General features: G+C 59.6%; 101 protein-coding genes and 1 pseudogene (1 of these 102 running past the window's edge). 57 read left to right on the top strand and 45 right to left on the bottom strand.

Annotated elements, in window-relative coordinates:
* The 8 genes from ACFQJC_RS06350 to rhcB form a co-directional block, all read left to right on the top strand.
* Positions 1 to 605: the 3' portion of a carbohydrate ABC transporter permease gene (locus ACFQJC_RS06350; RefSeq protein WP_390222445.1), read on the top strand. The gene continues 361 nt to the left of window position 1, outside the view; 605 of the gene's 966 nt are visible here — the last part of the coding sequence; its start codon lies off the left edge, out of view; the stop codon is at positions 603 to 605.
* Positions 606 to 671: 66 nt separating this feature from the next.
* Entirely contained in the window at positions 672 to 1,832 is a 1,161-nt protein-coding gene (locus ACFQJC_RS06345) for an ABC transporter ATP-binding protein (RefSeq protein WP_390222444.1), read from the top strand.
* Positions 1,833 to 2,020: 188 nt separating this feature from the next.
* The gene (gene rhcE, locus ACFQJC_RS06340; RefSeq protein ID WP_390222443.1) at positions 2,021 to 3,055 is read left to right on the top strand and encodes a 2-keto-3-deoxy-L-rhamnonate dehydrogenase; all 1,035 of its coding nucleotides are present in this window, start codon (positions 2,021 to 2,023) and stop codon (positions 3,053 to 3,055) included.
* Between the two features lie 194 nt (positions 3,056 to 3,249).
* The gene (rhcD, locus tag ACFQJC_RS06335; protein WP_390222442.1) at positions 3,250 to 4,455 is read left to right on the top strand and encodes an L-rhamnonate dehydratase; all 1,206 of its coding nucleotides are present in this window, start codon (positions 3,250 to 3,252) and stop codon (positions 4,453 to 4,455) included.
* Positions 4,456 to 4,457: 2 nt separating this feature from the next.
* A complete protein-coding gene (locus tag ACFQJC_RS06330) occupies positions 4,458 to 5,486 on the top strand; it encodes a TIGR03560 family F420-dependent LLM class oxidoreductase (RefSeq protein ID WP_390222441.1) in 1,029 nt (342 codons plus the stop codon).
* Positions 5,487 to 5,642: 156 nt separating this feature from the next.
* Entirely contained in the window at positions 5,643 to 6,401 is a 759-nt protein-coding gene (locus ACFQJC_RS06325; RefSeq protein WP_390222440.1) for an IclR family transcriptional regulator, read from the top strand.
* A gap of 84 nt (positions 6,402 to 6,485) precedes the next feature.
* Positions 6,486 to 7,340 carry a 2,4-diketo-3-deoxy-L-rhamnonate hydrolase gene (gene rhcF / locus ACFQJC_RS06320; protein ID WP_390222439.1) on the top strand — a complete coding sequence of 285 codons (855 nt, stop codon included), beginning with the start codon at positions 6,486 to 6,488 and terminating at the stop codon, positions 7,338 to 7,340.
* Positions 7,341 to 7,397: 57 nt separating this feature from the next.
* Complete coding sequence (rhcB, locus tag ACFQJC_RS06315; protein WP_390222438.1) at positions 7,398 to 8,195, top strand: L-rhamnose 1-dehydrogenase; 798 nt, start codon at positions 7,398 to 7,400, stop codon at positions 8,193 to 8,195.
* Between the two features lie 1,061 nt (positions 8,196 to 9,256).
* Here rhcB and ACFQJC_RS06310 read toward each other — a convergent pair.
* Both ACFQJC_RS06310 and ACFQJC_RS06305 read right to left on the bottom strand, forming a co-directional pair.
* Complete coding sequence (locus ACFQJC_RS06310; RefSeq protein WP_390222437.1) at positions 9,257 to 10,402, bottom strand: DUF7118 family protein; 1,146 nt, start codon at positions 10,400 to 10,402, stop codon at positions 9,257 to 9,259.
* Positions 10,403 to 10,597: 195 nt separating this feature from the next.
* Positions 10,598 to 12,115 carry a phosphoenolpyruvate carboxykinase (ATP) gene (locus tag ACFQJC_RS06305; protein WP_390222436.1) on the bottom strand — a complete coding sequence of 506 codons (1,518 nt, stop codon included), beginning with the start codon at positions 12,113 to 12,115 and terminating at the stop codon, positions 10,598 to 10,600.
* 329 nt (positions 12,116 to 12,444) lie between these two features.
* Between ACFQJC_RS06305 and ACFQJC_RS06300 the strand changes: the two genes are divergently transcribed.
* Together ACFQJC_RS06300 and ACFQJC_RS06295 are read left to right on the top strand one after the other, a co-directional pair.
* Positions 12,445 to 12,801 (top strand): four-helix bundle copper-binding protein, encoded by a 357-nt coding sequence (locus ACFQJC_RS06300; RefSeq protein ID WP_390222435.1) that lies wholly within the window; start codon positions 12,445 to 12,447, stop codon positions 12,799 to 12,801.
* 188 nt (positions 12,802 to 12,989) lie between these two features.
* The gene (locus tag ACFQJC_RS06295) at positions 12,990 to 13,349 is read left to right on the top strand and encodes a hypothetical protein (protein WP_390222433.1); all 360 of its coding nucleotides are present in this window, start codon (positions 12,990 to 12,992) and stop codon (positions 13,347 to 13,349) included.
* A gap of 42 nt (positions 13,350 to 13,391) precedes the next feature.
* Here ACFQJC_RS06295 and ACFQJC_RS06290 read toward each other — a convergent pair whose 3' ends face one another.
* The 7 genes from ACFQJC_RS06290 to ACFQJC_RS06260 all read right to left on the bottom strand — a co-directional run bounded on the left by ACFQJC_RS06290 (position 13,392) and on the right by ACFQJC_RS06260 (position 20,780).
* Complete coding sequence (locus ACFQJC_RS06290) at positions 13,392 to 14,684, bottom strand: TIGR00341 family protein (RefSeq protein ID WP_390222432.1); 1,293 nt, start codon at positions 14,682 to 14,684, stop codon at positions 13,392 to 13,394.
* A 109-nt stretch (positions 14,685 to 14,793) separates the two neighbouring features.
* Positions 14,794 to 15,045, bottom strand: coding sequence for a PRC-barrel domain containing protein (locus ACFQJC_RS06285; protein WP_390222431.1), 252 nt, complete (start codon positions 15,043 to 15,045; stop codon positions 14,794 to 14,796).
* Between the two features lie 110 nt (positions 15,046 to 15,155).
* Entirely contained in the window at positions 15,156 to 15,548 is a 393-nt protein-coding gene (locus ACFQJC_RS06280) for a DUF5789 family protein (protein ID WP_390222430.1), read from the bottom strand.
* 137 nt (positions 15,549 to 15,685) lie between these two features.
* Positions 15,686 to 16,417 carry a helix-turn-helix domain-containing protein gene (locus ACFQJC_RS06275; RefSeq protein ID WP_390222429.1) on the bottom strand — a complete coding sequence of 244 codons (732 nt, stop codon included), beginning with the start codon at positions 16,415 to 16,417 and terminating at the stop codon, positions 15,686 to 15,688.
* A gap of 429 nt (positions 16,418 to 16,846) precedes the next feature.
* Positions 16,847 to 18,100, bottom strand: coding sequence for an AI-2E family transporter (locus ACFQJC_RS06270; RefSeq protein WP_390222428.1), 1,254 nt, complete (start codon positions 18,098 to 18,100; stop codon positions 16,847 to 16,849).
* A gap of 245 nt (positions 18,101 to 18,345) precedes the next feature.
* Positions 18,346 to 18,714, bottom strand: a complete 369-nt coding sequence (locus tag ACFQJC_RS06265; RefSeq protein ID WP_390222427.1) for a hypothetical protein — start codon at positions 18,712 to 18,714, stop codon at positions 18,346 to 18,348.
* An 83-nt stretch (positions 18,715 to 18,797) separates the two neighbouring features.
* A complete protein-coding gene (locus ACFQJC_RS06260) occupies positions 18,798 to 20,780 on the bottom strand; it encodes a bacterio-opsin activator domain-containing protein (protein ID WP_390222426.1) in 1,983 nt (660 codons plus the stop codon).
* Between the two features lie 396 nt (positions 20,781 to 21,176).
* On the opposite strand from ACFQJC_RS06260, the gene ACFQJC_RS06255 reads away from it, so the two are divergent.
* Positions 21,177 to 21,353 (top strand): hypothetical protein, encoded by a 177-nt coding sequence (locus tag ACFQJC_RS06255; protein ID WP_390222424.1) that lies wholly within the window; start codon positions 21,177 to 21,179, stop codon positions 21,351 to 21,353.
* Between the two features lie 83 nt (positions 21,354 to 21,436).
* Here the strand turns inward: ACFQJC_RS06255 and ACFQJC_RS06250 are convergent, their stop codons facing one another.
* The 3 genes from ACFQJC_RS06250 to ACFQJC_RS06240 all read right to left on the bottom strand — a co-directional run bounded on the left by ACFQJC_RS06250 (position 21,437) and on the right by ACFQJC_RS06240 (position 24,439).
* On the bottom strand, positions 21,437 to 21,679 hold the full coding sequence (locus ACFQJC_RS06250) for a PRC-barrel domain containing protein (RefSeq protein WP_390222423.1): 243 nt from the start codon (positions 21,677 to 21,679) through the stop codon (positions 21,437 to 21,439).
* 879 nt (positions 21,680 to 22,558) lie between these two features.
* Positions 22,559 to 23,674, bottom strand: a complete 1,116-nt coding sequence (gene pdhA / locus ACFQJC_RS06245; protein WP_390222422.1) for a pyruvate dehydrogenase (acetyl-transferring) E1 component subunit alpha — start codon at positions 23,672 to 23,674, stop codon at positions 22,559 to 22,561.
* A gap of 117 nt (positions 23,675 to 23,791) precedes the next feature.
* The gene (locus ACFQJC_RS06240; protein WP_390222421.1) at positions 23,792 to 24,439 is read right to left on the bottom strand and encodes a hypothetical protein; all 648 of its coding nucleotides are present in this window, start codon (positions 24,437 to 24,439) and stop codon (positions 23,792 to 23,794) included.
* 124 nt (positions 24,440 to 24,563) lie between these two features.
* On the opposite strand from ACFQJC_RS06240, the gene ACFQJC_RS06235 reads away from it, so the two are divergent.
* From ACFQJC_RS06235 to ACFQJC_RS06210, 6 genes are all read left to right on the top strand, one after another.
* Positions 24,564 to 25,442: a universal stress protein gene (locus tag ACFQJC_RS06235; RefSeq protein WP_390222420.1), complete on the top strand. Its 879-nt coding sequence runs from the start codon at positions 24,564 to 24,566 to the stop codon at positions 25,440 to 25,442.
* Positions 25,443 to 25,797: 355 nt separating this feature from the next.
* A complete protein-coding gene (locus ACFQJC_RS06230) occupies positions 25,798 to 26,811 on the top strand; it encodes an NAD(P)-dependent alcohol dehydrogenase (protein WP_390222419.1) in 1,014 nt (337 codons plus the stop codon).
* A gap of 64 nt (positions 26,812 to 26,875) precedes the next feature.
* The gene (locus tag ACFQJC_RS06225) at positions 26,876 to 27,481 is read left to right on the top strand and encodes a helix-turn-helix domain-containing protein (protein ID WP_390222418.1); all 606 of its coding nucleotides are present in this window, start codon (positions 26,876 to 26,878) and stop codon (positions 27,479 to 27,481) included.
* Positions 27,482 to 28,088: 607 nt separating this feature from the next.
* Positions 28,089 to 28,409 carry a hypothetical protein gene (locus tag ACFQJC_RS06220; RefSeq protein WP_390222417.1) on the top strand — a complete coding sequence of 107 codons (321 nt, stop codon included), beginning with the start codon at positions 28,089 to 28,091 and terminating at the stop codon, positions 28,407 to 28,409.
* On the top strand, positions 28,409 to 29,341 hold the full coding sequence (locus tag ACFQJC_RS06215) for a formate/nitrite transporter family protein (protein WP_390222416.1): 933 nt from the start codon (positions 28,409 to 28,411) through the stop codon (positions 29,339 to 29,341). Before ACFQJC_RS06220 ends, ACFQJC_RS06215 begins: the two co-directional genes overlap by 1 nt.
* Positions 29,342 to 29,469: 128 nt before the next feature.
* A complete protein-coding gene (locus ACFQJC_RS06210) occupies positions 29,470 to 30,426 on the top strand; it encodes a nucleotidyltransferase domain-containing protein (RefSeq protein ID WP_390222415.1) in 957 nt (318 codons plus the stop codon).
* Between the two features lie 72 nt (positions 30,427 to 30,498).
* Here the strand turns inward: ACFQJC_RS06210 and ACFQJC_RS06205 are convergent, their stop codons facing one another.
* Entirely contained in the window at positions 30,499 to 31,476 is a 978-nt protein-coding gene (locus tag ACFQJC_RS06205; RefSeq protein ID WP_390222414.1) for an AIR synthase family protein, read from the bottom strand.
* An 87-nt stretch (positions 31,477 to 31,563) separates the two neighbouring features.
* On the opposite strand from ACFQJC_RS06205, the gene ACFQJC_RS06200 reads away from it, so the two are divergent.
* Complete coding sequence (locus ACFQJC_RS06200) at positions 31,564 to 32,613, top strand: pyridoxal-phosphate-dependent aminotransferase family protein (protein WP_390222413.1); 1,050 nt, start codon at positions 31,564 to 31,566, stop codon at positions 32,611 to 32,613.
* Here the strand turns inward: ACFQJC_RS06200 and ACFQJC_RS06195 are convergent.
* Positions 32,610 to 33,038, bottom strand: coding sequence for an avidin-fold protein (locus tag ACFQJC_RS06195; protein ID WP_390222412.1), 429 nt, complete (start codon positions 33,036 to 33,038; stop codon positions 32,610 to 32,612). The two genes, ACFQJC_RS06200 and ACFQJC_RS06195, sit on opposite strands and share 4 nt — an antisense overlap.
* A gap of 252 nt (positions 33,039 to 33,290) precedes the next feature.
* Here ACFQJC_RS06195 and ACFQJC_RS06190 point away from each other — a divergent pair, with 252 nt between their 5' ends.
* Positions 33,291 to 35,129: an SLC13 family permease gene (locus ACFQJC_RS06190; RefSeq protein WP_390222411.1), complete on the top strand. Its 1,839-nt coding sequence runs from the start codon at positions 33,291 to 33,293 to the stop codon at positions 35,127 to 35,129.
* 39 nt (positions 35,130 to 35,168) lie between these two features.
* Here ACFQJC_RS06190 and ACFQJC_RS06185 read toward each other — a convergent pair whose 3' ends face one another.
* The 11 genes and pseudogenes from ACFQJC_RS06185 to ACFQJC_RS06140 all read right to left on the bottom strand — a co-directional run bounded on the left by ACFQJC_RS06185 (position 35,169) and on the right by ACFQJC_RS06140 (position 46,339).
* A complete protein-coding gene (locus tag ACFQJC_RS06185; protein WP_390222410.1) occupies positions 35,169 to 36,308 on the bottom strand; it encodes an XdhC family protein in 1,140 nt (379 codons plus the stop codon).
* On the bottom strand, positions 36,305 to 37,633 hold the full coding sequence (locus ACFQJC_RS06180; RefSeq protein WP_390222409.1) for a VWA domain-containing protein: 1,329 nt from the start codon (positions 37,631 to 37,633) through the stop codon (positions 36,305 to 36,307). The genes ACFQJC_RS06185 and ACFQJC_RS06180 overlap by 4 nt, the downstream gene beginning before the upstream one ends.
* On the bottom strand, positions 37,630 to 38,544 hold the full coding sequence (locus ACFQJC_RS06175) for an AAA family ATPase (protein WP_390222408.1): 915 nt from the start codon (positions 38,542 to 38,544) through the stop codon (positions 37,630 to 37,632). The genes ACFQJC_RS06180 and ACFQJC_RS06175 overlap by 4 nt, the downstream gene beginning before the upstream one ends.
* Positions 38,545 to 38,638: 94 nt before the next feature.
* Positions 38,639 to 39,529 carry an FAD binding domain-containing protein gene (locus ACFQJC_RS06170; RefSeq protein WP_390222407.1) on the bottom strand — a complete coding sequence of 297 codons (891 nt, stop codon included), beginning with the start codon at positions 39,527 to 39,529 and terminating at the stop codon, positions 38,639 to 38,641.
* A complete protein-coding gene (locus ACFQJC_RS06165; RefSeq protein WP_390222406.1) occupies positions 39,529 to 41,973 on the bottom strand; it encodes a xanthine dehydrogenase family protein molybdopterin-binding subunit in 2,445 nt (814 codons plus the stop codon). Before ACFQJC_RS06165 ends, ACFQJC_RS06170 begins: the two co-directional genes overlap by 1 nt.
* Positions 41,970 to 42,524: a (2Fe-2S)-binding protein gene (locus tag ACFQJC_RS06160; protein ID WP_390222405.1), complete on the bottom strand. Its 555-nt coding sequence runs from the start codon at positions 42,522 to 42,524 to the stop codon at positions 41,970 to 41,972. The genes ACFQJC_RS06165 and ACFQJC_RS06160 overlap by 4 nt, the downstream gene beginning before the upstream one ends.
* Before the next feature lie 5 nt (positions 42,525 to 42,529).
* Positions 42,530 to 43,174 (bottom strand): CoxG family protein, encoded by a 645-nt coding sequence (locus ACFQJC_RS06155; protein ID WP_390222404.1) that lies wholly within the window; start codon positions 43,172 to 43,174, stop codon positions 42,530 to 42,532.
* A 253-nt stretch (positions 43,175 to 43,427) separates the two neighbouring features.
* On the bottom strand, positions 43,428 to 43,682 hold the full coding sequence (locus ACFQJC_RS18225) for a TOBE domain-containing protein (protein ID WP_417376873.1): 255 nt from the start codon (positions 43,680 to 43,682) through the stop codon (positions 43,428 to 43,430).
* 332 nt (positions 43,683 to 44,014) lie between these two features.
* Positions 44,015 to 44,477, bottom strand: a pseudogene (locus tag ACFQJC_RS18220) (ATP-binding cassette domain-containing protein); the annotation flags it as partial.
* Positions 44,474 to 45,283 carry an ABC transporter permease gene (locus tag ACFQJC_RS06145; RefSeq protein ID WP_390222402.1) on the bottom strand — a complete coding sequence of 270 codons (810 nt, stop codon included), beginning with the start codon at positions 45,281 to 45,283 and terminating at the stop codon, positions 44,474 to 44,476. The pseudogene ACFQJC_RS18220 and the gene ACFQJC_RS06145, both read right to left, overlap by 4 nt.
* A gap of 6 nt (positions 45,284 to 45,289) precedes the next feature.
* Positions 45,290 to 46,339: an extracellular solute-binding protein gene (locus tag ACFQJC_RS06140; RefSeq protein WP_390222401.1), complete on the bottom strand. Its 1,050-nt coding sequence runs from the start codon at positions 46,337 to 46,339 to the stop codon at positions 45,290 to 45,292.
* Positions 46,340 to 46,400: 61 nt separating this feature from the next.
* Here ACFQJC_RS06140 and ACFQJC_RS06135 point away from each other — a divergent pair, with 61 nt between their 5' ends.
* Complete coding sequence (locus ACFQJC_RS06135) at positions 46,401 to 46,829, top strand: Tfx family DNA-binding protein (protein WP_390222400.1); 429 nt, start codon at positions 46,401 to 46,403, stop codon at positions 46,827 to 46,829.
* Positions 46,830 to 46,910: 81 nt separating this feature from the next.
* Complete coding sequence (locus ACFQJC_RS06130; RefSeq protein WP_390222399.1) at positions 46,911 to 48,689, top strand: acyl-CoA dehydrogenase family protein; 1,779 nt, start codon at positions 46,911 to 46,913, stop codon at positions 48,687 to 48,689.
* 23 nt (positions 48,690 to 48,712) lie between these two features.
* Here the strand turns inward: ACFQJC_RS06130 and ACFQJC_RS06125 are convergent, their stop codons facing one another.
* Positions 48,713 to 49,564 (bottom strand): DUF7847 domain-containing protein, encoded by an 852-nt coding sequence (locus tag ACFQJC_RS06125; RefSeq protein WP_390222398.1) that lies wholly within the window; start codon positions 49,562 to 49,564, stop codon positions 48,713 to 48,715.
* 697 nt (positions 49,565 to 50,261) lie between these two features.
* The gene (locus ACFQJC_RS06120) at positions 50,262 to 51,026 is read right to left on the bottom strand and encodes an IclR family transcriptional regulator (protein WP_390222397.1); all 765 of its coding nucleotides are present in this window, start codon (positions 51,024 to 51,026) and stop codon (positions 50,262 to 50,264) included.
* A 417-nt stretch (positions 51,027 to 51,443) separates the two neighbouring features.
* Between ACFQJC_RS06120 and ACFQJC_RS06115 the strand changes: the two genes are divergently transcribed.
* A complete protein-coding gene (locus tag ACFQJC_RS06115; protein WP_390222396.1) occupies positions 51,444 to 52,856 on the top strand; it encodes an amidohydrolase in 1,413 nt (470 codons plus the stop codon).
* 100 nt (positions 52,857 to 52,956) lie between these two features.
* Here the strand turns inward: ACFQJC_RS06115 and ACFQJC_RS06110 are convergent, their stop codons facing one another.
* Positions 52,957 to 53,661 carry a creatininase family protein gene (locus tag ACFQJC_RS06110; RefSeq protein ID WP_390222689.1) on the bottom strand — a complete coding sequence of 235 codons (705 nt, stop codon included), beginning with the start codon at positions 53,659 to 53,661 and terminating at the stop codon, positions 52,957 to 52,959.
* A 156-nt stretch (positions 53,662 to 53,817) separates the two neighbouring features.
* On the opposite strand from ACFQJC_RS06110, the gene ACFQJC_RS06105 reads away from it, so the two are divergent.
* The 4 genes from ACFQJC_RS06105 (at position 53,818) to ACFQJC_RS06090 (ending at position 60,081) form a co-directional block, all read left to right on the top strand.
* A complete protein-coding gene (locus ACFQJC_RS06105) occupies positions 53,818 to 55,458 on the top strand; it encodes an ABC transporter substrate-binding protein (protein WP_390222395.1) in 1,641 nt (546 codons plus the stop codon).
* A gap of 59 nt (positions 55,459 to 55,517) precedes the next feature.
* A complete protein-coding gene (locus ACFQJC_RS06100) occupies positions 55,518 to 56,525 on the top strand; it encodes an ABC transporter permease (RefSeq protein ID WP_390222394.1) in 1,008 nt (335 codons plus the stop codon).
* Positions 56,509 to 57,498 carry an ABC transporter permease gene (locus tag ACFQJC_RS06095; RefSeq protein ID WP_390222393.1) on the top strand — a complete coding sequence of 330 codons (990 nt, stop codon included), beginning with the start codon at positions 56,509 to 56,511 and terminating at the stop codon, positions 57,496 to 57,498. Before ACFQJC_RS06100 ends, ACFQJC_RS06095 begins: the two co-directional genes overlap by 17 nt.
* Positions 57,499 to 57,675: 177 nt before the next feature.
* Positions 57,676 to 60,081 carry a dipeptide ABC transporter ATP-binding protein gene (locus tag ACFQJC_RS06090; protein ID WP_390222392.1) on the top strand — a complete coding sequence of 802 codons (2,406 nt, stop codon included), beginning with the start codon at positions 57,676 to 57,678 and terminating at the stop codon, positions 60,079 to 60,081.
* A 28-nt stretch (positions 60,082 to 60,109) separates the two neighbouring features.
* On the opposite strand, the gene ACFQJC_RS06085 is transcribed toward ACFQJC_RS06090, so the two are convergent.
* A complete protein-coding gene (locus tag ACFQJC_RS06085) occupies positions 60,110 to 60,934 on the bottom strand; it encodes a polysaccharide deacetylase family protein (RefSeq protein WP_390222391.1) in 825 nt (274 codons plus the stop codon).
* Positions 60,935 to 61,027: 93 nt separating this feature from the next.
* Complete coding sequence (locus ACFQJC_RS06080; RefSeq protein ID WP_390222390.1) at positions 61,028 to 61,981, bottom strand: TIGR03560 family F420-dependent LLM class oxidoreductase; 954 nt, start codon at positions 61,979 to 61,981, stop codon at positions 61,028 to 61,030.
* Positions 61,982 to 62,104: 123 nt separating this feature from the next.
* Between ACFQJC_RS06080 and ACFQJC_RS06075 the strand changes: the two genes are divergently transcribed.
* The 13 genes from ACFQJC_RS06075 (at position 62,105) to ACFQJC_RS06015 (ending at position 77,650) form a co-directional block, all read left to right on the top strand.
* Positions 62,105 to 62,830 (top strand): SDR family NAD(P)-dependent oxidoreductase, encoded by a 726-nt coding sequence (locus ACFQJC_RS06075; protein ID WP_390222389.1) that lies wholly within the window; start codon positions 62,105 to 62,107, stop codon positions 62,828 to 62,830.
* 822 nt (positions 62,831 to 63,652) lie between these two features.
* The gene (locus ACFQJC_RS06070) at positions 63,653 to 64,414 is read left to right on the top strand and encodes an IclR family transcriptional regulator (RefSeq protein WP_390222388.1); all 762 of its coding nucleotides are present in this window, start codon (positions 63,653 to 63,655) and stop codon (positions 64,412 to 64,414) included.
* A gap of 155 nt (positions 64,415 to 64,569) precedes the next feature.
* Positions 64,570 to 65,877 (top strand): ABC transporter substrate-binding protein, encoded by a 1,308-nt coding sequence (locus tag ACFQJC_RS06065; RefSeq protein ID WP_390222387.1) that lies wholly within the window; start codon positions 64,570 to 64,572, stop codon positions 65,875 to 65,877.
* 12 nt (positions 65,878 to 65,889) lie between these two features.
* Entirely contained in the window at positions 65,890 to 66,918 is a 1,029-nt protein-coding gene (locus ACFQJC_RS06060; RefSeq protein ID WP_390222386.1) for a branched-chain amino acid ABC transporter permease, read from the top strand.
* Positions 66,915 to 68,027 (top strand): branched-chain amino acid ABC transporter permease, encoded by a 1,113-nt coding sequence (locus ACFQJC_RS06055; protein WP_390222385.1) that lies wholly within the window; start codon positions 66,915 to 66,917, stop codon positions 68,025 to 68,027. Before ACFQJC_RS06060 ends, ACFQJC_RS06055 begins: the two co-directional genes overlap by 4 nt.
* Entirely contained in the window at positions 68,024 to 68,839 is an 816-nt protein-coding gene (locus tag ACFQJC_RS06050) for an ABC transporter ATP-binding protein (protein ID WP_390222384.1), read from the top strand. The genes ACFQJC_RS06055 and ACFQJC_RS06050 overlap by 4 nt, the downstream gene beginning before the upstream one ends.
* Entirely contained in the window at positions 68,836 to 69,543 is a 708-nt protein-coding gene (locus ACFQJC_RS06045; protein WP_390222383.1) for an ABC transporter ATP-binding protein, read from the top strand. Before ACFQJC_RS06050 ends, ACFQJC_RS06045 begins: the two co-directional genes overlap by 4 nt.
* Positions 69,544 to 69,668: 125 nt before the next feature.
* A complete protein-coding gene (locus tag ACFQJC_RS06040; protein WP_390222382.1) occupies positions 69,669 to 71,618 on the top strand; it encodes a 3-hydroxyacyl-CoA dehydrogenase/enoyl-CoA hydratase family protein in 1,950 nt (649 codons plus the stop codon).
* An 87-nt stretch (positions 71,619 to 71,705) separates the two neighbouring features.
* Positions 71,706 to 72,896, top strand: a complete 1,191-nt coding sequence (locus ACFQJC_RS06035) for a thiolase C-terminal domain-containing protein (RefSeq protein WP_390222381.1) — start codon at positions 71,706 to 71,708, stop codon at positions 72,894 to 72,896.
* Positions 72,893 to 73,369, top strand: a complete 477-nt coding sequence (locus tag ACFQJC_RS06030) for a Zn-ribbon domain-containing OB-fold protein (protein WP_390222380.1) — start codon at positions 72,893 to 72,895, stop codon at positions 73,367 to 73,369. Before ACFQJC_RS06035 ends, ACFQJC_RS06030 begins: the two co-directional genes overlap by 4 nt.
* Before the next feature lie 5 nt (positions 73,370 to 73,374).
* Positions 73,375 to 75,000, top strand: coding sequence for a long-chain fatty acid--CoA ligase (locus ACFQJC_RS06025; RefSeq protein WP_390222379.1), 1,626 nt, complete (start codon positions 73,375 to 73,377; stop codon positions 74,998 to 75,000).
* A 502-nt stretch (positions 75,001 to 75,502) separates the two neighbouring features.
* Positions 75,503 to 77,005: a glycosyltransferase gene (locus ACFQJC_RS06020; protein WP_390222378.1), complete on the top strand. Its 1,503-nt coding sequence runs from the start codon at positions 75,503 to 75,505 to the stop codon at positions 77,003 to 77,005.
* A 42-nt stretch (positions 77,006 to 77,047) separates the two neighbouring features.
* The gene (locus ACFQJC_RS06015; protein WP_390222377.1) at positions 77,048 to 77,650 is read left to right on the top strand and encodes a metal-dependent hydrolase; all 603 of its coding nucleotides are present in this window, start codon (positions 77,048 to 77,050) and stop codon (positions 77,648 to 77,650) included.
* A gap of 88 nt (positions 77,651 to 77,738) precedes the next feature.
* Here the strand turns inward: ACFQJC_RS06015 and ACFQJC_RS06010 are convergent, their stop codons facing one another.
* Positions 77,739 to 78,317: an LURP-one-related/scramblase family protein gene (locus ACFQJC_RS06010; protein WP_390222376.1), complete on the bottom strand. Its 579-nt coding sequence runs from the start codon at positions 78,315 to 78,317 to the stop codon at positions 77,739 to 77,741.
* A gap of 103 nt (positions 78,318 to 78,420) precedes the next feature.
* Positions 78,421 to 79,791, bottom strand: a complete 1,371-nt coding sequence (locus ACFQJC_RS06005; RefSeq protein WP_390222375.1) for a TIGR00341 family protein — start codon at positions 79,789 to 79,791, stop codon at positions 78,421 to 78,423.
* Positions 79,792 to 80,102: 311 nt separating this feature from the next.
* Between ACFQJC_RS06005 and ACFQJC_RS06000 the strand changes: the two genes are divergently transcribed.
* Positions 80,103 to 81,287 carry an AI-2E family transporter gene (locus ACFQJC_RS06000; protein WP_390222373.1) on the top strand — a complete coding sequence of 395 codons (1,185 nt, stop codon included), beginning with the start codon at positions 80,103 to 80,105 and terminating at the stop codon, positions 81,285 to 81,287.
* An 18-nt stretch (positions 81,288 to 81,305) separates the two neighbouring features.
* On the opposite strand, the gene ACFQJC_RS05995 is transcribed toward ACFQJC_RS06000, so the two are convergent.
* On the bottom strand, positions 81,306 to 83,045 hold the full coding sequence (locus tag ACFQJC_RS05995) for a cation:proton antiporter (protein ID WP_390222372.1): 1,740 nt from the start codon (positions 83,043 to 83,045) through the stop codon (positions 81,306 to 81,308).
* A gap of 439 nt (positions 83,046 to 83,484) precedes the next feature.
* Between ACFQJC_RS05995 and ACFQJC_RS05990 the strand changes: the two genes are divergently transcribed.
* Entirely contained in the window at positions 83,485 to 85,803 is a 2,319-nt protein-coding gene (locus ACFQJC_RS05990) for an arylsulfatase (RefSeq protein WP_390222371.1), read from the top strand.
* Positions 85,804 to 85,956: 153 nt separating this feature from the next.
* The gene (locus ACFQJC_RS05985) at positions 85,957 to 86,934 is read left to right on the top strand and encodes a formylglycine-generating enzyme family protein (protein ID WP_390222370.1); all 978 of its coding nucleotides are present in this window, start codon (positions 85,957 to 85,959) and stop codon (positions 86,932 to 86,934) included.
* 61 nt (positions 86,935 to 86,995) lie between these two features.
* Here ACFQJC_RS05985 and ACFQJC_RS05980 read toward each other — a convergent pair whose 3' ends face one another.
* Positions 86,996 to 87,610, bottom strand: a complete 615-nt coding sequence (locus tag ACFQJC_RS05980; protein ID WP_390222369.1) for an HdeD family acid-resistance protein — start codon at positions 87,608 to 87,610, stop codon at positions 86,996 to 86,998.
* Positions 87,611 to 87,934: 324 nt separating this feature from the next.
* Between ACFQJC_RS05980 and ACFQJC_RS05975 the strand changes: the two genes are divergently transcribed.
* Entirely contained in the window at positions 87,935 to 88,399 is a 465-nt protein-coding gene (locus ACFQJC_RS05975; RefSeq protein WP_390222688.1) for a DUF1269 domain-containing protein, read from the top strand.
* 307 nt (positions 88,400 to 88,706) lie between these two features.
* Complete coding sequence (locus ACFQJC_RS05970) at positions 88,707 to 89,933, top strand: AI-2E family transporter (protein WP_390222368.1); 1,227 nt, start codon at positions 88,707 to 88,709, stop codon at positions 89,931 to 89,933.
* Here the strand turns inward: ACFQJC_RS05970 and ACFQJC_RS05965 are convergent.
* Both ACFQJC_RS05965 and ACFQJC_RS05960 read right to left on the bottom strand, forming a co-directional pair.
* Positions 89,925 to 90,746: a DUF7847 domain-containing protein gene (locus ACFQJC_RS05965; RefSeq protein ID WP_390222367.1), complete on the bottom strand. Its 822-nt coding sequence runs from the start codon at positions 90,744 to 90,746 to the stop codon at positions 89,925 to 89,927. The two genes, ACFQJC_RS05970 and ACFQJC_RS05965, sit on opposite strands and share 9 nt — an antisense overlap.
* 60 nt (positions 90,747 to 90,806) lie before the next feature.
* Positions 90,807 to 92,063, bottom strand: coding sequence for an MFS transporter (locus ACFQJC_RS05960; RefSeq protein ID WP_390222366.1), 1,257 nt, complete (start codon positions 92,061 to 92,063; stop codon positions 90,807 to 90,809).
* A 519-nt stretch (positions 92,064 to 92,582) separates the two neighbouring features.
* Between ACFQJC_RS05960 and ACFQJC_RS05955 the strand changes: the two genes are divergently transcribed.
* The 6 genes from ACFQJC_RS05955 to ACFQJC_RS05930 all read left to right on the top strand — a co-directional run bounded on the left by ACFQJC_RS05955 (position 92,583) and on the right by ACFQJC_RS05930 (position 98,451).
* Positions 92,583 to 93,167, top strand: a complete 585-nt coding sequence (locus ACFQJC_RS05955) for a TetR/AcrR family transcriptional regulator (protein ID WP_390222365.1) — start codon at positions 92,583 to 92,585, stop codon at positions 93,165 to 93,167.
* A complete protein-coding gene (locus ACFQJC_RS05950; protein ID WP_390222364.1) occupies positions 93,164 to 94,600 on the top strand; it encodes an MATE family efflux transporter in 1,437 nt (478 codons plus the stop codon). Before ACFQJC_RS05955 ends, ACFQJC_RS05950 begins: the two co-directional genes overlap by 4 nt.
* A 213-nt stretch (positions 94,601 to 94,813) precedes the next feature.
* Positions 94,814 to 94,987, top strand: coding sequence for a hypothetical protein (locus ACFQJC_RS05945; RefSeq protein ID WP_390222363.1), 174 nt, complete (start codon positions 94,814 to 94,816; stop codon positions 94,985 to 94,987).
* A 311-nt stretch (positions 94,988 to 95,298) separates the two neighbouring features.
* Positions 95,299 to 96,555, top strand: coding sequence for an aminoacyl--tRNA ligase-related protein (locus tag ACFQJC_RS05940; protein ID WP_390222362.1), 1,257 nt, complete (start codon positions 95,299 to 95,301; stop codon positions 96,553 to 96,555).
* A gap of 79 nt (positions 96,556 to 96,634) precedes the next feature.
* On the top strand, positions 96,635 to 97,459 hold the full coding sequence (locus tag ACFQJC_RS05935; protein ID WP_390222361.1) for a sugar phosphate isomerase/epimerase family protein: 825 nt from the start codon (positions 96,635 to 96,637) through the stop codon (positions 97,457 to 97,459).
* Between the two features lie 107 nt (positions 97,460 to 97,566).
* Complete coding sequence (locus ACFQJC_RS05930) at positions 97,567 to 98,451, top strand: dihydrodipicolinate synthase family protein (protein WP_390222360.1); 885 nt, start codon at positions 97,567 to 97,569, stop codon at positions 98,449 to 98,451.
* A gap of 215 nt (positions 98,452 to 98,666) precedes the next feature.
* Here ACFQJC_RS05930 and fer read toward each other — a convergent pair whose 3' ends face one another.
* Positions 98,667 to 99,338: a ferredoxin Fer gene (fer, locus tag ACFQJC_RS05925; protein WP_390222359.1), complete on the bottom strand. Its 672-nt coding sequence runs from the start codon at positions 99,336 to 99,338 to the stop codon at positions 98,667 to 98,669.
* A gap of 194 nt (positions 99,339 to 99,532) precedes the next feature.
* Entirely contained in the window at positions 99,533 to 100,021 is a 489-nt protein-coding gene (locus ACFQJC_RS05920; RefSeq protein ID WP_390222687.1) for a TRAM domain-containing protein, read from the bottom strand.
* Positions 100,022 to 100,395: 374 nt separating this feature from the next.
* Between ACFQJC_RS05920 and ACFQJC_RS05915 the strand changes: the two genes are divergently transcribed.
* Both ACFQJC_RS05915 and ACFQJC_RS05910 read left to right on the top strand, forming a co-directional pair.
* The gene (locus ACFQJC_RS05915; protein WP_390222358.1) at positions 100,396 to 101,259 is read left to right on the top strand and encodes a ParA family protein; all 864 of its coding nucleotides are present in this window, start codon (positions 100,396 to 100,398) and stop codon (positions 101,257 to 101,259) included.
* A complete protein-coding gene (locus tag ACFQJC_RS05910; RefSeq protein WP_390222357.1) occupies positions 101,256 to 101,627 on the top strand; it encodes a DUF7970 domain-containing protein in 372 nt (123 codons plus the stop codon). Before ACFQJC_RS05915 ends, ACFQJC_RS05910 begins: the two co-directional genes overlap by 4 nt.
* 836 nt (positions 101,628 to 102,463) lie before the next feature.
* On the opposite strand, the gene ACFQJC_RS05905 is transcribed toward ACFQJC_RS05910, so the two are convergent.
* Both ACFQJC_RS05905 and coxB read right to left on the bottom strand, forming a co-directional pair.
* Positions 102,464 to 102,952, bottom strand: coding sequence for a hypothetical protein (locus ACFQJC_RS05905; protein ID WP_390222356.1), 489 nt, complete (start codon positions 102,950 to 102,952; stop codon positions 102,464 to 102,466).
* Between the two features lie 54 nt (positions 102,953 to 103,006).
* Positions 103,007 to 103,714 carry a cytochrome c oxidase subunit II gene (gene coxB, locus ACFQJC_RS05900; RefSeq protein ID WP_390222355.1) on the bottom strand — a complete coding sequence of 236 codons (708 nt, stop codon included), beginning with the start codon at positions 103,712 to 103,714 and terminating at the stop codon, positions 103,007 to 103,009.
* A gap of 194 nt (positions 103,715 to 103,908) precedes the next feature.
* Here coxB and ACFQJC_RS05895 point away from each other — a divergent pair, with 194 nt between their 5' ends.
* Both ACFQJC_RS05895 and ACFQJC_RS05890 read left to right on the top strand, forming a co-directional pair.
* Entirely contained in the window at positions 103,909 to 106,182 is a 2,274-nt protein-coding gene (locus ACFQJC_RS05895; protein ID WP_390222354.1) for a DUF6789 family protein, read from the top strand.
* Positions 106,179 to 106,685: a DUF7979 domain-containing protein gene (locus ACFQJC_RS05890; protein ID WP_390222353.1), complete on the top strand. Its 507-nt coding sequence runs from the start codon at positions 106,179 to 106,181 to the stop codon at positions 106,683 to 106,685. Before ACFQJC_RS05895 ends, ACFQJC_RS05890 begins: the two co-directional genes overlap by 4 nt.
* A gap of 73 nt (positions 106,686 to 106,758) precedes the next feature.
* Here the strand turns inward: ACFQJC_RS05890 and ACFQJC_RS05885 are convergent, their stop codons facing one another.
* Both ACFQJC_RS05885 and ACFQJC_RS05880 read right to left on the bottom strand, forming a co-directional pair.
* Positions 106,759 to 107,571 carry a cytochrome c oxidase subunit 3 gene (locus tag ACFQJC_RS05885; RefSeq protein WP_390222352.1) on the bottom strand — a complete coding sequence of 271 codons (813 nt, stop codon included), beginning with the start codon at positions 107,569 to 107,571 and terminating at the stop codon, positions 106,759 to 106,761.
* A 305-nt stretch (positions 107,572 to 107,876) separates the two neighbouring features.
* On the bottom strand, positions 107,877 to 108,152 hold the full coding sequence (locus ACFQJC_RS05880) for a hypothetical protein (protein ID WP_390222351.1): 276 nt from the start codon (positions 108,150 to 108,152) through the stop codon (positions 107,877 to 107,879).
* A 591-nt stretch (positions 108,153 to 108,743) separates the two neighbouring features.
* Here ACFQJC_RS05880 and ACFQJC_RS05875 point away from each other — a divergent pair.
* From ACFQJC_RS05875 to ACFQJC_RS05865, 3 genes are all read left to right on the top strand, one after another.
* On the top strand, positions 108,744 to 110,306 hold the full coding sequence (locus tag ACFQJC_RS05875; RefSeq protein ID WP_390222350.1) for a helix-turn-helix transcriptional regulator: 1,563 nt from the start codon (positions 108,744 to 108,746) through the stop codon (positions 110,304 to 110,306).
* A 239-nt stretch (positions 110,307 to 110,545) separates the two neighbouring features.
* Entirely contained in the window at positions 110,546 to 110,989 is a 444-nt protein-coding gene (locus ACFQJC_RS05870) for an Hsp20/alpha crystallin family protein (RefSeq protein ID WP_390222349.1), read from the top strand.
* A gap of 276 nt (positions 110,990 to 111,265) precedes the next feature.
* Positions 111,266 to 111,676: a CBS domain-containing protein gene (locus tag ACFQJC_RS05865; RefSeq protein ID WP_390222348.1), complete on the top strand. Its 411-nt coding sequence runs from the start codon at positions 111,266 to 111,268 to the stop codon at positions 111,674 to 111,676.
* 33 nt (positions 111,677 to 111,709) lie between these two features.
* Here ACFQJC_RS05865 and ACFQJC_RS05860 read toward each other — a convergent pair whose 3' ends face one another.
* The 3 genes from ACFQJC_RS05860 to ACFQJC_RS05850 all read right to left on the bottom strand — a co-directional run.
* Positions 111,710 to 112,327 (bottom strand): class I SAM-dependent methyltransferase, encoded by a 618-nt coding sequence (locus ACFQJC_RS05860; protein WP_390222347.1) that lies wholly within the window; start codon positions 112,325 to 112,327, stop codon positions 111,710 to 111,712.
* A gap of 45 nt (positions 112,328 to 112,372) precedes the next feature.
* Positions 112,373 to 113,611, bottom strand: coding sequence for a Cdc6/Cdc18 family protein (locus ACFQJC_RS05855; protein WP_390222346.1), 1,239 nt, complete (start codon positions 113,609 to 113,611; stop codon positions 112,373 to 112,375).
* A gap of 734 nt (positions 113,612 to 114,345) precedes the next feature.
* Positions 114,346 to 115,343, bottom strand: a 998-nt coding sequence (locus ACFQJC_RS05850) for a LeuA family protein (protein WP_390222345.1), incomplete at its 5' end; no start/stop codon positions are given.

The raw sequence follows: 115,343 nt of genomic DNA, 5'->3' as shown, positions 1-115,343 counted from the left end.
AAGTCGCCATCGGGGCCGGCCTCATCGCGCTCGTGCTCGGGACCATGGCGTCCTACGTACTCTCACGACGGGAGTTCGCGGGGAAGAACGCGCTCATGAGCATCCTCCTCGCGTCGCTGATGTTCCCCGGGACGGCCATCATGGTGCCCGAGTGGGAGCTCGTTTCGGCGCTCGGCCTGTTCAACACGCACCTCGTGTTGATATTCATCTACGGCGCGATGACCGCACCGTTCGTCGTGTGGCTCATGAAAGGGTTCTTCGACGACTTCCCGGATTCCATCATCGAGGCGTCTCGAATCGACCAGTGTAGCTCGTTCGAGACCTTCTGGTACGTCATCGTCCCGATGGCGCGAAACTCGCTCATCGCTTCGTTCATCTTCGCGTTCCTCCTCGCATGGAACGAGTTGGTGTTCGCGCTGACACTGCTCGACAACTCGCGGTACACGGTTCCGCCAGGATTGCTCACCTTCGTGCAGGGGTTCAACACCCAGTGGAACGTCGTCGCAGCAGCGTCGATTATCATCTCGCTTCCCGTCCTCCTCGGACTGGCCTACATCCAGCGCTACTTCGTCCAAGGGCTCACCGGCGGCGCAATCAAAGGCTAACGCCCCCCACTCACTTCTCGCCGTAGGACGCTACCTTTAAGAGATGTCCTACGGTAACGTTTTACAATGACACACCTCACGATAGACGGTGTCACGAAAGTTTTCGGAGATCCCGACAAAGACGGTGTCGTGGCAGTCGATGATCTGCACATCGACGTCGCCGACGGCGAGTTTCTCGTTCTGCTCGGGCCGAGCGGATGTGGGAAGACCACGACACTCCGGATGATAGGTGGGTTAGAAACGCCGAGCGAGGGAGAGATTCTGTTCGACGAAACCGTCGTCAACGACATCAAAGCCCGCAACCGAGACGTGGCGATGGTGTTCCAAGACTTCGCGCTGTATCCGCACATGACCGTCCGAGAGAACCTCGGGTTCGGTCTCAAACGCGAAGACAACGGGATGTCGAAAGACGACATCGACCAGCGAGTCGAAGAGGTGGCGACGATGCTCGAAATCGAGCAACTGCTGAACAACAAGCCCGCACAACTCTCGGGCGGGCAGAAACAGCGGGTCGCGCTCGGACGAGCGATTATTCGAGAACCGCGGCTGTTCTTGTTCGACGAACCCCTCGCAAACCTCGATGCGAAACTTCGGAAGACGATGCGGACTGAAATCGACGAACTACAATCTGAAGTCGGGATAACGTCCGCGTACGTCACGCACAACCAGGAAGAGGCGATGACCATCGCCGACAAAATCGCGGTTCTCAACGAGGGGTCGCTCCAACAACTCGGTCGGCCAGAACAGGTGTTCAACGAACCGTCGAACCTCTTCGTCGCACAGTTCGTCGGAAGTCCGGACATGAACATCTTCGAGGGCACTGTCGAATCATCGGGGACCGGCTACCGGGTGGAACTCCAAGATGCCTCGTTCGAGATTCCAGAAGCACTCGTCGAGGGCGAACTGTCAGGTGAAGTCTTCGTCGGCTTCCGTCCGCAGGACTTCTATCAGACGAACAAGCGGCAGGCAGATGGGTTGACGTTCGACGCCGACGTTCGAATCGTCGAACCGGTCGGCACGAAAGCAATCGTCCACAGCGACACGCCGATGGGGAGGGTGACTGCCGAAATCGAAGAGTTCCACGGTCTCTCTGCAGGCGACTCGCTGTCTCTGTCCATCTCACCAGAGCACGTCTATCTGTTCGACGCCGAAACCGAGACGTTGCTCAAAGGCCGGCACATCAAAAGACACGACAGCGAACGGACGTCGGATAACGTCGAAGTCTGAACGACTCGCAGACAGATGACAAGGTGATAGTCCGGGGACCCACGGAGTGAAATTAACGTGCGACCGCCACACTCGGAAGTCCCCATAGCCACAGCATCGACCGCTCTCACGGTGTCTTGACCCAAAATTATTAATCAGAGTGTTCGCATAGTCAACCTGAGACGAACCCAGTACGTCTACGTGCGATTATGAAAGCAATTATTCAGACCGGACCGAGTTCGGTAGAGACACAAGAGCGGGAGGTTCCGACCCCCGACGCAGACGAACTACTCATCAAAGTCCACACGGCGGGACTCTGTGGAAGCGACGCCCACGCGTTCAAATACGACGGCGGGTACGAGTGGATTCCAATCCCTCGTGTCATGGGCCACGAGTACTCCGGGACCGTCGCCGAAGTCGGCGACGACGTCGAGACGTTCGAGGTGGGCGACAAAGTCGTCGAAGAACCGATTCACGACTGCGGACACTGTTTCCAGTGTCGCAACGGCCAGCCGAACGTCTGTCAGAACTTCTCGATTACGGGGATGCACAAGGACGGTGCGTACGCCGAGTACGTCACCGTCGAACCGAGGCACGTCCACGCGGTCCCAGACGGGGTGCCACTGGACCACGCGGCGATTACCGAACCGACGAGTATCGCAACGCGTGCCGTCCTCGACCAGTCGGTCACGACGCCGGGAGACAACGTCCTCGTCGAAGGCCCGGGACCAATCGGTGTGCTCGTCGCCGCCGTCGCCGACTCGCTCGGTGCGAACGTCGTCGTCTCCGGACTGGACCAAGACGCCGAGTATCGCCTTCCGCTGCTCGACGACCTCGGTATCGACACCGTCAACGTTCAGGCTGAGGATGGACTCGACGGACGAGTCGATTCGCAGACCGACGGAATCGGCTTCGACGTCGTCTTCGACGCGACGGGCCACCACAGCGGAGTGGTCTCGGGCGTCGATGTCGTTCGGAAGGGCGGGCAAGTCGTCGTCGTCGGTATCCCGAACTCGGCGAGCGACCTGAGTCTCACGTCGGCCGTCCGCGGCGAAGTGGACATCAACACGTCCTACGGTTCGACGTGGTCGAACTTCGAACAGGCGCTTCGCCTGATGGAGCGCGGTGAAATCGCCGTGGACAAGATTCTCGATACTGGCTACAGCGTCGATGAACCGGCAGCAGCGTTCGAAGCGTTCCTCAACTCCGAGACCTGCAAACCGGTCTTCCAATTCGACGAGTAGGGTCGCACAGCGTAGAAATTCGGCTGGTACAGAGCGGAAATTCGAGTGACGTATAGCGTGACTTCGACCAACACATTGCGAAGGTTCGGGCATCGCGCGAGGCGTTCGGCATTCGCCCGACGGGTCGAAAAACGGGCGACGACAGAAACTATTTTACCGGTGCCCACTGCATGTGAAATCGTACCAAACAAATCATGGAGATTACAGACATCTCAGCGACGAAAATCAGTAACGAGTCGTGGGGAGAGTTCATCGAGTTCCCACTCGTCACCATCATGTCGAAGTACGACGAATACCGCAACGTCGATGGCGAGAATCCACAGGCGCGACGCAAGTGGATGGGACCGGTTGGCGACGTCGTCGTCGAAGTAGAGACAGACGCCGGCATCACCGGCGTCGGCGTCGGCAACTGGGGCACGGGTGCCATCGCAACCGTCGTCGAGGAGACGCTCTCGAAGATAGTGGTCGGCGAAGACCCCATGCAGCGCGAACTCCTCTGGGAGCAGATGTACCGTGCGACGCTCCCATTCGGTCGGAAGGGCGTCGCCGTCATGGCTATCAGCGCGGTCGATCAGGCGCTGTGGGACATCGCAGGAAAGGACGCCGGAAAGCCGGTGTACGAACTGCTCGGCGGCCCAACCAAAGACGAGATTCCCGCGTACGCGTCGAATCTCCACCCCGTCGATATGGAGAAACTCGAACGCGAGGCTATCCAGTACGTCGAAGAAGGGTTCGAAGCGGTGAAGCTTCGGTTCCTCCACGGCCCCGGCGACGGACGCGCAGGGATGAAGAAGAACGAGGAAATCGTCGCTACGGTTCGAGACGCCGTCGGCGACGACATCGAAATCGCGGGCGACGCCTACATGGGCTGGTCGGTCAAGTATGCCAAGGAGATGACCCAGCGCCTCGGAAAGTACGACATGGCGTGGGTCGAGGAGCCGGTCATCGCCGACGACATCTCCGGCTACGCCGAAATCCGGGAGGCCGCACCGATGCCAATCTCCGGCGGCGAGCACGAGTTCACCCGATGGGGCCACGAGAACCTCCTCGAAGCGGGTGCCGTGGACATCCTCCAACCCGACGTGGGCCGCGTCGGCGGTATCACCGAACTCACGAAGGTCGCGGACATGGCCGAAGTGCACGACGTGCCCGTGATTCCGCACGCAGGGACGAACCCGACGCTTCACGCTATCGCAGGCCACACGAACATGCCGATGGCAGAGTACTTCCCGACGCCCGAGTGGTTCGAAGAAGAGCAAGAAGAGCGTGAATCGACCTACGCCGACGCCATCTTCGAGAACCCACCCTCGCCCGAGAACGGGTCGATTCCACTACCCGAAGAACCGGGTGTCAGTACGGAACTGAACCGCGACGCGCTCGAACACTTCGCTATCGAGTAACGATGACGGACATCAGCTTCGAGTACAACGTCCCCGTCTTCGCCGGCGCGCCAGACTCGGGAACCGAACCCGTTCACCGCGATACGCCGCAGTACGAGTCGCTCGACTGGCAGACGACCAAGGCAGGCGTGCAGAAGGCAGAAGAACTCGGATTCGACGCGGTCTGGGCACCCGACCACCTCCTGTTAGGAAAGGACCACGCGGAGTACGAGTGCTGGACGCTCCTCTCGTCTATCGCAGGCTTCACGGAGGACATCAACATCGGGTCGCTCGTCCTCTGCAACGACTACCGAAACCCCGCGCTCGTCGCCAAAATGGCGGCGACGTTGGACGTGGTTTCTGACGGACGGCTGGAGCTTGGTCTCGGGGCTGGATGGCACGAACCCGAGTACGACGCCTACGGGTGGGAGTACCGTGGCGGCTTCGAGCGACTCATGCGCCTCGACGAGTCGATTCGACTGATGAAGCGAATGTGGGCCGCCGGCGACGACGGCGCGAGTTTCGACGGCGACCACTACCAAATCGAGGACGCATACTGTATGCCCCAACCGGTACAGGACCCCCACCCACCGATTCTCGTCGGTGGACAGGGCGAAGAGGTCACGCTCAAACTCGTCGCCAAGCACGCCGACGTCTGGAACACGGACGTGTTCAACGGCGACGTAGAGACGCTCGAACACAAAATCGGCGTCATCGAGGACCACTGCGAAACCGTGGGGCGCGACCCCGACGAAATCGAGTACTCGTGGGACGGACACATCATCTGCACCCGCGACGAGGAGAAGTTCGACCACCTCCTCGATTTGATGACGCCCATCCAGTTCGAAGAGGAGTATCAGGACCAATCGAACATCGAGACGGAAGCAGACGCCCGTGAGTACTTCATCATGGGAACGCCGGAGGAGTGCGCCGAGGCCATCGAACGCCGTATCGACGCCGGCGTGACGAAGTTCCAGGGATGGTTCGTGGACTTCCCGGAGACGGACGGCATGGAACTGTTCGCGGACGAAGTGATTCCACAGTTTAGCTGAAGGTGTCGAGGGCGGCGTAACCAACCACACTCTCTTCTCGCATGTTCTACACGGACAAGGAGAGTCATCGGGGACCGAAGCGTGAGAGTAGTCGCTCACCACTCCTTTCCGGCCATGGCGGAAAGATATTTCACGATTGAACATACATACCACGCTATGACAACAGACGTGCCGGTCAACGCGGTGAAAATATCGCTCGAATTAGTGGACCTCATCCGAGAACTCGACGGGGCGGGCGTCTCAGAGGTCGCACGAGAGATAGACAAGCCGACGAGCACGATTCACGACCACCTGCGAACGTTGGAGCAGATGGAGTATCTCGTCAAAGAAGGCGACACGTACTACGTCAGCACTCGATTCCTACAGTTAGGAGCACACGCACGACGGAGACAGAAGGTGTTCAAAATCGCTCGCCCAGAGATAAACGAACTCGCACAGATCACCGGCGAGCACGCGAATCTGATGATAGAAGAACACGGCCACGGCATCTTCCTGTACCGCTCACGAGGGGCAGACGCCGTCCGTCTGGACACCCACGCCGGGATGCGCGTCCCACTGCAGACGACGGCACTCGGGAAATCGATACTGGCGAATCGGCCGCGCGAAGAAGTAGAGTCGATACTCGACCGACACGGGTTGGAAGCCATCACAGACCGGACGATAACGGACCGTGAGGAACTGTTCGAGGCACTGGACCGAGTGCGTGAACAGGGGTTCGCCTACGACGACGAAGAGCGTGTCAGAGGGATGCGATGTGTCGCGGCACCGATTCTGAATCAGGACGACTACGCCATCGCCGCGGTGAGTGTGTCGGGCCCGAAGAGCAGAATGCGCGAAGAACGGTTCACCGAAGAACTCCCGAATCAAATACTCAAGAGTGCGAACGTCATCGAGGTGAACCTCACGTACTCGTAATCGAACCTAGTAATCGAACCTCAGTTACTCGTAATCCTGCTTCGAGCGCAACAGTTAGGTACCCTGGTGTGGGACGAAATAACGATGCAACTCGTTCGCTACACCGCTGGGTGTACTCCGCAGTGGGGTGTACTCCGTGACGACGACGTCATCCCACTAGCAGGTCTCCGTGAGGAGATTACGTACCAACAACTGAACTCCCCCGGCTTCTTGCGAGTCGTCGAAGATGCCGCCGACGCCGCCGAATCCGAAGCGGTGCCCGTCGAAGACGTGAAACTACTGGCACCGGTTCCTCGGCCGGGAAAAATCGTCTGCGTCGGCCTCAACTATCACGACCACGCCGAAGAACAGGACAAAGAGATTCCCGAGCGTCCGCTTCTGTTCGGAAAAGCAGGCGCGTCGGTCACGAACCCCGGCGACCCCATCGTTCACCCGGCAGACGTCGAACAGGTGGACTTCGAAGTCGAACTCGGCGTCGTCATCGGCCAGACCGCCAAGGACGTCGATGCCGATGATGCATTCGACTACGTCGCGGGATACACCGCAATCGACGACGTGAGCGGCCGCGACGCGCAGTTCGAAGACGGACAGTACTTCCGCGGGAAGAGCTACGACACGTTCGCCCCCATGGGACCGACGTTCGTCCCGGAAGCGGACATCGACCCACACAATCTGGACGTCGCCTGTCGGGTCAACGGCGAGACGAAGCAGTCGTCCAACACCTCGGAGTTCATCTTCGGCGTGGACGAAGTCGTCGAATACATCAGCGGCATCACCACACTCCGCCCCGGCGACGTGATTTCGACCGGGACGCCCGGTGGCGTCGGCATCTTCCGTGACCCACCAGAACTCCTAGAACCCGGCGACGTGGTGGATGTCGAAATCGAAGGAATCGGAACGCTCACCAACCCGGTCGTCGCCGAGAACGACAGCTCGTAACTCGGCTTCGGTTCGGGAGTACACAGGTATTTACAGCAAATCTACGTACCACAATCTATGACCAATCATTCTGATACACGCTTAGCAGACAACCATATCGTCGTCACCGGCGGCGCGAGAGGAATCGGCCGCGGAATCGCCGTTCGGTGCGCACGCGCCGGTGCGAACGTGTCTATCTTCGATACGAAGCCGACCGTCGCCGAAGAGACAGCCGGCCTCGTTCGTGAACACGGTGGCGACGCCGAGGTGTACGAGGTGGACGTGACAGACGGCGCGGTCGTCGCCGACGCAGTCGAGTCGGCTATCGACGCGCTCGGGCCAATCGACGGCTTGGTGAACAACGCTGGCGTCCAGCAAGCGATTCCACTCCTCGAAACCACCGAGTCCGAGTGGGACCTCCACTTCGACGTGAACACGAAAGGGACGTTCATCGTCTCGAAGGCGATCGCAGCGCGGATGGTCGAACACGACGTTCGCGGAAGCATCGTGAACATCTCGTCGGTCGGAGCCGAACGACCGTTCCCCGGCCAAGGCGCGTACGGTGCGTCGAAAGCCGCGGTCCTCGCGTTCACGACGGTGTTGGCAAAGGAGCTGAGTGAACACGGCATCACCGTCAACGCACTCAAACCGGGCACCGTCGAGACGCCGATGGTCGAGACGTGGCTCGAAGAACACGCCGAGCAGTCCGGAAAGACCACCGACGAAATCCTCGGAGAGACACTCGACGTACACATCCTCGACCGTATCGGGCAACCAGAAGAGGTCGGTCACCTCGCCGTGCTCCTGCTCTCCGAGGAAGGAGACTGGATTACCGGCGAGTCCATCGCAATCGACGGCGGCTATCTCAAACAGTAAGTCGATACGATTGGTCCCACCGCTCACCTGGTGTTCAGCCTCGTGATCTGTACGGTCACCTCGGAAGCATTTCCGGTGTTATCGGAAGCCTGAGTGTCGATCGAACCAACCTTTTGTCTTTGTACGAGCCGCTCTTACAGTCCCCCGAACGGAAATCACGCACTACACTGTGGGGCCGAGAGTCTGAGGCGACAATATTGACCCAACCATAATTGTTAATTGTTCACATGGAGTCGATACCTATTGTCGGACAATCCGACTAGCAGTGTGACCGACGCATTAACCAGTAGCACATCAGTCATACCGCACAAGGCAATCCGCGATGTGAGTACTCCGTATGTATCACATTCGCAATCACGTGCCCTCGATTGCCCGTGAGCTCAAACCCCATTGATGCTCTTTTTTGATTGCTTCGGGATCGACGACATCGTCTCACGAGTCTGGGCGTGCGCTCTCTGCGTTGCCGACAGTACATTCGTACAGTGACTGGTGGTACAGTTACTCATCGACTCACGAACCGCCCCGAACTACCATCCGACAAGTGATTAGAGGAAGGCCCTCGCTGAGTCATGCGTCGGTTCCGGCATTACCGGAAATGTAGCGTGGAAAGACATTACGCCAGTACGTTTGTAATACCTGTGGTAGCTGCACTTCACAAGTACAATCTGCAGATGGTTGCGGATACCAGTGGGCAATGGCAAACTCGGTTCAGCACATCGATCCTACTAGGTCAACTTTCCAACACTAACCATATAAATTTTCAGACAGTTAACCAGTTACTCCGCCGTCCATGCCCCATATCGACCACACCACACACCATATGTAAACGACATTTCGAAGAAGTATCTTCACTTTATTTATAAATAAGTGGCATTTCGAACAGGATACAGTGAATCACCAACGAAGACACGGAACTTGCAGAACCGACACTAAATCGCTATCGACTTGAGACAACTTTCTTATACAATGACTGTTCAATCAGCATCATGAGTGAGTATCATGGGTGGGTTTGATTCGTCTACAGTGTTGAATCGTGATACGGTGCGCTCGTCTCACCGAACTCAGTGAAGTGGTTCGTGTGATTCCAAGCACTCCGCGAGTCTTCGAATCACTGCTCGACACTCCTCGCGTTCGGTCTCGATTGCACCGGTTTTGAGTCGGGATAGCTGTGTCTCAGTGAGTCGCTCGTGGGCGACAGCAGTCGCTCTCAGGCGGTTGAACTCCGCCGAGTTGTTCGAAGCAAACCGATGTACAGCGCGGAGTCGTTGGACCGTGGCTTCGTCTGCGAATCGGCCGACTATCGAAGTGAGTTCTCTCGCTCGCCACGTGAGTTCCTGAGCAGATTCAGGCGGCCACGAGATGGTGAGCGAATCCGGGGGGTGAGTCAACTGGGAGAGAAACGTCCGATTCGTTCCGACGGCCGCCGAAAACGTCTCGGGGTCGCTGACGTAGTGTTCGAGTTTCGACCGCGAGAAGTCGGCTAATTCGACGAGTCGGGAAACTGGTTCGGAACCGACGTCGGCAGTTTCGAGGTACGACCGCAGACGTTGCGGTGGGGTCGGCAACTCGACGAGTGGGTACGATTCAGCGGTCACCAGGAGAGCGAGCACCTCACGCGACGGAGTCCGCTGTACGTACTCCGTAAACGTCGTCGTTACCGCGTCGTTGTACGCCTCGATGGGCAGAGCGAGTTCGTCGGTCGGCGCTTCGAGGTCGGCATCGCCCAGTGCGGTGATTTCTTCCAACTCGTCGAGACGGTCGGTGAGTTCGCGTCGCCGCTGTTCGACCGCGTGACGTGCTGATTGGTACTCACTGCGAGCAGTTCGCCACGAGACGAGACGCTCGGCGTCCTCACGAACCGGTTCGAGTGCTATCCGAGCCTGTTCGAAATCCTTCTCAGAAAGCGTCGAAGTGATACCCGTCGTGAGGATGTCGTTGACCTCGATGAACGCCTCGCTGTGGCGGATGTCTGCTGGAATCTCGTCCAGTGTGTCCGAAAGCGCTTCTCTGAATTCGATGTAGCCTTTGAGGTCGTCTCGGTCGGTCGCACGTGACTCGTACCGGTCGAGGACTCGTTCGACGTTCTGGAGCGCGTCGGCGACCTCTCGAAGTTCTTCCGTCCCGTGTTCTTCGACTGCGAGACGGGTCTCGTCGAGTCTGCGTGAGGCGGCTTCCATCGTCGCCACGACGTCGGACGTCTCAGTCATCGCAACCCCGCAAACGTGTGAGCGAGTCGGTCGAGACAAGTGTCATTACCGTACAGTGAGGGATTGAGACACAAAAATGCAGTACGTGATTTCCACGCTGTAATATCGACCCGGGGTGTCGAAACTCACGCCGCTGTGAGCCGACACACCTCACACGTATCCACTGCGACAGACGCGGTACGTTCTGCAGCGGACTCAGTACACGGCGTCGAGGATGTCTTGGTCGAGGGTGTCAAATTGTGCCAGATACGTTCGACGCTCGGCACGCAGCGATTCCACTGCACCAGAGACGTCTTCGACGTGGTCACCTACCGCGAATTGGCCGATATCGATACCGCTGACGTGCTCTGGGATAGTCAGCCCGAGCGTCTCGTCTCGCGTCCACTCGACGGTCCCCCGAGCGACACCTTCGAGAATGGCGATTGTCTCCTCGACGCCGACATCGATGGGGTCGTCGGTGCCGACGACGCCGGTGTTGATGACGAAGCAATCGACATCGAGCGACTCGACCAACTCACGGAACCGGTTGCCCTCTTCACCTTTCGACCCGATGATGAACGGGTTCGTGCCGACGACACGAATCGACTCGCCGATACGCGATGGGTCACCGGCGCTCGTCTCGATTGACTCGCCGAGCATGAACGCCACCGCCGCTTGGCGCTCGTCGAGTTTGGCGATTGGTGGCATCAGTGGGTTACGCGTGATGAAGAATATCTGATCGACGGTGTCGAGGTCGATACCGTCGGCCGAGCTTTCGAGGCAGTCGCGCCGAACGACGGCACGAGAGTTTCGTCCGTACCGTGGTTCGTCGAACTGGACCGAGCCGTCGTCATCGACGGCCACGTTTTCGAGGACGGCACGCTCGTCGGTCGCTGCCTCGTAGAGTTCGGGTTGCTCGCCTGCGTCGAGTCCGAGCGTCTTGATGTAGAGACCACCGCCTTCGCTGCCGACGACAGCGCCAGACGGGAGGAGTGCACAAACGTCGTCTTGAACCATCTCTGCCCCCTCGGGGCTGTCCAACCAGAGACCGTGACTGGTCAGCGTGGACTTTCCGGTTCCCGAAAGCCCCAAGAAGAGCTGTCCGACCTCACGCAGCGCTCCCGACTCGTCGTTCAATCGAACGCGTTTACTTCCGGCGTGGAGTCCGAGACCGCCCATCTGCTTCGCCCGATGCATGAACAATCGGAGGAACGACTTCTTCGCTTCGCCCGTGTAGTCGCTCCCGAGTACCACGGTGAGACCGTCGTCGGGAAGCACGCGAATACACGCCTCGTCGGCGGCGTCGGGGAGTTGGACCGTGACGAAATCTGGTTCGACACCGTGCGAGGGTTCGAGCAGTGCCGCCCACGCCAGCGCGATGCGGGCGTACGCTTTTGGAAGGAACAGTCGGCAGACGGCCGAGACCTCGTCGTGTCGGCCGACGACGCGGTCTACACAGAGCACCTCGTTCCGTGGGTCGTTTACCCACTCGGTCGCTCGTTCGACGACTGTGTAGTCCTCCCTGTCGAACGAGTCGTCGATGGCGGTCGCCGTCTGTGCAGCACTTCGAGAGCGATACGCACTGACGTACGACGGTGACCCGAACTCGGTCGTCGTTTCGAGATGCGCAGAGAAGCTACGAAGGTCAGAGATGGATGGGTTGTACGTGATGTGGTCTGCCGTCTCGGGGTTTGGAAAGTCGGCCATTCGTTGCAGCGGGGTCATGTCTTTCATCCTATGGACTCTGTGACGGGCTTTGGAAACATGGTTATTTTATTTGTAATCCATTGTGTAAATTATTTATTCGAATTCAGATAAACCTCTTCTGACTCACAGCGCACCGACGAACAGACCCCCGGTTTAGGCCAGCACAACTCGGATATCGGAGATGCTAATCACCTACTAATCGAAAAGCGTGCCGTGGGAGTTGATTCCGATTCGGCCCAGAGTGCGCACTGTACAGCAGTGCGTCGTGCAGTACTCCCACGACCGGGAGAACAGAGACTGACCCTGCAAGGACAAGCAGGAGAGTGAACTGGAGACACCCACTAATCGGTACTGCAATGTCCCTTGCAGATACGGTCTCGAAAATCGACCACCTGAACGACGAACAGCGCGAGTGTATCGAAATCTGTAACGAAGCAGCAGAAGTCTGCGAATGGTGTGCCGACGAGTGTCTCGGCGACGAAGCGATGGAAGAGTGCGCCCGTCTTTGCCGAGACGTCGCCGACGTCGCTTCTCTGCACGCCCGGTTCATGGCGCGAGACTCACACTACAGCCCCGAACTGGCCGAAGTCTGTGCCGGGGTCTGCGAACAGTGTGCCGAGGAGTGCGACCGTCACGATGCAAACCACTGTCAGGTCTGTGCCGAAGTCCTTCGAGAGTGTGCTGAGAGTTGTCGAAACATGATGAGTGCGTAAACTCAGCTCGCATCGCTGAATACGTCTCTCGTTCACCTCTTCTCGATTCGTCTCTCCATTTTTTCCGTAGAGAAGGGAGAATCGACCGTCGAACAGTCGGACGTCCGTACCCACAGTCTCCGGTACGCACCTGACGGGGTGCAATTGCAAGCTACACGCCTATGGCCCTCACGAGGGTACACGAAGGTATGGCATTAGTCGATTCAGTAATCGTCTTCCTGGTAAGTTTCCTCATCGGAGCGCTGGGGATATACGTCGGCGGGCGAATCGTCACACAGACCAAAAGCTTCGGGAAAGCAGCCCTGACCGCACTCATCGGCGCGCTCGCGTGGTCACTCACGGGGCTACTGTTCGGGTGGATTCCACTGTTGGGTCCGTTGCTCGCCCTCATCGTCTATCTCGCCGTCGTCAACTGGCAGTATCCCTCGGGGTGGGCGAGCGCTGCAGCTATCGCGCTCATCGCGTGGGTCACATCGGCGATAATCCTGTATCTGCTCACACTCTTCAACATCCTCGCGGTCAACGCGTTCGGTGTCCCGGGCGTGTGATCGGTACACTGCGGCAAACGAAGGCGGTTTTTTCTTCAGTCGTCAGTCATCACCGGTGCGTCGATTCGACGACCTGACCGTACTGAACTCGACTGTCACCTGAACGTTCTGCCCGGTTCGGCGCTCGATTCGACGTTCGAGTGTGGGTGCGAGCGCTGGATACTCTTCGTTCGTCGTCCTGCTCAGACTGACGGTGACGGGTGTCGGAGTCGAAGTCAACACCGCGCCGCCGTAGGCGGACTTGACGCTCGTCACCGAAAGGCCCTGATAGTCAGCCTGCGTCAGCGTCGCCTCCACTTCCTCGTTGACCTCGCGTGAGAATTCGACGTCAACGGCTGTGAAGTAGCCCGTCACGGCGAAGAGGAGGACGACGCCAATCAACAGTAAGTAGACGACTCGCCGCTCGCTCGCCGGAACCGACGTGGGCAACGAGTGATTCGGGACGCGCCAATTCGGCCGATATCCCATCACGACGAGGGTGAGTATCGCACCGACGTTGATTGCCAAGGCGTTGACCAACAAGAGCAAGAACGCACCCACCCCGAACATCGGTTCGGTCCACGCGATAGCGAGACCCACGGCGGCCGCTGCGGGAATCAGCGCTGCCGCAATCATCACGCCGATGAGCGACGTGGCTTGCTCTGTCGTGTAGCCGAACGCGCCGACGATGCCAGCGATAATCGCGCCGACCGTCGAAAACACCGAGGGCGAGAGCCGAAGACTCACCAGTTCGAGTTGTGTAACGTCGAGACTCGCAGGCACGAAACCAGCCCATCGGACGGCCAGGCTGAAACACCCGGCAGCGACGATTGCGAGCAAGAAACTGAGCACCTGCTCGCGGAGACTCTTGACGAACAACCGCCAATCGCTGAGTAGTACTCCGGTCGGGGCCGCAAGTGCCGAACTCGCCTGTGGTGCGATGACCATCGCGCCGATGAGAAGCGCCGGTTGGTCGATGAGAAAGCCCGCCGTCGCCGCGATGACGCTGAGGATGCTCCCCACGTAGTACAGTTGATACGGCCACTGGATTTCGCGTACCTTTCCGTGGAGTTCTTCCTTCGAGAGCTTTCGAACACTCGCGGCGTACCTCGCCTGCAACTCGGTGAATCGCGGCGTCTGTGCGAACTCCGCTTTCGTCAGGACGCGACACGAGTCGTCGTCGAGTCCTTTCTCACGAAGGTCGTCGAGGACGGTGGAAACGGCCGCAGTCGGAAGCGGGACAAAGATGTGCGTCTCATCGTCTTCGATAGTGGTGTAATCGAACCCGCGAGTATCGAGGACGGATTCGACTTCGTCGCGCTCGGCGTTCGAGACTTGAATGCGTAGTTCTCTCACGGTCGTATATACAGTGGGCGCTCGGTTTCGAGCCGATACCGGTCGGTGGTCGAATCGGTGGGACGAGACACGTCGTACGAAAAAACGGAACCGAAATCGGGAAAGACGCTTACCGTTTCAGTCGAACCGTATCGTCCGTCACGGTCTCGACGTTCTCGTTGTCGAGTCGGTACGACTCTTCGTCGCTGTCTCCCCAGCCGAGTTTGGACTTGAGGGTGTCTGTGATGCCCGGGTCCGGGTCAACGTAGGCGACCCCGTGTCGAACTTCGATGACGCGTCCGATATCGTCGCCGTTCGGGTTGACTACGCGCTTGCCTTCGTCGTCGTCGGTGAAGACGGTTTCACTTGCCATTGCATCCATACGAATGCGTGCGACCATCCTCATGCTTTAGCTTGCAGGTGCATGTGGGTTCGCCGTCGCATGCCGTCCGTTCGGTACCGACACTCGTGACGGCGCTCACGTTGCGGCGTTCACACTGAGTCTGCCTCTTCGCCGTCTGCGCCGTCTCCCTCTTCGTCTGTGGCGGACGAGCTATCCGTGGAGATACCACCTCGGTCGCTGTAATTGGTCCGACCGACGGCCTCCGCTCCGACCAAATTGTAGATCATCTGCCGGACATCCTCCTCCGACTCGAACTCGTGGTCTTCGAAGCGGCCGAAGATTTCTTCCACCGTCTCACGACCGTTTTCGAGGTCGATTTCGTAGTCGCCGTACTCGTCGATGAGCTCTTTCGTCGTCGTCGGGTAGGAGTGTTCTTCGAGTTCGTCTGCGAGGGGACCGATATCGACGCCTTGCTCGCGGCTATCCTGCTCGCTCTGCTCGTCAGCACTCGACTGGGTAGGTGGGTTTTCATCGGATGCCATGGGTTCTAGACCCGTCGCTGATGAAAAAGAATTCTGCAGGCACATGCAACGAGTGTGCTGCAATCAGGAGATTCGTCCACACGATGCGGAGCAACCAATCACAGACTCGGGGGCACGTCAAAAAATCGGCGTGCGATTTACGAGAGCGCGTGTTCCTCGGTCGAGGAGTCTACGGGCGAAACGTTCGGTCTCGGCGGCCGTGGGTGAGTATCGTCCCACTGCGTCGCAATCGTATTTTTGATGAGTGAGCCGACGCCCCGACGTAAGCGCTCGGAGACCGCCTGATGCGACACGTTGAGCGGCCGGGAGAGTTCTTCGAGGTTCTCCTCACGCGGGACGGAGTAGTACCCACGTTCGAGCGCCGTGAGTAGCGTCTCCATCTGCACCTTCGAGAGTCCGAACTGTCGTGTCTCTTCTATCTGTTCGACCTCCGTGACCTGATACAAGTCGAACCTGACGTCGTTCGACTCGCACTCAGCAGCGAGTTGCTGGAGGACAGACCGGTCCGAGAGGTACATCTCGACGGTCCACCCGTCAACCTCCCGGTGGGCGGTCAAGAACGTGGCTCGACCGTCGGTCCAACCGTGGTAGTCTTGGAGCCTACCGGCTTGGGCGGTCACCCGCGTCTGGTAGAGACGTCGCGTCGAGGCCCCCTCGATGGGAATCCAACGTGAGACAGTCTCGTCGGCGTCCATTCCCGCCTCGAATTCGTCGAGGTAATGGGTGTCGCCAGACACCCACAGCGTCATGTCGAGTTCGCCATCGGTCGTCTTCGATTGGTGTTCGAGTGTCACGCTCACGTCGCCCGCCTGCCGAACGCTCGTCTCGAGAACCGGCGACTCTACGTGCACAGTAGCGAAGAGCGTCATCAGTGTCCCACCTGTGTGTTGCCACTCTGTCGCCGGTGAACAACCGTTTGTACCGTGGGTAGAGGGTCAGTTTCCATACACGTGGAATCAGTGTCCTGTCGTTTTACTGCTGTGCCTAAACACCTAGGGGAGATTGGAGCAACAACGAGGAAATCGACAGCCTCCGTCGAGGGAGAGACGAATTAGCTGCCGTCGGCTACGGTACCATCCTTGCCATTTCATGCCGTGGGCTTTCGTTCGGGGCGCGTTCAACGACGCTTGAAATGAGCGACGAGCGACCGAACGCCGACCCTGACTCTGACAACGACCAACGTGGTCTCACAGAACTCGACGCCGAAGAACGAGAGACCGACGGCTCACGACGGTAATCGACGTGTTCTGAAACGGTCCGAGCGACAGACTCCGTCAACGGAGACGGCGCACTCGACGCTAAGTTGGCGACCCACGCTCGTCAACGGTCCCGTCACCGTCCGAACCGGAGTTGGGTTCGGAGCCTCCGCTGGTGGCAGTCGAATCCGAATCGTCGTCACTATCATCGGCTTCTCGCTTTTCGACTTTGGGTTGTGGCTTGCTCCCGGTCTCTGCTGCCAACAGCGGCCGTTGGCCGAGCGGGTCGCCGTGAAGGAGCCCGGGGAGGACGATTCGCACCACTTCGAAGACGAGGATTGTGAGGATGGGAAGCAGGAAGAACCCGTACCAGCCGAAGACCATCGGTCCGAGGATGTATGCGAACAAGAGGAGAATCGTATCGAACTGCCGCCCCGAGATGTACGGCTGAAGAACCGACTGCGGGAGCAAGTCCAACACGAGAACGTACCCCAGTAGCACCGCACCGACGAACGGAAGCTGGTTCCCCTCGATGTTCATCGATTGGACGCCCAAATACGCGACGACGGGGAGGTACACGAGTTTCCCGACGACGATTGGGACGAGACTAGTGATGCCCGTGAGCAGACCGAGTACGAGTACCAGTGGAATGCGCAAGCCCTCGGGGGCGATGGCATTGGTCACAGAGTACGCGAGCGTCGCCACGATACTCATGAAGAGCACGAAGAGGAGGTTGCCGAAGAACACCGACTCGAGGTCTTCGTCGATAGCGACCGCGTACGTGTACGCCGTGGTATTTCGTCCGCCGAAGAGGACGACGAGTCCGGCGGCGACTGCGTTGTCGCGTTCGAGAAGCGCATACGAGAGCGTCAACGAAAGCGCGAGTACCAACACCGTATCGGCGACGAGCTGGAGAATCCCGATGGCCATATCGACCGTCGAAACGAGCGACCCCCGTAGCTGAACGGTCGAGAGTGGATTGTTCAGCATCGAGAGCATCCGTGCGCGCTCGTCTGCCGGAATGGAGCGAGTGTTGGCGATTTCAGTTGCGAGCATCGAGAACACGCCACCTCCGCTCGAAAGGGAGAGCCGTTGAAGTTGCTGTAACAGCTCGAAAACCATGTAGGACGTGAGCAACAACACCGGCAGTAACACGACGAGAACGGTCAACACGGCCGGGATGCGCTCAGAGTCGAAAATCGTGCTGAGTCGGCGACAGACGGGGCGCGTCGCGTAGTAGCCGAAGATGCCGAGAGCGAGGATATCGACGAACGAATAGGCGAGGAACGCGACCAAGCCGCCGAGTAGTAACACGTAGAGCCACCATCCGATTCGTTTCCGGTTCGAAAGGCTCACGGCCGGCAAACACCCAGCCTGACCGTCGGCGAGTGGTCCGTCCGATAGCTGCAAGTAGTGCCCGCAGCGCACAGACAAAAGAGGTGGTCCATGCGCCTCTTACTGTCGCTGGCCATAGCAAGACGTTGCTTGCAACAGAAAGCACCCCGGGTTCGCCTCCCGACCCGATGTCGATACGGACCGAGCGTTCGTCTCTCTCGCATCGAGAACGCAGTTTGCGGCAAACTCGACACTCCGTCCGACTGTTACGGCGAGAAGTCGGTCGCAGACGAACGGTCGTCGAGCGTGGTTGTATCGTCCGTCCCCGAAATCGTCTCGAACACGTAAGCGATGATCCCAGAGGTCGCCGTCTGACCAAACCACTCGACTATCGACCGCTTTGCGAATCCGGTCGCCCCGCTACCGCTAACGAATCGGTAGGCGACGAAACGCCCCACGGGTCGGCTGAGAGCACTGGCGAGCCTGCCGACATCGACCGACTCCGCGGTCACGTCGCCGTGAAAGACCGCTTCGAAGTCGATCGCTTCGAATAATTCAGAGAGTGCGTTAATTGCAATAATCGCGTCGATACCACGTTCGATCAAGGTTGCCGCTTTGTTTATCAACTGAGTCATAGAGGTTCGGTCTCCAGACTCGACTAACTCACCCGATTCAGATATCGGTTCGGCCTGCGAATGCAATCACACCGTCCGCTCGTCTACGACTCGGTCTCTGCGGTCGAATACATCGCATCGAAGACTTTCTGTTCTGCCTTCCGGAGGTGCTGGTGGAACGTCGGTGCCGAGACGCCCATCGACTCGGCGACTTCTTCTCCAGAGGCGCTACGAGGCCACTCGAAGAAACCCGCGTGATAGGCGGCTTCGAGCGTCGTTCGCTGTTTTTCGGTCAGGTCGGACGCGAGCGCTCGGCGAGGGTCATCGACCTGCCGACTAATCTGTCTCCGTCTGAGCATCTCCGTCCCGGGTGCAATCTCGTTCATGGCGTCCACGACGGCGCGGACATCGACCGTCGATGGGAAATGAGTCGTCAATTGCAGGTCACCCCCGGTGACGATAGCCTCCTCGATGTGGCCACCGAGGGAAGAGACGAGCGATGCCACCGGTGGTTCGACCATTCGAAGTTCGAATTTGGCGGGGTCGTCGTCCGAATAGAAGTGCACCGCTTCCCAGTGGTCGAGTGCTTCGACCAATCGGTGGACAGTTTCGACCGTGTCTCTGGTGGCCGTGCCGTAGGCGAGGAACCTCCCGTCGTCGATGGCGATAATACGGTCAACACGAATCGTTCCCTCTGTCTCGAACTCGCCGAAGAAGTTTCGCATTCGAAACCCCAACTCGACGAGTTCGTCGCTCGCCAGCGCCTCTTTCCGCTCTACTGCAGCAATTGCGTGACCGACAATCTCGCCGAGTCGAGTGATTACGTCGAGTTCCTGCCCCTCGAAGGCGTAGGGTCGTTCCGAGTAGACGTTCAAGACGCCGTAAACCGATTCCTCGTGAACGATTGGAATGGCGGCCGACGAGCGGTACTCGTACCTATCGACTGCCTCGCGCCACGGGTCGTGGCTGGTGCCGATATCGATTGCCTTTGCAGTCTGGACCTCACCCGTCTGGAAGGCTTTGCCTGTCGGTCCCTCGCTCCGCTCGTCCGTTGGGTCGATAGATATCTCGACCTCGTCGAGATACCCCTCGACGCCAGCCTCGGCTCGTGAACTCACCGTCTGCGAGACCGAGTCGATTCCACCGATCCACGCGAACAGATAGGAGTCTGACGCCGCGAGGTGGTCACAGACGGTTTGCTCGATTTCGCCAGGGGTAGATTGCTCGATTATCGAGCTATTGATCTCACTGACCACTTCGTAGAGGTTGTTGAGGGCCGCCAGTTGCGTCCGCTGACGGCGCAGTTTTCGTTTGGCGTCGTCCCGAGCAATCGCAGACGAGAGGATGTTAGCAATCGCCTGGACGAAGCTAGTGTCGGTTCGGGAGAAACTGCGTGGTGACGTGTCGTGAGTCCCGAGGACGCCCCACGGTTCGTCGGCCGTTTCGATTACAGTCGAGATGCCGCTCAGCACACCGTGAGACGTGAGCAAATCGGGGCCACTGAAACGCGTCTCAGTCTCGAGGTTTTCGACGACGACTGGCGCATCAACCGAAAGTGTGTATGCGGCCTGCGAGTCGGTCGCCGTGGCCGAGATTTTCTCCGACCCGACGACTCCGTCGTCCCACCCAGTTCCCGCCAGAAGCGATAACGAATCACCAGTCGGATTCAGTTTCAAAACCTTGCAGTAGTCCACGTCGAGAGCATCGGCGACGAGTTCGGTCGCCTCCTGGAAGACAGACTCCAGGTCATCGCATTCGAGCGCGTACTGTCCGAGAGTGGCGATTACTTCCTGTTGGCGGACCTTGTTCGTGAGTTCGGACTCACGGTCACCCAACGGGGCCGGAACCCGTGAGCGTTCCCCACCAGAATGGTCGTCTCCGGGTGGCGAACGCCACCAAACACGTGCTTTTGCACCTACTTTCTTCGTTTCGAGTACCCCGTGTTCGACCAACTGTTCTAATCGGTCGTAGGCACTGCGTCTGCCGATACCGAGTGAATCTGCTACTTCGGTCGTCGTCAATGGAGTCCCCACGTCGAAGCACGAGAGTGTGTCGCCGAGGCTCTCGGACGGAAACCTCGTATCCATTGGTCTATCACGCATCCCTGGCCGCAAATATCTTTGCTCAGAGTGTTCGAGAACTGAGTTTCTTCTCGTTCGGTCAATGGGACGAGACGGATTCAGCCCAACAGTCTCTCGCTGACGAATAGACACATCCACAGTCTGACTGGGTTTATTCTATATTAAAGAGACAGACGACGCGACGCCGAGTCCACGAGGTTCTGAGCGGCCGAACCCTCGATTACGAAAGTAGAGTTGTAATGCACGTGCGTTTAGAAGCGCTCTTTCGAACGGTAGATGCGTCATTATCGAGTGATTAACCCACGACAACTAAGACATCGAATTGGCCACCTCGACGGACGACGATGCAGACCCAAGCAGTGACCATATCCAGCAGGTGCTCATCTCTGTACAGGAGACGGTGTGGGCCACGTCGGATTCGGACTCTCGTTCGCACTTCCGGCGTGGTGCCTCTGGGACGACAAGGGTAGCGCTGCATTCGTTGACATAGCGGCACTGGCCGCGCTCTTTCCGGACGGGAACCTGTTTCTCGCACACTACTTTCTCGCGCAGTTCCCCCACCCGCAGACCACCGTCTGAAACGACTCACCCGCTGACGTCGTCTCCCGAAGACGCCGTTCGGTTCACAATCGAACGGTAGCAGTCGTCGAGTCACCCGAAACTCAATCGTCGAGGTAGACTTCGTCGTCGGTGACACAGCGGATCGCGTCCGGGTCGATGCGGAACGAACCACCGTCGATGCCGTCACGCCACCCGAGGACAGCGACGAGTGTCGAGGTAATCTTCGGGTCGGGGGCGACGTACACGGTTCCATCCTGTGTACCAGTGACGTGACCAACTGGCGTACCACTGGCACTGATGACGCGTTTTCCCACGTCGTCCACAGTGAGGGCCTGGGGTGACATTGCACTACCAGTTGTGCGAAGAGATTCTATCACGGTTCTCCTTGCGACTGCGTGGAGACGGGAAATCGACTCGTTGTGCTGTCTCCGCTGGAGTCTTTGCGAGGACCGGAACGAACGCCACCGTGTGCACTCCCTTCGTCCGCAAGGACGACGATGAAACGTCTCGGCGGCGTAACTCAGTCGAACCGCAGATGTACTCACTCGATGAAACCTTGCCACCGTCCCCGTGGATAAAAACGGCATCGGGAAGCAACGAAATCGCATACAAACGGAAAGTTGACGACGCTGTCGAGCAGTTCGAAGCCCGTCTCTGTGCCGTTTTAACCAGCGAAGAGTACCCCTACGGAACTGGCTGCCCCAGTTGGGAGGTCACCTTCGAAAAGCAAATCCACGAGATATGCTCGACCCAAGTTCTTGGACGCACCAACAGTCGGTCCGAGGCCCTCCAAACGCTGTTCGACGCGATGCAAATCGTGAACCAAATCGTGAATACGGAACCGAATAGGTCAGCCGAGGAAACGAATTTGAGGGAAGTGTTCCGCGACATGTCAAACGCAGGGAATCGATTTTGAGAGTCGGGTCGCAGAAAGAGATGGCCAGAGATTGCAATATATCAAACAGTTACGTACAAATATATCTAACTCAGAATTTGAATGACGACAAACATCAGGAAGAATAAATTCTCGATTGATATCTAAAATGCCACTGTGACCGAGTACGAGAACAATCAGAGACGTTAATCGTCCCCCAGTACTAGTAGAAAGGAGAACTGAAGTGTAAGTATTTTTTACATCATTAGCAGTTGGGAGGTCCTCGTATCTTATCGACACTCGTGTTCGGGAGTATCGTCGTGGGTCGAATGGATCGACAGTAGATAACTCAGTCTTTGGAGAACGATTCGTCCCCGTACGCTTCCCGAATCTGCTGGAACGCCTCGTGCTGTTTGCGAACGTTCGCTGTCTGGTCTGCGTGCACGTACTCGAACATCGACTCGGGGTCGCTCTCGTACGCCTCCATGTGCTCGACGGCCTCGGCGAGCACGGCGTCTATCTCGTCGTCGATAGCGTCACGCCGCTCGTCGTCGAGTCGGCCGGTCTCGTACAGGAACGACTCGAACCGGTCGAGCGGGTCTTTCTCTCGCCACTCGGCTACCTCTGCGTCGTCGCGGTAGACCGACGGGTCGTCTGCGGTGGTGTGCGCACCGTATCGGTACTGGACCGCCTCGATGAGCGTCGGTCTCGGGGTGCTATCGGCCGAATCGAGCGCTTTCTCTCGGACTGCTTCGGTTACGACGTACATGGCGAGCGGGTCCATACCGTCCACGCGAATTCCTTCGAACCCGTAGGCGTCGGCCTTCTGCGCGAACGTCCGACTCGCCGTTTGTCGCTCTCTGGGCGTCGAAATCGCCCACTGGTTGTTGTTACAGACGAACACCGCCGGAGCGTCGAAGACGCCCGCGAAGTTCATCGCCTCGTGGAAATCTCCCTCACTCGTCGCCCCGTCGCCGAAGTGCGCGACCGCTACGCGTGACTCGTCTCGGTAGTCCATCGCCATGGCCACTCCGACGGCGTGCGGGAGGTGGTCGGCGATGCTGATGTTGAGCGGGAAGACGTTTCGGTCGGCGAGTGCTTTGTGACCGTCTTCGTGGCCTGCCCAGTAGAGGAGGTACTCCCACGGGAACCCACGGGCGACGACTGCGCCGTGTTCGCGGTACTGATACGAGACGATGTCGTCCACCGAGAGCGCGTACATCGACCCGATTTGTGAGCCTTCTTGACCCGCGAGCGAGGCGTACGTCCCGATTCGGCCCTGTCGCTGGAGGCTAATCATCCGCTCGTCGAATCGGCGACAGAACCGCATATCACGAAACATCGAGACGAACGTCTCGTCGCTCAAATCGGGGAGCAGATTCGGTTCGACGACGTTCCCACTCGCGTCCAAAATCTGCACCATCTCCTCTGATTCGAGCGACAGCAGGTCCTCAGCCGATGCCATTGATACACTGTCGTTCGTCTACAACCGTTAAGAAACCCGTCCAACAGGCAGGATTTCGGCCTCACGACGCGACGAGTACGAGAAGAGAGACGCTACAGCCCCAAACTCTGCACGCAATCAGAGACCGAAGTGAGAATCGCGCTCGACGACGGTGTACCCTTGGGCGGTGAGTGCGTCGTCGCGGTATCGGTCGGCGACGAACTGCTGTGGAAGGCGGCGCAATCCGAATCGCCGATTCGACGTGTACTCGACGTCGATACGAGTCTCGTCACCGTCGTCGTGAACCGTCACTGTGTACGTCGCCCACGGTCGGCCATCGACCGTGATATCCAACTCGATTCGCTCGCCGTCCGGCGTGGTTTCAGTCTCCGTGCGGACGGCCACCTCGACAGAACGCAGCCCGAACAGATACGAGACTCGATAGGTCACCGTTCCGTCGCCGTGTTCGATTTCGTCCGCGATTCCCCACTGAAATGCGAGTACCGGGGGTGTGGTCCCGGTAAACGAATCGACGACAGTCTCCGAGTCGAGGTCTGTCCTGAGACGAACGGTTCCGTGCGACTGAATGAGCGGCGCTCGCGCGACGATGAGCAAGGTTGCGGCGACGACGAGCGACGGGAGCAACGAAGTCGTGAGATACGTTCCGAGAAAGAGCGACACGACGACCACGACCACGAGTGCACTCACTCGTCGTTCACGAGTGAGATAGCGCTGTGCGACGGCCTGTGCCTCTGTTGGCCGGTCGATTGTCGGTGGGGAGGGCATCGGCCCGAATTCCTCTCGGGAGACAATTAGTTCTACTGGAGACAATCACGTGAGGCCACTTTTCGAACCCAACGCGTGAGAAGCAAGGACCCCTATTTTGTGTGTTCAGCGACAAGTATGTACTATGTTGGACCGTATCCTCTTTCCGACAGACGGGAGTGCCGGTGCGACTGCCGTACTGGAGCACGCAATCGAAATAGCCGACCTCCACGGTGCCGTGCTCCACCTGCTGCACGTCGCTCCACACCGAGTCAGCGAGGAGGAGAGCGGAGACGAAACCGAGAGAGAGACACGACTAACCGAAGGGGAACGATTCGTCGCCGACGCCGAATCGAGAGCAGAAGAGTCAGCTATCGAAACGGTGGCCGAAGTGCTGAGTGGTGAGCCATACGAAGCGATCATCGACTACGCGACGTCCAACGAGATAGACATCATCGTGATGCCGACCCACGGTCGAAGCGGGTTGCGACGCCTCCTGCTCGGCAGTACGACAGAGCGGGTGGTCAGACGGTCGGAAGTCCCCGTTCTCACGGTTCGACCGGATGAGCAAGAGTCGCTCAGGTACCCTTACGGACAGGTTCTCACACCAACGGACGGGAGTTCGTGTGCCAACGAGGCTGTTCGATTCGGCTGTGAGTTGGCGACATCGACGAGGGCCACCCTCCACGTTCTCTCGGTCGTCAATCTCGCCGTCTTCGGTGCAGATATTCGCGGCCCGATGCTCATCGACCAACTCGAAGAGCAAGCAGAGTCAGCGGTCAGCGAGGCGAGTGGGATTGCGACTGACGTTGGGGTCGAAGAGATTACAGAGACGACGGTCCACGATATCTCGGTTTTCACCGGAATTCAGTCGTACATCGAAGACAACGACATCGACGTCGTCGTTCTCGGCACGCACGGTCACACCGGATTGGACCGGTACATGCTGGGCAGCGTCGCGGAGAAACTCATCCGAAGCTCACCCGTTCCGGTACTGACTGTCCGAGAGCCAACAGAAGAGTGATTCAGTAGCCTCCGGGGAGAGATACGAGCGATTTGGGTTCACGTTTCTCTGCAGGAAATACGCGTGGAACTTTTCGTCTTCCCCCGTGAACGAGACGTTCAGTGTTCCCTAGAGGTATCGAATTCCCAATATATACGCCCCACATGTGTGGGGAGTGACCAGCATGCTTCTCGAAGAGACGACCGACGCGTATCTCGAACTCCTCGCAGAGCGCGGGCCGCTCGACCTTAGTGAGGCGATTGCCCTCGCCGAGGAGCAGTTCTGAGAGTTTCAGCCAAGACCCGAGTTAGTGGCTGTTGGGCGAGGCATCGAAAAAGGTCTCAGTTAGGCTCTCTCGACGCCTACAACTCCCGCGATGACAACCAGCGCAGGAGAACAGTCAGCCCAGACCGATACGCAGATGCGCGCCGTCGTAGCGACGAAGTACGGTTCACCTGACGTCCTTCGGGTCGAATCGGTAGCGAAGCCGACACCCGACGATGACGAAGTTCTCGTACGGATTCGAGCGACTATAGTCGGACCACCAGACTCGGCCGCTCGTGAAGGGTCTCCCTTCCTTATTCGGTTCTTTAACGGTCTCAGGCGGCCGAACGGGGTACCCGGCGACGTGTTCGCTGGCGAAATCGAAGCAGTCGGAAGGAACGTCGCCCGGTTCGCACCCGGCGACGACGTGTTCGGAACGGCCGCTCCCGGAAGTGGCGCACACGCCGAGTATCTGTGCCTGCCCGAAGACGGAGCCATCGCCATCATGCCGTCGAACCTCACGTACGACGAGGCCGCGGCGGTCTGTGACGGGGGGCTGACAGCGATGGAGTTTCTCACTGCCCACGCGGACCTCCGAGCGGGCGACTCCATCCTCATCAACGGCGCGTCCGGAGCAGTCGGGACGGCGGCCGTACAACTTGCGAGCGCGTTCGACGCACGAGTCACTGGAGTGTGTAGCACCGCGAACGTCGAACTCGTCCGGTCACTCGGCGCGGGGACGGTCATCGACTACACAGAAACGGACTTCACGACGACCGACGCGAGGTACGACGTTATCTTCGACGCCGTCGGAAAACGTTCGTACGATGCGTGTCGAGAGTCGCTCGCTACCGGTGGTCGCTATCTGACGACTGTCCTCTCGGTACGGATTCTTCTCCAGATGGTGCGGACTCGCCTCTTCGGAACGAAGCGGGCCATCTTTGCGGCCACTGGACTCGCCTCGACGGACACGAAACGTGCACATCTCGTCGTGCTGCGAGACCTCGTCGAGTCGGGTGCGTTTCGCCCAGTGCTCGACCGCGAGTACGCACTCGCCGATATCGCCGAGGCACACCGGTACGTCGATACCGGCCACAAGACGGGGAGCGTCGTCGTGACGACATAGCTCAGTACGCGCTCACTGCGCAGATTCAATACCGACGCTGTGTATTGATGACGTACCACATGACATGTTCGAAGCAGAAATTCATCTCCAACAACACAAACCCTGCATCCTGACGGACGTCGCAGCGGAGTTCGACGCGTCGTTCGAAATAGCAATCGAGGAGTTGCACAACCACCAAGTCACGTTCGTCATCGAATTCGACAACGCCACGGACCCGATATTCGAGTTCATGCGTGACTCTGCACAGGTTAGCCACGTCGAGCGACTGACCGAGGACACGTTTCTCGTCACGAAAGAGTCGTGTGGTGCGTACGACGCCATCGACCGGAATCACGGCATCATCCGACGGAAGAGCCAAATCTCACGCGAACGTCGCGTGTACACCGTACTCCTGTTTCGGCGCGAAGATTTACGCGAGATGATACTGGAGTTCAAGCGCATCGGTCATCCGACACTGGGGTCGATAAAAGCGTTCGAAGCGCCGTCGTCCGAACTGACGCCGCGGCAACGCGAGGTTATCGGGGTCGCCCTCGAACAGGGCTACTTCGAATGGCCACGACGCCACACCGCCGAGGAGATAGCGTTCTCGTTGGATATCGACCACTCCACGTTTCTCGAACACGTCCGAAAAGCACAGCAAAAACTCCTCTCGAAGGCGCTCTCGGACTGACGGGGCTAGCGATTCGTAAACGAGAGGTCAGTCGATGAACGAAGGCCGTGCTAACACGCGCACCCTGCGGAGTCCGGCGACCGTTCGAACTCCATCTCGTCGCCACACGCTGGGCACAGAGGAGTGCCATCGCCCTCGTTCTCGACGTCACGGATTCGCTCCCCACAGTCGTGACACCAATACGCTCCTTTCGAACGTTCGCCCGCGTCCGACGTCGGCGGGGATTGTCGGAGCGCGTCTTTGATATCACCGATAAGACCCATATTTAATCAGTCTCGGTTCGCCGTGATAAAGCTACTCAGTGACACACCCCGCGGCGGAGCAGGGCACTCCGTCCAGTGATAGACGGGATGGAATCAGGAATAAGTGAAATTATTTAGATTATTTAAATAATTTGGATAATTCAGTTTCGGTTCGTGTGGATGGGTGGGATAGACAATCCAACAAAACAACGATGTTGAGACTATTTTTGAATCAGAATCGTACGTATTGATAATTTTTGGGAGTGTTTATGCCATCATGTGTGCTTAGGAATACATGGACGAACACAACGGGAAGTACATTACTCGCACGGACGACCACCTGTCGGTCCCACACGGCTGAGATAATGCAACAGGATTCTCCCAAGGAAGATCGATTGTGGGCGCTCGTGCTCGGACTCCTCCTCGTCACGATGCCGGCGATAACGCTGGTGACCGCCTACGCAGTGTTGATAGTGACCCAAAATGTGATTCTCGACCGGCTAACGCTGGTCGAACTCGTCGAGTTGTACGTCGTCGAATTGGTCGCCTTCGCCGTGTTCAGTTACGCCCTCTTCCGACTCGCGCGTTTCGCGTGGGACCGCCACGATGCGACGTTCGACCGAACAGCGACGACCGATGGGGAAAGGACACAGGCCGTCGATTCAGTCGAGAAGGATGGAAGCTGATGAGCCTGCCGAACCAATCTTCGGTTGACGGACCGGAGGGTGCAAAACGGACAGACCAAGCACGCAGTGGTGCGCCCTCGGGTGGAAAGGCAGTCGGTGACCGATTTTCCACGGACGAAATCTTCCAGCGCGTCGTCGCAACCGCCGACGAGGAAGTAGACTCCGTGACGATGAAGTTGTACTTGAGCGGTCTCGCCGCGGGGTTCGCCATCACCCTGACGTTCTTCCTGTACGCGACGCTGAGAGCGGCGTTGCCGAACGATACGACGGGGCTTTTCACCCCGCTGCTCTATCCGCTCGGGTTCGTCTACATCATCATGGGACGGTACCAACTCTACACGGAGAACACGCTGACACCGGTCACCCTCGTACTGACTCGCGTCGCCAGTATCCCAGCACTGCTCCGTGTCTGGGTGAGCGTCCTCGCCGGAAATTTCTCTGGTGCACTCATCGGGACGTTCGTGCTCGCACACACGGGCGTGTTCTCAGTCGCCGCCTCGGGTGCTGCGGTGAACATCGGATTGGAAGGCATCCAGACGCCGTGGTGGGACCTCGTGTTCAAGGCGATGTTCGCAGGGTGGCTCGTCGCCGGACTCGTGTGGATGGAACACGCGGTTCGAGACTCCGTCTCCCGCGTGGTGCTCATCTACCTCGTCATCTACGCGATACCCGCGACGGGTCTCTACCACATCGTCGTCAGTTCGGCAGACGTGTTCTACCTCGTCTTCACGGGCAACGTCGCAGTGGCGACCGGGCTGTGGGAGTTCGTCGTCCCCGTACTCCTCGGAAACACCATCGGTGGCGTCTTCCTCGTGACGCTCATCAACTACGGGCAGACGGCGAATCGCTTTCCCGAGGGAGAAGGCCCACGAACCCGCCTCAGCATCTCGGACTGGCTGTTCAGTCTGCGTGTGAGCAAGCCGAAGGAGTAGTCCACTCGTGGCAAACCCACGTCTTTCCGAACGGTGGACGCCGGGGAACACTTACTATTCGACCAAACTCCAACTCGAAACGTGACTACTAATAGAAAATTTCGCAACTCGGTTTACCCACGTCGTCCATGAGCGAAATCCAGACAGAAATCGACGGCGTCCTCGACGAACTCGAAGATGAGTACGCCAGCGAACACGGCATCGGTATCACCGTCATCCTCGCCGTCTCCCGAGGCAGTCACGCGTGGGGACTGGACGGTCCCGAGAGCGATTACGACGTCGGCGTCGTCTACGCACCTCTCGACCTCCGGCACTACGCCCACCTCGGGACGCGGGAGTCGTCGATTTCGCGCGAGTTCGACGGCGACCACGATATCGAAGTCCAAGGGTGGGACGTGACGAAGTTCGCCGAACTCCTCGCCGAGTCGAACGAGCAAGCCATCGATACGCTCCGAAGCCCCATCGTCTATCGAGGGTACTTCGACCGACGGCCGCTCTGGGAGTACATCCGCGAGTCGTACAGTCCAATCGAGTTGTATCACACCTACCGGGCAATCGCCAAGAACAACTATCGGAAGTATCTCTCTCACCACCTCGTCGATGGCAAGAACGACACCTATCCAATCGTTCGGGTGGACGACGACGGGAACTACCTCGTTCGCAACCGAGACACTGGCGAGGAAGTGTGGATTGCTCCAGACGACGAGCGCTACACCGAGACGCAGGTCCGCCAGACGGTCAAACGCAACCTCATCGTCGCCAGCAACGCGATGTACGCTGAGTACCTTCGAATCACCGGTGAGCGCGGAGAACACACGCTTCCGAACGTCGATTTCCCGACCTTCCTCGACGAACAAGCCCCCGACGTCTTCGACGACGCGTTGGTCGAAACCGTCGCCGAACTCGTCGAACTGAAGCGAACAGGCAGAGGGAGTGACGTCGTCGGCGACCTCGTCGGATACGACTTCGCCCACCGTCCGAAAGTGATAGACCCGAGTGTGCACGCGATACGACGTCCCGACCCAAGCCGTCTCAACGAGTTCATCGACAGCATGTTCGACGCAGCGGGACCCGTCTCACAGTGAGTGTCGAAACCTGCCTCTGGTGGACCTCATCGGTGAGCAAGAAGGAGTTCGAACGAGACGACCGAACGCGAATCAGTCCCAGAGGTCGTACATGTCGTCGCGGACGCCATCGGTGTACTGCTGGCCGCCGTAGACGACGCCGACGTCGGACTCGTCTGCCGCCTCTTCGACTGTGGCGACGACTGTCGCGTCGATACCCTCCGCTTCGAGCGCTGCGAGTGTCGCATCGGCTTCGTCGCCCGGAACCGTCGCCAGTAGCGCACCCGACCCGAGAATCCGGAGCGGGTCTACTCCCATCGACGCACACAGCGTGCGCGTCTCGGGGCGGACGGGAACGTCGCCTTCGTCCAGTTCGATACGGACGCCCGAGGCACACGCGAGTTCGACGAGTCCGTTGAGGACGCCACCCTCCGTCGGGTCGTGCATCGCGGTTGCGACGGGAGCCAGAACCGCGGATTCGGGAAGGACACTGATGTCGTCGAAGAACCCTGTCGCGCGGTCGAGCGTCTCCGAACTGACGCCGGCGTTCTCGATTTCGTCGCGGAAATCCGTGGCGAGGACGGCCGTCCCCTCGATGCCCGCGCCCTTCGTGAGAATCACCGCATCGTCCGGTTCGGCGCTCGATGTCGGGACGTAGCGGTCTGTCGGACCCATGCAGGTGAGCGAGAGCAGTGGGCGGGCGAGACCGGCGACCGTCTCGGTGTGGCCGCCGACGATGGAGATACCCAACCGCTCGGCTTCGGCGTCGAGCTGGGCGGTGATATCGTCGAGTAGTTCGGTATCCGGGTCGGGTAAGAGGATGGTGCTGACGAGCCATTCGGGGCGGCCACCGCACGCGGCGACGTCGTTGCTTGCGATAGCGATACCGAGCGTTCCGATTCGTTCGGCCGCCAGCGATATCGGGTCGGTACTGACGACCAACGTCGTGTCACCCACCTCGACGGCCGCGGCGTCTTCGCCGTAGCCGGCGCCGACGAGCAAGCCGTCGTTCGTCGCGCCCGTCCGCGAGAAGATGTAGCGGTCGAGGTCCGCGGGCGAGAGTTTGCTCATGACTACGTTGACGAAGAGGGCGCTTTTGTGCCTTCCCGTCGAAGCCGATTCCCTACTGCTAAGCCACTTCCCGCGGTACGGGGACCTATGTTGATGACACCCGGCCCGACGGCCGTACCGCCGCGGGTCCGCGACCGGTTGAGCGACCCGATGCCGAATCCCGACGTCGAACAGGAGTTCTTCGACACCTACGACGACGTCTGTGAGAAACTCCAGCGCGTCTACGACACCGACGACGAAGTCATCGTCATGGGCGGCGAGGGAATCCTCGGTCTCGAAGCGGCCATCGCCTCGACGGTCGCACCCGGCGACGAGGTGCTCTGTGTCTCGAACGGTCTCTACGGCGACGGCTTCGCCGACTTCGTGGAAAACTACGGCGGCGAGGCGACCCTCGTCGGTGCCGACTACACCGACGCGCTCGATATCGAAGGCGTCGAGGCGGCGCTCGAAGACGGCGACTACAAGGCCGCGACGATGGTCCACTGCGAGACGCCGACGGGGACGCTCAACGACATCGCGCCGGTGCTCGAACGCCTCGCCGAGCACGACGTGCTGACCATCGTGGACGCCGTCTCCTCGCTCGGCGGGACGCCCGTTCCTAGCGAGCACATCGACATCAACCTCGGGGCCTCGCAGAAAGCGTTCAGTTCGCCGCCGGGACTGACGACGATGGCCGTCAGCGACCGCGCGTGGGAAGTCGCCGAAGCGCGCGACTCGAAGTCGCTCTACACGAACATCTTGCCGTGGCGAGACACCAGCGAGATGTTCCCCTACACGCACCTCGTTGCGAACGTCGCCGCGCTCGACGAGTCGCTGACGATGCTCGTCGAAGAAGGAATCGAGTCGGTCTACGAACGCCACGAGGAGGCCGCGGCCTACTGCCGCGAGCGCGGCGCTGAGTTAGGTCTCGACCTCTATCCAGACGCCGAACGAAGCGCGCCGACGGTGACGGCGTTTCACGTCCCGGGTGAAGCGAAGACCATCCAACAGGAGCTCGAATCAGAGCACGATATCGTCCTCTCGACGGGGCTGGCCGACCTCGCCGACGACATCCTCAGAGTGGGCCACATGGGCTACAACGCGGATATCGAGAAGGTCGAGCGCGTGATGGATTCGTTGGCGTCGGTGCTCGACTAGTCTGCTTGAAAGGTATCGAACACACTATCGTCTTTCGTGTTCGCGGCAATCCATCGCGGACACTCACCGAGGTCGGTGACTTCTTCCAGTACACTCGTCCCAGACCCGTCTTTCGAATCCCACGCCCAGTCCTCGTGCAGTCGAAGTCGGCCGTCGTCCAGCCGTTCGATTCGGTCGATGGAGTGGCCGGTCGCCGTATCGCCATCGACGGTGACGTGCGTGTATCGGAAATCGAGCGAGTCTCCCAGATGGAGTCCGACGAGGTGGCCCAATCGCACGGTTCCGCCCTGGTATCGGGCGTGAACGAGGTCGCCGGTCTGGTCGAATTCGAAGTACGTCTCGCCGCCGACGTCGCCGTCCGAATCGTTCGATATCGACTCGAACACGCGTCCGTCGAGCGAGTCGTCGTCTCGTGGTCCCGTCATCGTTCGTTGCTCCGAGAGTGAGAATAAATCAGTTTGCGTGCCGAAACTCCAGTTGCTCGGCGACGGTCATCAGTGCGATGCCGGGAGTAGCGTTCCGACGTGTAGGACGTACACGCCTCGACTCCACAGCAGGTTCGAACTCCACCTGGCGTGCCCACTCTGGGCACGCTCGCGGAGCAAGCCAGCGGACGTATCTGTCCACAAACCTGACAACAAGCCTATAGCTATTCGCGTTGACCATATGCTGTCTTCATGGGAGTCGTACAATCTTCCACTCAACTACCGGTGACGACGGACATCATCGTCGTCCTCGCAGTCGTCCTCGCAGCGTTGGTGATGTTCGTCAGCGAGTGGTTGCCGGTCGATGTGACGGCGATACTCCTGATGGTGACGTTGATCGTACTGGAGCCGTGGACCACTATCTCACCGGAGGAGGGAATCTCTGGGTTCGCCAACGAGGCGACGGTCACCGTCCTTGCGATGCTCATCTTGAGTGCTGGAATCAGTCGCACGGGTATCGTTCAACAACTCAGCCATCGGATGGCGTCGTTCGCACAAGGGGACATCCGAAAACAACTCCTCGCCACGGTCGGTGTGACGAGTTCGGCGTCGGGGTTTCTCAACAACACCCCCGTCGTCGCGCTCTTGGTCCCCGTCATCACCGACGTCGCCAACCGAGGGAACACGTCGCCGTCGAAACTGCTCATCCCGCTCTCGTACGCCTCTCAGTTAGGCGGCACGCTCACGCTTATCGGTACCTCGACAAACATCCTCGCCAGCGACGTGAGTGTCCGACTGAGCGCCCGATATCCGGAGCTTCACGCCTTTTCGATGTTCGAGTTCACGAAGCTCGGTGCCCTCGTCGTGCTCGCCGGAGGGGCGTATCTCGTCTTCGTGGGCCACTACCTGCTTCCGGAACGAGTCCCACCACGACAAGACTACATCGAGGAGTACGACGTCGAGACCTACCTCGCAGACCTCATCGTCACCCGTGGCTCCACACTGGTGGGCCGGTCTATCGCGGACGCAACCGCGCAACTCGGCCCAGAAGTGGATATCGTCCAACTCGTCAAGCAGACGGGGCGGTCTATCGCACCGAGACAGGCAGAGCGCCTCGAAGTCGGGGATACCCTCGTCGTTCGAACGAATCGAAGCGCAGTCACGCAGGGAACGGTCGCCACCAACCTCGAACTCGTCGGACGCGACCCTACCGTGGATGCGATGCAGTCTGCCGAACGTGAGACCCTCGTCGAACTCGTCGTCGCACTCAACTCTCGCCTCGTTGGCCAAGAATTAGACCTCGAAGCGTTCCGAGAGAGCTACGGTGCGGCGGTCCTCGGACTTCGCAGTGGTGGCGAACAGATTTCCGGGCGAATCGTCGGACGGAAGCTCACAGTCGGCGATACGCTCCTCGTCGAGGCCGACGCCGAAACGATAGACCAGCTGTCGCGGAACCCGGACGTCATCGTCGCCCGTGAACCACCGAACCCGTCCTATCGAACGGAGAAAGCGCCGTTCGCCATCGCAATCATGGCGACCGTCGTCGGACTCGCGGCGCTCGAAATCTACCCCATTCTCGTGACTGCGCTCGCGGGCGTCGTGGCGATGGTCGTCTCCGGCGTGCTCGAACCGAACGAGTTGTACGACGCGGTCGAGTGGGACATCATCTTCCTGCTCGCGGGGGTGATTCCACTCGGCATCGCACTAGAGGAGACCGGTGCGGCGACGCTCCTCGCACTCGGACTCGTCGAACTCTCACGCGGGCTTCCTCTCGTCCTCGTCCTCTGGTTGTTCTACATCACTACGGGACTCATCACGGAGGTCATCTCGAACAACGCGAGCGTCGTCTTGCTCATCCCGGTCGCGGCCGCAACAGCGAGCCAACTCGGCTCGAACCCGTTTTCGTTCGTGCTCGCGGTGATGTTCGCGGCGAGTACGGCGTTTCTCGGCCCAATCGGCTACCAGACGAACCTGTTCGTCTACGGCCCGGGGGGCTACCGATTCGGCGACTACTTCCGAGTCGGAGCACCGCTCCAACTACTGCTCTCGGTCGTCACCGTCGGCGGTATCACGTTCTTCTGGGGCGTGTGAGACCACGCCGATGACTCGCTCGACTCGTCACGAGCGGGGTCAGGAGTCGGAGTCGAGTTCGACTCGCTCGTGAATCGGCCCTGCACGACGGCTGAGGTGTTGTGGCTCTCGGTCGTGGGCGACGGCGAGCAACTCGGCGACGATGCTGTACGCGATTTGGTACGGTGAGTCGCCACCGAGGCTCAATCCGATGGGCGTGTAGATTCGCGCTCGCTCGTCGTCGGTGAGGACGCGGTCCTCCTCGGCGAAGGCTTCGAGCATCTCCCCGAACCGCTCGTGTGGGCCCATCAAGCCGATGTACTCGACTGGGGTTTCGAGGAGTCGTTCGAGCGTCAATCGGTCGTCGAGGAAGTTGTGTGACATGACGACCGCGAGAGTGTCTTCGTCCCACGCACGGAGGTCTGCAACGTCCCGTGGCGATGTCGAGAGGACTTCGTCGGCCCGTGGGAAGCGCTCGGTGTCGGCTTGCCCACCGCGGAACGACACCACCGTGACGCGGAAATCGACGAGTTTGGCGAGTTCGACGACCGGCGTCACATCGACTCCGGAGCCGAAGATGACGAGTTCGGTCGAAGGGCGAATTCCATCGACGAACACCGAGAGGTCGCCCTCCGCTGTCTCGACCGGTATCGTCTCGGCTTTCCCGCGTTCGACGAGTTCGGTCGTCGCCGGTGCGAGTTCGTCGAGAACGTCGTCCGGGATTCCCGCGCTATCGACCCACTGGCCCGACTCGAACCGCGCTCGACTGCCAAATGCGGCCGCAGTCTCGCTTTCGACGACGGTTACGACACCGACCGGGTTGCCTGCACGTCTCGCATCCAGGACCGGCCGATAGGACTCGTCGAGTGGTTCGACGAAGACGGTTATCACCCCGTTACACCCGACGCCGTAGCCCCACACCTCGTCGTCGCCGGTGAGGTCCCACGTCTCGATACGCGGTTCGCCGTCTTCCAACGCGTCCATCGCAACGTCGCGGACCTCGTCTTCGAGACACCCGGCGGTCACGCTGCCGACGTCGTCTTCGTCGGGTCGGATGAGCATCTTCGCACCCGGTCGGCGGTAGGCGCTTCCCTCGACGGCGGTCACCGTCGCCAAGACGGCCGGTGACCCGTCGTCGAGTGCTGTTCGTATCGTATCGAATATATCGGTCTCTGGGAGACTCCATGCGGTCGTACTCATGAGTGGTGTGTCGGTCGTTCAGTCGGTCGTCGGTCTGTGCGTGCAGTTCGGCGAGTATCGAACTCGTAGCCGATTCGGCCACCGACGCCGTAGCGACGGAGTTGGCGTGCCAATTCAGCGACATCGTCGGGGGTGTCGAACGCGAACAGGCCATCGAGGTACGGAAGCGATGCGGCGATTCCCCGGGCGGTCGGTTCGTACGACGCATCTGCTGCAAGGGGATTCAACCACAGCGTCCGGTTTGCAGTGCGTGCCAGCCACGAGAGTTCGCGTTCGAGTGTCCGAACGTCGCCCATCTCCAACCCGTCGCTCACGACGAACACGACGGTGTGTCGGTCCACTGCCTCGGGCGCACGCTGGTGGAACTGCGCGAGCGACTCGCCGATTTTCGTGCCACCGCCCCACGCTGTTTCGGCGGCTTCGAGTGCACCGAGCGCCTCGCTCGTCGATGGCGCGTCGAAGGAGTCGGTCACCTCTCGAAGGGCTTCGTCGAAGAAGAACACGCGACAGTGACGCCACTCGTGACACGCACGCCAGAGGAACGCCACGAGGAAGTTCCGGTCCACGGCGTCGAGGACGGACTTACTCACGTCCACGAGTACGACGGCACGAATCGCCGTTCGTTGCCGTTCTCGCTTCGGGAGCGAGAGGACGGTCCCACCGGTGCTCACGCTCGTTCGGAGTGCCCGACGAACGTCGGCCGAGTCGTCGCCCATCGTGAACCGTCGGCCACGGAGACCACCGAGCGCCCGTGTCAACTCACGGAACGCCGGGCCGAGACCCGTCGTCTTGACTGGGAATCCAGAAACCGTCTCTGGACTCCCAGACGGGCTGTATGTCGCCGCCCGTGCGACGTCGTTCGACGAGTCGTCTGGCAGGGAGAGGGCGCTGTCGAACGAGTCGAGGACGGTTCGTCGCACGCTCTTTTCGTCACTCTCTTCGTCGTCGGGGGGCGTTTCTGCACGTTCGTCAGCACCTGCTTCCGCGAACGGTGCGAGGGTGCCTTCGGGAGCGGTCGGGGCGCTCCCGTCGTCTACGGCTTCCTGCACCGAGACCAACCGGTCCCAGAACGTCTCGAACAGGCGTTCGAATATCGAGAAGTCGTCGTGCGTCGTGATGAGACTCGACCGGAGCGCGGTTCGAACGCGAGACTTATCGTGAACCCCCACCACGGCGAGTGCCCGAGCGGCGGTCGTCCCAGCGTTCGCAGGCACCGATGCTCCGGCACGCCGGAGTGCCCGTGCGAACCTGACGACTTCTATTCGGACGTGGCTGTCGAGTTCGGCAGCGTCGAACGCCCTCGCGTGGTCGAACGATTCGGTCACGGCTCACCTCCCGTCTCGTGTGCCGTCTCGACGAGTTCACTGAGCAGGTCGTCGTCAACGCGTTCGACGTCTTCGACCTCTTTGAGTAAACAGCCGAGCGTGTTCCGAACCATCGGAACCGATAGCTCGCCGTCGCCACTCGCCCTGAGCGCCGCCACTGCACGCGCCCAGTCAATCGTTTCGGCCGCTCCCGGCGGTTTTCGCAACGGCTCTTCTCGAAGTCGTGCGACGATAGCGCAGAGTCCCTCGGCGACGACGCCGTCCAACTCCGGCACTTTTCGATGGAGAATTTCGACTTCCTTCTCGAACGACGGTGGCGTGACGTGGAGGTACAGACAGCGTCGTTTCAGCGCATCGCTCAACGCTCTCGTGCGATTCGACGTGACGACGACGACCGGGGGTTGGGTGGCGGAGACGGTCCCGAGTTCTGGGACGGAGACTTGGAAGTCCGAGAGCACCTCCAAGAGCAACGCCTCGAACTCGTCGTCGGCGCGGTCTACTTCGTCTACGAGGAGCACTGGCGGCCGGTCACCCTCGCCTCGAAGCGCACGCAAGAGCGGGCGTTCCAAGAGGTACTCTTCGGAGAAGACCGAGGAGTCCACGTCGTCGCCCGATTGGACCGCGAGGAGCTGTTTCGTGTAGTTCCACTCGTAGAGCGCGTGCTCCGCGGTCAACCCCTCGTAACACTGGAGACGAATCAGCTCGGAACCGAACCCCGCGGCGAGGACTTTTGCGAGTTCAGTCTTCCCCGCGCCGGGTTCACCCTCGACTAAGAGCGGCTTCCCTAACAGGAGCGCGAGAAAGACCGTCGTGACGATTTCGTCTTCGGCGACGTACGCTTCGGCATCGAACACCGCTCGGATGTCCGCTTCGGTCAGCGCATCGAACGGCTTCGTGGGCCAGTTCTTCATTATCGTTCGTGTTTAGTTCTTGGAGTAGACCGCGAATACAGTTGTCGGGGCCAGCGAGACCGCGCTGGCCTGTTTCTCTGCGAGATGGGATGGGTTAGTCGGCTGCCGCGGGCGCGGCGAGTTCGTCACGCACGCCTTGTAGTGCCCGCTTGGTGTACACCTCGACGAGCCGGGCGCGGAAGTCCGCCGACGCCTGCAGGTCGTCCATCAGCATCGACGTGTCGAGGTCGTCCGTCGCGTGCTCGGCCGCCGCCTCGATGGTGTCGTCGGTGAGTTCTTCGCCGACCAGCGCGTCCTCGACGGCTTCGAGGCGGACGCCGTGGTCAACGACGCCGTTGGCACCCACGCGGGCGGATTCGACGGTATCGCCGTCCATCGTGAGGAGTGCGGCGACGCCTACCATCGCGTAGCCCGACGAGGGACTCGCCTTCTTCGCGTACGTTCCAATCGACCCGGCCGCGGACGGAATCTCGATTCGCGTGAGGAGTTCGTCCGGGCCGACGTCGGTGGCGTACATGCCGAAGAAGAACTCGTCGGCGGGAATCGAACGCTCGCCGTCCGGTCCGTGGACGACGAGTGTCGCATCCGAGACGAGCGCGGCGGCGGGGAGGTCGGAGGCGGGGTCGGCGTGGGCGAGGTTGCCCCCGACCGTCCCGCGGTTTCTGACCTGTCTGTCGCCGACGTGTTCGACCGCGGCGGTGAACGCCGGTGCGTGCTCGTGTGCGGCGGCCGCATCGAGCAACTCGCTGTATCTCGTCATCGCGCCGATAGCGAGCGTGTCGCCCTCGACGGAGACGCCGTGCAAGTCGTCGATTTCGCCGATGCCGATGAGCACGTCCGGACTCGACAGCCCGGTCTTCATCGCCGGCAGGAGACTGTGGCCGCCGGCGAGTAACTCCGTCTCTTCGGTCGAGTGCTCGCCGAGGAGTTCGATCGCCTCCTCGACCGTCTCTGCTTCGTAGAAGTCGAATTCGTCTGGATACATCACACGTCACCTCCGTTCGATTCGTCGGTCTCCGGTGCTGTGCCGCTTCCGTCGGCCGTTGCCTGCCCGTTCACGGCCGTCCAGACGCGCTCGGGCGTCACCGGCATCTCTACCGATTCGACGCCGAACGGCTCCAGCGCGTCCGTTATCGCGTTCACGACCGCCTGCGGCGCGGCGATGGTTCCGGCCTCGCCGACGCCTTTCACGCCGAGCGGGTTGTGCGGACTCGGCGTCACGGTGGAAGCCGTCTCCAACTCGGGGATGTGAATCGACTTCGGAACGGTGTAATCCTGCATCGACCCGGTCAGGAGTTGGGCGTTCTCGTCGTAGACCGCACCCTCGTAGAGGGCTTGACCGATGCCCTGCGCGACGCCGCCGTGAATCTGGCCTTCGACGATTTTCGGGTTTATCTGGTTGCCGACGTCGTCCACGGCGACGTATCGTTCGAACTCGACTTCGCCCGATTCGGGGTCCACCTCGACGATTGCGACGTGGGTGCCGAACGGGAAGACGAAGTTGTCGGGGTCGTAGAAAGACGTGGCTTCCAACCCGGGTTCCATCCCTTCGGGGATGTTGTGTGCTAAGTAGGACTGCTGGGCGACTGCCTGAATGCCAATCGACCGGTCCGGAGCACCCGAGACGTGGAACTCGCCGCCTTCGAACTCGATGTCCGCCGGGTCGGCCTCTAACTGGTGGGCGGCGATTTGTCGCGCCTTCTCGACGAGTTTCTGCGAACTCATGACCAGCGCGCTGCCGCCGACGGCGGCGGACCGAGAGCCGTAGGTTCCCATCCCCTGCGGGATTTCGTCGGTGTCGCCCTCGACGACGTCCACGTCTTCGTAGTCGATGCCGAGTTCGTTGGCGACGATTTGGGCGTACGTCGTCTCGTGACCTTGGCCGTGACCGGAGGTCCCACAGTAGGCGGTCACCGTCCCCGACGGTTGGAATCGAACCAGACTCGACTCCCACAACCCGGCCTGTGCGCCGAGTTGACCGGCGAGTTCGGACGGGGCGAGTCCACAGGCTTCGATGTAACACGAGAAGCCGATACCGAGGTACCGCCCCTCGTCGCGGGCGCGCTCTTGGCGCTCTCTGAAGTCCGTGTACTCGACCAGTTCGAGCGCCTTGTCGAGCGTCTTCTCGTAGTCGCCGCTGTCGTAGACGACCGCGACCTGCGTCTCGTACGGGAAGTCGTCGTTGTTGACGAAGTTCTTACGCCGGAACTCCGCGGTGTCCATGCCGACCTCCTTCGCACCGAGCGAAATCAGCCGTTCGACGACGAAGGATGCTTCGGGGCGACCTGCACCGCGGTAGGCATCGACCGGCGGGACGTTCGTGAACGCGCCTCTCACCGAGCAGTGAATGGCCGGGATGTCGTACTGCCCGGACAGCAGCGTCCCGTAGAGGTACGTCGGCACCGACGGCGCGAACGTCGAGAGGTACGCACCGAGGTTCGCTCGCGTGTTCACGCGCAGGCCGGTGATGCGGCCGTCGTCGTCAAGCGCGAGTTCGGCTTCGGTGAGGTGGCCGCGACCCGGCGTGTCGGTCTTGTACGTCTCGGTTCGCGTCGCGGTCCACTTGACCGGTCGGCCGAGTTGTTTCGCCGCCCACGCGACGAGCGCCTCGTCGGCGTAGTGGTGAATCTTCGAGCCGAACCCGCCACCGACTTCGGGAGCCTTCACGCGGAGTTTGTGTTCCGGGTGGCCGATGACGCCCGACATGAGCAGTCGGTGAAGGTGGGGGTTCTGCGTCGTCATGAACACCTCCAGTTCGTCCGTACCGGAGTTGTACGTCGCCACCGCGGCCCGCGGCTCCATCGCGTTCGGGATGAGCAGCTGGTTCTCGCACTCGAAGTGGACGGTGTGGGCCGCCGAATCGAACGCGTCGTCGGTCTTCTGCTGGTCGCCGATTTCCCAGTCGAACGCGACGTTGCCCTCGGCGTCGTCGTGAATCTGCGGCGCGCCGTCTTCGAGGGCGTCACCGGGGTTCACGACTGCGTCGAGTCGTTCGTACTCGACGTCGATTTCGGCGAGCGCGTCGTGGGCGATGTACCTGCTCTCGGCGACGACGACGGCGACGCCGTCGCCCTGATACCGGACCCGTTCGTTCGCCAGAATCGGGTGCGGTACCTGCTTGAGCGTGTCGAGCAACCACCCGACCGGGAGACTGAACGACCCGCCGCCGGAGGCGACTAAGTCGTCGTACGTGTAGACGGCGATGACGCCGTCCATCGCCTCCGCGTCGCTGGTGTCGATGTCGTCGATCTTCGCGTGGCCGTACTGACTGCGAAGGATGGCCATGTGGGCCATGTTCTTCAGTTGGATATCGTCGGTGTACTCCGCGGTTCCCGTGATGAGTGCGGGGTCCTCTCGACGCTCGATGGCCGACCCGAGGATGTCGGCGGCGTCCACCTCGTCGGGGCGGACCGAACGGACGCCGTTCATCGCTCGTCACCTCCTACAGTCTCATCCGCTTCCGCAGTCTCGTCGGGCCAGCGGACGTTTCCACCGTCTGCGACGGGGCTGGCGGCCATCGCGTCGGCGGCGTTCTCGACGGCGTTGACGATGTTCTGATAGCCGGTACACCGACAGAGGTTCCCTTCGAGACTTTCTCGAATCTCCTCCCGCGTCGGGTTCGGGTTCTCTTCGAGGAACTCGGTCGCCGTCATCATCATGCCGGGCGTGCAGTACCCGCACTGGAGACCGTGTTCCTCTTGGAAGCCGGTCTGAATCGGGTGGAACTCGCCGCTCTCGGCGAGTCCTTCGACCGTCTTGAGAGCCGTTCCGTCGGCCTGTACTGCGAGCATCGTACACGACTTCACCGCGTCGCCGTCGAGGTGAACCGTGCACGCACCGCAGAGACCGCTTTCACACCCGATGTTCGTTCCCGTATAGCCGAGTTCGTCACGGAGGGCGTGAACCAAGAGGGTGCGCGATTCGACCGTTAGTTCGTGTGCTGTACCGTTGACCGTGAGTGTGATTTCGTGTTCTGCCATGGGCGTTAGTTGTTGTTCGAGTCGCTCGCCGAACGGCCGAGCACCTTGTCGATGAGACCTCGGTCGTCCTCGTTCGCATCCGATACCGTGAGGGCGTCACCGCTCTCCTGTCGCTCGTGGAGTCTGTCCTGAACCGACGAGAAGAACCGCTTGACCACGCGATTCGCAACGGGGTTGACGACCCGTTGGCCCATCTGGGCTATCTTGCCGAACACGTCGGCCTGCGTCTCCCACTCGACGGCGACGCCGTCTGCCGTCTCTGAGAGCACCATCCCCGACGACAGTTCGAACGAACTGTTGCTCGAAGCGCCCTCGCCGACGGCGGACATCTCGGGATACTCCCGGTGTTCTATCGTCACTACCGTCTCGAACGTCGGATTCACCGGGCCGACGCGTATCTGCATCAGCGCCGCGTAGTGACCGCCTTCTTCGAACGCACGTTCGGCGATAGCCTCCGGGTCGCCGGTGAGTTCGGCTTCCCGGTCGGCAGTCTCCTCGCGTAGCGCATCGAAATCGACGTTCGTGTCGTCTACTCGGACGAGGAACTGACACCCCGGAAGCGACTGTTCGATGAGAACCGGGTCCGAGAGGGCGAGCCACACCTCGTCAACAGACGTTTCTTCGAGTTCGAATGTTCCGCTGAATTCCATTGTATCATCCACCGACGTGTGACAGCACGCCACATGTGAACATCTTACTCAGTAAATATAATGGTTTGCAATATCCGGTTTTTGAAGCTATTAGTAACCAAGTATGATTAACATAAAATGTAGAATTAACCACACGATTGAACACTAGATGTCGTTCTCGTCGCGGGACTGGGGCTCAAATTGTTACACTACTGAGAAGTTTTGGGGCGGTCACCCCGCCCCCTGAGCGACAGGAGAACTCCGAGCGCGACGACTACGCTCCGAGTACGTGAACCGCACTCGGTGGGACCGTCCCGTGAACGGTGTCACCCGGTTCGAGGCCGAGTGATTCGAACACGTCTGAGCGAACTGTCGCCGAGAGCGAGGGACCGCCATCCCCGACAGCGAGCACGACTCTGTACTCGTCGCCTTCGTTCATGAATCGCCGGACGGTTCCGGTGAAGAACCTCCCGGTGTCGTCGGAATCGATTGCGGCGTGGAGGTCGATGCGCGACGGTCTGATGCACACGGTGACAGTCTCGCCGACGGCAACCTCACCTGCCGTCTCGAATCGAAGCGATGCAGCGCCGAGTTTGACCGAAAACGAGTCGGGGCTCGTGTCGAACACGGTGGTCTCGAACACGTTTTCGGTTCCCGTGAACTGCGCGACGAACGTCGTCTTCGGCCGGTTCAGAATCTCCGATGGCGTGCCAATCTGTTCGAGCGCCCCGTCTCTGAGGATGGCGATTCGGTCGCCGAGGGCCGTCGCAGCGCGCTGGTCGTGCGTGACGTAGATGACGGGAATTTCGAGCGACTGAAACAGGTCGTGGAGTTCGTCTCTGAGGCGGCGTCGGATAGGCGTATCGAGACTCGAAAGCGGTTCGTCGAGTAACAGGAGTTCCGGGTCGGCCGCGAGGGTTCGAGCGAGCGCGACACGCTGCTTCTCGCCGCCGGAGAGCGCCGCCGGTCGGCGGTCGAGGAGTGCCTCGATTTCGAACAGTTCTGCGAGTTCGGTGACGCGGTCAGGACTCGTCGCCGCGTATTCGATGTTCGCTCGTGCGGTCATGTGCGGGAACAGCGCCCCGTCTTGGAACACCAACCCGATGCGTCGGGCGTCGAGAGGTCGGTCCACGATAGACTGCCCGTTGAGGACGATAGACCCCGAATCGGGACGGACGATTCCCGCAATCGCGCCGAGGAGCGTCGTCTTTCCACACCCGGAGGGACCGAGCACCGAGAGCACTTCGTCCTCGACGGTGAGCGAGAGCGGACCGAGTTCGAACTCGCCGTACGATTTCCGAACGTCGGTCAACTCCAACGTCATGTCCACGGATTCGACCCAATCGTATTGAGCACGGCGAGGACGAGCACGGAGATGCACACGAGGATGATGGCGACGGGGTAGGCGTTGTCCAGCCCGAGCGAGATGAACGAGACCCAGATTTGAACGGGGAGCGTGCGCGGGTAGTACGCCATCATCATCGTCGCGCCGAACTCACCCATGGCGCGGGCGAACGCGAGGGTCACACCGGCGAGGATGCCCGGTCCTGCGAGCGGCAACGTCACCTTTCGCAGGGTCGTCGCGCGGCTCTTCCCGAGGGACTGTGAGGCGTATTCGAGCGTCTTATCCACACCCTCGAAGGCGGCTTTCGCCGTGACGACGACGAACGGAGAGGCGACGAACGTCTGTGCCAGGACCGTGCCGGCGAGCGAGCGAGTGAGCGGTAGCCCGGCGGCGCTCGCAAGCCCCCCGATGAACGTGTTCGGCCCGAACACCGTGAGCAACACCACACCACCGACTGTCGGCGGCAGGACTAACGGGAGGACGACCAGTGCGAGCGCGATGCTCTTCCACGGCGTGTCAGCCCGAGCGAGCCAATAGGCGAGCGGGAGACCGAACGCGGCGGCGATGAGCGTGCTCAACGTCGCCGAGACGAGCGACGTCGCGGCCGCGTTCACGACCGTCGAGTCGCCCAGGCTACTGGCGATTGCAGTCGGTGGGACCGACGCGAAGAGCGACACCATGGGGACGACGTAGTAACACAGGAGCAACACGCCCAGCAGAAGCGAGAGCGTGAGCCAGTCGAACTGTCGTGCGAATCCGGTGTGGTCGGTTGTGCGGGTTGCCATGGGTGGTCAGTGGAGGAGTGTGATATCGGAGAGCTTCGACTCCAGCGGTTCGTACCTATCGGTGTCGGTCGCTTCGAGAACCGCTTCGGGTACGTCGCCCGTGTATGCGGGGAACGATTCGCGCAGCAGGAACCCGGACTCTTCGAGATACGACCCGGTCGTGTGGCGAGCGAACACCCGCAGTGCGGCCTCGCTCATCTTCCGGATGGTCGAGCCGTAACTGATGAGTCCGCCGTGGATTGTTCGGTCGCTCGGCAGCGTGTAGGACGCCGTCGTGTACCAGTCCGCTTCGAAGGCCGGGTTACTGAGGTTGAGTTCGTCGGGCAGCGTGACGTAGTCGTAGCCGCGTTCGACCGCCATGTTCCGATACAGGACGGCGGCGTCGATGCTGCCGATTTCGAACTGGCTCGTCAGCGCCGTCTCCGGGTAGATTTGGTCTCGGCTGAGGATTCGCTCGCCGAGGTTTGGCACGTCGTAGTACCGAGCGGCGAGTTCGAGCACGAACAGCGTTCGATAGCCGAGGGGGTCCTGGTTCGGGTCGGTTCGGCCGAGGCGAACGTCGCCGGAGAGGAGCGGTTCGTACCACCCATCCGTGCCCGCGTCGGCGATTCGCTGGCCGCCGTCAGAGTCGGGGTTGTAGCCGAGTACGAGCGCGTTGCTCGTGAACTCCGAGTACCACGGCGGGGACAGCGGAGCGTCGAACAGCGCAGTGTCGGCGACGGTCACGATATCCGGGTCGCGCTTTCCCTCAGCGATGAGCCGAGCGACGGTCGCAGAGCCGTGTGCCTCGATTTCGATTGGGACGTCGATCGCGGGCTTCAAATCCTGTTCTAGGGCGTGTTGGAGACTCCCGGCAGCGAGAATGGCGACTTCCATCGATCGACCCTCGTCGCGTCCGTTCGCGGGGTGGTCACCGGAACGTTGGTCAGGGGAACGACCCGCAGAACCTTCGCGGCCGACTGCGCCACGCCCGAGACAGCCCGCTGTTCCGAGGAGACTCGTCGCACCGAGTCCTCGGAGGAACGTGCGTCGAGTGGGGCGTGGCCGCTGAGTCACCATACATGGAAGTAGTGTATTTGAGAAAAAAGTTTAACTCAAACGAATCTGTTTTAGTTTCATGGTTTCGACCGATGCGACGGTGCTCACCGAACGGCAAGTAGAGGTGCTCGAACTCCGTGAGAAGGGGTTTACGCAACGAGAAGTCGCAGAGAGGTTGGGGACGACAGACTCGAACGTGAGCGCCGTCGAACGGGCCGCCGCCGAGAACATCGAGAAGGCGCGGCAAACACTGGAACTCGTTCGAATGCTCAAGTCGCCGGTCCGCTTTACTATCGAGGCGGGAACGTCGTTCGATACGTTGGTCGATACGGTGTACGACTACGGCGACGAGACGGGGACGAAAATCCAGTACTGCCGGCCCGAGTTGTACACGCACCTCTTCGGTGTCCTCAGGTCGGAGACGACGCAGAACAAGTTAGACAGAGACGTCGAAGTCGGTCTCTCGAACGATGGAGAGGTAGAAGTCCACGTAGACGGAATCGAGTAGAGCACCCGTCGCTGTTCGGCGGTGAGACAGCGAGTTCGAGTACCCGTCGTCTTTACACGCCTCGGTGGTGTGTGATGGCACATGACAAATAAGAAGACGTACGCCTCTCTCGACTCGGGGCGGGGAATCAATTACTGGCGGCATGCGCCACCCCTCCGCGCCGAGGCCCGTCGAGTCTATCCCGACCACGAATTCGAATGGGCAACGCCACGGCTCGAATCGTTCGGCGAACTCGTCGGGGACGTCATCGCCGACAACGCCGACACCATCGACGAACACGGGCCGATACTCCACACCTACGACGAGTATGGCGACGTTCGCAACGAAGTCGAATACCATCCCGCACAGAAAGAGAACGAACGTCTCGTCTACGAGTCAGGTATCGTCGCGGACGCGTTCGGTCCCCCCGCAGACCGCGATGAACCCGTCGGCCTGATTCACACGCTGACGATGCAGTTGTTACTCTCGTACGTCGATACCGGTCTCGTCTGCCCGGTGTCGATGACCGCGGGCGCGGCGCTCGTCTTACGGAACCACGACAGCGACGATTCGCTCGACGATTACTTCTCGGCACTCACCAGTCGCTCGTACGACTCGCTCGCCGAGGGAGCGATGTTCCTGACCGAAGAACAGGGCGGGAGCGACGTCGGTGCGAACGAGACGATTGCGGAACCAGTCGATTCAGACTCGTCGCCGGGTGATTCCAGAACGTACGAACTGACCGGCGAGAAGTGGTTCTGTAGCAACATCGACGCCGAGGGAACGCTCGCGCTCGCACGCCGACCGGACGCTCCGTCGGGAACCCGAGGGCTATCGCTGTTTCTCGTCCCCCACGAGACCAGAGACGGGAGACTCAACGACCAACGCTACCGCCGACTGAAGGACAAACTCGGGACGATTAGCGTGCCGACCGGCGAAGTCGAGTTCCACGGCGCCGAGGCGTACCTCGTCGGCGAACCGGAACGCGGGTTCAAGTACATGGCGACGATGCTCAACTGGGAGCGAATCACGAACGCCGTCGGCGCAGTGGGAATCATGGGTCGCTGTCTCGTTGAGAGCAAGGTGAAAGCGGCAACTCGGGAGGCGTTCGGCGAGGCGATTCAGGAGTACCCGCTGATGAGACGCGACCTCTTCGAGATGGCGGTGGATTTCGATGCGGCGCTCACGTTCGCCATGGAGGCGGGCAAGTGGCTCGACCGCTACGAACGCGACCACGACGACCGCGACGCGTATCGCCTGATGCGTGTGTTGGCACCGGTCGCAAAGTACCGGACGGCGCGGATGGCAGTCGAGACGGCGTCCTACGCCATGGAGATTCAAGGCGGAAACGGCTACGTCAGAGATTTCGTCACCCACAGACTCTACCGCGACGCGCAGGTGTTACCCATCTGGGAGGGAACGTCGAACATCCTCTCGTTAGACCTCCTCCGGACGTTCGAGAAGGAAGCAGCGCACGAGGTGCTGTTCGCTCACGTCGAGTCACTGCTCTCCGGTATCGACCACCCGGTTCTCGACGAGCTGTCGTCGCTCGTCGCCGACGAGTGCGACTCGCTCAAAGACGCGTTCGCTACGCTGGTGACCGCAGACGACGAGTACGCCCAGTACGAGGCGAAGGTGCTCGCGGAGTACGTCTTCGACGTTGTGACGGCGAGTCTGTTGCTCTCGAACGCCCAGCGCGAGGTTGACGACGCTGGAGACGCACGAAGCGTAATCGTCGCAAAGCACTTCATCGAGTCCGCGTTCGGGACCAGCGATGCTCGCGGCATTCTCGACGGCGAGGCGCTCGCGCTGGAGTACTTCGACACCGTCGTCTATTACGACCGACTGGACCCGGCGTCAGTGACAGCACGATGGACGTGAGGTGTACAATCGAAGCGGTCTGTTCAGATGGACTCGGTCAGTCCAGCGGACTGTGTGGGTCGAATCGACCGGTAGAACGCAGTCGAGTACGCCGCGAAGAACCCGCCAAAGAGACCGCTGAGAACGACCAATAAGACGAGGAAGACGACCGTCCCGACGATTCCGACCGATGGAACGCCGAGCGGGCTCGCGGGGACTGCCGGGGTGGCCGCCGACTCTGAAACCGACGGGGTGGTGAGAACCGAATAGGCGGCACCGAGCAGTCCCATCACTCCCCCACCGATACTGACGAGAATCGTATAGCCGAGCGCGGACAGCAAATTCTGGCGGACGACCGACACGCTTCGTTTGAGTCCATCGACCGCCTGCAAATCGTCGATGACGATTGCGTGGCCGAAGAACTGGACGAAGAACAGGACGACGAAGTAGATGAGAAAGACGCCGAGACCGAGTACTCCGAGAACCGCAAACGGTGTGATACCCGGTTGGGAAGACGACGACAGTACGAACGCCCCGCCGAAGACCAGCACGAAGACGCCGACGAATCCCAAGAGGAGGTTCAAGAGGAGGAGACCGAAGTACGTGACGAGCAACGAGACGTAGTGGCTCTTCCCCTCGCTTACGAGCGTATCGATGGAGGTTCTCCCGCCGATGGCCTCGTTCGCCATCCCGATGATGCCGCCGAAGAAGAATGGAACGATGAATATCAACAGCCCGCTGAAGACGAGCGAGACGATGCTACCGAGGAGGGGGTTGATCGTTTGTGCGACTAATCCCGGGATTTGAAGGAGACTGAACGCCGCGGCGACGACGAACAGAACCGGATTTCTGCGCACCGTGTCACCCGCTGTCGAGAGGGCTTGGAGGGCTCCCATGTACGCGGAATTATCATAGTTGTTGAAATATACACTGGTTGAAAAATATGATGGGGGAAAGAGAATGTGTATTGCAATCCTTCTGCAATATTTGACGACCATAATTCAACCAAACTCCCGGATACGAGGGAGATATAACTTCCAAAGCGAATTATGGATGCAACTAAATTAGAAGGCTAAGACAGGTTGATATCCCATGAAATACAATCTTGATGGCAATTTGGCATAAGAATTCTAAGGAATATACGAATAGAGGTTTTGTAGGACAACTGTAGAGTCACGGTAACCCCTCAGTTTTCACCACCATCAATATTGCCAAATATTTGCACTACAGTCGCCCCAATATTCACGCATGAACGGAGCGCGGGGTTCTTCGAATTGGAGAGTTGCTCTGAGAAATCACCATCAACTCAGTCGCTGACTCCATATGGGAAAGTATGCACACACGATTTCACGGATGCGGACAGTCGGTTCGTTCATAGTCGCAATTGAGAAGTGGATGGCTTGGAACGTGCGAACCATGACAGGCGTACATCTGTAAACCCCACCGCAGTGGACCGAATAAACGAGACGGTCAAGGTGAACAGTAGGACACCTGATTAGAGCGGTGCTCTCTACGGGACCGAGAGATGGAACACCGGTACGTGCGGAAATCGTCCCGAGTAGCGTGAGGGACGAAAGAAGCGGTGTGAACGTATCAGGAGAGCGCAATACTGAGTTCCAGTTCTTCGGCGATACCGAGGAGCACTTCGGTGATGTGGTCGAACTGCTCGCCTTTCATTCGGTTCGACGGACCGGCGACGCTCAACGCCCCGAATACGTCTCCATCGGGACCCATCACCGGTGCGCCGACCGCGCGGACGCCTTTTATCTGTTCCTCGGCGTTGAGTGAGTAACCTCGTTCTCTGATCGCATCGAGTTCTGCGAACAAGTCGTCGCGCTCGTCGATGGTTCGTTCAGTCTCGCGCGGAAGCCCGATGTCCTCGACGATTTCGTGAATCCGTTCTTCTGGCATGTGGGCGAGAATCGCCTTGCCACTGGCCGTCGAGTGGAGATAGACGCGTTTACCGACGGTCGATTGGGTCCAGACGCCGTGTTTCCCCGGTGCGGTGTAGATGTAGACTCCACGGCCGTGTTCTTCGACGGTGAAGATAGACCGGCGTTCGGACTCCTCGGCGAGCACGTTGGTGTAGTGTTCGGCTTTCCCGAATAGGCGATTACGTGTCTGGACGAAGTTGCCAAGCCCGAGAAAGCGAAGACCGAGATGGTACTCGTCACCCTCTTTAATCGCGTATTCCTGCGATTCGAGAGTACTCAAATGATTGTGTGCCGTACTCGGAGCGATGTCGAGTTCGCGGGCGATATCAGTCACCCCAGAGCCATCTCGCTCTTTGAGCAATTCGATGATTCTGAGGGTCGTCACCGTCGTTTTGAGCGTTCTGTCGGTCGTGTTTTCGGCCATTGTTTGCAGATTGTGACCACCCAACATAGTACTTTCGTCTCTGCCGAATGTGTCTTTTTCATTGAGGAAAGAGAGGCGGAGTTCAGCACTGGTTGTCAATAACAAGCACAACACGCCTGTACGGTACGATGACTTGTCTTCGAGCGCACGTGCGTACGGGGGAGCGGTACCCACTGACGACTGAGTACTGACCCCGGAAGGACTACTCGCAGGAGTACTGACCAGTGCAATTGTCGGTACCGAACAGCATTCAGCGCGCCAGGGGTGCGAGACTGGTCTCTCGTCACGAACCAACGAAACTGGTGTTTGGACATTCGCCGCTCGTGAAACCAAAATCGTTGGGCAGAATAACTATCCAATCGTCCAGACTGTCCAAAGAATTATTACGCATTCACCAGACGAGTCTCACGAGAATCAATGAACCACGACGAAACCTTCGAGACGGTCGAGTCGCTGAACGCAGAACTCGTCTCGTTGACGAGGGAACTCTGGGAGAACCCCGAACTTGGACTCCACGAAACCGCCTCGGCCGAGTTGCTGTCGTCGGTGCTCCGAGACGCCGGATTCGAAATCACCGAGGGAATCGGCGGAATGCCGACTGCATTCAGCGCGACGTACGGGAACGGCGAACCACACATCGGGATACTCGGTGAGTACGACGCACTTCCGGGGTTGTCGCAGGAAGTCTCGGCGACGAGAGACCCGGTCGAACGTGGAGACCCAGGCCACGGGTGTGGCCACAACCTCTTCGGTGTCGCTGGCGTCGGGGCCGCACTGGCGATGAAACGGGCCATCGACGACGGGCGGGCGACCGGAACGGTCACGTTCTTCGGGTGTCCGGCAGAGGAGATACTCGTCGGGAAAGTGTTCATGGCCCGCGACGGTGCGTTCGACGACCTCGACGCCGCCCTCACGTGGCACCCGAGTCACCTGAGCGCACCGTTCATGGCTCAAACGCTTGCGATGAACTCGGTGGAGTACAACTTCACTGGTGAATCGGCCCACGCCGCTGACAGCCCACAATCTGGACGGAGCGCGCTCGATGCCGTCGAGCTGCTGAACACGGGTGCGGAGTTCATGCGAGAGCACGTCTCGGACGACGCTCGAATACACTACACGATTCCGGATGGTGGCGGCGCTCCGAACGTCGTGCCCGCCGAGGCGACGGCGTGGTACTACGTCCGCGCTCCGACGCGGGCGGAAGTGGACCGCATCACCGATTGGCTAGACGACGTCGCCGAAGGTGCCGCCATGATGACCCAGACGACGGTCGAACGGCAGTTCCACACCGGGTGTTACGATTACGTCGCCAACGACACGCTCTCCGAGAAACTGTTGGAGAATATGCGACTCGCCGGGCCGATACCGTACACCGACGACGACCGGGAGTTCGCAGCAGAGTTGCAGGAGACGCTCTCTCAGGAGACTATCGAAGCACGCACCGCACAACTCCCGGAGGGACCACGGGAAGAGGCCCGACAATCGGTGTTGTACCCAGACGCCCAACCGTCGTACGACGTTGGGACCGTGCTCAACGGTTCGACCGACGTCGGCGACGTGAGTTGGATAACGCCGACGGCACAGTTCTGGGCGGCATCGTGGCCAGTTGGAACGCCATCGCACACGTGGCAAGCCGTCGCGTCGAACGGGAGTTTCGGCGCGAAAGCCGCAGTGTACGCCGCGAAAGTGCTCGCCGCGACGACGCTCGACCTCTGTAACGACGACGACCTACTGGCCGAGGCTCGAAACGAGTTCGAAGAGACCGTCCCGAACGAGTACGAGACGGCACTCCCGGAAGGCACAGAACCACCGTTCCACTTGACGCTGTAGCGCTCGAACGTGGGCGAGAAACGAAGAATTTCGTGTCGGAAGTGGGTCGCTCGTAGAAAGACGGTATCAAACTCGCGGTGAGAGCAGTCGATGCCGGTGGTTACTCGAGTTCCGAACGCAAATTTTCGAGGATGCGGTCGGTCGTCTCGTCGATGACAGTGGACAAAAAGGAAGGGTCGGACTGAGTCGGGTCTCCCAGTCCCCCCTCGACGGTCAGGTCGTCGAAGTGGCGGTACTGACGCACTTCGTAGCGGTTCTTCATCGTCTGTGGGGTCTTTCGGTCACCGTGAACGAGTTCCGGGCAGTAGTGCTCGATGACGCTCGTCTCGTACTCTCCAGCGTGGCCCCATTCGGTACCGAAACGGTCCTCCAATTGGTCGCGTGCGAAGTCGGTCCAGTGGACGTAGTACGAGTCGAGTCCGTGGTCACGTTGCAGCCTATCGAGGGCGAGTTTGTGGGGTTCGATGTTACCGCCGTGGAAGTTGGCGACGAGGAACCGGTCGGCACCATGTTGTTGGACCGACTGCCCGACGTCGATGATGAGTTCTTGATACGTTTCGGCCCCAATCGAAATCGTCCCTGCGTAGTTGATGTGATGCTCTGAGTAGCCGTACGGGAGGGGTGGAAGAACGAGAAGGTCGAGTCCGTAGTCGGGGGCGGCCTCGGCGAGTTCGGCGGTCAATCGCTCGGAACGAATCGTATCGACCGACGTTGGGAGATGTGTCGAATGTTGCTCGGTCGCTCCGCACGGTAAAACGACGAAATCGGCCTCGTCGAACGCTATTTCTGCTTCCTGCCACGTCATCTCCGCTAGGAGTGACTGTGACTCCGTTGAGTCCATAGCAAAATACCCACAGTTGTGATATATATTAGTTTGCCAATCGGCAACATGGTAGAGAATAGGAAATATTTGCAGCTAAACATACACCTAAGTTAGAAATGCCGAAATCATTCGGCGTCAATGTTGAGAGAGAATGTCTCACGTAGAGACTTACTGAAAACGACCGGTGTATCGATACCCGTTCTCCTCGCGGGTTGTACATCCGACTCGGGTTCGGAGACGACAACCAGTGGAGGCGGCGGCGAAGAAACGACGACCAGCAGCAGTACGGAGACGGGCGGCAGTTCGGGTGCGACCATCAACATCGGGCAGTCGCTGAACCCGGTCCGGTTCGACCCGATCACGCAGCTATCGAACCCCGACGCGCTCGTCGCCAACCGCGTGTTCAGTCAGCTCTACACCTACGGGGAAGGGACGGACGTGGTTCCGAACCTCGCGGCGAGCATGCCGACTATCGAGCGAGACAACACGCGATACATCGTCGAAATCGTCGATAACGCGACGTTCCACAACGGCGACCCGGTCACTGCCGAAGACGTCGCCTACTCGTTCCTCGCGCCAATCGAAGAGGAGACGCCGCTCTACGGCATCTTCAGCGTCATCGACTCCGCAGAGGTCATCGACGAGACGACCGTCCAGTTCGACCTCTCGAACCCGTACGCGATGTTCCAGCACGTCTTGACCCATCAAGTCGTGCCGAAGGCAGTCCGCGAGGCGGACCCAGAGGCGTTTAGCACGGGCCAACCCATCGGGTCGGGACCGTTCAAGTTCGTCGAGTGGGAAGAGAGCAACTACGTCACCCTCGAAAAGTGGGACGACTACTGGGGCGAAGAACCGAACGTCTCGGGCGTCGAGTTCACGCCGATTACCGAATCGACGACTCGCGTCACCAACCTCAAAACGGGCGACGTGGACGTCATCGAGACGATTCCACCGAAACTGTGGGACTCCGTAAACGACGCTGCAGACACGAGCATCTCGGCGGTAGAGAGTGTCGGCTACTTCTACGTCGCGTTCAACTGCAACGAAGGGCCGACCGCCGACAAACGCGTCCGCGAGGCTATCGACTACAGTTTCTCGATGGACGACGCGGTGGACCGCTACATCAAACCGGCGGGCGTCCGTCAGTACGGCCCGATGCCCGGTCCGATGGTCGAAGAGTGGGACATGCCACTCGAAGACTGGATGGACATTCCAAACGACAAAGATATCGAGCAGGCGAAATCGCTCTTCGACGAGGCCGGCGTGCCTGCCGACTGGGATGCGAAGATTATCGTCCCGCCGGACGACAACCGCGAAAACATCGGTCTCTCCATCGCCAACGGCATCAAAGAGGCCGGCTACGAGGCACACGTCGAGCGACTCGACTGGGGTGCGATGCTCAGTCGAGCGTACACCGGGAACGTCTCGGACTACAACATCTACGTCCTCGGGTGGGTCCGCTACCCCGACCCCGACGACTTCATGTTCAACCTCTTCCACGAGGAGTCCGAGGGCGTCAACCAGGGTGTCTACTACAAGAACGACGAGGTCATGGACCAGATCAAAGGTGCTCGTGAATCGACCGACCGGGCAGAGCGCCAGCAACTCTACCAGTCGGCAATCCAGACCCTGTTGGAAGACAAGGTCCACCTCCCGGCGTTCAACTACAAGAACTCCTACGGCGTGAAGTCGTCCGTCAACGACTTCCAGGTGCACCCGGTTTCGCCACAGAACCCACGACTCGTCACGAGCTACAACAACGTCTCGGTCGATAGGTGAACCCGAAGGTTGCCACCGGTTAACAAACGTTATATGCTCACTCCCCATCGACTCAAGCCATGACGACAGCCGGTTACATCGGACGACGCCTCCTCCAAATCGTCCCCGTGTTGCTGTTCGTCGTAACGGTCACGTTCGTGCTCATCAACTCGATTCCCGGCGACCCGGTTCGTATCCTCGTCGGGCCGAGTGCCGATGCCGCGGCCATCGAGGCCGCCCGGGCGAAGTACGGACTCGACCAACCGCTGCACGTTCGGTACGTCAAGTACCTCGCAGCGGTGGCGACGGGTGATTTCGGGACGAGCATTCACTACGGCAACGTGCCAGTCACCGAGAAGATTCTGGAGCGCCTGCCCGTGACGCTGGTGCTGCTGACGTCGAGTTTCACGCTCGCAATCGGGGCGGCCATCCCGCTGGGCGTCTTCGCCGCGAAGAACCGCAACAACAGGTACGACCACCTCGCACGAGTGACCTCACTCATCGGCGTCAGCACGCCGAGTTTCTGGGTTGGGTTGCTCCTCATCATCGTGTTCGCCTACTACGGCGGGTTACTCCCACCGAGTGGACTCGTGATGCCGTGGGCCGACCCCGCGTCGGTCGATGGTGCCACCTCACGAATAGACGTACTCGTGACGGCGGCGAAGTACCTGATACTCCCCTCGATAACGCTGGGAACGTTACAGATGGCGGCAATCACGCGCATCGAGCGTTCGTCGATGCTCGAAGTGCTGAACAAAGACTACGTCCAGTTGGCACGGGCCTACGGTATCTCCGAGCGGACGATTCTGCGCAAGCAGGCGTTCAAGAACGCGCAGTTGCCGGTGCTCACCGTCATCGGGATTCAAATCACGACCGCACTCGGCGGTGCAGTGCTCACAGAGACCGTCTTCAACATCAACGGCATGGGGAACCTCATCATCACGGCCGTCCGCGCACAGGACTACCAACTCATCATGGGAACGACGATATTCTTCGCGCTCATGTTCGTCCTCGGCGTCCTCGTCGTGGACGTGCTGTACGCCGTCATCGACCCGCGAATCTCCTACGGAGGTGCGGGCGATGAGTGACTCGACGGTCACGGGCGACGAGGCACCGGCGCCTGCGACACCCGCGGCAGTCGAGCACAGAGAATCGGTCTCGCGGACGACGCAGGTGCTTCGACAACTTCGACGCAACTCCGCGTCCCGCGCCGGCCTATACGTCATCGGCGTCGTCACGCTCGTGGCGTTGTTGACGACCATCGACGCAGACCTGTTCGACTACCAGTTCGCAGCGACGTTCTGGTATCACCCCGAGAACGACCCTGCGGGGAGTACTATCTTGCTTCCGCCGGTCGGTATCGAGAACACGTTCGGAACCGGCACGTGGGCGCACCCGCTCGGGACCGACCACCGCGGCCGCGACGTGCTCGTCAGACTCGTCTACGGGACTCGCATCGCCGTTCAGGTCGGCCTGCTCGCAACGGGCATCGGTATGACTATCGGCACCATCGTCGGTGCCGTCTCCGGGTACTACGGCGGATGGGTGGACGACGTCCTCCAGCGGTTCGTCGAATCGCTGTACGCGATTCCGTTCCTCATCCTCGTCATCGCCATCATGTCCGCGTTCGGCCGCGAACTCGGTATCGCCATCGTCGGCGTGTCGATAACGACGATTCCGGTGTTCACGCGACTGATTCGCTCGCAGGTGCTGAGCGTTCGTGAGATGGAGTACGTCGAGGCCGCCAAGGCCGCCGGCGTGCGCGACCGTCACATCATCTTCCGGCACATCATTCCGAACAGCTTCGCGCCGGTGCTCGTTCAGTCCACGCTCCAAGTGGGCGTGAACATCCTCATCGTCGCCTCGCTGTCCTTCCTCGGGTTCGGCGTCCAACCGCCGACGCCGTCGTGGGGACAGATGCTGGCACACTCCCGACAGTACATGATCGTCAACCCGTGGTTCAGTCTCTGGCCGGGTATCGCCATCTTGGTGACGGTCATCGGGTTCAACCTGCTGGGAGACGGTCTCCGCGACGCAATCGACCCTCGCTCCAACGACTGACGATGCACTGCAACACCACACTCACGGCCCTTCGCAACCCGGACGAGCGCGATTTCCGCGCATCCGGGTTAGCCACCGAAATAGCTATTGTCGATACCGCGAGAGTTGAAACCGTCCCCGAAACGCAGTCAGAGGCACTCACTTCACCAACCAACGACGCTCACGAATCTCCGATACATGTCTGATACGCTACTCACCGTCGATAACCTCCAAACGCACTTCCGCACCGACGCGGGGACAGTGCGGGCCGTCGATGGAATCTCGTTCGAGGTACAGCGCGGCGAAGTACTCGGTCTCGTCGGCGAGAGCGGCGCTGGAAAGAGCGTCGCCGCGAGGAGTATCATGCGACTCATCGACTCGCCGGGGGAGATCGTCAACGGCGAAGTCAGGTTCAAAGATGAGTTACTCGTCGGGGTCGAGAGAGACGAACGAGGCGACGGGAACGTCCATCGTGACCCGGAGATGCTGTCGAGTCGGGAGATACGAGAGCGTATCCGTGGCCGAGAGATTGCGATGATCTTCCAGGACCCCACCGAGAGTCTCAATCCCGTCTTCACCATCGGCGACCAACTGAGCGAGATTATCCAACTCAACCGCGGCGTCTCGGGAGCCGAGGCGAGGGCAATCGCAATCGACCGACTCCGTGAGGTCGGTATCCCAGAAGCCGAGCGCCGGATGGACGACTACCCCCACGAGTTCTCCGGCGGGATGCGCCAGCGCGTCCTCATCGCCATGGCGTTCGCGTGCGAACCGAGTCTCATCATCGCCGACGAACCGACGACGGCACTCGACGTTACGGTCGAAGCGCAAATCCTCGACTTGGTCAAGGACCTCACGGACCGCTACGATACGTCGTTCATCTGGGTCACCCACGACTTGGGCGTCGTCGCAGAGATATGCGACCGGGTGGCCGTGATGTACCTCGGCGAAATCGTCGAACAGGCGACGGTTGACGACCTCTTCCACGAGACGCGACACCCCTACACAGAGGCACTCCTCGGGTCGATTCCACGACCCGACCGCGACGTGGACGACCTGTCGCCTATCGAGGGCATCATGCCCGAAGCGATAAACCCGCCCGCCGGGTGTCGCTTCCACAACCGGTGTCCGGACGCACGAGAAGCCTGCTTACAGGCACACCCGGACGCCCGAATCGTCGATGAAACATCCCAGCACCGGGCGGCGTGTTTCAAGAACAGCGCGTTCACGGAGGTGGACTACTGGGAGAGCGACCCGCTGAGCGACCGACCAGACGACAGCCAATCAGAGGCACCCACAGACACGCCCATCGAGCAACCCAATGCAGACGGCGGGCGTGATGCTACCGCCGCTCTCCCCGACGAAGCCGACACGCTACTCGAAGTGACCGACCTCCGGAAGTACTTCGATGCGACCGACGGTATCCTCGACCGACTTCGGTTCGACCGCGACGGTGGTCTGTTCCCCGTTTCGGTCGATAGAGAGTACGTCCGCGCAGTCGATGGCGTCTCCTTCGAGATTCAACGCGGCGAGACGCTCGGTCTCGTCGGCGAGTCGGGGTGTGGCAAATCGACGCTTGCGCGGACGTTGCTCCACCTCGTCGAACCGACCGACGGAGACATCGTCTTCGACGGGACGAACCTCTCGGACCTCTCGAACGAGGCGCTCCGTCGCGCGCGACAACGGATGCAGTTCGTCTTCCAAGACCCCCAAGCGTCGCTCGACCCGCGGATGACGGTCGGCGAAATCGTCGAAGAGCCGATGAAGGCCCACGACCTCTACTCGGGCGAGCAAGAAGCGCGTGCGCGGGAACTCTTGGAGACGGTCGGTCTCGACTCCGACCACTACAACCGCTATCCGCACCAGTTCTCCGGCGGGCAACGACAGCGAGTCAACCTCGCACGGGCGCTCTCTGTCGATCCGGAGTTCATCGTCTGCGACGAACCGACCTCGGCGCTCGACGCCTCGGTGCAAGCGCAGGTACTCAACACCATGAAGGAGCTACAGGAGGAGTTCGGGCTTACCTACCTGTTCATCAGTCACGACCTGAGCGTGATTCGGCACGTCTGTGACCGCGTGGCCGTGATGTACCTCGGCGAAATCGTCGAACTCGCGGCGAAAGACGACCTGTTCGAATCGCCGAAACACCCCTACACGCAGGCGCTCCTCTCGTCGATTCCAGTCCCGGACCCGCGTACGGACCGGGAGTCGGTTCCCCTCTCGGGTGACGTACCGTCACCGATTCACCCACCGTCCGGGTGCCGATTCCACACGCGGTGTCCGAACATCGTCCCGCCGAGTCAGTTCGACCTGGCGGACGAACAGTGGGAGGGTATCGTTCGGTTCGTCCGTGCGGTCCAGCGAGAGTCGCGCGACACCACGACCCCCGACGCGGAATCGACGTACTTCCCGAACGGCGTCCCGAACGGGGCGGCTGGCGACGCCATCGAAGAGGCACTCTCACTCGCGTCCGACGGGGCGTGGCGTGATGCGTCGTCAGTGTTGAAATCGGCGTTCATCGAGCCGAGCATCTGCACGGGAGAAGACCCCGAACTCACGGCGGCGAGCGAGTTCGACCGAATCGTCGCCTGTCACCACTACTGAACAGCGTCGAAGAAGGAACCGAATTTTTTTAGGCCGAATCGAATCGCTCGACCACGGCTTCGACCGTCTCGAACTCGACCGACGGCGTGTCTGCGACGTGTTCGATGAACGATTCGAGCCTGTCGAGACGGTGGCCGTGCCCGATGACCTGCGGATGCATGGTCAACACGAAGACGCCGCCATCGACGTGTTCGACCATCCAATCGAACTGTTCTCGCCACTGGCGGAAGATTGCCCGCTCGTTAGTGTAACCGCGTTCTCGGTTGAAGGCGAACGCGGGGAAGTCGTCACGGTGCCACGAGACGGGGACTTCGACGAGTTCGGTCTCGGTGCCGCGCTCGAACGGCCCATCGGCGGGTGCTTTCCACCCTTCGCGGACGTAGTACGGGACGAAATCCGTCGCCATCTGACTCGAATCCCACTCGAAGCCGAGTTCGCGGAGGATATCGAGCGTGTGCAACGAGAAGTCCCACGAGGGCGACCGATAGCCGGTGGGTCTGTTACCCGTCAACTCGACGATGCTCTCGACACCGCGTTCGATGTCGGCCCGTTCGGCGGCTTTCGACTCGTACTGTCGGGGGCGGGTGTGGGACCATCCGTGATGTTGGATGTCGTGGCCGCGGGTCCACACCTCCTCGGCGCGCTCGGGGAAACTGTCTATCGTGTGGCCGGGTGTGAACCACGTGCTCTCGACATCGAACTGGTCGAGGAGGTCTAACACGCGAGGTGCGCCGACATCGACGCCGAACAGTCCACGAGAGAGTTTCGTCGGACTATCTGGTGACTCGAAGGAGTGTATCCACGACGAGACGCCATCGAAGTCGAAGGTGAGGCAAACGCTATGATGTGTCACACCACACAGTACGAAAATGGGCTGGATAGCTGTTTCCATACCAGTCAAACCACAGACCGATTCGAACCGACGTTCGCCATACCTTCTGTCGCGTCAGCGAAACGCCGGCGCGACGTGTTCGGCGAACAACTCAGCGCTCGTCGCAGTCGGGAAGTCAACGAACTCGACGACGACCTCCCCGAATCCCATCTCTTCGAACGTCTCCAATCGCTCTCGAACCGTCTCAGGCGTCCCCACTAACGGGTACTCGCTCTCGGCGACGTTCTCGTGCTTGAACCGAGGGAAGTGTTCGTCGAGGAGGTCGTCGAGTTCGGCCTCGTCTTCGCGGATCAAACAGCGGGCGAACCACGAGCGCTCGATGTCGTCGAAGGGGCGACCGTACCCCTCACAGTGGCGTTCGAGCACGTCGAGTTTGTGCTGCATCACTTCTGGCGGTCCCCAGAAGTTCCACGAGTCGGCGTACTGTGCGGCGATTCGGAGGGTGAAGGACTCACCACCGCCACCGACCATTATCCGTGGACGAGGCTCCTGAACCGGATGTGGTTGGCACATCGCTTCGTCGAGTGTGTAGTACTCCCCGTCGAACGTGACGGTGTCTTCGGTCCAGAGTCGCTGGAGGATTCGAATGGCCTCTTCCATCATCCGGAGCCGCGTCGGCGCGTCTGGCCAGTCGTAGCCGTACGCGAGCGCTTCGCTCTCTTTCCACCCGGCACCCATGCCGAGTTTCAGTCGGCCGCCGCTCACTGCATCGAGCGTCGCCGCCTGCTTCGCCAGCAACGCGGGATTTCTGAAGTGGTTGTTCACCGTCTTCGGGTAGAGGTAGACATCCTCCGTCTCGCGGGCGATTCCGGCCAAGGTGACGAAACACTCGGTCGTCGGGCCGCTCCCGGTCATCACGTGGTCGGGGACGGCGATGCCATCGAACCCGAGAGTTTCCATCGTCGTTGCGAATTCGACCTGGTCGGTCCACGATATCTCGTCACAGAACGCCAGTTGCGAGTGAACGGAATCGCCGGCGCTCGTCGGAACGTTGACTGCGAACTCCATACGGAGGACTCACAGCGATGTATGAAAACTGTTGTCACCGCACACAGGGTTCGATATCCTCGGGCTCCGGCCGTAGCCACACCCACCCAAACACGTAGTATGGTCCGCGCCGTGGCCACCGATATGGCGAATCAGCAGCAAGCAGCAGTCGTGACTGGCGCTGCCAGCGGTATCGGTCGTGCAGTGGTCGATGCGTTCAGGGACGAGTACGACTACATCGCGTGTTTCGACATCGAAGAGAGCGGAGACGAGTTCGAGGACGACTCGATTCACTGGTTCACGGTGGACGTTCGAGACCCGGATGCGGTCGCGGAAGCCGTCGCCGCCGTCGAAGCCGACGCGGACATCGCGGCGCTGGTGAACAACGCGGGCATCTCCCACGCAGTCTCGCTCGACGAGCTCGAACCCGAAGAGTGGGACCGAGTCCTCGACGTGAATCTCAAAGGACAGTACGTCGTCGCTCGCGCCGTCGCCCCGGCGATGGTCGAACGGGGCCACGGGGCCATCGTCAACGTTTCCAGCGTCGCCGGTCTTCGTGGAAGCGCAACGGGCGGCGTCCATTACTCGTCGTCGAAAGCCGGGAGTTTCGGCCTGACAAAGGGACTGGCGAAGCAACTCGGGCCTGCCGTCCGCGTCAACTGTGTCGCACCGGGGTTGATAGAGACACCACTCTTGACCGAGTCGAACCTGTGGACTGACGATGCGCTCGCCGACTACGCCGACGAACTCCCGCTCGAACGGATCGGCTCACCCGAGGAAGTCGCCGAAGTCGTCTCGTTCCTCTGTCTCGACGCAACGTACGTGACCGGGACGGTACTGACCGTCGATGGCGGTTCGATGCTTCGATGAGCGTTCGGTTTCGCTGAAGGAATGCTGTCTTCGGTTGCGACTGCTCTGCATTTTTCGTGCGTCGAGTCGAGTTCGAGCGGCGCGATAGATGGCAGTACAACAAACAGGTTTCTTAAATATATTAGAACATGATATGTTGAATACATGTGTATTAAAGTCAATATTTCCACAGCGAGTAGCTAGTCACCGATAGTCATCGAATCCCCCAAATCACAGTTCAATGCCCATTATTGGATGTGAGACACTATTATGTGAATATGGTGGCACTATATACCAAATAGAACCAGTATTTCAAAAGCATAGTCCACTTTGCCCCACAGAATAGCATTTATTTTGATTTACTCGATATTTCTACGCACCTCGTTCGGACGAGTTCAGAATCAGCTCGTATTTATTAGAAAATGATAGTATCTATCAATAGCAAAAGTTTTGTTATATCTGACTTGGTCTCGGCAACTATGGTCGGTCGTGCACCAGTCGGTACGACGCAGTGAGTCGCATCGAGCCACGAGTGCCCGTGCTGGGGCGTTCGTACTCAGTAGAAAGACCTCGATACGGGTAACTCGAACGGGGGCCATTACATTCGTACGTTCGTCACACCAATAGACATCCACCTGAACGAAGCGGTCGAAGTTCGAACCTGAAGTTCCGTCTCTCCACCGGGGTTGTACGAGTGGGCCCAGACGTGGGCTCTCTCCGAGCCTACCGGAGGTGTGGAGTGAACGGAAAAGAACGAGGGACGAAAGAGCGATTAGACATCGAAACCGGCAACCGTCCGAAATAACCGAAGTCTTTTGAGGGCCAGATTCGTTGTAATCGATAATGAACGACACCACCCCACCACTCAGAACGATTCAGCGGGCGTTCGAGATAATCGACCTCTTGATGGAGGAGAAGTCCATCGGGGTCGCAGAGCTTTCTCGGCGGATGGACCTGCCGAAAAGCACCGTCCACGACTACCTCCGAACCCTCCGGACGATGGGGTACGTCATCAACGACGACGGTCAGTACCGACTCGGATTCAAGTTACTGGAACTCGGGGGCCGGATGAAGTACCGAAATCGACTGTTTCACGTCGCAAAGCCCGAACTCGAACGACTGGTCGAAAAGACCGGAGAACTCGTCAGCGTCAACATCGAAGAATCCGGGCGATTCGTCGTCCTCCACATGGAGGAAGGCGACGAGTCGCTTAGCCTCGGGATTTATCCGGGAATTTCGATTCCAATTCACACCCACGCGGCTGGAAAAGTGATGCTCGCGGGGTTCGACGAGGAGAAGGTCGATAGAATCATCGAAGAGAAGGGTCTCGAAGCGGTCACCGAACACACCATCACCGACAGCGACGAACTGAAAGCCGAACTGGAGCAGATTCGAGAGCAGGGCTTCGGTGTCGATTTGAACCAACAGGTCGTCGGAATGGGCGTCGTCGCCGCGCCGATTCAGGTGAAAAATCGGGTCATCGGGTCGGTTGGCGTCGTCTGCCCGACGGACCGACTGCTCGACGAAGCGTTCCGACAAGGTATCGCACAGGAGGTCCAAAAATGCGCAAATATCATCTCTGTTAACTATCAATACTCGCCGTAGTAGCTCGTTCGAAATATTCGGACGAAGACGTCACTCGCTCTGGAGGGCTTTGGCAACCGTTTCAGCGTGTCTGTGAATTGAAACGAGGTCGGTCGAACGAGCAGAGTCCAGCCTAGTCAAAAGTTATAAATACAATCTATCACGTCGTTCGTGTTATGCAACCGCATAGCAGGCGTGCATTTCTCAAACGGGCAAGTGTAGCTTCGACAATCGGTGCCGCGTCACTGGCTGGCTGTACCGGTTCTCCCGGCGAAGGAAACGATAACGGGGGTGGCGGCGATACCGACGCCGGTGGTGACAGTGAGACCGACTCAGGTGGGTCGGGCGGTGGTATCGAAGAGATCAAAGTCGGTGTGTTTGCACCCTATACGGGACCGTTCGCCCCGTGGGGTGAATCCGTCACGACCGGTTCCGTTCTCGCAAAGCAAGACCTCGAAGAAGAGTTCGGAATCTCCATCGAGTTAGTGGAGTACGACACCGAGACCAACCCGAGTACGGCGCTCGAACGGATGAAACGAGCCGTGACCTCGGACGGTATCGACTTCGCCCACGGTGGCATCTCGTCGGCCGTGTGTACGAGCATGGGTTCGTGGGCGTCCGACAACGGCGTCTCGTACATCGCGCAGGGAGCATCCGACTCGATCACGGGCGAGGCGTGTGCGGAGCACATGTTCAGCGTCTACCAGTCGAACACGATGATGGCGAACGCCGCCGGCCCGGAGATGGCCGAACAGGCCGACTCGTGGTACATCCTCTACTCCGACTACGTGTGGGGACAGACCGGCCAGAAGGTCATCTCCGCGTCGCTCGAAGCGAACGGTGCGACCGTCGTCGGCAAGGACGCGACACCGTTCCCCGGCGACGACTACACGCAGTACATCAACAACGTGGCGAACTCCGACGCCGACGCCGTGGCACTCATCATCCCCGGTCTCGACGCGCGACTGGCGACGGAGCAGATGATGAACAAAGGGCTCCACGAAGAGTTGACCGTCATGTACCACCAGTTCGAAGACCTCGTCCTCTGGGGCATCGGCGAAGACGCAGCCTCGACGGTGGACGTTGGTACGACCGGGTGGATGAACGGCGTGGAAGGTACGGACGAATTCAACCAGCGTATCGTCGAGGAAGGCGACACCGACCCCTTCGCCCGCCACTACATGGCGTACACTTCTCTCGACCAGCAAGTTCGCGCGGCGATGCGAGCCGGTTCGACCGATGCCGCGGCCATCACGAGTGAGTTAGAGGGTCACCAGGTCTCGAGTCCAGTGAACGACATTCAACCCGGGACGGTGTACTGGCGCGAGTGCGACCACCAGCTCATTCAACCGACACACCTCGTCTCCGGACTTGAGACGAGCGAGATTTCGAACGGTGACTGGAAACAATGGTTCACGGTCGATGAGTCGCTGGCCGGCGACGACCTCGCCCGAACGTGTGAGGAAACTGGGTGCGAACTGTAAGCCACTGCCATCATGGAGTACAAACTACCATCGGCATTCGACCCCTCCGACCCCGACTTCTCACCAGTCGGTATCGGGGTAGCGAGCGTCCTCCTCGTGATACTGGCAAACGCCTTTGTGATGCGACCCGGCCTGTTCGTCGATCAAGTGGTCGGCGGTCTCGTCTACGGGTTCATTCTCGTGTTGCTGGCACTCGGACTCTCGATAATCCTCGGTCTTCTCGGAGTGGTCAACTTCGCACACGGCGCACTGTTCATGCTCGGGGCGTACATCACGTTCCAAGTCGTCGTGCAGTGGGGACTGTCGTTCTGGGTCGCACTACTCGTGGTTCCACTCCTCGTCGGTGCGCTCGGCATCGTCATCGAGCGAGCAGTGCTCCATCGCCTGTACGACGAGGCACCGCTCATCGGGCTCCTCGCCACGTTTGGACTGGCGTTGATGCTGAACGAAGCGACGAGGGCAGTGTGGGGTGCAGCGCCGCTCAGCGTCCCGAAACCAGCCGTACTCGCGTCTGATTTCGACCTGATAATCACGACCGTCGCCCAATTTCGACTGTTCACCGTCGTCGTCAGCGTGCTCACGGTCGCCGCAGTCTACGCGCTCATCGAGCGAACGGACTTCGGCCTCTCGGTTCGCGCTGGCGTGCTCGACCGTGAGATGGCAGAACTCGTCGGCGTCAACATCCCCATTCGGTTCGTCCTGATGTTCTTCCTCGGTGCGGCCATCGCCGGACTCGGTGGCGTCCTCCGCGGGACCGAACTCGGGATGGACGTCGGGATGGGTGACCAGTTCATCATCCTCGCGTTCGTCGTCGTGGTCGTCGGGGGCATCGGGAGTCTCTTCGGGAGCGTCATCTCCGGGTTACTCATCGGCGAGGCGGTGTTTCTGACGCCGCTCTTGCTGGATACGCTGGCGACTCGAACCGGACTCGACGCGCTCGCAATCCCCGGAATCGGTGGGCTGATGCCGTACCTCGTGATGATTATCGTCCTCCTCGTGAGACCACGAGGACTGTTCGGACAGGAGGGCTTTCTCGAATGAGCGACCGTTCGTCGAACCCGTTCGCGGGGCGACTTGCGGAAGCGTTGGATACCGACGCCATCCAGCACCTTCGGGTTCCGATTGGACTCGTCGCCATCGTCGTGCTCATCCGACCGATTATCTCGCACCCGATGCTGCTGGGGTACGAGCAGATTGCGAACACGATACTCATCTGGATGTTGTTCGCCGCGTCGTTCAACCTCCTCATCGGCTACACGGGACTCCTCTCGTTCGGTCACGCGATGTTCCTCGGCTTCGGGACCTACGGGGCCGCGATCGGTGTGCTCCACCTCGGACTGCCGTTCAGCCTCGCGGCGTTAGTGGGGGTCGCCGTGGCCACCGTCGCCGCGAACCTCCTCGGGCGTCTCATCGCCGAGAAGGGTGAGATTTACTTCGCAATGCTCACGCTCGCGTTCGCACAGTCGGTCTACTTCATCGCCAATCAGAACTACGGCGGACTCACGGGGGGGAGCACCGGTCTCAGCGGTGCGCTCCCGGCGTGGATCGAGAGCTATCGAGGCGTGATGTACGTCTCGCTCGGATGGCTCAGTTTCGACTGGTACTACCTGCTCGCAGTCGTCTTCGTGCTTGCGATGCTGGGACTCTGGCAACTCGTCCGGTCGCCGTTCGGCCGCACGCTCATCGCCATTCGAGAGAACGAAGAACTCGGCAAGGCCATCGGCATCGACACGACGAAGTACAAGATTTGGGCGTTCACCTTCAGCGGCATGTTCTCGGCGGTTGCGGGCGTCCTCCTCGAGATAAACAACCAAGGAGCGACGCTTCACGACCTCTCGATCAAGACGAGCGGGGACATCATCCTGATGACCATCCTCGGTGGGACGAACTACTTCTTCGGTCCGGCCGCAGGTGCGTTCGTCTGGTTGTTCGCCGAAGACTTCCTGACGGAGTTCGAGACGCTCGTCCTCCCGATGGCGGAAGTTCCGCTGGTAGTCGTCGAACTCTCCGGAGTGCTGACCTACTGGCAGTTCTTCCTCGGCCTGCTGTTCGTCGTTGCAGTCCTCGTCGCGCCGCGCGAAGGCGTCTGGGGACTGTTCCGAAGTGGCGTCAAGCGAGTGTACGAACGATTCGGCGGTGATGACGCATGAACGAACAAATCCAACGAAAGCGAGACGAATCGCAAGCACACAGTGGGGACGAAGACCTCGTCCTCTGGACGGACGGACTCTCCAAGCTGTTCGGAGGTATCGTCGCCCTCGACGACGTGAATCTCTCCGTCGAGCGCGGGGAACTCCACGCCATCATCGGTCCGAACGGTGCCGGCAAGACGACGCTGTTCAACACGGTGACGGGAAAACTCGACCCCTCTGAGGGAAGCGTCTGGTTCGACGGCGAGGAGATAACGGACCTCCCCCAAGAAGAACGACCACACCTCGGTCTCGCTCGCTCGTTCCAGTCGAATCAACTCTTCAACGACCTCACCGTACTGGAGAACATCCGCATCGTCGTCCAGACGGTGAACTCGGGGTCGTTCGACTTGGACCTCCTCGGTGACGGGCAATCGAAGTTCAGGGATCGAGCGTTCGAACATCTCGAGCGCGTCGGATTGGACGACCAACACGGCGTGAAGACGACGAACCTCTCTCACGGCGACCAGCGTCGGCTCGGCATCGCAATCGCGCTTGCGACCGAACCCTCGGTGCTCCTCCTCGACGAACCGACGAGCGGGATGGGCGCGACCGAGACGCGAGAGACGGCGAACATGATAGACGAACTGCAAGCAGAACTCGGTCTCACCATCCTCTTGATAGAACACGACATGGACATCGTCCTCTCGATGAGCGACCGAATTACGGTCCTCAATCAAGGCGAGATTCTCGCAACGGGACCGCCCGACGAGATACGCGAGAACGAAGCGGTACAGAACGCATACCTCGGCGGGATGCGGGAGGAGCTATGACCCTCCTCGAAGTCGATGGCCTGGAAGCGGGCTACGATACCGGCCAGGTCCTCTTCGGCGTTGACCTCGCTATCGAGCGTGACGAAGTGGTCTCGCTGCTCGGCCGCAACGGCGCGGGAAAGACGACGACGATGAACGCAATCGTCGGTGCCGACTTACCGCACGTCCGCGGTGGCTCGATAACGTTCGACGGCACCGACTTGCGGAAAAAGCAGAGTTACCAGATTCCAAAGCTGGGACTCACGCTCGTTCCCGAGAGTAGGCGGTGTTTCGACGACCTCACGGTCGAAGAGAACATCCGACTCGCGGCCAACCACGTGGACGACCCGCTCGACATCGAGACGGTGTTCGAGCAGTTCCCCGAACTGGCGAAGATGCGAACGCGCCTCTCGAAGAACATGAGCGGTGGCGAAAAGCAGATGCTCGCTATCGCGCGGAGTCTCGTTGCGAACCCGAAGATGATACTGCTGGACGAACCGTGCGAGGGACTCGCCCCGTACATCGTCCGACGCATCGAGTCGATAATCCAGGAGATCAGCCAGAAACAGAACGTGACGGTGCTCCTCGTCGAACAGAACGTCGCGGTGGCGATGGCCGTCGCCGACCGTCACTACATCCTCGACGAGGGCCACATCGTGGACGAGGTGACGACAGAGCGTCTGCGGACCGACGAGGAACTGCGCCAGGAGTATCTCGGCGTGTAGTTCGGTCGGCAGGCGACACCGAATCGCTCGGTTCACCCCGTTGGGGGCCCGAACAGCCGACGGCTCGGAATCATGTGGTATGGTAACACACCGATACATTGAAGGACTCTTGTGAGAAGCCTACGATGATGGAATTGGAAATCGAGAACCTCGCAGTCCTCGGAGCCGGTAGCATGGGCCACGGCATCGCCGAAGTGGCCGCAATCGCCGGCTACGACGTCTTCCTCCGCGACGTCGAGGAAGACCTCGTACGCGAGGGATACGACCAAATCGAGTGGAGTCTGAACAAACTCGCGGAGAAAGACCAAATCGACGAAGATGCCGAGCAAGTCTTGGACCGTATCTCGACCACCGTCGATTTGGAGACGGCGGTCGCCGACGCCGACCTCGTCATCGAGGCCGCCCCCGAGAACCTCGAACTCAAGCGCCAAATCTTCGAAGCGGTCGATTCCGCGACCTCTGACGAGACGATTCTGGCGACGAACACCTCCAGTCTCCGGGTAAGCGACATCGCAACTGCGACGGAGCGGCCCGAGTACTGCTGTGGGCTACATTTCTTCAACCCACCCGTCAAGATGGACCTCGTCGAGGTCGTCTCGGGTGACCAGTCCTCCGAAGCCGTCGTGGACTCGGCCTACGAGTTCGTGAATTCGATGGGGAAGACGCCGATTCGTGTCAGAAAAGACGTCCCCCAATTCGTCGTCAACAACGTGCTGACGCCATTCATGGGCGAAGCGGCGTGGATGCTCGACGAAGAGGCCGCGACGATAGAGGCTATCGACGCCGCGATGGTGTTCAAACGCGGCTATCCGATGGGACCGTTCGAACTCAACGACTTCGGCGGGCTGGACATCTTCGCTCACACCCGCGACCAGTGGAACGACCCAGTGCCAGCGTCGATTCGGTCGAGAATCGAATCGGACGACCTCGGGAGAAAGACGGGTGCCGGTTTCTACGATTACGACGGTGGCGGTGGTGCCAGCTATGGGCCGCGACAGGGCGACGGTGTCGAGACGACCCGAATCGAAGCCCGGATGATAAACGAAGCGGCGAAACTCGTCGGCGACGACGTCGCAGACCCGTCGGATATCGACGTTGCGATGCGCCTCGGCGGCGGTCTCCCGGAGGGGACCTGTCGGACCGGCGACAAACTCGGTCTCGACGTGGTTCTCGACACGCTCGAACGGCTGTACGAGCGGACGGGGGCAGACAGGTACGAACCGGCAGACTACCTCGTCAAACTCGTCGATGACGGCCACACTGGGGAATCGGCCGGTGCTGGCTTCTACGACTACCGCGACGGCGGGCCGTACCACTACATCTCCCACGAAGTCACCGACGACGGCGTCCTTCAGGTGCTCTTCGACCGCGAGGAGCGACTCAACGCCTTCTCGACGGACATGTTCGACGAGGTACAGCGACTCCTCGAAACGTCGAACACCGACGAGGTTTCGTGTGTCGTCTTCGAAGGCGCGGGCGACCGAGCGTTCAGTGCCGGTGCGGACATCACCGGCTTCACGACCGCCGAGCCGACGGAGTTGATGCACATCGACGAAGCGATTCAAGCGATTTACGAGTATCCTCGGCCGACCATTGCCAAGATAGACGGCTTCTGTCTCGGTGCGGGACTCGAAATCACGCTCGCCTGTGACATCCGTGTCGCCACGACGGGTTCGACACTCGGGAGCCCCGAGATAGACCTCGGGTTGATTCCGGGTGGTGGCGGAACCCAACGGCTCGTTCGACTCCTCGGTGAACCCCGGACCAAAGAACTCGTCTTCCGCGGCATGAAGATTTCCGCCGAGCAAGCCGCCGACTGGGGAATACTCAACCGCGCCGTCCCCGAAGCGGAGTTCGAGGCGACGATCGACGACATCGTCTCGGACCTCGTCGATGGTCCACAGACGGCCCTCGAAGTGGCGAAACACGTCATCAACGAAGGACAGAACGGGAGTCTGGAGACCGGACTCGCACTGGAGAGCCAGGGCTTCGGTCTGCTGACTACCACTGACGATATGCTCGAAGGCGTCGCGGCGTTCAATCAAGACCGCGCCCCGGAGTTCGGTGATGAATGAGAGACTCACTCCCCATACCGAGTCGCAGAGGTTCACAGACGAGACCGACGAAACGAACGAGACAGACGAGACGGGGGTGATGCGGCCGTGACTCGAACCGTCGGCATCGTCGGCGGCGGCCACACGAAGTGGGGCGCGCGCGAAGCGACCTACAAAGACCTGATTCAGGAAGCCGGGAAGGCAACCTTCGACGCCGTCCCCGATGTCACACCGGACGACATCGAAGGCCTGTTCGTCGGCTCCGTCCAACCCGAGCGGTTCGCGTTCCAGACCCACGTCGCACCGATGGTCGCCGAACTTCTCGGCGTCAGCGTAGACAGCATGATTGCCCGAACCGAGCTGGCGTGTGCGAGCGGGCAAGCAGCGCTCCGTTATGCGTGGTTGGCAATCGCGGCGGGGCAAATCGATACCGCACTCGTCCTCGGTGTCGAGAAGATGAACCTCCCGAAAAAACACATGCCTGAGGCGCAATCGACCATGTCGAACGTCACCGACAGAGAGTTCGACGGTGTGAACGGTCTCAACGCGCCGCCGTACTTCGCCATGATCGCCCAGCGACACATGCACGAGTACGGGACGACCCGCGAGCAACTGGCGATGGTCAGTGCGAAGAACAAGACCCACGCCGCGCACAACGAGTACGCGCAGTTCCAGAAAGAAGTGTCCGTGGACGACGTGGTCGATTCGTTCCCACTCTCGCCGCCGCTGTGTCTCTTCGACTGCAGCAGCATCACCGACGGCGCGGCAGGGCTTATCCTCATGAGCGAGGAGAAGGCCCGCGAGGTCACCGACGAAGCGGCGTGGATTACCGGGAGCGGACAGGCATGCTTCGCCGGCAACTCCATCAACAACCTGCCGTCGATGTCCGCGTGGCCGCAAGCCACCACGGCGGCGGAGCAAGCGTACGACCAGGCCGGAATCGACGACCCCGTGAAGGAACTCGACGTGGCCGAGATTCACGACTGCTTCTCGATAAGCGAAATCGTCGAGTACGAGGACCTCGGTTGGGTCGAGAAAGGCGAAGGCGGCCAGTTCGTCGAAGACGGCCGAAGCGAACTCGACGGCGACATCGGCGTCAACCCGCGCGGTGGTCTCCTCGGCTGTGGGCACCCACTCGGCGCGACTGGCGTCTCACAGGCGCTCGAAGTGTTCGACCAATTCCGCGGAGACGTTCCTGCCAAACGGCGGGTCCCGGACCCCGAAGTCGGCCTGATACACAACCTGAGTGGCAGTGCGTCGGTCCACAGCGTCATGACCTTGGAGCGTGGTCGCCCATGAGCGAGCACGACCGCGAGACGGTCGAGCTTCCGGAGACCATCGAACTACCGCGACTGCTCGACTTCTACGAGTTGCAGACGGCCGAACACACCGGCATCCACGAGTTCTACGAGAACCTTCGAGCGGGAACGCTGACGACTACGTCCTGTCGTGACTGCGGAGACCTCCAGTTCCCTCCGCGTGTCGTCTGTCCCGAGTGCCACTCCGACGAACTCGAATACGTCGAGCTCCCGGACGAAGGCGAGCTGTTCGCCTTTTCGACGGTCAGAGCGGGTGCGCCCCTCGGAATGGAGTCCGAGGTGCCGTTCGTCACCGGAATCGTCGAAGTCGGAGACGTCCGTCTCTCGTCGCGTATCGACGGGGCCGACTACGACGAACTCGAAATCGGCGACCCCGTCTCGCTCAAGATAGTCGAGATAGAAGGCGGTGCCGACCACGAGCGAGTATTCTTTAGATTCGAGCCGAGAGCATAACCATCATGAAAGATTACGAACTCACCATCACGAAATTCCTGCAACGGGCGGTCGAACTGTTCGACCACAAGGAAATCGTCACGAAGCAGCGAGATGGCAGCGTCCACCGGTACACCTACGGGGACGCCTACGAGCGAATCTGCCAACTCGCGCACGCCCTCGACGACTACGGACTCGACTCGGGAGACCGAGTGTCGGTGATGGCCGTCAACCACTTCCGGCACTACGAACTGTACTTCGGCCCGTCTTGCAGTGGCCGCAGTATCCACACGACCAATCACCGACTCCCGGAGCACCACCTCACGGAGATTATCAACGAAGCCGAAGACAGAATCCTCTTCGTGGACCCGGAGTTCGTCGAAACGGTCGAATCGGTCGCCGATACGCTCGAAACCGTCGAACTGTACGTCGTCCTCGACGACGAGGTTCCGGAGACCACCCTCGAACCGGTCACCGACTACGAGTCGTTCATCGAGGGGTACGACACTGAGTACGACTGGCCGGAACTCGACGAGAACAGAGAGTTCGCACTCTGCTATACGTCCGGCACGACGGGGCTTCCGAAGGGCGTCCAGTACGTCCACCGCCGGATGTTCCTCCACACGCTCGTTCACGGCCACGTCGATGTGTTCGGCGTCGGAGAACGTGATACCGTGATGCCCGTCGTCCCGATGTTCCACGTCAACGGCTGGGGCTTTCCTTACACGGCGACGTTCTACGGGTCGAAACTCGTCCTCCCCGGCCAGCACACCGCGCCCGCCGAGATTGCGGAGTTCATCCACGCCGAGGATGTCACCGTCGCCGCCGCCGTCCCGACTATCTGGATAGAGATGGACGCGTACCTCGAATCCACCAGCGACGACTTGCTCGACCCGCTCGACCGGGTGCTCACCGGCGGGAGTGCGCCACCAGCCTCGCTGATGCAGAAGTTCGAAGAGGTGTACGAAGCGCCAATCTACCAGGGGTACGGAATGACCGAAGCGTCTCCGCACCTCGCAAACACCTTCGAGACGGCCGAGATGCAGGGTCTCGAAGCCGAGACGCGGTACGAACTGAAACGGAAAGCCGGCATCCCGGCACCCGGCGCACGGATTCGACTCCGCGACGACGACGGGAACCCCGTCCCCCACGACGGCGAGTCGAAAGGAGAGATTCACGCCCGGTCGCCGTGGCTCCTCGACGGGTATTTCAAACGGCCGGAGGCCAACCAGCGGTCGTTCTCTGACGACGGCTGGTTCAAGACGGGCGATATCGGAACCATCGACGAGTTCGGCTATCTCGATATCGTTGACCGCATCGACGACGCAATCAAGAGCGGCGGCGAGTGGATTTCGTCGGTCGAACTCGAGAACGCACTCATCGATGCAGACGGCGTCGCAGAAGCCGCCGTCGTGAGCGTCCCACACGCGAAGTGGCAAGAGCGCCCCGTCGCGTACGTCGTCGTCGAAGACCCCGACATCGACGAAGAGGAACTCCGAACCTACCTCTTATCGAAGTTCCCCAAGTGGTGGCTCCCGGACGTGTTCCGGTTCGTCGAAGAGATTCCGAAGACGACGACCCACAAGTTCAACAAGAAACATCTCCGTGACAAATTCGTCCAGGAACACGGAGAGTTGCCGCTCCACCACTGAGCACTGCTTTCTGCACTCAGGTCGCGTCCTTTTCCGGCATACGCCGGTTGAACCGTTTCGCTGAGAAGGCCACGGTGGATTTCGACACGAGGCCGGGTATCGTTTCGATTCAGATACTTCGTTCCGAAGTCGCACCGTGATTTTCCGGGTTATACCGTTCCTAACGTCCGTGTGACAGTCTCCGAACGGAGGTCCGTGTTCCACAGAGAATCTCGTTCGCAGTAACAATTGACAGCCAAATCGCCAGAGTCGATGTACGCGGTGCTCAAGACAGAGGCTCGTGGTTTTTCGAAAGAACGTCGTGCGTATCGAGTCACGAAGTTGTCCATTAATTGGATTATTATCGAGGGGATTATTGTCGTCCGTTGTCAGATTCGCAGCCGACGAGAGAGACCGACAGAGAGTCAGACTGAGGGAGTAGTTTCCCAACGAAGAATGAACCCAATTCCTGAATAATTGTTAACATGAACCGACGTGTCGTTCAGCGTGGGTCCAGAGAGTAATGTTACGAACTATCGAAATCGACCCGGAAGGGACGTCTGCAGCCTACGCAGCAGACCCGGTGTTCCGACAGGCGGTCGCCGAAATGCAAGCAGAAACCGCCGACGACGTGGCATCGTTGAAACGTCGAAAGATATGGATGGTCAACTCGACGGAGAGCGGCGGCGGTGTCGCCGAGATGATGGAGACGGTCGTCGGACTGATTCGGGAGGTCGGTGCCGAAGTGACGTGGGCCGTCATGGAAACCGACGAATCGCAGTTCTTCGAGTACACGAAGAACATCCACAATCTCCTCCACGGCGCCGGCGACCCCGACAAGTTGCAGGGGGACGCCGAAGCAACGTACGAAGCGGTGAGTCGCCGCCTCGCCGAGACGATAATCGAGCACATCGGCCCGAACGATATCCTCTGCGTTCACGACCCACAACCGCTCGCGGCGGGTGCGTACGTCGTCGATGAACTGGGGATTCCCGCAGTCTGGCGCTGTCACATCGGAAGCGAAGAGGACACACCCGAGTCGAAAGCGACGTGGGCGCATCTCCGTCCGTGGATAGAACAGTACGACCGGACGGTGTTCTCGCTCCCCGAGTACGTCCCAGAGTTCCTCACGGACAGGACAGACATCATCCCGCCAGCCATCGACCCGATAAGCCCGAAGAACCGCCACATGAAGCCACAAGAGGTCGCAGAGGTGCTCGCCCGCTCGGCGCTCGTTGACACCGACCATCCGACTACCCAGTTCGACCAAGTGGCACGGCGACTCCAGCGTGACGGGACGTTCGCGCCCGCGACAGAGCCAGAAGACATCGGGCTGTTGTTCCGACCGACGTTCTGTGAAATCTCACGGTGGGACCGACTGAAAGGTTTCCACGAACTGTTGGAGGGATTCGCCCGCCTCAAAGAGTCGATACGGCCGGACGCGAACGGCCAGACGACGTTCGATAGCGACTCTGCGACAGGTCACCGAGGCGATGCACATCGAACCCGAATCGCCGACGCTCGTCTCCTCCTCGTCGGGCCAGACCCGGCGACGGTGAGCGACGACCCCGAAGGCCAAGAGACGCTCGAAGACATCAAAGAGACGTGGCAGGCGCTCGACGACGACCTCAAAGAAGACGTCGCGGTCGTCGTCATGCCGGAAGACCAGGTGCGAAGTGCACTCGTCATCAACGCCCTCCAGCGGTCGGCGACCGTCGTCGTCCAAAACTCGCTCCGGGAGGGCTTCGGTCTCACGGTTACCGAAGCGATGTGGAAACGCGCAGTGCTCGCCGGCAGCGACACCGGTGGCATCCGCGCACAGATAACCGACGGTGAGAACGGCGTCTTGATTCCCGACGCGTCCGACCCCGATAGCGTCGCTCGGACGCTCGATGAGGTGTTAGGCTCCAAAGAACAGTGGGACGAGTGGTCGCTGAACGCCCACCGGAACGTGACAGACGAGTACCTCGTCTTCCGCCAAGTTACCCGCTGGATAGCGACTGCCAGAAACGCGGTCGAGAGCTAAGCGAGGCGATACGCCTTCGGAGAACACCGTCGTAGCTATCGGATGCCCCTCGGTCTCGTCCTCGGTGTGCTCACACGCAAGCGAGACAAGATCAAATCTACCTCGCACTACGAGCGAGATAACACCAGTTGGAACGAACGCGAACGAATCATGGATTACGGTCATACCCTCTATCTCGTCGCCGCCATCACGACGCACGCCGCCGTCGGCTACGCACTCGTCCGCGTGCTGACGCCAGCGCCGCCAGTCGTCGGACTTCTCGGCGGTATCGCCCCCGATATCGACCTCTACTTCGGGCGACTATGGGAGTTCCCACTCGTCCACCGTGGAGTCGTCCATACACCGATTTTCCTCGGCCTGCTTCTCGTCGTGTTACTGCTCGTGGGGGTTCGGCGATGGGTGGTCGCTGGCTTCGGTCTCGCGTTCGTCTCCCACTTGCTCATCGACTCGTTCACGAACGCCGGAATCCTGTGGCTCTATCCCGTTCGTACCACGCACTTCGCTGCCGACATTTCGATACACAGCGCACTCGGTAACGGCATCTTGTGTGCACTCTCGCTGGGACTCGTCCGATGGGGTGGAAGAAACCGACTCGGGGAATACGCGCGGTTCGACTCGGAGTCCGACCTCGAACGGCGGCGGTGACGACGCTCGTCTTCTAGTCGCGCTGCACGACGCAAGAGCACGTGAATGAAAAATACGGCCGCACCCGAGAAAAGCGTAGACGCGCTCTTCAGCGAGCCGGGTGTTCCATCATATCGAGTGCGACAGCACAGGCGATGATGACACCGGCGTCCTCTCCGGGAGCGACTTCGATGCCGTAGTTGTCTCGCATTCGGAACCACTGTTTCGACACTGCGGCGACGGGCATCCCACCGCGAGTGAACTGGTATTCGTGGTCAACGATGTTTCCCCTTATCTTGAGGTTCTCACCACCCGGAACGAGGACGGTAAATCGCTCACGAAGCGGAGTGACCATGGCCTTCTTCACCGCCGCGGCCCGCCGGCCGTTCTTCCGTACGGTCATCGTGTCCATGACTCGGGCGACCCGTTCTTTGATGACGTACTCGTCGCCAGTTCGGCGGTCGGTCATCTTGAGTGTCTTGCGAAGACGGAGTGCTTTCCCGTCGATGACGAACACCTGTTCGCCGACCGCGTTCTCGACGAAGTAATCGTCGCCAATCGAGACGAGTCGCTGTGTCATCCGATAGCGTTCCCACTCTCGGTTTCCACCCTGCCGTCGGGCGCGTCGGTCCTGACGTTCTGCTCGTCGCTCTGCTCGCCTCGTTGGGGCGTTGGCTCTCCTCACCATAGCACGGAATACGCCGTTCGAGGTTATCTAACCGTCTCACGAACGCCCAGAACGTTCGAAACGCCGGAGTGTCTGTGTGCCGTCACGAAGACGGGAACACGCTTCAGGTCGGCGAATAGCCGCCCTGTCTCGTGGCGAACGGCCCGTCGGCTATCGACGGCCACCCGAGCGGAGGCGATGGAGGTTCTTCTTCCGAGAGTTGGGCTTCGACGAACCCGACGCGGACGTAGACATCCCGACCGAACCGTTCTGTCAGTTGGTCGTCGAAACGCTGTGCGAGGTCAGGTGGCGCTTCGACGTTCCGAGGAATCCCAATGAGGATGTTCACCTCGGGTTCGTTTCCGAGGAGAATATCCGTCGGCGTGTAATCGACGGTGACCTCCACCAGTTCGACGCCTTCGATATTCGCTTCGTCGAAGTCTTGTTGGATTGCGGTCTTCGTCTGCTGTTCGAACGACTCCGTTTGGAACGTCGTCCACGTGACTGCGCCGAGCACGATCGAGAGGACTGCGATAGCGATGGCAATCGTCACGATGCGGGTGAAGACGTTCGACCGAACACCCTCGAACTGCCCTGCTTCGAGTGGCTTGAAGCCCGACCAATAGAACAAGACGAGCGCTGAGATGTTGATAGCGAGTAAGTTCACGAGGACGAGAATCGCCGCCGAGATTGCGACACCCGGCAAGCCGAAGGCGAGACCGAGACCGGATGTGGCCGCGGGTGGGATGAGCGCGACGGCAATCGCCACGCCGACGAGCGCCGACCCTGCCCCGCGCATGATGCTGATTGCACCTGCGAGACCTGAGCCGAGTGCCAAGAACAGCGAGAGGAAGTTCGGACTCGTGCGCTCTACGACCTGCGGAATGGTTCGAATATCGAGGTCTGGCGGGATGAGAATCGTCTGCTGGAGGAGAAAGCCCATAATCGCCGCCGTTGCGATCGCCGCGAGCAGTCCAGTCACTTGGAGCGTCACACCACGACGTGTCATCTTCGGGTCGTCGAGAATCGTCCCGACACTCGCCGAAATCGCAGGTCCCATCAGTGGGGCGACGACCATCGCACCGATAATCGTCGCCGCGGAGTCCAAGAGTAGCCCCGTCGTGGCGATGACGGTACTGAGAATGAGGAAGGCGAAGAACGTCGAGTTCGCCGGTGCGAGGTCCTGCGCTCGGGCGTACAACTCTTCACGCGAGATTCGGAGGCCGGGGAACCGCTCGATGAGTGCCGAGAGTCGTTCGGAGACGACGGTTTCGGTGGGAAGGATAATCGTGTAGGACCCCTCTTTGACACCGGCATCGACGAGCGAATCCATCACCGTTTCGACGCCGCTCGGTGGGACGGGAAACTGCACCATCGCCTCGAAGTCACCCCGTCCGACTTCGTCGAAGACAGCGTAATCGACGCCCTGTTCGTCGAGGGCAGTGAGGACACTCTCTCGCGTTCCCTCAGGTATCAACACCTGTATAAGACGCATGTGATACATACAACACGAGCTGGCATAAATTATGAGATTGACTGACAGTAAGATGGAAATCAATTGGTTCCCAAATATCCCAGCATTGAGCCTGTTAGAGCAAAGTTACTGAATTCCAGTCAGTAGTTTTAGGAAGGTTGTTCTATCTTCTGACTATTTTAGAGCGTCGAGATTCGCGGTCAGGTCGAGGAATTCGTCGCGGAGACTCGAAACGTGAAATCGCGTCGAAATCCGTCCGTAGAGGACCACTACTTGCCGAATATCCGAATCGCCTGAAGAATGATTAACTCTCGTTCGTGCGTACCCTTACCATGGCAACTGAACGAATTCGTGGGGACTCCCTCGTTGGCCCACTCCGAAATCGTCGATACCTATGGTGGTGGGCCTTCGGCCTGCTACTGCTGGGTGTGACGGCGTGGATTGGATACAACTACGTCGGTTGGATCGTCTTTGGGCTGTTCACCTACTACGTTGGGCGACCAATCACGCGGTGGATACAACGCTACATCTCCTCACGGACGATTGCGGCAGCACTGACGTTGGCGTTCATCATCGTCCCGATTATCGTGTTCCTCTCGCTGTTCCTCGGCGTCGCCTTGAATCAGGCGCTCCAGATACTCTCCTCAGACGCCGCGACGGCGTTGATCAGTCGCCTGCAACTGCCGTTCCAGCAACTCCCGAGCGACCCCGTCGATGCGATTACCGTCATCCTCCAAGACCCGACGTACACCTCGCTCTTCGGCCAGGTCAGTGGCGTTGCGGGCGCGCTTGCGACGACGTTGTTCAACGTGTTCCTCATGCTCATCTTCGCGTTCTTCCTCCTCATCCAAGAACGACCGCTGTCGCAGTGGTTCCAGAAGAACATCTTCGGGACGGACTCGCTCGCCGTCGAGTACCTCCGGAGCGTTGACCGCGGCCTGACGTCGGTGTTCTTCGGCTACACGCTCACCATCTTCGTCATCATGATTCTCGCCGCGGTTATCTACGGCGTCTTCAACTTCATCTCCCCAGGCGGGATACGGATTCCGTACGCTATCTTACTCGCCGTCGTCACCGGCGTGTTCACGCTCATTCCGCTCGTCGGTCGGTCGGTCGTCTACGCGTTCATCGTCGCAATTATGGCGGCGCAGGTCCTCCAGACCAACCCCGGTCTCCTCTGGATACCGATCGTCTTCTTCGCCCTGATGGTGCTCGTGTTCGACAACGTCGTCCGGACGTACATCCGTCCGGCCCTCTCTGGGAAGTCCTACAACATGGCCCTCGTCATGTTCGCGTACCTCCTCGGACCGGCACTCTTCGGATGGTACGGCATCTTCATGGGACCGCTCCTGATGGTCGTCATCGTCGAGTTCGTCACGAAGGTCATGCCTCGGTTCGCGGGAGTCGAACCCGAGGAACCCGTCGAGATACCGCCCGAAGTGGGAACCGGCGGCGGGAGTCCCGTCGAGTTCGGAGACTTCCCCGACGCGGACCGCGGCGACACCCCCGCCGGGTAGTCCGAGTGACTCCCGTTCTCAACTACCGCCTCGTTCTCCCGACTTCGACGCGTCGTCCGGCGGCGTCGTCTCGGTGTAGTCGAGTGTTTCACTGCGCCGGACTTTTTCGAGTTGCCGACGCCAGTACGGCGTGTATCCCGCAGGGTGCGGCTTCTCGATAGTCCACTCGTCGGTCAACACGCGGTCGAGTTCGACATCGACGTCTGCGAGCAATCGCTCTCCGACGTCCGAACGTATCTCACCTCGTTGCACAGCATCACGGATGGCCACGGACTCAGCGACGAGTATCTGATGTTGGCCGAGTCGTTCTTCGTGCTCGCGGATATCCGGGTGCGTCTCGAGGAGCGATTCGATGGCCCTGCGCAACTCGCTCCGTTCGCGTCGATACACCTCAGTCACGTCTTCGAAGACGCTGGTCGCAATTTCGTCGCGGTCTAGGAGGTCTGCTGCTGTGTCGAGCGCGGCATCGACGCCGTGGAGTCGGCCGACGAGCGCCTCGTAGAGTCGTTCTGCTGGGCGCTGTTTGCTGATTCCGAGACGGTCGATGAGTCTGCCCATCGTGGGACCGTTGACGAGGAGCGTGAACGCGGCGACGCCGAAGACGAGCGCCGAAAGCTCCTCTGTGAGAGGGACCGACAACTCCTCTTCGAGACCGAGAACGAGGGCGATAGAGACCGAAGCGTGAATCCCACTCCACGTGAGAACGTGCTGATAGCCGCGTGGAATCGTCGGCCTGTCTACCAGATTGAGGAGACCGACGAGCGGGTAGATGACGACGGCACGGGCGAGGAAGACGAGGACGATGGCAGCGACAATCTGCGGTGCGTACCGAACGAGCAGGTCGAACGGGGTGATGATACCAATCACGACGAAGATTATCGTGTTTGCGATGAACGACCCGTACTCCCAGATGGTTTCGACCGCCAGGTGCGTCTCTGCCGGGATTTCAGCCGTGTTCGTCCGTGGGGCGAGAAAGACGCCAGCGACCAGCGTCCCGATGACGCCGCTGCTTCCGAGCAAGTCGAGAAAGAGGTAGACGCCGTAGGCGACGAGGACCGTGATGACGAGCGCGGACAGTTTGTCGTTCAGGTAGGCGATGAGTCGATACGCGAGATAACCGACGACGCCGCCGACGAGCAGTCCACCGACGAGTGCGAACCCGATGCCAGTCGCAATGTCGGCGACGACTTCGGGAACGGTGACCAATTCCGCGGCAGTCGCGCCACTGGACTCCGCTTCGATGAGGACCGTGAGGAGCGTCGAGTAGACGACGATGGAAACCCCATCGTTGAGGAGACTCTCGCCTTCGACGAGGATGTTGAGTCGCTCGGGGACGCCGAGGTTCTCGAAGATGGCGAGGACCGAAACCGGGTCGGTCGGCATGATGATGGCACCGAAGAGGATGGCGTAGATGAGCGGGAATCCGAAGACGAACTGGCTGGCGATGCCGACGAGTCCAATCGAGACCAACAAGCCGACGACGGCGAGGACGAGAATCGGACCGAGGTTCTCGCGGAACGCGCTGACGTCGATGTTCACCGCGTCGTTGAAAATCAACGTCGGGAGGAGGGCGAGTAAGATGACATCCGAGGTGAGCTGGACGTTCACCGGAGAGCCGATTATCGAGATGAGGAGACCTGCGATGACGAGACCCGTCGTGTACTGCATCTGGATGTACCTCGTGGCGAGAATGCGTGCGGCCGCCGCGATGGCGAACAGGTAGAGGAGGACGACGAGCTGGGATTCGACCGCAGTCATACATGTTGTAGGACCCACATTTCGATAAATGCTCATTGTTGTCAATCGCACCAATGGGAGTGGGCGAGCGATGGAAGACAGCCGTGTCTCGACGAGATACGAACGGATATCGGCGGTTCGATTGGCGCTGCCTGAGTGAGTCACGTCGAACCGACATTCTCTCGTTACAGACGTACCCGCGTCACAGTCAGTTTCGAGCCGGTGAATTTCCACAGTCTGCGTCGAGCGGTTCGAGACAATCTCTGGATACTGATTCGCAGAGATACCGATTCGCAGACTCGACTGACGCTCCGTCGATGCGTACACTCAGGAATTCCGTGAACGCACTTTAATGTCAAATATATCATTATTTCACGGTATCGCTGGTGCACGTGGCGTAGTCAGACGGGCGTTCGAGAACGCCGCTCTCCGCCGTCACCCTGTGCCAGGAGAAGTCAACATGCCAAATCAAGAGTTTCGCGGTCGAATCGGCCGTACGTACGACGAATCCGAGCCGTGGTGGCCCCGAGAGACACACGCTGCTGACGACGCACCGAACGTTCTGATGGTCGTCCTCGACGACGTCGGGTTCGGCCAGTTGGGCTGTTATGGCGGGCTAATCGACACGCCGAACATCGACCGGTTGGCCGACGATGGTCTCCGATACAACAACTTCCACACGACTGCGCTCTGTTCACCGACCAGAAGTTGTTTGCTCACCGGAAGAAATCACCACTCGAACGGAATGGCTGGGATTACCGAGATTTCGACCGGGTTCCCCGGCTACAACGGGCACATTCCCCACGAGAACGGCTTCCTCTCGGAGATTCTCGTCGAAGAAGGGTTCAACACCTATGCGATGGGGAAGTGGCACCTCGCTCCCGCCGAATCGACCAGTGCAGCAGGCCCCTACGACGCGTGGCCACTGGGACGAGGCTTCGAGCGATACTATGGGTTCCTCGGTGGCGATACCGACCAGTACACACCCACCCTGGTACACGACAACCATCAGGTCGAACCACCGACGACACCGGAAGAGGGGTATCACCTCACCGAGGACCTGGCTCGTCGCACTATCGAATTCATCAGCGACGCCAAGCAAGTGGACCCCGACAAACCGTTTTTCACCTACTTCGCCCCCGGTGCGTGTCACGCCCCGCATCAGGTCCCAGAAGTGTGGGCAGACAAGTACGCTGGCGAGTTCGACATGGGGTGGGACGAGGCGCGAGAGCGAATCTTGGCACGACAGAAGGAGTTGGGTATCGTCCCCGACAACACCGACCTCTCACCGCAAAATCCCGACGTCGAGCGCTGGGATTCGCTCTCAGCGGACGAACGGCGGCTGTACGCACGGATGATGGAAGTGTTCGCTGGCTTCCTCGAACACACAGACGCTCAAATCGGGACGGTGCTCGATTTCCTCGACGAAATCGACGAACTCGCAAACACACTCGTGGTGCTCGTCTCAGATAATGGGGCGAGCGCCGAAGGAGGTCCCTCCGGGTCGGTGAACGAAAACCGCTTTTTCAACAACGTCCCCGAATCGCTCGAAGAGAACCTCGATGCGATGGCTGACCTCGGTGGCCCGAAGTACTTCAACCACTATCCGTGGGGGTGGACGTGGGCCGGCGATACCCCGTTCCAGCGCTGGAAACGCGAGACCCACCGCGGTGGAACGTCAGACCCACTCATCGTTTCGTGGCCGGAGGGTATCGAGAGTCGCGGCGAGATTCGAAGCCAATTCGTTCACGCAATCGACGTGATGCCGACGATTCTCGACGTGCTCGGTATCGACGCCCCCGACGAGGTCAAAGGCTACGCGCAGTCACCCATCGAAGGAACGAGCTTCGCGTACACACTGGAAGAACCGGATGCCCCCGAGCGACACACGACGCAATACTTCGAGATGTTCGCCTACCGGGCCATCTACCACGATGGCTGGCGTGCAGTCAACCCGTGGCGGCTAGGTGACGAAATCACCGCTACTGACCTCTCGGCGACGACGATCGAAGAGTCGGGGTGGGAGCTGTACGACCTTCGAGCGGACTTCTCCGAAGCGCACGACGTTGCGGCGGAGAACCCAGAGAAGGTGCTCGAACTCGCACAGATGTGGTGGACCGAGGCGGGCAAGTACGACGTCCTCCCGCTCGATGGTCGTGGAGTGCAGCGATTCGCCGAACCCCGGCCCCAACCCGGGAAAGAACGAGAGAGGTACGTCTACTACCCCGGCGGACAGCACATCCCAGAGAACGCCGCGGTCAGAGTGTTCAACCGCAATCACAGCATCACGGCCGACATTAGGGTCCCGGTCGGTGGTGCCGAAGGGGTCCTCCTCGCCCACGGCGCACGGTCGGGTGGCTATTCGCTGTACGTCAAAGACAACCACCTTCGCTACGTGCACAACTACGTCGGCGTCGAGGAGTACGAAATCGTCGCAGACGACCCGGTTCCCGAGGGCGATATCTCGGTCAGAATGGAGTTAGAAGTGACCGGAGAACCCGATATCGAGAACGGCAGAGGCGTTCCGGCGACGGTTCGACTCTACTACGACGACGACCAGGTCGGTGGCGGTGACCTCCCGACGACGATTCCGATTACGATGGGACTCACTGCCGGCTTGAGTTGTGGCAGAGACGCCGTCAACGCCGTCAGCGACGACTACCGTGACCGTCTCCCCTTCGAGTTCACCGGTGATATCGAACGTGTCGTCGTGGACGTGAGCGGCGAATCGTTCGTTCACGAGGCGTCCGAGTTAGACCAAATCATGGCCAGAGAATAACGGTCGAACGCCGCCGACTTCGAACGGCCCTCCGTATTCTCTCCCTCGTATTTTATCAGCGTACGTGTCGTATGGCTGACGAAGTCGGCTATCGACTGTTCGTCCGCTGAGACCGGTCGTCCAAACAGTCCCAACGAAATCGAGACCACCATCATGACCGACGAAATCGACTACCAGCACGTCACGGAGCCACGCAGGCCACCTGACGACGAGATGACGTGGATTCCGGGTGGAACGTTCACCATGGGGTCCACGGAGTTCTATCCGGAGGAAGGACCGCCCCACGAAGTGACGGTCAGTGGATTCTGGATGGACATTCACCACGTGACCAACGCGGCCTTCGCCGAATTCGTAGAGGAGACAGGCTACACGACGGTAGCAGAACGACCACCGAATCCAGAAGACTATCCGGGCATCGACCCTGAAAAACTCGTTCCCGGGTCTGCAGTGTTCGTCTCGCCGAATCGCCCCGTGAGCTCACAGCACCCGAACGAGTGGTGGGAGTACGTTCCCGGCGCGGACTGGCGACACCCGCTCGGTCCCGACAGCGGCATCGAGGACCGACTGGACCACCCCGTCGTTCACGTCGCCTACGAAGATGCCGTCGCCTACGCCGAGTGGGCGGGGAAGAAACTCCCGACGGAGGCCCAGTGGGAACGCGCCGCTCGGGGCGGGTTAGAACGGAAACGGTTCGTGTGGGGAGACGACCACGTCGTGGACGGCACCCTGATGGCGAACACGTGGCAAGGCCGATTCCCGTACGACAACGACTGTCTCGATGGATACGAACGAACCTCGCCCGTCGAAGCGTTTCCCCCGAACGAGTACGGTCTCTACGATATGGCTGGTAACGCGTGGCAGTGGACACGCGACTGGTACAGTGACGGTTCGCGGGCGAGAGAGTCGGAGTCGGCGTCCTGTTGTACGCCCACGAACCCCGGTGGAGTCTCCAAAGAACGGAGTATCGACCCGAACGACCCGACACGCGTCCCGCGGAAAGTCCTCAAAGGGGGGTCGCACCTCTGTGCGCCGAACTACTGCTTCCGTTACCGACCGGCCGCACGGTACCCCGAGCCAATCGACACATCGACGAGTCACGTCGGGTTCAGGTGTGTCGTCGAGCGTGCCTGAGGACGGTACTCGCTCTCGTCGTGTTGTACTCGGCCGAAAAGTCGAACCGCGAACAGTGGGATTACGCCCCACCCGCTTCTGCTGGCTGGTCGAACTCGACTGGTTGCATCTCGCGGCGGGCACCGAGTGCGATGAACACCATCGAGATGCCACTGACGAGTAAGTTGACGCCGAAGAGGACGCCAACCGCCCACGCGGCAGTGCTCGGGAAGCCAACCCACAGGAGTGCCGCGAGCAGAATCCCGATTGCACCGCTTGCGATGCTGACGAACCAGTTCCGTTCTCCGCGGAGACTAATGCCCATGATGATTTCGACGATACCAGAGACGAACAGGTACGCGATCACGAGAATCGTGAGCGTGAACAGTCCGAGTACCGGGTTGAGAATCAACGCGAGACCGGCGATGACGGCGACGAAGCCGAGGAGCATCTGCCACGCAAAGCCTCCCCACCCCTGCGCTCTAAATGCACTGATAAAGTGTAGAATCCCACCTGCGATGAGGAGCACGCCGACGACGAACGTGAGCGACACCCCCGTGACGAACGGCGCGAACAGCGCAATGATTCCGAGGACGGCGATGATGGCACCCGCAGCGAGTAACCACCGCCAACTCCCTTGGAGCGTCGTTCCGAGTGAACTGTCCGAAGTGGCTTGGGTATCTGTTGCTGAACTCATACGCTTTATATGTCGCACGAGATTGGATTAAGCAATTTCACGCATTTCTCGGAGAATCTGGAGGCTGGTAGTTTCAGGCGAGCCGGCCAGTTACTGACCACTGACGAATCGACCGATGCCGGCGTGCGCCAGACTCGGTCATCGAAACAGGGAGACTACGACGACCACCTTGCGCCGTTCGAAAAATCTGAAGAACACACCGGCCGGTTTCTGAGAGCGTCTACTCACCGTGATATACCTAACTTCGTAAAAAATGTTGATTAGGCCACACGTCGAACCGACTATCCGACCATGAGTAGTTTGGTTGTACTTGCGTTTGACACGATGGACGGTGCGAAAGACGTCCGCGATAAGCTCTTCGACCTACAGAAACAGGAGCTAATTCAGTTGGACGACGCCGCTGTCGTCGTCCGCAAACCCGACGGAAAAGTGAAAGTTGATCAGGCGACGAGCCTCGTCGGCAGTGGTGCCCTCGGCGGTGCGTTTTGGGGGATGCTCATCGGCATCCTCTTTTTCATGCCGTGGCTTGGAATGGCAGTCGGCGCGGTGACCGGCGCTATCGCCGGAAAGCACTCTGATATCGGCATCGACGACGAGTTCATCAAAGAGGTCGGCGAGACGGTCGAACCCGGACACTCGGCGCTGTTCCTCCTCATCCGCGACGTGCAAGAAGAGAGAGTGCTCGACGAAATCGAATCGTACGCTCCCAAAGTCATCAAGACGAACCTCTCGCCCGCTGACGAAGCGAAACTCCGCGAAGCATTCGGTTCGGAATCGACCGCAGCCTAAACTGCGACCCCCGACCGAGACTGCGACCCTCGAATTATTTTTCGTCCGTACGTGCGCCACATCACGTGCTCGAACGACGAGACCTCTCTGCAATCCAACCGAGATTTTAGAACGCCGAAAGACGGCAGAGGCCGGGGATGAACTCGGCTTCGCCGACGTGACTCTTTTTTACCTTTCGGGTGTATTTGTCAATGAATGTCGATTTTCGTCTCCGAACGCCGACGCTTCGAGCAGTCGTCGTTCCCACTGAGTCGCGTCAGTACGTACCGTGTCTTCTCCTCAGGGCGTGAACGCGGAGGGGGAACGTATGTCTAATCGAGTCGTCGATACCGAACTCTCCCGAGAGCGTGCCACACTGTGGCTCATCGCTCTCGTCCTCTTCGGGGTGTTTGGATACGTGCTCTTCCGCTACATCGGGACGTTCGTTCTCGGACTGTTCCTCTACTACGTGACGCGCCCGGTACACGCCCGCTTCCGGTCGCGTTTCGAGTCGCGGACGCTGACGGCCACGCTCGCAATCGTCAGTGTCGCCGTCCCAGTGTTGCTGCTCGTCATCTGGACGCTCGTCGTCGTCATCCGCGCAATTCGAGACTTCGCGGGAACGGAGACGCTCGACTCCGTAATCGGTATCTCGTTCATCCCGGACCCGGCGTCGATTCTCCAAACGAGCGAGGTAACGCTCCGTACGCTTCTCTCGAACCCTTCGGGAGTGTTGAACGGAGCGCTCGGTCAGAGTGCTCTCGCCCTCCTCGGGACCATCGCCGGGTCGGTCGCCATCGCGCTGAACGCCGGGTTACACCTCTTTATCGTACTCGTCATCGTGTTCTTCCTCCTCCGCGACGACTACCGAATCGCCGGCTGGGCGCGGTCTACTATCATCCGCGAGGGTGGTGTGTTCGAGACGTTCTTCGAGGCAGTAGACCGCGACCTCATGCAGGTCTACTTCGGAAACATCCTCAACGCCGTGCTGACGGGGGCACTGGGTGCGGTCACCTACACCGTGCTCAACTTCTTCGCCCCCGAGTCCGTCAGCATCCCGGAGGCGGCCCTCTTCGGCCTGTTGGCTGGCGTGGCGAGTTTGATTCCCGTCGTCGGTATCAAACTCGTCTGGGTGCCGCTCGCGCTGGTTCTGTTCGCCGACGCAGCGCTGACCGACCCCTCGGCGCTGTGGTTCCCCATCGCATTCGCCGCCGTCTCCGTCGTCATCGTCGATACGATTCCCGACCAAGTGCTGCGACCGTACGTCTCCGGTCGGAGTCTCCACATCGGTGCGGTCATGTTGGCCTACACGTTCGGCCCACTCCTCTTCGGGTGGTACGGCGTGTTCCTCGGTCCGCTCCTGCTGGTCGTCATCGTCGAGTGCGCACGGCACATCGTCCCGGCACTCGTCGGCGGCCACGACGAAGTCGTCGTCGGAGTCGAAGAGACGGCGGACGAATCGCTTCCGAAGGGGACGCCAGCACCCGGCGGTGTCAACCTCGATGCGGCGTCGGACGTTCGAGAAGGAGCGGACGACCGAGGTGCCTCAGGCTGACGCCATCGGGGCGTCAGCTGCAATCGGACCTCGAAGTTCGCGGTAGAACGCGACCGCGAATAGCGAGAATGTACTCCCACCGAGCGCCATTGCGAGGACCGAGACGACGGCGTATCCGACCATCGAAAGCACACCTCCCTGCGGGAGACCGGGCACCCCCATTCCAGTTGGTGGGAGCAAGACCGACGAGAGGAGACCGACGACGACACCGATGAGACCGCCGGCGACCATCGCAATCACGAGGAAGCCAGCAGAACTGACAACGTGCGCTCTGACGAGGTGGTAACTCTGCTTCAGACTGTCGAGCGCGCCCGCGTCGTTGAGGACGATTTCTTGGGGGTAGAACTGGATGACGAACGCGAAGGCGAGATAGAGGAGTCCGAGGAGGAGTCCAATTGCTCCGACGATGACGAGACCAACCGTACTCTGCATTCCAGTAGAGACCACGAAGATGCCTGCGAAGACGACGACGTTGATGATGATTCCGAGGACCATGAGGCCGCCGAACACGGCGAGCGTCGCACCGAGAAGCGACACGTAGTTCTCCTTTCCGGCGGCGACGAACGACGCCAAGGACGTGGTTCCATCGAGTGCCTCGTCCGCCATCTTGATGACGCCTCCTTGGAGGAACGGAAGGCCGAAGAGGTAGACGAGAATCATGACGCCGCTAATCGCCAGACCGACGATTGGGTTAATCTGTTGTGTGAGCACCTGAATCGCTTGCAAGAGGCCGAAGAGGCCGAACAATACTATGAGAAGCGGATTGCGTGCTAACGCTGCGGGCACGCGGCGGAGGGCTGTTCCTACTGCCATGTGTCAGCCGACAAATGTAATCGTCTTAATACTAGTGGTTCACTACGTCAGCTGAATCGCTTAATCTGCATTTGCAGTGTTCGAGGCAGTCGCACTCCCCTTCGTCGTCTCCGGTTCGACGGCCGTCGCGGCGGGCATGGTCCGAAGCGAAGGAACGAGGAGCACGTAGGCGACAATCCAGAGGAATCCGACGCCGCCCGCGTACATCACGGTCACCGGGCCGAAAACGTCGCCCGCGAGTCCGCCGGCGAAGGCACCGATGGGCATCGCCGCCGTCGATGCACTCCCAATCACGGCGAGCACTCGCCCGAGCATCGACTCGGGGACGAGTCGCTGAATCAGCGTCATGGCGACGATGTTCCCGATGCCGACGGGGACGAACGCGAGGGCGAAGAGGACGACGAGCGCGGCCGTCGAATCGACGCGGAGCGCGGCCAGCCACGCGATGGCGCTCACCGCGTAGCCAGCAATCGAGAGCGTCCCGAAGGGGATGTCTTCGAACTTCGGTGCCACGAGTGCGCCGACGAGAGAGCCCGCGGCGATGCCTGCGAGGAGGAATCCGTAGATTTCAGCGTTCCCGCGGCCGTCGGCGAACGCCGGGAGGACCGACCACGCGGTGCCGAGCAGGCCGTTTGCGAGTACGCTCGCGCCGAGAATCCAGACGAGCATCGAGCTGCGGAGATACTTCACACCGGCGCGGAGTTCTTCGAAATAGCCGGTCTGCTCGTCCTCGTCGTCGCGTTCGGCGGGAGGAACACGAAGCCCAGCGAACAACGCGACGGCGACGGCGAACGTGACCGAATCGAGGAGGAAGAGCGTCGTCGCCCCGACAACCGCCACGAGGACGCCTGCCGCGGCGTTGAACACGAGTTCCGCCCCTTGGTACGTCATCGAGAACAACGAGTTCGCACTCGTCAGGTCGTCTCCCTCGACGATTCGCGGGAGTGCGGCGGTGCCAGCAGGGTAGACGAACTGGTTGAGGAGACTCACCAGCGGCATGACGGTCAAGACGAGCCACACCGAGAGAACGTCGAGATGCGCCGCGAGCGGAACCGTCAGGATGAGAATCCCCTGTGCGGCCTGCGTCCAAACGAGCGTGTTTCGAAGCGACCAACGGTCCACGAGCGGCCCGACGAACGCCTGCAGTGCTTGCATTCCGAGTGTCAGCATCCCGGCTATCCCGGTGAAGAACGTCGAACCGGTGAGCGAGTAGACCAGCCACATCGCCGCGACGGAGTAGAGCGAATCGCCCGCGTTGGTCACGAGCCGGCCGAAGAAGAGTCGGCGGAAATCGGCGTTCCGGAAGAGATGATACATGCCTCGGCATCAGTTGTGGAGAAAATAAATGATTGGAGAGAATCATTTCTGTGAGTCACGTTGCAGAAGTCGGTTTCTGTCTCGTTTCTCACATTTGCGGTTGCGATTCGCGTGGACTGGTGGAGAGACCGACAATACGAAGACACGCCGAACGGCCACCGCCAGTGACCACCAAACGAAGTGAAACGGTTCCACGCAAAAACCGGTCTGTCAGAACGAGCGAAGACAAACGTTTATGCTGGGTTCGAACGACATTGTGTCTGAGAGCTTTTGCTTTGTGAATCGTTAATAGACGACACGCTCGGTGGGCTGTTGGTCGCCATCTTCGGGACGGCACATCTGAGTTGGTATTCGACCTAGCTCACAATCCGACTCGGTGAGAAGTCGTCTGGCCGGTGAGTGACGGGATTCTCCACGTTCAGTACCGTCCGAGGCCCGTCTTTCGATTCGTCGAGTGGAGGCAAACCGACCGGTGAGCCGAATCCTTTTAACTAACCAGTTAGTAAGCGCCGACAACGAATGGTCTCAGAGCCGTCTACGGAGATCATGGAGGCGACGTATCACGCCCTCTGTGAACACGGGTACGCGAACCTGACGATGCAGCGAATCGCCGACGAGTCGTCGGTGACGAAAGCTGCACTCCACTACCATTTCGATACGAAACAGGAGCTTCTGAACGCCTTTCTCGGGTATCTCATCGACCAGTTCGAAGCACGCCTCGCGTGCGACGCCAGCGACCCACGCGAGCGACTGACGACGTTCCTCGACGCGATATTCTCCACCGCGTCCGACCGAGACACCGACTTCGCCATCGCACTCATGGGAATCAAAGCACAAGCGCCCTACCAATCACAGTACCGCGAGCGACTCGAAGAGGTTGACGAGACGATGCAGTCGGTCGTCAAGGACGCGGTGGCCGACGGCATCGAATCGGGTCTCTTCGACGACGTCGAACCGGACACTGTCGCCCACACGGTCGTGACGCTGGTCAACGGAAGCCGCGTCCGCGAGGTCACACTCGGCGAAGAGCCGAACGAGGCGCGCTCGCTCGTCGAAGCGTACCTCGAACTGGAACTCGGCTGGTCGCCGGAGGGAGAGGCGTGAGCCTCTTCAAGGACCGCGAAGAGTTCGACCTGACCGAGGGGAACATCGTCAAACCGCTCGTCTTCCTCTCACTTCCAATCGTCGTCACCAACCTGTTGCAAACGGCCTACAACCTCGCGGACACTTTCTGGCTGGGTCAGTATTCGACCGAGGCGCTGGCGGCGATTTCTTTCGCGTTCCCGATGGTGTTCCTCCTCATCTCGCTCGGGATGGGTCTCTCGGTCGCCGGGAGCGTTCTCGTCGCACAGCATACCGGTGCTGAGGAAGGAGACAAGGCGGAATACGCGGCCTCGCAGACGGTCACGTTCGCCTTCCTCGGGTCGCTCGTGTTCGGCGTGCTAAGTTACCCACTCGTCGGCCCGTTCCTCGACTTCCTCGGGGCGTCGCCGGCCGTGCTACCCGGCGCGACGAGTTACATGCAAGTCATCGCACTCGGGTTGCCGTTCATGTTCGGCTTCTTCGTCTTCGTCTCGCTCATGCGCGGCGCGGGCGACACCATCACGCCGATGCTCGTCATGTTCGGGACCGTCGTCCTCAACGTCGTCCTCGACCCGTTCTTCATCAACGGGTGGGCACTCGGCCCGATTCAGTTCCCAGAACTCGGTATCCAAGGAGCGGCGATTGCGACGGTCATCTCGCGGACGCTTGCGATGGCGGTCGGACTCGGAATCATGCTCTCTGGGAGTCGAGGCATCCAGATTCACCTCACCGATATGAGACCGGACTTCGAATACCTTCGGAAGATTCTCCAAATCGGCGTCCCCGCGAATATCGAAGGGACCGGTCGCGCCCTCTCGGTCAACGCGCTGTTACTCGTCGTCGGTCTCTTCCCGACGGCCGTCGTCGCCGGGTTCGGGATTGGCGTCCGCGTCTTCTCGGTCATCTTCCTGCCCGCAATCGCCGTCGCACGCGGCGTCGAGACGATGAGCGGTCAGAATATCGGAGCCGGAAAGTACGACCGCGCCGAACAAGCGAACTACATCGCCGCGAAGGGACTCTTCGTGATTCTGTCGATTGCGGGCGTCTTCATCTTCCTCGTTCCCGAACCAATCGTGGCCGTCTTCTCCGACGACCCGGCGGTGATAGGCGTCGGTGCACAGTTCCTCCGGTACGTCTCGCTGTCGTTCGGGTTTATCGGTATCATGCGGGCGTTCTCCGGGGGTTTCCGCGGCGCTGGCAAGACGCTCATCGCCGCCGCAATCTCCATCGTAACCCTCGCCGGGATTCGACTGCCAATCACGTTCGTCGCCTCGCAGTACTTCCTCGGCGTTCGCGGGATTTGGCTCGCGTTCTTCGTCTCGAACGCCACGGGCGCGATTATCGCATGGTTCTGGTTCCGCCGTGGGACGTGGCGCGACGGAGACGTGCGAGGGACGCCGGGTCGAGGTTCGCCCAGCGAAGACGACGGCGATATCCCCGCGACGACGGATTGAAGCGAGTGACCGGCGGCCGGAATCGATTTCGCGCGCGACGATTGCTGTGCCGGGATTTTGAAACGAGCGGGGAGCAACAGTGGTGAACGCTGAACCAACGTGTGGTCTGACGCAGGCTTTGTGACACCAGTTCGCTTTGGACGACTTACAGGAACGTCGGTAAGTAACGAAAGAACGGAGGATATTTGTACGAAATGGTGGGAACTGACTGGTATGAGAGAAACGCCCCCTGTTACCGAACCACAAGCAGAAACCCGCATCACCTGTGAGCGGACGAACGGGTACAGTGTGAAAGCAGGGGCGCACTACTACGAGTGGTGTCCGTTCTGTGGTCACCGAACCAACACCGGTGACACCCACGACATAGAGATTCAACTGAACAACTGACACCGACAGACGAGGGTGCCGTACGCACCTGTTCTGGTCGAGCCGCTTGAGGCGTACCGAGTGCCGAACGTCTCTTCGTCGGAATCCAATTCGTCGGATATTTATCACTAACTATTTATGCAGGTCGCCAGATTTCGTACGTGTATGTGTAAAGAAACACACATCCGACGACACAACCGTGGGTCCGGCGCGGCTCACGGCTGGGTTCCGCGATAGTTGTACTGCAGTCTCTTCTGAGCGGTTGCGATCGGTGACGCGACAGACGGATTCCGTAACGAGCGGTCGCTCTAGCGAACGAGTGGGAGGCGTCGATGCGTCGAACTGACGTACTCCTCTGTACGAGACGCGAAGCGAACAGCCGCGACAGTGAAACGGTCCAACTCGCCCAGCGAGCGGGACTGATTCGTCAGTTCGGCAGTGGCCTGTACGCTTTCACCCCTTCGGGTGAGCGCGTTCGTCAGCACGTCATTCGCATCGTCACGACCGAACTGAACCGCATCGGCGGACAAGCGGTAGACCTTCCCCAGCTACAGTATCGCCCCATCTGGGAGCAGAGCGGCCGGTGGGGGAACTTCGAAGACGAGATGTTCACCTTCGAGAACCGCGACGGACAGCAGATGTGTCTCGCCCCTTCCCACGAAGAGGGCATCGTACACCTCGTCGATGGCATCGTCCGGTCCTACGAGGACCTGCCCGTGTTGCTCTATCAGGTCGGAAAGAAACACCGTGACGACCACCCCCGAAACGGACTGCTCCGAACGAAGGAGTTCACGATGAAAGACGCCTACAGTCTCCACGCGAGCGACGAATCGCTCGATACGTGGTACGAACGCGTTCGCTCGGCGTACGTCCGCATCTTCGACCGACTCGGTATCGAGTTCGTCGTCGCCGACGCGGACAACAGCGTGATGGGCGGGGCGAACTCGGAAGAGTTCATCGCGCTCGCCGACTCCGGGACAGTCGATGTACGGTGGTGTACGGGAGACGAGTGCTTGTTCGGCAGTACCGACGAGTCGAAAGAACAAGATATCGCGGCATTCGATTCATGTCCCGACTGCGGCGCACAACTCACAGCAGGCGAGGGAATCGAAATCGGCCACGTGTTCAAGTTGGGCACCCGATACTCGGACTCGATAGGACTCCACGTCGATACGGCCGACGAGACGACGACCGCCGTCCGAATGGGGAGCTACGGCATCGGTATCGACCGGCTCATCCACACGCTCATCGAACAGCACGCAGACGAATCGGGGTGTCGTTGGCCCGCGAGTGAGACAGCGCGAATCGCACCCTTCGAGGTATCGATTATCCCCCTCGACTACGAGGGTGACCTCAAAGATACCGCAGACGAGTTACACCGAACTCTCGATTCCGGCTCCGTGCTGCTGTTCGACGACGCGACCCAGACGATCGGCGAGCGCTTCGCCGAAAGCGACTTGCTCGGGATCCCCCAGAAGGTCGTCCTCGGAAACCACTTCCGAGAGACGAACGAGGTCGAAATCGAGACGCGCGACGGTGAGACTCGATTCGTCGATGTCGGGTCGGTGACCGAGCGGCTACGGACGTAGTCCCACCACCGCGCTCTGTCGCCTCGCGTGTCAACCGACCATTACTTCTTTTCCGGGGCAGACCGCAATAGGGAGTACCGTGAAACTCAGCACTGATGGAGAAACACCGCTCGAAAGTGTGAAACTCGGGTTTACGCTCGGTCTCGGGATGCCCTTCGAGGAGACCGTTCACTGGGCGGCAAGCGAGGGGTTCGAGTTCGTCGAGTTGCTGCTTGACGGCCAGTACGCTCGGCAGCAAATTCGAGGCCGGCGCGAATCGATGCGAACGACGCTGGATGAGGCGGGTCTCGATTTCGTCGTTCACCTTCCGTTCTCCATCGACCCGGGGTCACCGTTCGCGCCCGTTCGAGAGGGCGTCGTCACCGAACTCGTCGCTGGAATGGAGTTCGCCGCCGACGTGGGCGCTGAGAAAGTCGTCTTTCATCCGTCGTCGGATGCGTGGGAACTCGGGTGGTCCACCGACCAGACGCTCGAATTCGTCCACGAAAGCCTCGACCGACTCGTTCCCGCCGCCAGAGACCGAAATTTGGTTCCCTGTCTCGAAAATATCGTCTCCAGCTACTACGACGTGACGACGTTCCCGGAACTCCTCGAACGGTACCCCGACGCCTCGATGACGTTCGATACGAGTCACGCACACCTCGCCGGGATGGCCGAAGCGGAGATGGCCGAGTTCTTCACCGACTATCGACACCGCATCGACCACCTTCACCTGGTAGATACGCGAGGTGGTCGTGACGAACACCTTCCGGTCGGAATGGGAAATCTGGACTTCGAACCACTGTTTTCGGCCATCGCGGACGCAGGGTGGGAAGACACCGCAACGTTGGAAGTCGGTACGGAAGATTACGAGACGATTGCGCTCGGGAAACGGCACGTCGAGCGCCTCGCCTCGAACGTCTGAGTGTCCTTTCACCTACAGGAGACCTCACAGCCGAAGAGAGAAGATTCCCATCCACCGTCGCAACCCACAGAATAAATCAATCACGCGCTCGTGCGTTCTGACAGAAGATGTCCGAAACTCTCCGCGGCACACTGTGTCCGCTCGTCACACCGTTCCAAGACGGAACCGTAGACCAAGAAAGCCTCGCCTCCCTCGTCGATTGGCTCGTCGAGAACGATATCGACGGCGTCGTCCCCTGCGGGACGACCGGTGAGTTCGCAAGCCTGTCGGCAAGCGAATGGCGTACCGTTACCGAGGTGACCATCGAAGCCACAGATGGCCGTGTGCCCGTCGTCGCGGGCGTCGCCGGGACGAACGTCCAACGCGTCACCGAACAACTCGAGTTCGCCGCCGCCGCCGGTGCCGACGCGGCACTGCTCCCACCGCCGTACTTCCACACCGCACCAACCCCTGCAGGAAACCTCGAATTCTTCCGGACGATAGCCGATTCGAGTCCGCTCCCGCTCGTTCTGTACAACATTCCAGCGTGCACGGGCAAGCCAATCGCCCCCGAAACCGTCACCGAGTTGGCCACCCACGAGTCAGTCGTCGGACTCAAAGATTCGAGCGGGGATTTCGACTACTTCCTCGAACTACTCCGTTCGACCGACGACCGATTCGCACTGTTCGAAGGGTACGACCAGCACTTCGTCTCCGGCGTTCACGCCGGCAGCGACGGCGGCATCAACGCGCTCTCGAACGCTCTCCCCGACGTGTTCGCGTCGATTCGAGACGCGGCGTTCGACGGCGACACCGAAGCAGCATTAGAAATCGAGCAGTCAGTGCTCCCAGAACTCTTCGGCTACTGCCTCGACTACGGCTTTGCGACGGTTGCGAAAGCGGGTCTCGTCAGTCGTGGCGTCATCGCCTCAGGTGAAGTACGCCCACCATTGGTACCTCTCCCGGAAGAAGTGAAAACAGACGTTGCGGACCTGCTGTCAGAACACCGCTGAAGTCGCTGTAAACTACTCGTTCTTACGTCTTCGTCGGCGCTGCCGGTCAGGCGTGCGTAGAGCAGGACGGTCAACGAGTTTGGGTTTTCTAAGAAATTTAGATTATTCAGATAATTCAAATTTCCCAAGTGTTCGAAGTATCTTGGGATATCCGAATGGTCTCACGGCCGAGCTGTCCTTTGGTAGGGAAGAAATCAGAAACGCCGCTCTGACGGTCACTTACCCAGATACGCTTTCTTAACCTGCTGGGCTGGGAGGCGGAGTTCGTCCAAACCGGGGAGATGCTTGATGTTGTAGACGATTTTTAGCTCGTCGGTCTTCGGTGCGCTGATACACGAGAGACGGACTCCCTCGTCCATCATCTCAGACGACAGGATGTGGTTAGACGGCATCTCCATTTCGCCTTCCACGACGACGACAGCACAGTTCGCACAGGCACCGCCTCGACAGGCGAACGGCCACCGCTGTCCGCTCCGCTCGGCGGCCTTCAGCACGTTCTCGTTCGGAGGGGCGATGAATTCACCGTAATCTTCAGCACTGAGGTCGGCGGCGGCAGCGTTTTCGAAGAGGTCGTCGTCGTGAAGTCCCCACCCATAGTCGTCGAGCACTTCGTAGTTGAGATACTCGATGTGCGTCCCGACTTGCGTCTCCTCGTCTTCGACGTTTCCATCCTCGTGAGCCCGTTTGGCTCGCTGGTACTCGAGGGCGAACTTTTCGACGGAATCGCCGTTTTTTATCTCTTCGTACGCACGCTTGACCTGTTGAAACGCGTCTACCGAACCACCTTGGTCTGGATGGGTCTGTTTCACCCGCTGTCGGTAGGCCTGGACGATTTCCTCTTCGTCTGCCTCCGGACCAATTCCAAGAATCTCGAACGGGTTGTCCACAAGTGCGCCGTTAGGAATTCTGCGGCTTAAGTCTCTTGCCCGCGGCGAGAGACGCGTTCGGTTCGAATACGAGAGGAAAATCAGGGGTTTGGATAGACGAACGAAAGTTAGCCGTCGGTAGACACTCGGTGTTCAACACGTTCGACGGGGGACCCGTCGAATATGCGACCGAACACTCGGACTCCGGGCCGAAGTTACCGAACCGTGGGTTCGCTGACCGTCTCTGCGAAGGCGACAGTCTGTTTCACGTCGGTGATTTCGACGTCAACCTGGTCACCGGGTTGCGTCCCGGGAATGATGATGACGAAACCACGTTCGACCTTTGCGATTCCGTCGCCTTGGTCGCCGAGCGTATCGACAGTGACCGAGCGAATTTCGCCTTCCTCGACCGGTGGACCCTGGACGCGTGGGTCGCTCGAGCTGAACTGTGCCTCTGACTGCGTCGAAGGCGCCTCGTACTGTTGTTCAGCGCGTGTCGTCTCAGTGGATTCTGACGTTTCGGGTTGCGACACAGGCTCAGACTCTTTGGACATGGCAGTCAAGAGCGCAATTCGGTAGGTCTCTTCGGGCGAAATCGAGCTATTTTCGACGATTTCTGCAGGGATTTCGACGAGGTAGCGGTCGTCACTTCGTTCGATAGTCGTCTCGAAAAGGAGACGAAGAGAGTCGGAAATATCCATCAGTACCTAGCGCCTCGCAGACTAACAATTAAAATATGGTGAATATCTACCGCCGGGACCTGTCCGAATCTGGTATTCTCCCGTCAGGTCGAAACATGTGTGGTCCTCTCGTTGACGTACGATTCTCAAGAGACACCAGGACGAATAGTCGAGTGATATAGATTATCTGAATTAGTTAGACAATTTAGATTATTCACCTTTGTAGTTAGAATCCCAATTGGCGTGTTATTTCAAAGAATGCTTGCGTATTTTCACCAATATTATGTCTGGGACCGGCTTATTAGAATTATCCACATAATTTAAAAAACCACCATAACCAAAACTACTTCAACAACCCCGATAATTCAACTGGTACGTTCACACGACCCTCACAAATCATGTCACGTGCAGTCAGCGTTTGTCTCTTGAAAGGTGGAATCGGCAAATCGACGACTTCGATCAACCTCGCGCGTGAGCTCGCACACCGTGAAAACGACGTGCTGCTGGTCGATCTCGACCCGAATGGACATACCACGACGGGTCTCGGCTTCGGCGAGGAGTTCTACGCAGAAGCACACTTGGGTGACGTGCTCCTCGACGATGCAGAACTCGACCCACAAGACCTCATCCTAGAGACGGGGTTCGAACTCGACCTACTCCCGTCTAACGACCGAATCGAACAGGTCGAGTCCGACCTCGGCGGTGTGATGATGGGTTCTGCCCGACTCAAACAACGCGTCGTCGATCCACTGCTCGAATCCGAGTACGATTACATCGTCGTAGACTGCCCAGCCGCTCGTGGCAAACTCAACGACAACGCCCTGTACGCCACACAAAACATGATTCTCCCGATGCGACCGGAGTCGGGAGCGCTCTCTGGGCTCGAAAAGACGGTGAAACGACTAATCCAGCCAGCCCGCGAGCACTTCAACTTGGAAATCCTCGCCGTCGTTCCGACGGACCTTCGTGACAGAATCGACCACGACCGCCCCACACGACGACTCATCGAGGCACTCATCTCGAAGCCGAACATCGCCTCGAAGCTCCCGAGTTTCGCCTACATCGAACCCGAGTTCTTCGAAGCAATCGACGATGGAACGTGGGAAGAAGACCTTCCGAAGCCCGGAATTCGCCACCGTTCTGCTATCGACGCCTCGATTCGAGAACACATGCCGGTTCGAGACTACGCCGATTCCTGTGACCAACTCGAGTGCTACGACGAACTGGCAGAAATCGTCGAAAACGGCGAGGTCCAGCGATGAGTAAAGACCCGTTCGGTGACCTCGACGCCGCGATGGGTGGCGAGTCTACGGACACCGACGAACCAGCATCAGAACCCGAGACCGTCGTCGATGAAGAATCTGAGACAGAGTCGGCCACCGAGCCACAGGTGACGCCTGCGTTCGAGTTCGAAGCGACAGTCCACAAAGCACTCTACGTGCTGCAATCGGTTGCCGACGAATTCGACGACATCATCACCTACGACGTCGAGCGCGAACTCACTCGAGAGCACGGACTGAAAAACGTCACCAAGAGCGAGATTCACAACGCGGCCCTCGCGGTAGTCTCGGAGCATCCGGAGTTGATCGTCGAACGCGTCCGCGAACAGCGTGACCTCGGCGACGAATAATTGAACTCGTGAGGGTCATCTCGATTCGTTGGGTTCTGTGAATTTTTCAGATAAGTTGGATAATTTCAATTGGATCGGTGAGTGCTCCACCGACGTCTGGCCAGCAGTACTGAGATTCTGTGAATACTGTCGATTCTCCAGATAATCCAAACCAGTTTGTATTGGTCCTCTCACTCTAGACCACCCGTGCCAAGATTCTCCAAGCAATTCGAATTGTTCAGATAATCCAAATTAAGTCAGCATCAGTTTCATCGGTGGCGATTCGACAGTACCGAAATTCCGCAGGAAATCCAGACATTTTGAATAATTTGAACAATGTAAATCATTCAAGTTTTCTTTTTGTTTCAAATGATTCGACAGGGCGTTCAAGCGCTTCGGGTACCACCCCTCGACTCGAGGAACCCAATCGCGCCGAAACCGACGTGTAGAGTGGCTTCACCTCGGATTGCTCGTTATCCAACCACCTACATTATCCACGTTATCCGCGTTATCCGCCTTTTTGCAGCACTATTTTTTGCAGACCGCCTCCGCTAGGTGAGGTATCTGAATCACCTGCACCGCTCGGAGAACGTACATCACTCACGATATGCGCACTATTCACGACACCTTGATGACTCACACTACGCACGACACCCAAACCACCCACACCGCCCACAGTATGGGCACCACTTGCGATATTCGAACTATCTGGGACACCCAAACAACCGAGATTGTATAAATAATTTAGATTGTTGAGATTATTTGGATTTCCCAAACAGCGTGGGCTTCACAGAGTATGGAAGACATCTGAGAGACGTGCAGAATGGAAACCGAAGTTGTACCGCACCGATTCGAGGTCAGTGGAGGAGGCTTCGAACTTCGAGTTTCCCTGACTCGTTGACGACGATACTCGTTCGTTGGAGACCGGAACTGAGCGTCACGTTCGTCTCGAGCGAGTCGTTCTCAGTACTCGCGTGGACGTGGTACGTCTCTCCTTCGCCGCTGAGTACCAGAATGCGCCGAGACTCTCCCGATGCGACCGACACCGAGCCGTTGTACCGCTCGTCAGAATCGTCGCTGATGACGACGTGGAGTCGATGGCTCGAAGAGTCACGCTTCCGGACTGAGAACGGAACCCGGTCAGCGTGGACGATAGTCGTTGGTTGAGTCGTGGTGGCCGTCGTCGGTGCTGCAGTGCTCGTCGTTGGTGCCGACGGTGTCGGCGGCGGTGATGTTCGCGCTGGTGTCGCCGAGGGCGAGGTCACTGACGGCTGACCCGTCGTAACGCACCCCGACACGAGGAGGAGAACAGCGAAGAGACAGATTCGGCGTTCGAGTCGTGACACGAGATTGAATGTTCGAAAGGCGATATAGGCTTTCGGGAGTGGAGACTGGTCTCGTCACTCCGTTGTGGATTGTTCGGTCAGCCACTCGTCGTACGCACTCTGGTTCAGTACCACGACGGTTCCACCCATTCGACTGTGTCCAGGTCCACACAGTTCGGCACAGTACAGGTCGTACTCACCGGTTTCTGTCGCCCTCGTTCGAACCACCTGTGGCTGGTTTGGGAAGATGTCCTGTTTGATTCCGAGGTCTGGGACGTACAACGAGTGGATGACATCGGAGGTAGACATCACTAGTCTGACGTTCCGATCCTCGGGAATTACGAGTCGGTTCTGTGTCGTGACACCCGTCTCCGGATACGTGAACTCCCAGCCCCACTGATACGCAGTGACCTCTATTTCGAGGTCGTCGGCTGCCTCCCCCGAAGTCGCGGCTACCGACGGTGTGAGAAACGGATTTGTGAGTACGAAATAACCCGAGACACCGACGAAGACGAGAATGACTGCCGTCGCCACAGTCCACGTGATTTCTAAGGCGGGGTCGTCCGTAGTCGGTCTCGGGTCGTCGTTGTCCCGAAACCGGTAGATTGCGTAAATGAGTATCAGTTCGACGAACAACGTGAGCGGAAGGGCAACGTAGAGCAGTTGCGTGTTGAGTTCGTCGATAGCCGCCCGATTGACCGACTGAGCGGCGACTGGCGTTGCGAGTAACAAGCCGAGGACTCCAATGGCGGCGAGGCGGAGACTGTGCCGCGTGAATCTCATCGCCAGAAGTTGTAGCTGGAGAAACATATAGATTCACCGAGACTCGTTACTTCTCCCTTTTCGCTACTGAGTACCGATACTGTGCGACCGCGACTCATCTTTATGTAAATGCACCATCAAGAGTAGACGATGGATGGGATGACGTATCTGTACGTGAGTGAGGAGTATGAAAGACTCACGAGAACCGTTTCGAGATGGTAGAACTCGCAATCGTCGAGGGAGTAATCCTCCTGACTCTCGTCGGTAGTTGTCTCCTCCTCTGGGAGCGCCGACGGCGTGAGAGCGCCGCCGAAAGCGACGGGGGGACCACCCAGGGAGGTTACAGGGTCGAACTCGGGCGAATTCGGAGTGAAGCCTACCGGTGGCTGACGACGACGAACCACCGGGACATCGGCATTCTGTACGTTCTCTTCGGCACGTTCGCGGGGTTGTGGGGCGGTATCGACGCGATGATGCTCCGAACGGAGTTGTTGACGCCACCGGCAGATATCTGGACGCCCGAGACATACAACGCGCTCTTTACGACCCACGGGTTGACGATGCTCATCTTCTTCGTCTTACCCGTGTTCTTCGGGGTCGGGAACTACTTTCTCCCCCTGCTGATAGGCGCGGAAGATATGGCGTTCCCCCGAGTGAACGCTATCGGGTTCTGGCTACTCCCACCCGCGTTGTTCCTCGTTCGAATGGGCTTGTTCGTCCAGGTCGGTGGCCAAATTCTGAGTACGATTTTCCCACAGGATGCGATTCGGTTCTTCCTCACCTTGCGAGAGGTCGGCGTCGGGTGGACGCTGTACGCGCCGCTCTCGGTCCAGAGTCCGAATCCACAACTCGACTTGCTACTACTCGGTCTCCACCTGAGCGGCATCGCAACGACCGTTGGTGCGATTAACTTTATCGCAACAGTACTCCACGAGCGAGCAGAGGATGTCACGTGGGCAAACCTCGATATCTTCTCGTGGAACATGCTCGTGACCAGCGGTCTCGCCCTGTTCGCGTTCCCTCTCTTGGGGAGCGCACTCGTGATGTTACTCCTCGATAGGAACTTCGGAACGACGTTCTTCGCCGTCGAAGGAGGCGGGGCAATCCTCTGGCAACACCTGTTTTGGTTCTGGGGACACCCCGAGGTGTACATCCTCTTTCTGCCCGCAACCGGCTTAATGAGTACGATACTTCCGAAGTTCGTCGGCCGGAAGCTGTTCGGATACCGGTTTATCGTCTACTCGACACTGGGACTTGGTGTCCTCTCGTTCGGCGTCTGGGCACACCACATGTTCGTGACGGGACTGGACCCGCGAATCAAAGCGTCGTTCATGGCCGTCTCCATCGCCATCGCCGTCCCGAGTGCCATCAAGGTGTTCAACTGGCTCGCCACGATGTGGGACGGTGAGATTCGACTGAGTGCACCGTTCATCTTGTGTGCCGGGGGTATCGGGACGTTCATCGTCGGCGGTGTGACCGGCGTCTTTCTGGCAGTCATCCCAATCGATATCCTCTACCACGGCACCTACTACGTCGTCGGTCACTTCCACCTCATCGTCGTCGGCATCATCCCCCTTATGATGCTCGCCGCGAGCTACTATTGGTACCCGCTGATGACCGGGCGGTGGTACGATAGACGCCTCGCAAAGTTCCAGGCCGTGCTCATCATCTTCGGTTCGACGGTGACGTTCATGACGCTCCTCATAATCGGTGGCCTTGGACTCCCACGTCGTCACGCCATCTACCCGGTCGAGTACCAGTTCGCCCACCAGATTGCGACCGTCGGCGCGTACGTCATCGGGTTGAGCGTGCTGTTGTGGCTCTACAACATGGTTTCGTCCTACTGGCGTGGCGAAGTCGTCCAGACGACAGACCCGTGGAACCTCAAAGCAGCCGGCCAGTTTAGCCGAGAGTGGCACTGGTTCGAAGAACGAATGGTCGAGCGGTACGGTCTCTCGCCAGCGGTACCGACAGAACGCAGAGTGTCGTACGACCCGGACGCCAAGCCCCGTGGGTTTGCCGGAGGCGTCGGGACCGTCGCGGAGACGGTTTCCCGGAACGCGTCGATGGCGGCAGTCGGTGGGATTATCGGAACGCTGCTCATGGCTGGCGGTCTCGGGACGGCGATTCTCGTCGGCGTCCTCGACCCGAGTTCGTTCGGTGAAATCGCAGAGTTACTCGGCCTCCCGGCGAGTCCAGTCCTCGGTGCCTTCCTGTTCCTCGTCGGGGGGACGGTGACGTGGCCACTCCTCTTTCTCGCGTTCAGCGAGTTCCTCCCCGGGCGACTGCTCTTCGAGCGGGGACTGGTGTTTGCGACGCTCATCTCGACCGGGTTCGCCATCGCGTTCTACACCGACCAGCAAGGATTGGCGCTCGTCGGCTATCTCGCGTTCGTCCTCGTCGCACACTGGTCCTACGGACTCGGATTGACGGTGACGCTCCAATTCCTCCGAAGTCGCCAGCGACCCGAATCGGAGGACGATAGATGAACGCCGACTCGACGATTTTCACGTACGGTGCACCCCTCGTTGGCGTGTTGCTCGTCGCGGTCGGAATCGCGGCCGCAGTTCCCGGAGCCTATGCGCTCATCCAAACCGATATCACGAGTTGTGGGACGCCGACCATCGCCGTCGAAAGTCCAGAAGAGACCGCCTCTCGATTCGGTGAAACCCCATCGCTGCAACTCGCTCAACTCTCGTTCGACCAGCTCTCCCAAGCAGAGCAAGCCGCCTTCGTCGAAGCGCTCACAGACCCACTCGGGGAAGCACGTGTCGCGGGAGCGTTCCCGAACTCCCCGTCGTTCGTCAACGGGACCCTCGTCACGTACGAAGGCGAGCAGTATTACGCGACGGTCGTCGCAGAGAACCCGTGTTTCGAGGCCGCGCCACTCCAGTTCCCACTCGGCGTCTTTGCGATAGCACTCGGAATCGTCGGAATCCTCACCCCGCCGGGGTATCGAAAGCTGGTCGAACTCGAAGAGAACACCCGATGAGTGTTGTGAGATGAGCCACTGAAGCTAACGAGAGAAGGCCCAGTGGAGCCACACTAACCGTGAGCTGGCGCGATTAGCCGAGTGCCGCGCCGACGTAGACGACGACGACGAGTAGAATCCACACGACATCGACGAAGTGCCAATAGAGTTCGACGGTCTCGACGGACGCCTCTCGGTCTGGGGTGTACTGTCCCCGTATTGCTCGCCCGAAGACGATACCGAGAAGCACGACACCCAACGTGACGTGGAGTCCGTGCAGGCCGGTCAGCCCGAAAAACGCGCTTGCGAACGCACCGCTCGTCAGTGTGAAGTCTTCAGATACGACGAACTCGTAGTATTCGAACGCCTGTCCCGCGAGGAAGACGACGCCGAGAGCGACAGTCAGTCCGAGACCGACGTGAAATCGACGACGGTTGCCTCTTTCGAGCGCGCTGTGACCATAGTGGAGGGTGAAACTGCTGGCGACCAACAGCAGCGTGTTGACCAAGACGAGTGAACTGAGCAGGGGCGGGAGTTCGCTGGGCGGCCACGTGCCGACGCGAATGAAGGCGTAGTAGATGAACCCGCCGAGAAACGTCGAGATATCCGAGACGAGAAACAGTAGCATGCCACTGACGTACAGCGGTGTTCGGTCGTCATGGCTATCCGCCCAGTACTCGGCGAGGAAGGCCTCGTAGAGCCAGCCTGCGAGACCACCGACGAGACCGGTACTCCCGAAGACAATCAAGAGGATTGGGATGAACGTCGGAACGAGGCCGAGTCCGACGAGTAGCAGTCCGACCCCGGCGTAGAGCGACCCCGCACCGACTGCGGCGACGAGGGGCCAGAAGCTGACGTGCTCGTGCTCACTCGTTGCGGAGCCGTCCGTGACATCGCTCGTTCCCATGCACAGACATGTGATTCGAGAAACATAAGCAGTCGTGTCAAACCGTGAGTAGGGTATCGCTCAAAAAGACGATGAATGGAGGGGCATCGTCAACGAGGAGTGGGCGGCCATTAGCGTGGGGGGAGGGTGAACCACTAACACCGTGGCGTGGGGTGTGGTCGTTAAGTACCGTGACGTGGGGTGTGGCCACCCAGTACCGTGGAGGGGAATGCGTCAGCGGGGGGCATCTACAGGGCTTCGCGTCGGTTCGGCCGCCTTTTTCGTGACCGTCTGTCGGCCGACAGACGGGGTCCGCACAGAGGTCGTTAGTTCTCAGCGGTCGTCGTGGTGTTCGTGCTATTCGTTGATTCGTTGGTGAAGGACTCGTACGTCGTCGATTCGTTGTTCGTCGTCGAATTCGACATGGTCGTCTCGTTCATCGAACTATCGGACGTGGTCTCGTTCATCGAACTATCGGATTCCGCCGTCGTCTCGGACGTGGTCGATTCGTTGTCCATCATCGACTCCGAGGTGGTCGTCTGGCTGTCGGTGGCCGTCCCGTCGTCGGCCATCTCTTCCGTCGTCGTCTCTTCGGAAGTCATCTCCTCAGTAGTGACTTCCTCGGGGTTCTCAGCAGCACCATCTCCAGTTTCGGTTGGGGTCCCACCACCACCTCCCGGAGATGTACAGCCCGCGAGTGCTGCTGTTGCTGCAATTACGCTGGCACCGAACTTTCGTCTGGTAAGCCTTGCTTTCATTGCACTCCCCTGTCGTGTTCGGGGAGAGATAATACGGAGTACTCGTCCCGGCCGTTTCGAGATGTGAAACCGTTTCGCGTCTGTTTCGGACTGTTTTCGTCACACATCCTGAACGGTCTTCGATGCTCTTCGTGGGTCGTTTCAGGTCGCTGTTCACCAGTTAACATCCAGATAACCATCGAACACAGGTCGTGATACGTTGGGTACTCGAAACCGCAGAAATACAGCACCAATCTACTCGCTCCAACTGACGTAAGTGAGTCACGAAACATTCTGGAATAATATAATATTCAAGAAAATTCTAGGCACATGCTACCAGTTTGTTGTTTTTATCCGCGATATTGCGACTGTCAATTAGACAAATTTCACCCGAACTCATGAAATATAAACAAAACGTTATGCGTTCTCGCGTTGCATTGTTTACAGAGAAAATACATGACGGTCCAGCGTCCCTCGCGGAGTCGGTGTATCCTCCTCGTCGCGCTCTTGCTCGTAGCTTCGGGTGTGGAACCAGCCGTGGCTATCGCTGCGAACGGCGTCGAAATCCGGGGAATCGAGCACTCTGGACCCGGCGTCGTAGCGACAGAGGAAGACCGAACGTATCTGACTGCCTGGGAGCGCACGCAGATTTCCGCCGTCATCGCAGGAACGAACGGGTCGTATAACGTCTGTATGCGAGTCGAAGGAACCGACGGACTCACGACGAATCTCGGGTGTCAGCAAATCCAACTAATGGGTGATGAGACGAGCGTCACCTTCACGGTCGAACAATGGCCAACGAACGAAACTGGACAACGACAACTCGTCGTCGAGGTGTACGACGCGAGCCAAAACGGCACCCCAACGACGGTGAGCACGCCGATAACCGTCCTCCCCGCCGAAGGAGATGCTGACGGCGACGGTCTCGGAAACCAGCGAGAACAAGAGTTCGGTACCTCACTGCGACAGGCAGACACCGACGGTGATGGCCTCTCGGACGGCAAAGAGGTGAATCAACACGACACGAACCCCACGGAGAGAGACACCGACGGCGACGGCCTCTCAGACGGAGTCGAGGTGAAAGAAATCGGAAGCAACCCGAACGCTGTTGACACCGACGACGACGGGCTTTCGGACGGGAAAGAAGTCACGACATATGGCACGAATGCGACGAAAACAGACACCGATGGTGATGGACTCGCCGACGGTGCTGAGGTTCGAACCCACGAAACCGACCCGCAGTCGGCCGACACGGACGACGACGGGTTAGCAGACGGCCAAGAGGTGAACATCCACGAGACGAACCCAACAGGTGCGGATACAGATGGTGACGGATTGACCGACGGCGAGGAGGTATCGAACTACGAGACGAATCCAACAGAGTCCGATACCGACGGCGATGGTCTCTCTGATGGGAAAGAAGTCAACGAATACGGGACCGACCCAACGAACCCGGATACAGATGGTGATGGAATCGGTGACGGAACTGAACTCGAAGAAGGAACTGACCCGACCGACGCACAAAATTCTGCGTCGGACTCGGTTGGCGTATCGGCCGAGCCACGGATGATGCTGACCGGTGCAGTGGTTGGCTCCATCGTCCTCTTCGGTGTCGCAATCTTTGCTGGAAGTCGTCTCGGGTGGTGGAACTCGCCCAGCCGGCTCTTGAAGGCCAGGACTGGCACCGAGGTGGGCAGGTCTAACGGTGTGACCGCGAAGAACCGCGAAGCGGGGAGCGCCACTTCGGGGGCGGTCGGGTCCACCAGCACTTCGACCGCTGACGACCGACCATTGAGTGACGAGGCGCACGTCTTCGAACTGCTCGACGAACACGACGGGCAACTCCGACAATCAGTCGTCGTCAACCAAACTGGCTGGTCGAAATCGAAGGTCAGTCGCGTCCTCTCACGAATGGCAGACGACGGGTCGATAGAGAAGATTAGCATCGGGCGAGAGAACATCATCGCCCGCCCGGAGAGCGTCCCGGAGAACGCGAAGTCGCCGTTCAAAAAGCGATGATGCCCGCCAGTTGGAAGACGTGTGCCGACTTCGGTAGTCCGAGTACCGTACCGACGTCGCTCGTCCGAGACGGTATCGGTCCAAGCAGTCGAATATCGTGCGGAGGAGTTCGAATAGTGCACATCAGTAGTGGACATTTTTGACGACAGTAGCGGACGTTCTTGTTCTCACGGACGAGGTCCCTGAACCCATCGAACGACTATTTGGACTTCGCAGTCGTACCTCTCTTGGAATAGACCATGAGTTCACGTAACAATCCATTCGACGAATTAGAACGCATTTTCGAGCGACTCAGCCGCGAGTTCAGCGATGCATCGCGGTCGTGGAACATCGGAGAACCGAACATGCCGTGGAAGACCGAGGAATCGATGGCACTCGACCTCGTCGAACACGATGACCACTTCATCGTCGCGGTCGATTTGCCCGGATTCGAACGTGAGGACGTCGAAGTGAGTGTCACCGACCACATGCTCCGCATCAGTGCGAACCGCGAACAGGAAATCGAAGACAAGGACACTCAATACATCCGCCACGAACGACAGCACAGAACCGAAGAACGGTCACTTGCACTTCCCGATGCGGTCGATCCCGAGAACGTCACTGCCCGAATGAAAAACGGCGTTCTCACCGTCACACTTCCGAAAATCGAGGACGACGAGTCACGAACGATAGATATCGAATGAGTGGAGTGACGCGTTCGATTTTTTTGCGTGCGAAGTAGGTAGACGGGGTGGGTTTCGTGGCACNAGAGGAGAGGAGAGGAGAGGAGAGGAGAGGAGAGGAGAGGAGAGGAGAGGAGAGGAGAGGAGAGGAGAGGAGAGGAGAGGAGAGGAGAGGAGAGGAGAGGAGAGGAGAGGAGAGGAGAGGAGAGGAATTGGGCACTATTTCGAAGAAAGTGATTTTCGGAGATTAGTTGATTCGCCGACAATTATTAACGAGTATCCCACGTGATTACTGACATGGAACAGGAGAGAACCGCTGTCACACGACTCATGACGCCTGAAGTTCTCACTGTCACGACCGACGCGAGCGTCGAAGAGGCCGCAAAGACGCTTCTGGCGGAAGATATCGGGTCACTCGTCGTCGTCGATGAAACCGGCCGCCCTGTCGGAATGTTCACCACTACCGACCTCGCCGAATTCGTCTCGGATAGCGGAACACCAGGAGACACAACGGTGTCGCAGTACATGACCAATCGTGTGGTCAGCATCGGTACGCACGACTCCATTCGTGACGCTGCCGCCAAGATGATTCGCCACGGCATTCACCACCTTCCCGTCACCGACGAACAGGGAAGCGTCGCCGGTATGCTCTCCACGATGGACCTCACGTCGCACTTCTCCTATACGGGCGGCACCGATATGATATGAGGCACCTGAATCAGAGGATGCGAGAAGTCAGAATTAGAGGGTTCGAAAGACGCGAACGGTGTCGCGTTTCCCCGGTTCGGCGAGTAGTTGCACCAGTCCGCGGTCCGAGAACACGTCTTTCCAATTCCGATGGAACAGCGGGAAGTCGTCGTTGACGTAGCTCACTTCGGCACCGTCTCGGCCACGGTTGGGGCTGTTCCCCTCGTTTTCGGCGGTGATGAGGAGGTCGGCGGTCGCACGGGATAATTCGTCGAATACCCACGTATCGTCTGGGTGGACGTGTTGGAGCGTCTCGACGGAGTAGATGACGTCGAACGAGTCGTCTGGGAGGCCTGAGACGAACTCTTCGACCGCGCCGGTGTAGAACGTTCCCGTCTCCGCGAGTCGCGGAAAGTACTCTTTCATCACTTCGAACGAGTCGTCGTTGAGGTCGATGCCTGTGAGATTCTTGTATCCCAGTCCGCGGAGATGGTCGAGGTGCCGACCCGAACTACAGCCGACTTCGAGAATCTTCGCGTCCTTGGCGACGTAGTGGTCGAAGATGTCGCCGAGCGTCTCGCTCACTTCGTTCGGGCCAATCTCGGCGTAGTACGCGGGCGAGAAGTCGCCAGAACGGCTGGCCCAGCCGCGGTGGTTTTCCTCGGGGTCCATACACGCCGTAACGAGTCGAGAACTAAAGCCTCCGCGGAGTGTATCTCATTCCTCTTCGAGCGTCGAAATCCGACTATCTCGAAGGAGGACGCGCTTGACGATATCGGGGTCTTCGAGCAGGCGGTGGGTTCCGTGAACACCCTGTCCTCTGCCACGTCCGCGGACTTCCGACTGGATGACGTTGAGGAAGTCGAGTTCCTGTAGCAACTCTTGTACGCGGCGCTCGGAGAGTTGGTCCATATCTAACTCATCCGCGACCTGGAGATACTGTCGATATATCTTGTTCGTCGTGATTTCGGCGGTCTTTCGCCCACCAGTTTGGAGCACCAGCGAGTAGAGAATCGCCTTCGATTGGGTCGCAGTCCCCTCGAGAAGTTCGCTGAATCGGTCCGCTTCGCTCTTTTCTTTCGCGGCGCGCACGTGGTCGTCGGTGACCTTCTCTGCGTTTTCTTTGCGCGCGATGCGACCAGCGTTGCGCAAGATATCGATTGCTTTGCGCGCGTCACCGTGCTCTTGGGCGGCGAGGGCGCTCGCCAGTGGAATCACGTCGTCGGTGAGAACACCGGGTTTGAACGCGTCTCGACGATTTTCGAGGATTTCACGGAGTTGATTCGCATCGTACGACGGAAAGACGAGTTCGTCGTGGGAAAAACTCGATTTGACGCGCTCGGTGAGTTCCTCGGGATAGTCGATTTTGTTCGAGATGCCGATGATGCCGAGTCGGGAATCGACAATCTTCTGGTTCTCTCCCGCGCGCGAGAGTTTCCGGAGGACTTCGTCGTCCCGAAGCATGTCTATCTCGTCGAGGATGACGATTGTCACGTCTGCACAGGTGTCGAGGACCTGCCAGAGTCGGTTGTAATAGTCACCGGTCGAGAGACCGCGTTCGGGAATCGTCATCCCACTCTTGTGTGGATCGTTCACCTGCGAGGCGAGTGTCTTGATGACCGACGCCTCGGTGTTCTGCTCGCCACAGTCGATGACGGCAGTCCGTACTTCGACCTCTTCGCGGCGCGCCTCGTTCTGTAGTCGCTCGCTCACGAGACGTGCAGTGAGCGTCTTTCCGGAACCGGTCTTGCCGAAGATGAACAGGTGTGTCGGCTCACGACCGAAGATAGCTGGATTGAGCGCCTGAGCAACCTTCGCCATGTGGTCGTCGCGGCCGACGATTTTGTCCGGCCCAGGGAGATGGGAGATTTTGAGAATATCTTCGTTCGCAAAGATGGGTTGGTCGTATCGGAATAACGGGTCCCGACCATCCCCATCAATCTCGCCGGATGTCATATGTCTTCGTTATTCAAACGCACAGTAATAAAACTACGGGGGTGGCATCGCGTTTGTAACGACTACGAATTCGACCTATTCACTGGGGAATCGACCGCGATTCACAGAAACTGGTTTGTCCGGTGGTATCGCGCAAGTAATTCGGTCAGACACCACCCTCGCGGTTGTAACGCCGAGGGTACCCTCGCGGATGTATTCGGCACGCGAGGGGGTACCTTCGCGGTTGTAAGAATTGCCGTGGGGACCACCTCCGCGAATGTAAAATGACGGTGTTCGTTGCCCGCAGACACACCACCCTCGCGGATGTAACACGAAACGGTGTAGGGGGAAGATCGTCGGAATCGTTTATTGAGGAAACATTTGCCGGTTGTTTTACAAACGCGAGCAAGGTGTGTGTGTCGAATCTCCCTAGACTCTCGCGTCCTCGTTACAACCGCGAAGGTGGTGTGTGTGTCGAACAATTCGAGTGACAGTAAGGCGTTCCTCCACAACCGGACGGCTGGAACTACCCGGTAGAGGAAGAATAGAACAGCGAGCACGTCTCGGGTGAAAACGGTTCGAGGATAGTCCTACTCTAGAGAACTTCTCAGTCGAGATAGTCTGCTACTCTAAGAAACCATCTAGAGTAGACTAACCAATCTACTCTAGCTAGTCGTCTAGTTCTAGTGGTCTAGTATCAATATCAATCAGAACCAACATCAACCTCGACCGAGAGACGAGTGGGAGAACTTGTGTTACAGCTCTCGGGCGAGTTCGACCGCTTCGTCTTTCGGCACTGGTTCGTCGAGTTGGTGGAGCATCGAGAGCAGTGACTCGATACGACCGTCTGTTACATCTCTCTCGGCCAGTTCGAGGAGGCGACGTACTGCTCCCGTTCCACTTTGCGGACCGAAGTAGAGCCTCCGTTCTCCACCGTACGTCGTCGGGTCGAACGGTTCGAACGTCGTCGGGTCGTCTAACATCGCGGCGGTGTGGAGTCCTGACTCGTGTGAGAACACGTCTGTTCCGAGTATCGACTTCTCGGACGGGACCGTTTCATCGAGCGCTTCGAGCACGTCGTTCGCTCGTGGAACGAGATTCGTAAAGTCGATTGCAGGTGCCGTGAGCTCGTCGCTCATGACTGCCGATGCGACGAACTCTTCGAGCGGGACGTTTCCTGCGCGCTCGCCGATTCCGCCGACAGAAACGTCCACTTTTTCCACACCGTAGTTAACGGCCGTCAATGCGTTTGCCGTGGCGACGCCCAAATCGTCGTGGAAGTGAACGCCGAGACGGCTGGGGGTCGTCGGCAGTTCGTCGAGGAACGTCGAGACCTCGAACGGCGTCTTCGAGCCGACCGTATCTGCGATGGTGAGATACGTCGCATCGACTGACTCGAACAGTCGGGCGAGCACATCGACGTCCGTTCTGAAGCCATCCATCGCGGTGAAGTGGACTTCGAGACCGGTTTCGTTCGCCCTCTCGACCGTCTCGCCGACGAGCGACTGTAGTTCGTCTGCACTCTTTCCGAGGAGTTTCGTCCGTTGGCGCTCGCTCGTGGGTGCGAACACGTCGATAACGTCCACGCCCGCATCGACTGCTGCATCGATGTCTTTGGGGACCGACCGAGCAATTCCCGTGAGTTTCGCATCGACATCGACGCCGGCGCAGACCGCTGCGGTTTGCTCGCCAGCGATGGGAAAGCCGACCTGAACGTACTCCACGCCGAGCGCATCGAGAGCCTCGACGGCGG

Source organism: Haloferax namakaokahaiae (assembly GCF_042663225.1).
In the GTDB taxonomy this organism is placed as follows: Archaea; Halobacteriota; Halobacteria; order Halobacteriales; family Haloferacaceae; genus Haloferax; species Haloferax namakaokahaiae.
This window is presented reverse-complemented; position numbering and strand designations above follow the sequence as displayed.

Coding starts and splice junctions, on each gene's coding strand:
- ACFQJC_RS06080 (WP_390222390.1), bottom strand. CDS start 61,981: ATGGAGTTCGCAGTCAACGTTCCGACGAGCGCCGGCGATTCCGTTCAC.
- ACFQJC_RS06000 (WP_390222373.1), top strand. CDS start 80,103: ATGGCAACTGAACGAATTCGTGGGGACTCCCTCGTTGGCCCACTCCGA.
- rhcB (WP_390222438.1), top strand. CDS start 7,398: ATGACCAATCATTCTGATACACGCTTAGCAGACAACCATATCGTCGTC.
- ACFQJC_RS06235 (WP_390222420.1), top strand. CDS start 24,564: ATGTTGGACCGTATCCTCTTTCCGACAGACGGGAGTGCCGGTGCGACT.
- ACFQJC_RS06115 (WP_390222396.1), top strand. CDS start 51,444: ATGAACCACGACGAAACCTTCGAGACGGTCGAGTCGCTGAACGCAGAA.
- ACFQJC_RS06070 (WP_390222388.1), top strand. CDS start 63,653: ATGAACGACACCACCCCACCACTCAGAACGATTCAGCGGGCGTTCGAG.
- ACFQJC_RS06310 (WP_390222437.1), bottom strand. CDS start 10,402: ATGACTGAGACGTCCGACGTCGTGGCGACGATGGAAGCCGCCTCACGC.
- ACFQJC_RS06155 (WP_390222404.1), bottom strand. CDS start 43,174: ATGGAATTCAGCGGAACATTCGAACTCGAAGAAACGTCTGTTGACGAG.
- ACFQJC_RS06110 (WP_390222689.1), bottom strand. CDS start 53,661: ATGACGTGGCAGGAAGCAGAAATAGCGTTCGACGAGGCCGATTTCGTC.
- ACFQJC_RS06175 (WP_390222408.1), bottom strand. CDS start 38,544: ATGAAGAACTGGCCCACGAAGCCGTTCGATGCGCTGACCGAAGCGGAC.
- ACFQJC_RS06050 (WP_390222384.1), top strand. CDS start 68,024: ATGAACGAACAAATCCAACGAAAGCGAGACGAATCGCAAGCACACAGT.
- ACFQJC_RS06120 (WP_390222397.1), bottom strand. CDS start 51,026: ATGGCCGAAAACACGACCGACAGAACGCTCAAAACGACGGTGACGACC.
- ACFQJC_RS06025 (WP_390222379.1), top strand. CDS start 73,375: ATGAAAGATTACGAACTCACCATCACGAAATTCCTGCAACGGGCGGTC.
- ACFQJC_RS05985 (WP_390222370.1), top strand. CDS start 85,957: ATGACCGACGAAATCGACTACCAGCACGTCACGGAGCCACGCAGGCCA.
- ACFQJC_RS06055 (WP_390222385.1), top strand. CDS start 66,915: ATGAGCGACCGTTCGTCGAACCCGTTCGCGGGGCGACTTGCGGAAGCG.
- rhcE (WP_390222443.1), top strand. CDS start 2,021: ATGAAAGCAATTATTCAGACCGGACCGAGTTCGGTAGAGACACAAGAG.
- ACFQJC_RS06160 (WP_390222405.1), bottom strand. CDS start 42,524: ATGGCAGAACACGAAATCACACTCACGGTCAACGGTACAGCACACGAA.
- ACFQJC_RS05975 (WP_390222688.1), top strand. CDS start 87,935: ATGGACGGTGCGAAAGACGTCCGCGATAAGCTCTTCGACCTACAGAAA.
- ACFQJC_RS06100 (WP_390222394.1), top strand. CDS start 55,518: ATGACGACAGCCGGTTACATCGGACGACGCCTCCTCCAAATCGTCCCC.
- ACFQJC_RS06285 (WP_390222431.1), bottom strand. CDS start 15,045: ATGGATGCAATGGCAAGTGAAACCGTCTTCACCGACGACGACGAAGGC.
- ACFQJC_RS06265 (WP_390222427.1), bottom strand. CDS start 18,714: ATGACTCAGTTGATAAACAAAGCGGCAACCTTGATCGAACGTGGTATC.
- ACFQJC_RS06065 (WP_390222387.1), top strand. CDS start 64,570: ATGCAACCGCATAGCAGGCGTGCATTTCTCAAACGGGCAAGTGTAGCT.
- ACFQJC_RS05955 (WP_390222365.1), top strand. CDS start 92,583: ATGGTCTCAGAGCCGTCTACGGAGATCATGGAGGCGACGTATCACGCC.
- ACFQJC_RS06170 (WP_390222407.1), bottom strand. CDS start 39,529: ATGTATCCAGACGAATTCGACTTCTACGAAGCAGAGACGGTCGAGGAG.
- ACFQJC_RS06135 (WP_390222400.1), top strand. CDS start 46,401: ATGGTTTCGACCGATGCGACGGTGCTCACCGAACGGCAAGTAGAGGTG.
- rhcD (WP_390222442.1), top strand. CDS start 3,250: ATGGAGATTACAGACATCTCAGCGACGAAAATCAGTAACGAGTCGTGG.
- ACFQJC_RS06040 (WP_390222382.1), top strand. CDS start 69,669: ATGATGGAATTGGAAATCGAGAACCTCGCAGTCCTCGGAGCCGGTAGC.
- ACFQJC_RS06130 (WP_390222399.1), top strand. CDS start 46,911: ATGACAAATAAGAAGACGTACGCCTCTCTCGACTCGGGGCGGGGAATC.
- ACFQJC_RS05895 (WP_390222354.1), top strand. CDS start 103,909: ATGGTAGAACTCGCAATCGTCGAGGGAGTAATCCTCCTGACTCTCGTC.
- ACFQJC_RS05875 (WP_390222350.1), top strand. CDS start 108,744: ATGACGGTCCAGCGTCCCTCGCGGAGTCGGTGTATCCTCCTCGTCGCG.
- ACFQJC_RS06190 (WP_390222411.1), top strand. CDS start 33,291: ATGGGAGTCGTACAATCTTCCACTCAACTACCGGTGACGACGGACATC.
- ACFQJC_RS06275 (WP_390222429.1), bottom strand. CDS start 16,417: ATGACGCTCTTCGCTACTGTGCACGTAGAGTCGCCGGTTCTCGAGACG.
- ACFQJC_RS06300 (WP_390222435.1), top strand. CDS start 12,445: ATGTCCCTTGCAGATACGGTCTCGAAAATCGACCACCTGAACGACGAA.
- ACFQJC_RS06165 (WP_390222406.1), bottom strand. CDS start 41,973: ATGAACGGCGTCCGTTCGGTCCGCCCCGACGAGGTGGACGCCGCCGAC.
- ACFQJC_RS06045 (WP_390222383.1), top strand. CDS start 68,836: ATGACCCTCCTCGAAGTCGATGGCCTGGAAGCGGGCTACGATACCGGC.
- ACFQJC_RS06305 (WP_390222436.1), bottom strand. CDS start 12,115: ATGAAAGACATGACCCCGCTGCAACGAATGGCCGACTTTCCAAACCCC.
- ACFQJC_RS06185 (WP_390222410.1), bottom strand. CDS start 36,308: ATGAGTACGACCGCATGGAGTCTCCCAGAGACCGATATATTCGATACG.
- ACFQJC_RS06195 (WP_390222412.1), bottom strand. CDS start 33,038: ATGACGGGACCACGAGACGACGACTCGCTCGACGGACGCGTGTTCGAG.
- ACFQJC_RS05890 (WP_390222353.1), top strand. CDS start 106,179: ATGAACGCCGACTCGACGATTTTCACGTACGGTGCACCCCTCGTTGGC.
- ACFQJC_RS06145 (WP_390222402.1), bottom strand. CDS start 45,283: ATGGCAACCCGCACAACCGACCACACCGGATTCGCACGACAGTTCGAC.
- ACFQJC_RS05980 (WP_390222369.1), bottom strand. CDS start 87,610: ATGAGTTCAGCAACAGATACCCAAGCCACTTCGGACAGTTCACTCGGA.
- ACFQJC_RS06210 (WP_390222415.1), top strand. CDS start 29,470: ATGAGCGAAATCCAGACAGAAATCGACGGCGTCCTCGACGAACTCGAA.
- coxB (WP_390222355.1), bottom strand. CDS start 103,714: ATGAGATTCACGCGGCACAGTCTCCGCCTCGCCGCCATTGGAGTCCTC.
- ACFQJC_RS06260 (WP_390222426.1), bottom strand. CDS start 20,780: ATGGATACGAGGTTTCCGTCCGAGAGCCTCGGCGACACACTCTCGTGC.
- ACFQJC_RS06205 (WP_390222414.1), bottom strand. CDS start 31,476: ATGAGCAAACTCTCGCCCGCGGACCTCGACCGCTACATCTTCTCGCGG.
- ACFQJC_RS06250 (WP_390222423.1), bottom strand. CDS start 21,679: ATGTCACCCCAGGCCCTCACTGTGGACGACGTGGGAAAACGCGTCATC.
- ACFQJC_RS06295 (WP_390222433.1), top strand. CDS start 12,990: ATGGCATTAGTCGATTCAGTAATCGTCTTCCTGGTAAGTTTCCTCATC.
- ACFQJC_RS06240 (WP_390222421.1), bottom strand. CDS start 24,439: ATGCCCTCCCCACCGACAATCGACCGGCCAACAGAGGCACAGGCCGTC.
- ACFQJC_RS06215 (WP_390222416.1), top strand. CDS start 28,409: ATGAGCCTGCCGAACCAATCTTCGGTTGACGGACCGGAGGGTGCAAAA.
- ACFQJC_RS06090 (WP_390222392.1), top strand. CDS start 57,676: ATGTCTGATACGCTACTCACCGTCGATAACCTCCAAACGCACTTCCGC.
- ACFQJC_RS06015 (WP_390222377.1), top strand. CDS start 77,048: ATGCCCCTCGGTCTCGTCCTCGGTGTGCTCACACGCAAGCGAGACAAG.
- ACFQJC_RS06200 (WP_390222413.1), top strand. CDS start 31,564: ATGTTGATGACACCCGGCCCGACGGCCGTACCGCCGCGGGTCCGCGAC.
- ACFQJC_RS05990 (WP_390222371.1), top strand. CDS start 83,485: ATGCCAAATCAAGAGTTTCGCGGTCGAATCGGCCGTACGTACGACGAA.
- ACFQJC_RS06220 (WP_390222417.1), top strand. CDS start 28,089: ATGCAACAGGATTCTCCCAAGGAAGATCGATTGTGGGCGCTCGTGCTC.
- ACFQJC_RS05965 (WP_390222367.1), bottom strand. CDS start 90,746: ATGGCAGTAGGAACAGCCCTCCGCCGCGTGCCCGCAGCGTTAGCACGC.
- ACFQJC_RS06020 (WP_390222378.1), top strand. CDS start 75,503: ATGTTACGAACTATCGAAATCGACCCGGAAGGGACGTCTGCAGCCTAC.
- ACFQJC_RS05940 (WP_390222362.1), top strand. CDS start 95,299: ATGCGTCGAACTGACGTACTCCTCTGTACGAGACGCGAAGCGAACAGC.
- ACFQJC_RS06345 (WP_390222444.1), top strand. CDS start 672: ATGACACACCTCACGATAGACGGTGTCACGAAAGTTTTCGGAGATCCC.
- ACFQJC_RS05910 (WP_390222357.1), top strand. CDS start 101,256: ATGAGTAAAGACCCGTTCGGTGACCTCGACGCCGCGATGGGTGGCGAG.
- ACFQJC_RS05995 (WP_390222372.1), bottom strand. CDS start 83,045: ATGACTGCGGTCGAATCCCAGCTCGTCGTCCTCCTCTACCTGTTCGCC.
- ACFQJC_RS06280 (WP_390222430.1), bottom strand. CDS start 15,548: ATGGCATCCGATGAAAACCCACCTACCCAGTCGAGTGCTGACGAGCAG.
- ACFQJC_RS06030 (WP_390222380.1), top strand. CDS start 72,893: ATGAGCGAGCACGACCGCGAGACGGTCGAGCTTCCGGAGACCATCGAA.
- ACFQJC_RS06125 (WP_390222398.1), bottom strand. CDS start 49,564: ATGGGAGCCCTCCAAGCCCTCTCGACAGCGGGTGACACGGTGCGCAGA.
- ACFQJC_RS06230 (WP_390222419.1), top strand. CDS start 25,798: ATGACAACCAGCGCAGGAGAACAGTCAGCCCAGACCGATACGCAGATG.
- ACFQJC_RS05870 (WP_390222349.1), top strand. CDS start 110,546: ATGAGTTCACGTAACAATCCATTCGACGAATTAGAACGCATTTTCGAG.
- ACFQJC_RS05865 (WP_390222348.1), top strand. CDS start 111,266: ATGGAACAGGAGAGAACCGCTGTCACACGACTCATGACGCCTGAAGTT.
- ACFQJC_RS05945 (WP_390222363.1), top strand. CDS start 94,814: ATGAGAGAAACGCCCCCTGTTACCGAACCACAAGCAGAAACCCGCATC.
- pdhA (WP_390222422.1), bottom strand. CDS start 23,674: ATGGCATCGGCTGAGGACCTGCTGTCGCTCGAATCAGAGGAGATGGTG.
- ACFQJC_RS05930 (WP_390222360.1), top strand. CDS start 97,567: ATGTCCGAAACTCTCCGCGGCACACTGTGTCCGCTCGTCACACCGTTC.
- rhcF (WP_390222439.1), top strand. CDS start 6,486: ATGCAACTCGTTCGCTACACCGCTGGGTGTACTCCGCAGTGGGGTGTA.
- ACFQJC_RS06325 (WP_390222440.1), top strand. CDS start 5,643: ATGACAACAGACGTGCCGGTCAACGCGGTGAAAATATCGCTCGAATTA.
- ACFQJC_RS06105 (WP_390222395.1), top strand. CDS start 53,818: ATGTTGAGAGAGAATGTCTCACGTAGAGACTTACTGAAAACGACCGGT.
- ACFQJC_RS05915 (WP_390222358.1), top strand. CDS start 100,396: ATGTCACGTGCAGTCAGCGTTTGTCTCTTGAAAGGTGGAATCGGCAAA.
- ACFQJC_RS05860 (WP_390222347.1), bottom strand. CDS start 112,327: ATGGACCCCGAGGAAAACCACCGCGGCTGGGCCAGCCGTTCTGGCGAC.
- ACFQJC_RS05880 (WP_390222351.1), bottom strand. CDS start 108,152: ATGACTTCCGAAGAGACGACGACGGAAGAGATGGCCGACGACGGGACG.
- ACFQJC_RS05970 (WP_390222368.1), top strand. CDS start 88,707: ATGTCTAATCGAGTCGTCGATACCGAACTCTCCCGAGAGCGTGCCACA.
- ACFQJC_RS06330 (WP_390222441.1), top strand. CDS start 4,458: ATGACGGACATCAGCTTCGAGTACAACGTCCCCGTCTTCGCCGGCGCG.
- ACFQJC_RS05885 (WP_390222352.1), bottom strand. CDS start 107,571: ATGGGAACGAGCGATGTCACGGACGGCTCCGCAACGAGTGAGCACGAG.
- ACFQJC_RS05855 (WP_390222346.1), bottom strand. CDS start 113,611: ATGACATCCGGCGAGATTGATGGGGATGGTCGGGACCCGTTATTCCGA.
- ACFQJC_RS05960 (WP_390222366.1), bottom strand. CDS start 92,063: ATGTATCATCTCTTCCGGAACGCCGATTTCCGCCGACTCTTCTTCGGC.
- ACFQJC_RS06005 (WP_390222375.1), bottom strand. CDS start 79,791: ATGCGTCTTATACAGGTGTTGATACCTGAGGGAACGCGAGAGAGTGTC.
- ACFQJC_RS06075 (WP_390222389.1), top strand. CDS start 62,105: ATGGCGAATCAGCAGCAAGCAGCAGTCGTGACTGGCGCTGCCAGCGGT.
- ACFQJC_RS06010 (WP_390222376.1), bottom strand. CDS start 78,317: ATGGTGAGGAGAGCCAACGCCCCAACGAGGCGAGCAGAGCGACGAGCA.
- ACFQJC_RS06225 (WP_390222418.1), top strand. CDS start 26,876: ATGTTCGAAGCAGAAATTCATCTCCAACAACACAAACCCTGCATCCTG.
- ACFQJC_RS06060 (WP_390222386.1), top strand. CDS start 65,890: ATGGAGTACAAACTACCATCGGCATTCGACCCCTCCGACCCCGACTTC.